General features: G+C 63.3%; 100 protein-coding genes, 2 pseudogenes and 1 riboswitch (1 of these 103 running past the window's edge). Of the genes and pseudogenes, 32 read left to right on the plus strand and 70 right to left on the minus strand.

Features of this window, described 5'->3' with window-relative positions; genetic code table 11:
* From X739_RS01000000165760 to X739_RS162870, 10 genes and pseudogenes are all read left to right on the plus strand, one after another.
* Positions 1–2,406, plus strand: a pseudogene (locus tag X739_RS01000000165760) (alpha-2-macroglobulin family protein); it begins 3,109 nt to the left of the window's first position.
* Positions 2,407–2,619: 213 nt separating this feature from the next.
* The gene (pbpC, locus tag X739_RS162910; RefSeq protein ID WP_023792320.1) at positions 2,620–4,710 is read left to right on the plus strand and encodes a penicillin-binding protein 1C; all 2,091 of its coding nucleotides are present in this window, start codon (positions 2,620–2,622) and stop codon (positions 4,708–4,710) included.
* Positions 4,711–4,728: 18 nt separating this feature from the next.
* Positions 4,729–5,451 carry a M15 family metallopeptidase gene (locus X739_RS162905; protein WP_023769586.1) on the plus strand — a complete coding sequence of 241 codons (723 nt, stop codon included), beginning with the start codon at positions 4,729–4,731 and terminating at the stop codon, positions 5,449–5,451.
* Positions 5,452–5,661: 210 nt separating this feature from the next.
* Positions 5,662–6,690, plus strand: a complete 1,029-nt coding sequence (locus tag X739_RS162900) for a sulfate ABC transporter substrate-binding protein (protein ID WP_023769585.1) — start codon at positions 5,662–5,664, stop codon at positions 6,688–6,690.
* A gap of 22 nt (positions 6,691–6,712) precedes the next feature.
* Positions 6,713–7,564: a sulfate ABC transporter permease subunit CysT gene (gene cysT / locus X739_RS162895; protein ID WP_023769584.1), complete on the plus strand. Its 852-nt coding sequence runs from the start codon at positions 6,713–6,715 to the stop codon at positions 7,562–7,564.
* Positions 7,557–8,441, plus strand: coding sequence for a sulfate ABC transporter permease subunit CysW (gene cysW, locus X739_RS162890; protein ID WP_023769583.1), 885 nt, complete (start codon positions 7,557–7,559; stop codon positions 8,439–8,441). Before cysT ends, cysW begins: the two co-directional genes overlap by 8 nt.
* Before the next feature lie 12 nt (positions 8,442–8,453).
* Positions 8,454–9,494 (plus strand): sulfate/molybdate ABC transporter ATP-binding protein, encoded by a 1,041-nt coding sequence (locus tag X739_RS162885; protein ID WP_023769582.1) that lies wholly within the window; start codon positions 8,454–8,456, stop codon positions 9,492–9,494.
* Positions 9,495–9,767: 273 nt separating this feature from the next.
* Positions 9,768–10,754 carry a sulfate ABC transporter substrate-binding protein gene (locus X739_RS162880; protein WP_023769581.1) on the plus strand — a complete coding sequence of 329 codons (987 nt, stop codon included), beginning with the start codon at positions 9,768–9,770 and terminating at the stop codon, positions 10,752–10,754.
* A 246-nt stretch (positions 10,755–11,000) separates the two neighbouring features.
* Entirely contained in the window at positions 11,001–11,450 is a 450-nt protein-coding gene (locus X739_RS162875; protein WP_023769580.1) for an Rrf2 family transcriptional regulator, read from the plus strand.
* A gap of 10 nt (positions 11,451–11,460) precedes the next feature.
* Complete coding sequence (locus X739_RS162870; RefSeq protein ID WP_023792349.1) at positions 11,461–12,609, plus strand: hypothetical protein; 1,149 nt, start codon at positions 11,461–11,463, stop codon at positions 12,607–12,609.
* Here the strand turns inward: X739_RS162870 and X739_RS162865 are convergent.
* From X739_RS162865 to X739_RS162835, 7 genes are all read right to left on the minus strand, one after another.
* Entirely contained in the window at positions 12,604–13,152 is a 549-nt protein-coding gene (locus X739_RS162865) for a gluconokinase (RefSeq protein ID WP_023792352.1), read from the minus strand. The genes X739_RS162870 and X739_RS162865 overlap by 6 nt on opposite strands.
* Positions 13,153–13,154: 2 nt before the next feature.
* Entirely contained in the window at positions 13,155–14,141 is a 987-nt protein-coding gene (locus tag X739_RS162860) for an ABC transporter permease (RefSeq protein WP_023769577.1), read from the minus strand.
* Positions 14,138–15,118, minus strand: coding sequence for an ABC transporter permease (locus tag X739_RS162855; RefSeq protein ID WP_023769576.1), 981 nt, complete (start codon positions 15,116–15,118; stop codon positions 14,138–14,140). Before X739_RS162855 ends, X739_RS162860 begins: the two co-directional genes overlap by 4 nt.
* A complete protein-coding gene (locus X739_RS162850; protein WP_023782754.1) occupies positions 15,115–16,662 on the minus strand; it encodes a sugar ABC transporter ATP-binding protein in 1,548 nt (515 codons plus the stop codon). The genes X739_RS162855 and X739_RS162850 overlap by 4 nt, the downstream gene beginning before the upstream one ends.
* A 76-nt stretch (positions 16,663–16,738) precedes the next feature.
* Positions 16,739–17,866: a sugar ABC transporter substrate-binding protein gene (locus tag X739_RS162845; protein ID WP_023769574.1), complete on the minus strand. Its 1,128-nt coding sequence runs from the start codon at positions 17,864–17,866 to the stop codon at positions 16,739–16,741.
* Between the two features lie 286 nt (positions 17,867–18,152).
* On the minus strand, positions 18,153–19,181 hold the full coding sequence (locus tag X739_RS162840) for a LacI family DNA-binding transcriptional regulator (protein ID WP_023769573.1): 1,029 nt from the start codon (positions 19,179–19,181) through the stop codon (positions 18,153–18,155).
* Positions 19,182–19,339: 158 nt separating this feature from the next.
* Positions 19,340–20,569 carry an MFS transporter gene (locus X739_RS162835; RefSeq protein WP_023792358.1) on the minus strand — a complete coding sequence of 410 codons (1,230 nt, stop codon included), beginning with the start codon at positions 20,567–20,569 and terminating at the stop codon, positions 19,340–19,342.
* A 172-nt stretch (positions 20,570–20,741) separates the two neighbouring features.
* On the opposite strand from X739_RS162835, the gene X739_RS162830 reads away from it, so the two are divergent.
* The gene (locus X739_RS162830) at positions 20,742–21,032 is read left to right on the plus strand and encodes a DUF3175 domain-containing protein (protein WP_015317112.1); all 291 of its coding nucleotides are present in this window, start codon (positions 20,742–20,744) and stop codon (positions 21,030–21,032) included.
* A gap of 93 nt (positions 21,033–21,125) precedes the next feature.
* Here X739_RS162830 and X739_RS162825 read toward each other — a convergent pair whose 3' ends face one another.
* The 3 genes from X739_RS162825 to X739_RS162815 form a co-directional block, all read right to left on the minus strand.
* Positions 21,126–21,569, minus strand: coding sequence for an SRPBCC family protein (locus X739_RS162825; RefSeq protein WP_023792362.1), 444 nt, complete (start codon positions 21,567–21,569; stop codon positions 21,126–21,128).
* Positions 21,570–21,722: 153 nt separating this feature from the next.
* Positions 21,723–22,499, minus strand: a complete 777-nt coding sequence (locus X739_RS162820; RefSeq protein WP_023782757.1) for a FadR/GntR family transcriptional regulator — start codon at positions 22,497–22,499, stop codon at positions 21,723–21,725.
* 102 nt (positions 22,500–22,601) lie between these two features.
* Positions 22,602–23,498, minus strand: coding sequence for an NAD(P)-dependent oxidoreductase (locus X739_RS162815; RefSeq protein WP_023792366.1), 897 nt, complete (start codon positions 23,496–23,498; stop codon positions 22,602–22,604).
* Between the two features lie 120 nt (positions 23,499–23,618).
* Here X739_RS162815 and X739_RS162810 point away from each other — a divergent pair, with 120 nt between their 5' ends.
* The gene (locus tag X739_RS162810; protein ID WP_023792369.1) at positions 23,619–24,557 is read left to right on the plus strand and encodes an NAD(P)-dependent oxidoreductase; all 939 of its coding nucleotides are present in this window, start codon (positions 23,619–23,621) and stop codon (positions 24,555–24,557) included.
* A gap of 21 nt (positions 24,558–24,578) precedes the next feature.
* Here X739_RS162810 and X739_RS162805 read toward each other — a convergent pair whose 3' ends face one another.
* Positions 24,579–25,361, minus strand: a complete 783-nt coding sequence (locus tag X739_RS162805) for a FadR/GntR family transcriptional regulator (RefSeq protein ID WP_023782760.1) — start codon at positions 25,359–25,361, stop codon at positions 24,579–24,581.
* Between the two features lie 186 nt (positions 25,362–25,547).
* Entirely contained in the window at positions 25,548–26,537 is a 990-nt protein-coding gene (locus X739_RS162800) for a sugar-binding protein (RefSeq protein ID WP_023769566.1), read from the minus strand.
* A 449-nt stretch (positions 26,538–26,986) separates the two neighbouring features.
* On the opposite strand from X739_RS162800, the gene X739_RS162795 reads away from it, so the two are divergent.
* The 11 genes from X739_RS162795 (at position 26,987) to X739_RS162745 (ending at position 37,124) form a co-directional block, all read left to right on the plus strand.
* Positions 26,987–27,730, plus strand: a complete 744-nt coding sequence (locus X739_RS162795; protein ID WP_023782761.1) for an ATP-binding cassette domain-containing protein — start codon at positions 26,987–26,989, stop codon at positions 27,728–27,730.
* A gap of 61 nt (positions 27,731–27,791) precedes the next feature.
* Positions 27,792–28,790, plus strand: a complete 999-nt coding sequence (locus tag X739_RS162790) for an ABC transporter permease (RefSeq protein ID WP_023782762.1) — start codon at positions 27,792–27,794, stop codon at positions 28,788–28,790.
* A 176-nt stretch (positions 28,791–28,966) separates the two neighbouring features.
* Positions 28,967–29,794 (plus strand): AraC family transcriptional regulator, encoded by an 828-nt coding sequence (locus X739_RS162785; RefSeq protein ID WP_023792374.1) that lies wholly within the window; start codon positions 28,967–28,969, stop codon positions 29,792–29,794.
* Between the two features lie 114 nt (positions 29,795–29,908).
* The gene (locus X739_RS162780) at positions 29,909–30,352 is read left to right on the plus strand and encodes an SRPBCC family protein (RefSeq protein WP_023769561.1); all 444 of its coding nucleotides are present in this window, start codon (positions 29,909–29,911) and stop codon (positions 30,350–30,352) included.
* A gap of 10 nt (positions 30,353–30,362) precedes the next feature.
* Positions 30,363–31,157 carry an FAD binding domain-containing protein gene (locus X739_RS162775; protein WP_023769560.1) on the plus strand — a complete coding sequence of 265 codons (795 nt, stop codon included), beginning with the start codon at positions 30,363–30,365 and terminating at the stop codon, positions 31,155–31,157.
* Positions 31,158–31,210: 53 nt separating this feature from the next.
* The gene (locus tag X739_RS162770) at positions 31,211–31,693 is read left to right on the plus strand and encodes a (2Fe-2S)-binding protein (RefSeq protein ID WP_023782765.1); all 483 of its coding nucleotides are present in this window, start codon (positions 31,211–31,213) and stop codon (positions 31,691–31,693) included.
* Positions 31,694–31,705: 12 nt separating this feature from the next.
* Positions 31,706–33,073, plus strand: coding sequence for a xanthine dehydrogenase family protein molybdopterin-binding subunit (locus X739_RS1000000171095; protein WP_023769559.1), 1,368 nt, complete (start codon positions 31,706–31,708; stop codon positions 33,071–33,073).
* Position 33,074: 1 nt separating this feature from the next.
* Entirely contained in the window at positions 33,075–34,079 is a 1,005-nt protein-coding gene (locus X739_RS1000000171100) for a molybdopterin cofactor-binding domain-containing protein (RefSeq protein WP_023756899.1), read from the plus strand.
* Between the two features lie 8 nt (positions 34,080–34,087).
* Positions 34,088–34,969, plus strand: a complete 882-nt coding sequence (locus X739_RS162755; RefSeq protein WP_023769558.1) for a MoxR family ATPase — start codon at positions 34,088–34,090, stop codon at positions 34,967–34,969.
* Positions 34,966–36,237, plus strand: coding sequence for a VWA domain-containing protein (locus tag X739_RS162750; RefSeq protein ID WP_348625743.1), 1,272 nt, complete (start codon positions 34,966–34,968; stop codon positions 36,235–36,237). The genes X739_RS162755 and X739_RS162750 overlap by 4 nt, the downstream gene beginning before the upstream one ends.
* On the plus strand, positions 36,237–37,124 hold the full coding sequence (locus X739_RS162745; RefSeq protein WP_023782768.1) for an amidohydrolase: 888 nt from the start codon (positions 36,237–36,239) through the stop codon (positions 37,122–37,124). The genes X739_RS162750 and X739_RS162745 overlap by 1 nt, the downstream gene beginning before the upstream one ends.
* A gap of 49 nt (positions 37,125–37,173) precedes the next feature.
* Here X739_RS162745 and X739_RS1000000169090 read toward each other — a convergent pair whose 3' ends face one another.
* The 12 genes and pseudogenes from X739_RS1000000169090 to X739_RS162690 form a co-directional block, all read right to left on the minus strand.
* Complete coding sequence (locus X739_RS1000000169090) at positions 37,174–38,439, minus strand: ABC transporter substrate-binding protein (protein WP_023769555.1); 1,266 nt, start codon at positions 38,437–38,439, stop codon at positions 37,174–37,176.
* A 26-nt stretch (positions 38,440–38,465) separates the two neighbouring features.
* A pseudogene (locus tag X739_RS1000000170225) lies at positions 38,466–39,372 on the minus strand (carbohydrate ABC transporter permease).
* Positions 39,369–40,367 carry a sugar ABC transporter permease gene (locus tag X739_RS162735; protein WP_023792383.1) on the minus strand — a complete coding sequence of 333 codons (999 nt, stop codon included), beginning with the start codon at positions 40,365–40,367 and terminating at the stop codon, positions 39,369–39,371. Before X739_RS162735 ends, X739_RS1000000170225 begins: the two are co-directional and overlap by 4 nt.
* Positions 40,360–41,517 (minus strand): ABC transporter ATP-binding protein, encoded by a 1,158-nt coding sequence (locus tag X739_RS162730; RefSeq protein ID WP_023792384.1) that lies wholly within the window; start codon positions 41,515–41,517, stop codon positions 40,360–40,362. The genes X739_RS162735 and X739_RS162730 overlap by 8 nt, the downstream gene beginning before the upstream one ends.
* Entirely contained in the window at positions 41,514–42,350 is an 837-nt protein-coding gene (locus X739_RS162725; RefSeq protein WP_023792387.1) for a metallophosphoesterase, read from the minus strand. The genes X739_RS162730 and X739_RS162725 overlap by 4 nt, the downstream gene beginning before the upstream one ends.
* A 138-nt stretch (positions 42,351–42,488) precedes the next feature.
* Positions 42,489–42,899 carry a carboxymuconolactone decarboxylase family protein gene (locus X739_RS162720; RefSeq protein WP_023769550.1) on the minus strand — a complete coding sequence of 137 codons (411 nt, stop codon included), beginning with the start codon at positions 42,897–42,899 and terminating at the stop codon, positions 42,489–42,491.
* 377 nt (positions 42,900–43,276) lie between these two features.
* Positions 43,277–44,773: a sugar ABC transporter ATP-binding protein gene (locus tag X739_RS162715; protein ID WP_023792390.1), complete on the minus strand. Its 1,497-nt coding sequence runs from the start codon at positions 44,771–44,773 to the stop codon at positions 43,277–43,279.
* Positions 44,773–45,828, minus strand: coding sequence for a hypothetical protein (locus X739_RS162710; RefSeq protein WP_023792395.1), 1,056 nt, complete (start codon positions 45,826–45,828; stop codon positions 44,773–44,775). Before X739_RS162710 ends, X739_RS162715 begins: the two co-directional genes overlap by 1 nt.
* Complete coding sequence (locus X739_RS162705) at positions 45,825–47,948, minus strand: SMP-30/gluconolactonase/LRE family protein (protein ID WP_023769548.1); 2,124 nt, start codon at positions 47,946–47,948, stop codon at positions 45,825–45,827. The genes X739_RS162710 and X739_RS162705 overlap by 4 nt, the downstream gene beginning before the upstream one ends.
* Positions 47,949–48,038: 90 nt before the next feature.
* Positions 48,039–49,064, minus strand: coding sequence for a sugar ABC transporter substrate-binding protein (locus X739_RS162700; RefSeq protein WP_023769547.1), 1,026 nt, complete (start codon positions 49,062–49,064; stop codon positions 48,039–48,041).
* Between the two features lie 88 nt (positions 49,065–49,152).
* The gene (locus X739_RS162695) at positions 49,153–50,139 is read right to left on the minus strand and encodes an ABC transporter permease (RefSeq protein WP_023792398.1); all 987 of its coding nucleotides are present in this window, start codon (positions 50,137–50,139) and stop codon (positions 49,153–49,155) included.
* 271 nt (positions 50,140–50,410) lie between these two features.
* A complete protein-coding gene (locus X739_RS162690) occupies positions 50,411–51,844 on the minus strand; it encodes a DHA2 family efflux MFS transporter permease subunit (protein ID WP_023792405.1) in 1,434 nt (477 codons plus the stop codon).
* Between the two features lie 126 nt (positions 51,845–51,970).
* On the opposite strand from X739_RS162690, the gene X739_RS162685 reads away from it, so the two are divergent.
* On the plus strand, positions 51,971–52,972 hold the full coding sequence (locus X739_RS162685) for an ornithine cyclodeaminase family protein (protein WP_023792413.1): 1,002 nt from the start codon (positions 51,971–51,973) through the stop codon (positions 52,970–52,972).
* Positions 52,969–54,486, plus strand: a complete 1,518-nt coding sequence (gene hutH / locus X739_RS162680; protein ID WP_023792416.1) for a histidine ammonia-lyase — start codon at positions 52,969–52,971, stop codon at positions 54,484–54,486. The genes X739_RS162685 and hutH overlap by 4 nt, the downstream gene beginning before the upstream one ends.
* Here the strand turns inward: hutH and X739_RS162675 are convergent.
* From X739_RS162675 to X739_RS162610, 14 genes are all read right to left on the minus strand, one after another.
* Positions 54,451–55,251: a 3-methyl-2-oxobutanoate hydroxymethyltransferase gene (locus X739_RS162675; RefSeq protein ID WP_023782779.1), complete on the minus strand. Its 801-nt coding sequence runs from the start codon at positions 55,249–55,251 to the stop codon at positions 54,451–54,453. The two genes, hutH and X739_RS162675, sit on opposite strands and share 36 nt — an antisense overlap.
* Before the next feature lie 51 nt (positions 55,252–55,302).
* Positions 55,303–55,614 carry a MocE family 2Fe-2S type ferredoxin gene (locus X739_RS162670; RefSeq protein WP_023782780.1) on the minus strand — a complete coding sequence of 104 codons (312 nt, stop codon included), beginning with the start codon at positions 55,612–55,614 and terminating at the stop codon, positions 55,303–55,305.
* 28 nt (positions 55,615–55,642) lie between these two features.
* On the minus strand, positions 55,643–56,725 hold the full coding sequence (locus X739_RS162665; RefSeq protein ID WP_031251928.1) for a fatty acid desaturase family protein: 1,083 nt from the start codon (positions 56,723–56,725) through the stop codon (positions 55,643–55,645).
* 85 nt (positions 56,726–56,810) lie between these two features.
* Complete coding sequence (locus X739_RS162660; protein WP_023782782.1) at positions 56,811–57,992, minus strand: aldose 1-epimerase family protein; 1,182 nt, start codon at positions 57,990–57,992, stop codon at positions 56,811–56,813.
* A 10-nt stretch (positions 57,993–58,002) separates the two neighbouring features.
* The gene (locus X739_RS162655; RefSeq protein WP_023782783.1) at positions 58,003–58,785 is read right to left on the minus strand and encodes an ATP-binding cassette domain-containing protein; all 783 of its coding nucleotides are present in this window, start codon (positions 58,783–58,785) and stop codon (positions 58,003–58,005) included.
* A gap of 2 nt (positions 58,786–58,787) precedes the next feature.
* Positions 58,788–59,807, minus strand: coding sequence for an ABC transporter permease (locus tag X739_RS162650; protein WP_084056068.1), 1,020 nt, complete (start codon positions 59,805–59,807; stop codon positions 58,788–58,790).
* A gap of 44 nt (positions 59,808–59,851) precedes the next feature.
* Positions 59,852–60,796 (minus strand): substrate-binding domain-containing protein, encoded by a 945-nt coding sequence (locus X739_RS162645; protein ID WP_023769536.1) that lies wholly within the window; start codon positions 60,794–60,796, stop codon positions 59,852–59,854.
* Positions 60,797–60,851: 55 nt separating this feature from the next.
* On the minus strand, positions 60,852–61,766 hold the full coding sequence (locus X739_RS162640; protein WP_023792423.1) for a sugar phosphate isomerase/epimerase: 915 nt from the start codon (positions 61,764–61,766) through the stop codon (positions 60,852–60,854).
* Positions 61,767–61,810: 44 nt separating this feature from the next.
* The gene (locus X739_RS162635; RefSeq protein WP_023792425.1) at positions 61,811–62,908 is read right to left on the minus strand and encodes a Gfo/Idh/MocA family oxidoreductase; all 1,098 of its coding nucleotides are present in this window, start codon (positions 62,906–62,908) and stop codon (positions 61,811–61,813) included.
* Between the two features lie 35 nt (positions 62,909–62,943).
* Entirely contained in the window at positions 62,944–64,011 is a 1,068-nt protein-coding gene (locus X739_RS162630; RefSeq protein WP_023769533.1) for an ABC transporter ATP-binding protein, read from the minus strand.
* 3 nt (positions 64,012–64,014) lie between these two features.
* Entirely contained in the window at positions 64,015–65,106 is a 1,092-nt protein-coding gene (locus X739_RS162625; RefSeq protein WP_023769532.1) for an ABC transporter ATP-binding protein, read from the minus strand.
* Positions 65,103–66,062, minus strand: a complete 960-nt coding sequence (locus X739_RS162620) for a sugar ABC transporter permease (protein WP_023769531.1) — start codon at positions 66,060–66,062, stop codon at positions 65,103–65,105. Before X739_RS162620 ends, X739_RS162625 begins: the two co-directional genes overlap by 4 nt.
* Complete coding sequence (locus X739_RS162615; RefSeq protein ID WP_023769530.1) at positions 66,059–66,919, minus strand: carbohydrate ABC transporter permease; 861 nt, start codon at positions 66,917–66,919, stop codon at positions 66,059–66,061. The genes X739_RS162620 and X739_RS162615 overlap by 4 nt, the downstream gene beginning before the upstream one ends.
* 82 nt (positions 66,920–67,001) lie before the next feature.
* Positions 67,002–68,615: an extracellular solute-binding protein gene (locus X739_RS162610; RefSeq protein ID WP_023769529.1), complete on the minus strand. Its 1,614-nt coding sequence runs from the start codon at positions 68,613–68,615 to the stop codon at positions 67,002–67,004.
* Positions 68,616–68,972: 357 nt separating this feature from the next.
* Here X739_RS162610 and X739_RS162605 point away from each other — a divergent pair, with 357 nt between their 5' ends.
* A complete protein-coding gene (locus X739_RS162605) occupies positions 68,973–70,001 on the plus strand; it encodes a LacI family DNA-binding transcriptional regulator (RefSeq protein ID WP_023769528.1) in 1,029 nt (342 codons plus the stop codon).
* A 135-nt stretch (positions 70,002–70,136) separates the two neighbouring features.
* On the opposite strand, the gene X739_RS162600 is transcribed toward X739_RS162605, so the two are convergent.
* The 15 genes from X739_RS162600 to X739_RS162540 form a co-directional block, all read right to left on the minus strand.
* Entirely contained in the window at positions 70,137–70,583 is a 447-nt protein-coding gene (locus tag X739_RS162600; protein WP_023769527.1) for a DUF126 domain-containing protein, read from the minus strand.
* Complete coding sequence (locus tag X739_RS162595) at positions 70,580–71,830, minus strand: aconitase X (protein ID WP_023792433.1); 1,251 nt, start codon at positions 71,828–71,830, stop codon at positions 70,580–70,582. Before X739_RS162595 ends, X739_RS162600 begins: the two co-directional genes overlap by 4 nt.
* Positions 71,831–71,907: 77 nt before the next feature.
* Positions 71,908–72,975, minus strand: coding sequence for an ABC transporter ATP-binding protein (locus tag X739_RS162590; protein ID WP_023769525.1), 1,068 nt, complete (start codon positions 72,973–72,975; stop codon positions 71,908–71,910).
* Positions 72,975–73,763: an ABC transporter permease gene (locus X739_RS162585; RefSeq protein WP_031240750.1), complete on the minus strand. Its 789-nt coding sequence runs from the start codon at positions 73,761–73,763 to the stop codon at positions 72,975–72,977. The genes X739_RS162590 and X739_RS162585 overlap by 1 nt, the downstream gene beginning before the upstream one ends.
* Positions 73,763–74,632 carry an ABC transporter permease gene (locus X739_RS162580; protein ID WP_023769523.1) on the minus strand — a complete coding sequence of 290 codons (870 nt, stop codon included), beginning with the start codon at positions 74,630–74,632 and terminating at the stop codon, positions 73,763–73,765. The genes X739_RS162585 and X739_RS162580 overlap by 1 nt, the downstream gene beginning before the upstream one ends.
* Before the next feature lie 67 nt (positions 74,633–74,699).
* Positions 74,700–75,761 (minus strand): ABC transporter substrate-binding protein, encoded by a 1,062-nt coding sequence (locus tag X739_RS162575; RefSeq protein WP_023769522.1) that lies wholly within the window; start codon positions 75,759–75,761, stop codon positions 74,700–74,702.
* A gap of 39 nt (positions 75,762–75,800) precedes the next feature.
* Complete coding sequence (locus tag X739_RS162570) at positions 75,801–76,778, minus strand: PfkB family carbohydrate kinase (RefSeq protein ID WP_023769521.1); 978 nt, start codon at positions 76,776–76,778, stop codon at positions 75,801–75,803.
* Positions 76,775–77,824 carry an ADP-ribosylglycohydrolase family protein gene (locus tag X739_RS162565; RefSeq protein ID WP_023792441.1) on the minus strand — a complete coding sequence of 350 codons (1,050 nt, stop codon included), beginning with the start codon at positions 77,822–77,824 and terminating at the stop codon, positions 76,775–76,777. The genes X739_RS162570 and X739_RS162565 overlap by 4 nt, the downstream gene beginning before the upstream one ends.
* Before the next feature lie 3 nt (positions 77,825–77,827).
* Positions 77,828–78,553, minus strand: coding sequence for a GntR family transcriptional regulator (locus tag X739_RS162560; RefSeq protein ID WP_023769519.1), 726 nt, complete (start codon positions 78,551–78,553; stop codon positions 77,828–77,830).
* Positions 78,554–78,909: 356 nt separating this feature from the next.
* Positions 78,910–79,074 carry a DUF3309 family protein gene (locus X739_RS1000000167580; protein WP_023769518.1) on the minus strand — a complete coding sequence of 55 codons (165 nt, stop codon included), beginning with the start codon at positions 79,072–79,074 and terminating at the stop codon, positions 78,910–78,912.
* A gap of 776 nt (positions 79,075–79,850) precedes the next feature.
* Entirely contained in the window at positions 79,851–80,486 is a 636-nt protein-coding gene (locus X739_RS0133700) for an isoprenylcysteine carboxylmethyltransferase family protein (RefSeq protein WP_051407587.1), read from the minus strand.
* 259 nt (positions 80,487–80,745) lie between these two features.
* Positions 80,746–81,762 (minus strand): ABC transporter substrate-binding protein, encoded by a 1,017-nt coding sequence (locus tag X739_RS162555; protein ID WP_023769515.1) that lies wholly within the window; start codon positions 81,760–81,762, stop codon positions 80,746–80,748.
* The gene (locus X739_RS162550; RefSeq protein ID WP_023769514.1) at positions 81,755–82,522 is read right to left on the minus strand and encodes an ABC transporter ATP-binding protein; all 768 of its coding nucleotides are present in this window, start codon (positions 82,520–82,522) and stop codon (positions 81,755–81,757) included. Before X739_RS162550 ends, X739_RS162555 begins: the two co-directional genes overlap by 8 nt.
* Positions 82,519–83,337, minus strand: coding sequence for an ABC transporter permease (locus X739_RS162545; RefSeq protein ID WP_023769513.1), 819 nt, complete (start codon positions 83,335–83,337; stop codon positions 82,519–82,521). The genes X739_RS162550 and X739_RS162545 overlap by 4 nt, the downstream gene beginning before the upstream one ends.
* 6 nt (positions 83,338–83,343) lie before the next feature.
* The gene (locus X739_RS162540; protein ID WP_023769512.1) at positions 83,344–83,952 is read right to left on the minus strand and encodes a YkoF family thiamine/hydroxymethylpyrimidine-binding protein; all 609 of its coding nucleotides are present in this window, start codon (positions 83,950–83,952) and stop codon (positions 83,344–83,346) included.
* Positions 83,943–84,056: riboswitch (TPP riboswitch) on the minus strand. (Overlaps the previous gene by 10 nt.)
* Before the next feature lie 273 nt (positions 84,057–84,329).
* Between X739_RS162540 and X739_RS162535 the strand changes: the two genes are divergently transcribed.
* Entirely contained in the window at positions 84,330–84,638 is a 309-nt protein-coding gene (locus X739_RS162535) for a hypothetical protein (protein ID WP_023769511.1), read from the plus strand.
* 59 nt (positions 84,639–84,697) lie between these two features.
* On the opposite strand, the gene X739_RS162530 is transcribed toward X739_RS162535, so the two are convergent.
* The 3 genes from X739_RS162530 to X739_RS162520 form a co-directional block, all read right to left on the minus strand.
* Entirely contained in the window at positions 84,698–85,750 is a 1,053-nt protein-coding gene (locus tag X739_RS162530) for a formyltransferase family protein (RefSeq protein WP_023792453.1), read from the minus strand.
* 341 nt (positions 85,751–86,091) lie between these two features.
* Positions 86,092–86,610 (minus strand): peptide-methionine (S)-S-oxide reductase MsrA, encoded by a 519-nt coding sequence (msrA, locus tag X739_RS162525; protein WP_023769509.1) that lies wholly within the window; start codon positions 86,608–86,610, stop codon positions 86,092–86,094.
* A 171-nt stretch (positions 86,611–86,781) separates the two neighbouring features.
* A complete protein-coding gene (locus X739_RS162520) occupies positions 86,782–88,278 on the minus strand; it encodes a glycosyltransferase family 39 protein (RefSeq protein ID WP_245273772.1) in 1,497 nt (498 codons plus the stop codon).
* Between the two features lie 249 nt (positions 88,279–88,527).
* Here X739_RS162520 and X739_RS162515 point away from each other — a divergent pair, with 249 nt between their 5' ends.
* Complete coding sequence (locus X739_RS162515; RefSeq protein WP_023769507.1) at positions 88,528–89,235, plus strand: hypothetical protein; 708 nt, start codon at positions 88,528–88,530, stop codon at positions 89,233–89,235.
* A gap of 164 nt (positions 89,236–89,399) precedes the next feature.
* On the opposite strand, the gene X739_RS162510 is transcribed toward X739_RS162515, so the two are convergent.
* The 5 genes from X739_RS162510 to X739_RS162490 are packed head-to-tail and all read right to left on the minus strand — an operon-like array spanning position 89,400 to position 91,095.
* Positions 89,400–89,717 (minus strand): hypothetical protein, encoded by a 318-nt coding sequence (locus X739_RS162510; protein ID WP_023769506.1) that lies wholly within the window; start codon positions 89,715–89,717, stop codon positions 89,400–89,402.
* A 25-nt stretch (positions 89,718–89,742) separates the two neighbouring features.
* Positions 89,743–89,937, minus strand: coding sequence for a hypothetical protein (locus X739_RS162505; protein ID WP_023769505.1), 195 nt, complete (start codon positions 89,935–89,937; stop codon positions 89,743–89,745).
* Positions 89,922–90,161, minus strand: coding sequence for a hypothetical protein (locus X739_RS162500; protein ID WP_023769504.1), 240 nt, complete (start codon positions 90,159–90,161; stop codon positions 89,922–89,924). The genes X739_RS162505 and X739_RS162500 overlap by 16 nt, the downstream gene beginning before the upstream one ends.
* Positions 90,158–90,358 carry a hypothetical protein gene (locus tag X739_RS162495; RefSeq protein ID WP_023769503.1) on the minus strand — a complete coding sequence of 67 codons (201 nt, stop codon included), beginning with the start codon at positions 90,356–90,358 and terminating at the stop codon, positions 90,158–90,160. Before X739_RS162495 ends, X739_RS162500 begins: the two co-directional genes overlap by 4 nt.
* 2 nt (positions 90,359–90,360) lie before the next feature.
* On the minus strand, positions 90,361–91,095 hold the full coding sequence (locus tag X739_RS162490; RefSeq protein ID WP_023792461.1) for a glycosyl hydrolase 108 family protein: 735 nt from the start codon (positions 91,093–91,095) through the stop codon (positions 90,361–90,363).
* 186 nt (positions 91,096–91,281) lie between these two features.
* On the opposite strand from X739_RS162490, the gene X739_RS1000000169100 reads away from it, so the two are divergent.
* The 4 genes from X739_RS1000000169100 (at position 91,282) to X739_RS1000000169105 (ending at position 93,280) form a co-directional block, all read left to right on the plus strand.
* On the plus strand, positions 91,282–91,428 hold the full coding sequence (locus X739_RS1000000169100; protein WP_023792464.1) for a hypothetical protein: 147 nt from the start codon (positions 91,282–91,284) through the stop codon (positions 91,426–91,428).
* Positions 91,429–92,109 (plus strand): class I SAM-dependent methyltransferase, encoded by a 681-nt coding sequence (locus X739_RS26180; RefSeq protein ID WP_023792467.1) that lies wholly within the window; start codon positions 91,429–91,431, stop codon positions 92,107–92,109.
* Between the two features lie 86 nt (positions 92,110–92,195).
* A complete protein-coding gene (locus X739_RS162485; RefSeq protein WP_023769500.1) occupies positions 92,196–93,107 on the plus strand; it encodes a hypothetical protein in 912 nt (303 codons plus the stop codon).
* Entirely contained in the window at positions 93,104–93,280 is a 177-nt protein-coding gene (locus tag X739_RS1000000169105; protein WP_023769499.1) for a hypothetical protein, read from the plus strand. Before X739_RS162485 ends, X739_RS1000000169105 begins: the two co-directional genes overlap by 4 nt.
* Here the strand turns inward: X739_RS1000000169105 and X739_RS162480 are convergent, their stop codons facing one another.
* From X739_RS162480 to X739_RS162435, 9 genes are all read right to left on the minus strand, one after another.
* Entirely contained in the window at positions 93,281–95,701 is a 2,421-nt protein-coding gene (locus X739_RS162480; RefSeq protein WP_023769498.1) for a hypothetical protein, read from the minus strand.
* 583 nt (positions 95,702–96,284) lie between these two features.
* Complete coding sequence (locus X739_RS1000000171105) at positions 96,285–96,419, minus strand: hypothetical protein (protein WP_023769497.1); 135 nt, start codon at positions 96,417–96,419, stop codon at positions 96,285–96,287.
* Positions 96,420–96,731: 312 nt separating this feature from the next.
* Positions 96,732–97,247, minus strand: a complete 516-nt coding sequence (locus X739_RS162470) for a hypothetical protein (RefSeq protein ID WP_023769495.1) — start codon at positions 97,245–97,247, stop codon at positions 96,732–96,734.
* A 3-nt stretch (positions 97,248–97,250) separates the two neighbouring features.
* Entirely contained in the window at positions 97,251–97,949 is a 699-nt protein-coding gene (locus X739_RS162465) for a hypothetical protein (protein ID WP_023769494.1), read from the minus strand.
* 87 nt (positions 97,950–98,036) lie between these two features.
* Entirely contained in the window at positions 98,037–100,514 is a 2,478-nt protein-coding gene (locus X739_RS162460; protein ID WP_023792488.1) for a hypothetical protein, read from the minus strand.
* Positions 100,514–101,113, minus strand: coding sequence for a hypothetical protein (locus X739_RS162455; protein WP_023769492.1), 600 nt, complete (start codon positions 101,111–101,113; stop codon positions 100,514–100,516). Before X739_RS162455 ends, X739_RS162460 begins: the two co-directional genes overlap by 1 nt.
* A 611-nt stretch (positions 101,114–101,724) precedes the next feature.
* Positions 101,725–102,714: a hypothetical protein gene (locus X739_RS162445; protein ID WP_023769490.1), complete on the minus strand. Its 990-nt coding sequence runs from the start codon at positions 102,712–102,714 to the stop codon at positions 101,725–101,727.
* Positions 102,715–102,798: 84 nt separating this feature from the next.
* Complete coding sequence (locus X739_RS162440; protein ID WP_023769489.1) at positions 102,799–103,710, minus strand: hypothetical protein; 912 nt, start codon at positions 103,708–103,710, stop codon at positions 102,799–102,801.
* Between the two features lie 83 nt (positions 103,711–103,793).
* Positions 103,794–104,366: a hypothetical protein gene (locus X739_RS162435; RefSeq protein WP_023769488.1), complete on the minus strand. Its 573-nt coding sequence runs from the start codon at positions 104,364–104,366 to the stop codon at positions 103,794–103,796.
* Between the last annotated feature and the right edge of the window lie 338 nt (positions 104,367–104,704).

The raw sequence follows: 104,704 nt of genomic DNA on the forward strand, positions 1-104,704 counted from the left end.
GCATGCCGGCCCGCGCCATCGGCGTGAAATGGCTGACGGTCGATCCGGGCGCCAAGAAGCTCGCCATCACCCTGACGCCGCCCGACAAGACCGTGCCGCGCCAGCAACTGTCGGTCCCGGTTTCCGTGGCCGGCGTGCAGCCGGGCACGAACGCCTATGTCACGGTTGCCGCCGTCGACGTCGGCATCCTCAACCTGACCAACTACAAGGCGCCAGACCCGGAGAACTGGTTCTTCGGCCAGCGCATGCTGGGCATGGAGATCCGTGACATCTACGGCCGCCTGATCGATGGCTCGCTGGGCACCACCGGCAAGCTCCGGACCGGCGGCGACGGCGCCAATATGCAGGCGCAGGGCAGCCCGCCCACCGAAAAGCTGGTCGCCTTCTTCTCCGGCATCGTCCAGCTCGACGCCGACGGCAAGGCGCGGATCGACTTCGATATCCCGCAGTTCAACGGCACCGTGCGGGTCATGGCCGTCGCCTGGACCAAGGAAGCGGTCGGCCATGCCCAGGCGGACGTGATCGTGCGCGATCCCATAGTGATTACCGCCGGCCTGCCGCGCTTTCTGGCGCCTGGCGACAACGCCGTCATGCGCCTCGACGTGGCCGACACCGATGGCCCGGCCGGCGACTATGCGCTGTCGATCGATACGACGGGCGACCTGTCGACCGGCGACAAGCCCCTGCCCCAGAAGCTGACGCTCGCACACGGCAAGCGCCAGACGCTTACCGTGCCGCTGATCGCCAGGACGGCGGGCAATGCCTCGCTCACCATCAAGCTGGCGCACGCCGACGGCACCAAGGTCGAGCAGACGCTCTATGTGCCGGTGCGCCCGGCGCAATTGCCGGTCACCACGCGCCTTGTGGTCGACCTCAAGGGCAATGGCGGCGCGCTGCGCATCGACAAGGAACTCTTGGCGGCCAACCTGCTCGACGGCGCTTCGGTCAGTGTCGGCGTTTCGCAGGCGGCGGCCTTCGACGTGCCCTCGCTGCTGATGACGCTCGATCGCTATCCCTATGGCTGCGCCGAGCAGACCACCAGCCGCGCCATGCCGCTTCNCCGAGCAGACCCCCAGCCGCGCCATGCCGCTTCTCTACGTCAACGAGATGGCATCCGGCGTCGGCATGGAAAGTGATCCGGACCTGCACGGCCGCATTCAGGATGCGATCTACAAAGTCCTGAGCTACCAATCCTCGAGCGGCAGCTTCGGCCTGTGGGGTCCGGGCTCCGGCGACCCGTGGCTCGACGCGTATGTCAGCGAATTCCTGACCAGGGCGCGGGAGCAGAAATACGACGTGCCGGCTCTCGCGATGAACCAGGCACTCAACAACCTGCAGAACTCGCTCGGCTACGACCAGAGCGTACAGGACCGCGGCAGCGAGATCGCCTACGCGCTCTATGTGCTCGCCCGCAACAAGAAGGCCTCGATCGGCGATCTGCGCTATTACGCAGACACGCAGCTCGAAGCCTTCTCGAGCCCGATGGCCGTTGCCCAGCTGGCGGCCAGCCTGGCGCTCTATGGCGACGCGCAGCGTTCGGAGGCGACGTTCAAGACCGCGCTGCAGCTCGCCAAATCGAGCACGGACTACGATTGGTACCGCTCCGACTACGGTTCGGCGTTGCGTGACGGCGCGGCCATGCTGTCGCTGGCGGCGGAATCAAAGCCCGTATCGACCATCGTGCCCGAGCTGATCAAACTGGTGACCAGGGAACGCGCCGAAGCGCGCTGGACCAGCACCCAGGATGATTCCTGGATGCTGCTGGCGGCGCGCGCGCTGAAGGAAGGCAACGACTCCATCGCGCTGACCGTCAATGGCGCGCCGCATTCGGGTGGTTATTCCAACCGAGTCAACGGCTCTGAACTGGTCGACAGCCCGCTGGAAGTCGCCAACACCGGCAAGACCCCGCTGCAGGCCGTCGTCACCACCGTGGCGTCGCCGATCCAGCCCTTGCCGGCCGGCGGTGACGGCTTCACCATCAGCCGCACCTACTACAAGCTAGACGGCACCGAAGCCAACGTGACCGAGGCTACCCAGAACGAACGCTATGTCGTCGTGCTCAAGGTCACCGAGCAGAACAGCTGGCCGTCGCGCCTGCTGGTCACCGACCTGTTGCCGGCCGGTTTCGAGATCGACAATCCAGGCCTCGTCTCCAGCGCCCAGTTGACGAACTTCTCCTGGCTGGCACAGACCGACGCCGCGCATCTGGAATTCCGCGGCGACCGGTTCGTCGCGGCATTCAACCCGGCCGATGGCGACCATGACCACAATCTGACGCTTGCCTATGTCGTGCGCGCCGTGACGCCGGGTACCTACGCCCATCCGGCGGCAACGGTTGAGGACATGTACCGTCCGCAATATTCAGCCCGCACCGCCACCGGCATGATGGAGATCAAGGCACCGTAAGGCGATGCTGGCGAATATGAACAGGACGACGGCGCTGCCCCTCATCCGCCTGCCGGCACCTTCTCCCCGTATAGTGACGGGGAGAAGGGAGCTATCTCGAACTTCGCCGCTTTTTCTGCAACGCTGGCGATTGGCGAAACCATCAGCAACAGCCTCTTTCTCCCCGTTTCTATACGGGGAGAAATGTCCGGCAGGACAATGAGCGGCGGCGCCATGTTCTCCAGAAAATTCCTGCGCCGCGCCGCCATAACCGCGGCTTCTTGCGGCGGCTTTCTCGCCCTCTCCACCGCCACCCTCTGGCAACTCGACCGTGCCTTCCCGCCCCCGCTTCCTGAAAGGCTCACGGTCTCCACCGAAGTCCAGGACCGCGACGGCCAGCTGTTGCGCGCCTTCGCCACGCCGGACGGCTACTGGCGGCTGGAAACCCGGCTCGACCAGGTCGACAAGCAGTTCGTCGACATGCTGGTCACCTATGAGGACAAGCGCTTCTGGGACCATGAGGGGGTCGACGTGCTGGCACTGGCGCGCGCCGCCGGCCAGTTCGCAACCAGCGGCCACATCGTCTCCGGTGGCTCGACCCTGTCGATGCAGCTTGCCCGCCTGATCGAGCCGCGCGAGAGCCGCAGCCTCGGATCCAAGATGAAACAGATGCTGCGCGCCGTCCAGATCGAACGGCGGTTGTCGAAGCGCGAGATCCTCGAACGCTATCTCACACTGGCGCCATATGGCGGGAATTTGGAGGGCGTACGTGCCGCTTCGCTGGCCTATTTCGGCAAGGAGCCAAAGCGGCTCACCGTTTCCGAAGCCGCGCTTCTGGTGGCCCTCCCCCAATTGCCGGAAAAGCGCCGCCCTGACCGCAACCTCCAGATCGCCCACGCAGCTCGCGACCGTGTGCTCACCCGCATGGTCTCATCAGGCCTGATCGGCCAACGCGAGGCGGCACGCGCGGCGCTTGAGGATGTGTTGAGCCTGCGCCGGCGCTTGCCGGCGCTCGCCGCCCATGCCTCTTACGCGATGCTGCCCAAGGCCGTCCCCGGCCAGCCGCTCAAGCTGACGATCCGCAAAAGCGTCCAGCAAGGACTGGAACAGGTGGCCCGCGACGCCGCCACCAGGCTCGGGCCGCGTCTGTCGGTCGCCATGGTGCTGGCCGATGCCCGCACCGGCGACATTCTGGGCGAAGTCGGCTCGGCCAATTTCTTCGATTCCAGTCGTTCCGGCTGGATCGACATGACCAAGGTCGTGCGCTCGCCCGGCTCGACACTGAAGCCGTTCATCTATGGCCTCGCCTTCGAACAGGGACTGGTGGCGCAGGAGACGCTCATCGAGGACAGCCCGGTCGATTTCAGCGGCTACAGGCCGAAAAATTTCGACATGGGCTATCAGGGCGATGTCTCGATCCGCCAGGCGCTGCAATTGTCGCTCAACGTGCCGGCGATTCGGCTGCTCGACGCGGTCGGTCCGGCGCGGCTGACGGCGCGGTTCCGCCAGGCGGGCGTCAACCCGATCCTGCCGGTCAATGAGGCGCCGGGGCTGGCGATCGGCCTTGGTGGCGTCGGCGTCACGCTGCGAGACCTCGTCCAGCTCTATACGGGGCTCGCCAATGGCGGCAAGACGCACTCGCTGCGCGACGGCACCGAGCCGGCCAATGCCGTGAGTTCGACCACCACCATCCTCAACGACCAGGCCAATTGGCAGATCATCGACATCCTCTCCGGAGTAAAACCGCCCGAAGGCGCCTTGCAGCGCGGCATTGCCTACAAGACCGGAACCTCCTACGGCTATCGCGATGCCTGGTCGGTGGGCTTCGATGGCCGCTATGTGCTGGGCGTCTGGGTCGGCCGGCCCGATGCCGGCGCTGTGCCGGGCCTCTCCGGCTATGTCTCGGCCGCTCCCATCCTGTTCGAAGGTTTTGTCCGCTCCGGCCTCGCCACCGTGCCGCTGCCGGGCAAACCGCCCGGTGCCTTCGCACCCAAGCGCGAGGACTTGCCTGTGACGCTTGCCCGCTTCGGCGCCGGCGCGGATGGCCTGGTGCAGGCGACGCCGACCGAACCGGCGCCGACCATCATCTTCCCGCCTGACGGCGCCCGCGTCGATCTCGCCACCAACTCGGCCGACGCCTCGCCGCTGGTGCTGAAATTGCAAGGCGGCCGCGCCCCGTTCCGCTGGCTGGCCAACGGCAAGCCCCTCATCGGCCTCGACCGCCGCCGCACCGCGACCTGGCTGCCCGACGGCGCGGGTTATTCCACGCTCACCGTGATAGATGCGGCCGGACGAGCGGCGAGTGTGAAAGTGTTCGTCCAGTGAAAGCGATCCTTGAATAGTATGCGCCAACCGATTCAGCGCATTGGCTTTTGTGCGCTGATGATTGCCGGCTTCGCCCTGCCGGCGCGTGCCGATCCCCTCCCCGCGGGTTTCGTTCGCCTCGCCGATGTCGCGCCATCTATCCGCCAGGACATCCGCTACGCCGCAACCGACAACTTTCTGCACCGCAAGGTGAATGGCTATGACGCGCCGGTCTGCATTTTGACCCGGGAGTCCGCCGAGGCGCTTTCCAGAGTCCAGCGGGCGATCGCCACCAGAGGCCTGACGCTGGTCGTCTTCGACTGCTACCGCCCTGCCCGCGCCGTGGCCGATATGGGCCACTGGACGGCCGCCGGTGGACCGCCGGACCCGCAATGGTATCCGACGGTCAAGCGTGGCGATCTCATCGCCAAGGGCTATGTCGGTGAACGGTCCAGCCATTCGCGCGGCTCGACCGTCGATGTTGCCATCGGGCCTGTCGACAGTACCCCCGTGCCGAAACCGGCCTGCGGCGCGATCAATGCCGACACCGTCGATTTCGGCACCGGCTTCGATTGTTTCGACCCGAAGAGCGAGACCGCGCATCGCCCGCTCGGCGCCGAAGCGGCGGCAAACCGAAAGCTGCTCGTCGATGCCATGCGTGCTGGCGGGTTCAAGAACCACACGCGCGAATGGTGGCACTTTGCGCTGGCCCGCGGGCCATTTCAAAAGCAGCGTTTCGATTTCCCGGTGACCGCCGAGTAACCTGCCCAACCAGCCTTGCCCGGCAACCGCGCATCCCTAGATAGGCCGGATGGCGGGCCGACTCCGGCGCGGAGCGACCCCGAGCAAAATAGTTCTCACAACAACGACATATCGCCGAAGATTTTCTTCACGAGGGCAAAAAAGGCAACATTCAATGCATCTTATTTCTACCAATTCGCTAGATTTGGCGCGGGTTCAAAGGAGGCAGAAATGACCAAACCTCATTTCCGGAAATTGCTCGGCGCACTGATGGCCGCATCTGTCCAGTTCGGCACGCTCGGTTTCGCGTTCGCCGATACCACCATTCTCAACGTGTCCTATGATCCGACGCGCGAGCTCTACAAGGCCTATGACGAGGCCTTTGCCGCGCATTGGAAAACGGAGACCGGCGAGACGGTGACCATCCAGCAGTCGCATGGCGGATCGGGTGCCCAGGCCCGCGCGGTGATCGACGGCCTCGACGCCGATGTGGTGACGCTGGCGCTCGAAGGCGACATCAACGCCATCGTCTCCAAGTCAAAGAAGATCAATCCCGACTGGCGCACCAAATTCGAAAACAATTCAGCGCCCTATACCTCGACGATCATCTTCCTTGTCCGCAAGGGCAATCCCAAGGGCATTCACGACTGGAACGACCTCGTCAAGGACGGCGTCCAGGTGATCACGCCTAACCCCAAAACCTCGGGCGGCGCACGCTGGAACTATCTCGCGGCCTGGGCCTATGCCAATGCCAACGATGGCGGCGATGAAGCCAAGACGAAGGAATTCGTCGGCAAGCTCTACGCCAATGCTCCGGTGCTCGACACCGGCGCGCGCGGCTCGACGGTGACCTTCGCGCAAAAAGGCCTGGGTGACGTGCTGATCGCCTGGGAGAACGACGCCTATCTGGCGCTCGACGAGTTTGGCGCCGACAATTTCGACATCGTTTATCCGCCGACCTCCATCCTGGCCGAGCCACCGGTGGCCGTGGTCGACGCCAATGTCGACGCCAGGGGCACGCGCAAGGTGGCCCAGGCCTATCTGAGCTATCTCTATTCCAAGGAAGGCCAGACCATCATCGCCAAGAACCATTATAGGCCGTCCAAGCCCGAATTGGTTCCCCCCGAGGATCTCGCCAAGCTGCCGCCAGTCAAGCTGATCACCATCGACGATCCGCTTTTCGGCGGCTGGAAGAAAGCGCAGCCTTATCATTTCGGCGACGGTGGTATATTCGACCAGATCTACAAGCCGGCCCAGTGAGCTAAACCTAGATCAGGACGACATGACCACAGCACCCGCGCAGGCGGGGTGGCGGTTCAGACAGCCGAGCGTCATTCCGGGTTTCGGATTGACGCTCGGCTTCTCGCTTGCCTACCTCACCCTCATCATCCTCATCCCGCTATCCGGGCTGATCTGGCGTTCGGCCGCTCTCGGCTGGGTCGATTTCTGGGCCATCGCCACCGACCGCCGCACGATCAACGCCCTTCGAATCAGCTTCGGTACGGCGTTCATCGCGGCTGTCGTCAATGTCGTCTTCGGCACGCTCGTCGCCTGGGTGCTGGTGCGCTACCGTTTTCCCGGCCGCCGCATCGTCGACGCCATGGTCGACCTGCCCTTCGCCCTGCCGACGGCTGTGGCCGGCATCGCGCTGACCACGCTCTACGCGCCGAATGGCTGGATCGGCAAATTGCTGATGCCGCTCGGCATCAAGGTCGCCTACACGCCGCTGGGCATCGTCATTGCGCTGATCTTCATCGGCCTGCCCTTCGTCGTGCGCACCGTGCAGCCGATCATGGAAGAAATCGACAAGGAAGTGGAGGAAGCCGCAGCCACGCTTGGCGCCAGCCGCTTCCAGATCATCACCCGCGTGCTCTTTCCCGGCCTGGCGCCGGCCATCATCACCGGCTTCTCGCTGGCCTTCGCGCGCGGAGTCGGAGAATACGGCTCGGTCATCTTCATTGCCGGCAACCTGCCCTACAAATCCGAGATCGCGCCGCTTTTGATCGTCATCCGGCTCGAGGAATACAATTACCCGGCGGCGACCGCGATCGCGGCGATCATGCTGGCGCTGTCGTTCCTCATGCTGTTGATCGTCAATCTGGTGCAGACATGGAGCCGCAAGCGCTATGGCTGATCCCGAGATCAAATCCTACGAACCGTTTCATGAAAGCCGCTCGGCGGCGGTGACCGAGAGCCGGCCGGCGCAGTCCGTGCTGATGGCCATCGTCTTCGTCTTTCTCGCCGTATTCCTGTTGCTGCCGCTGATCATTGTTTTCAAGGAAGCTTTCGCCAAAGGCGTTGGCACTTACTTGCAATCGCTAAGCGATGCCGACACGCGTTCGGCGATCCGCCTGACCTTGCTGGTGGCCGCGATCTCGGTCCCGCTCAACATCGTCTTCGGCATCTCGGCCGCATGGGCGATCGCCAAGTTCGAGTTCAAGGGCAAGGCCTTCCTGACCACGCTGATCGACCTGCCCTTCTCGGTCTCGCCGGTCATTTCGGGTCTGGTCTACGTGCTTCTGTTCGGTGCTCAGGGGTTGCTCGGCGAGTGGCTGAAGGCACATGGCATCCAGATCCTGTTCGCAGTACCGGGCATTGTGCTGGCCACCGTCTTCGTCACCTTCCCCTTCGTCGCGCGCGAGTTGATCCCGCTGATGCAGGAACAGGGTAATGGCGACGAGGAGGCCGCCCTTTCGCTTGGCGCCAATGGCTGGCAGGCCTTCTGGTACGTGACCTTGCCCAACGTCAAATGGGGCCTGCTCTACGGCGTGCTCCTGTGCAACGCGCGCGCCATGGGGGAGTTCGGCGCGGTTTCGGTGGTGTCGGGTCACATACGCGGCCTGACCAACACCATGCCGCTGCATGTCGAAATCCTCTACAACGAGTACAACGCCGTCGGCGCCTTCGCCGTCGCTTCCTTGCTTGCCGGGCTGGCGCTCGTCACACTGGTCTTGAAAACACTGCTCGAGATGCGCTACGGCGCCGAACTCGCCGCGACGCGCGGACATTAGAAGGTTCATTGCATGGAAGTTCGCGTTGCCAATGTGCGCAAGGAGTTCGAGCGGTTTCCGGCGCTCCACGATGTCTCGCTCGACATCAAATCGGGCGAACTGATCGCGCTGCTCGGACCGTCCGGCTCCGGCAAGACGACGCTGCTCAGGCTGATCGCCGGGCTGGAGCGCCCGACGCGTGGAAAAATCTTTTTTGGTGACGACGACGCTTCGCAGAAATCGATCCAGGAGCGCAATGTCGGCTTCGTCTTCCAGCACTACGCCCTGTTCCGCCACATGACGGTGGCCGACAATATCGGCTTCGGCCTCAAGGTGCGGCACGGGCCGACGCGGCCGCCGGCCGCCGAAATACGCCGCCGCGCCTCCGAGCTTCTCGATCTCGTCCAGCTTTCAGGGCTGGAGAAGCGCTATCCCGCGCAGCTTTCGGGCGGCCAGCGCCAGCGCGTGGCGCTCGCCCGCGCCATGGCGATCGAACCCAAGGTGCTGCTGCTCGACGAGCCGTTCGGCGCGCTCGATGCGCAGGTGCGCCGGGAACTGCGCCGCTGGCTGCGCGAAATCCATGACCGCACCGGCCACACCACCGTCTTTGTGACCCACGACCAGGAAGAGGCTTTGGAGCTTGCCGACCGCGTCGTGGTGATGAGCCAGGGCCGCATCGAGCAGGTCGGCACAGCCGATGATATCTACGACACGCCGAACTCGCCTTTCGTCTACGGCTTCATCGGTGAATCCAGCTCCCTTCCCGTCAAGGTCGAGAATGGCGAGATCTGGCTGGCCGACCGTCCGATCGGATTGTCGGCGCCGCATGCGCCCGAGGGCGACGCGATGCTCTACTTCCGGCCGCATGACGTCGAACTGCTGGACGGTTGCAGCGGCTGCATCGCCGGCACCGTGGCCGCCAGCCGCCGCGTCGCCGGCACAAGGCGCGTCGAGCTTGAAATTGGCGGCGAACGCCAGCGGGTCGAGATCGAACTGCCGGTCGATCATCCGGCGGCGCAGAAGAGCCGCGTGGCGTTCCGGCCGGGGCGCTGGAAGCTGTTCCCGGCTGCATAAAAACACGACCAATATGAATTTTGTCGCCACCCGGACCGACGGCGGTCGCCTACCGTTTCACCAGGCCTTTCAAGGACAATACCAGGATCATCGGATGAAGGGACTGGCAAGGACAGGGTTCACAGGATGACCCTATTTGAAAGAAAAAACTACGATCCGCATGCTCGGGAAACGGTTTTCTAGCAACAAGTGCCAAGCCCTGAATCTATGCCTCGCCGCCCGTCTTGGCCCCGGCTATGGTCCGGCAATAGAGCGTTGCATCCGGAGCCCTTCATGAAGCGATTTTTCCTCGGCGTTGCCGTCGCAGCCGGCCTCATCCTCGCATCCTCCCAAGCCTGGTCGGCCGACAAGCTGCTTAACGCCTCCTATGACGTCGGCCGGGAACTCTTCGCGCAGGTCAACAAGGCCTTTATCGCGAAGCATCCGGCCGTCAGCATCGACCAGTCCCATGCCGGCACTTCGGCGCAGGCGCGTGCCATCGCCGAGGGCCTTGGCGCCGATGTCGTCACCTTCAACCAGGTCACCGACGTCGACTTCCTGGTGAAGAAGGGGCTGGTCTCGGCCGACTGGCAGAAGGATTTTCCAGACAACGCCTCGCCCTTCTATTCGCTGCCTTCGTTTCTCGTCCGCGCGGGTAATCCCAAGCACATCAAGGACTGGAACGACCTCGTGCGCGACGACGTGCAGGTGATTTTCCCCAATCCGAAGACATCGGGCAATGCGCGCTACACCTATTTGGCGGCCACCGCCTACGCCAAGGAAGCCTTCAAGGGCGACGACGCCAAGGTGAAGGAGTTCATCACCAAGCTGTTCAACAACGTGCCGATCTTCGACACTGGCGGGCGCGCCGCGACCACCACCTTCGTGCAGCGCGAGATCGGCGACGTGCTGATCACTTTCGAATCCGAGACGCGCGGCATCCGCAAGGAATATGGCGACGACAAATTCGAGCAGGTCACCCCTTCGGTCAGCCTTCTGGCGGAATTCCCGGTGGCGATCGTCGACAAGGTCGCCGACGAACACGGCACGCGCGACCTAGCCAAGAGCTATCTCGACTTCCTCTACACCCCCGAGGGCCAGGGCATCGCCGCCGAGAATGGGCTGCGCGCACGCGACGCAGCTGTCGCGGCCAAATACAAGGCCGATTTTCCGGATGTGCGCCTGCTGACGGTGGAAGACGTCTTCGGCGGTTGGGACAAGGTCCAAAAAGAGCATTTCGCCGCCGGCGGCCTGCTCGACCAAGCTTATGGGAGCCGGTAAGTCTCCACGCCCAACAATAAGATCGACGAAAGCCGGCCCGGGGCCGGCTTTCCTTGTTTAGGCGATAAGGCAAATCCGGCGCGCATCGTGCAAAACGTTACAAACAATCAACGCGTTTGTGTCAAACATGCCTTTCCAATGGCTTGTTTTCGCGAAACGGCAGCGTGTGAAAGCAATGCCGTCATCATTTGCACACAAACAGCCGCCAGATGCGGGGTGGTTGGGGCTTAAACGGGTTATCAGGGCATGCTGACGAAAAAAGGCAAATACGGCCTCAAGGCTCTCGTGCATCTTTCCAATCTTCCGGTCGGCCAATTGGCCTTCGTCAACGACATCGCCGTCGCCAACAACATCCCGAAGAAATTCCTCGATGCCATACTGGGCGAATTGCGCAACGCCGGCTTCGTCCAGAGCCGCAAGGGCAAGGAAGGCGGCTATCGCCTCGCCCGTCCCGCTTCCGAGATCAAGATCGGCCATGTCGTGCGCGTGCTCGACGGTCCGCTGGCGCCGATACCTTGCGCCAGCCGCACGCAGTACCAGCGCTGCGAGGATTGCGACGAAGCGACCTGCCAGGTCCGTCACATGATGCTGGAAGTGCGCCAGGCGATCGCCGAGGTGCTGGACAACCGCAGCCTCGCCGCCATGCGCGATGCCGACAACGACGATTTTCCGGTCGAGTTGACATCCCAGATCTAGAGCCGGGCGAATGAGGCTGTCGAGGTTCACGAAATCCCGAAAAGTCCCCCGTAAGCCATCGGCAGCCAGCTTTCGCACCGAGATCATCGCCGACGTCTTTGTCCCCGAATATGCCGAGGACGTGCGCTTCTTCAGCCGCAAGCAGCTTAACGCCGGCAAGCTCCGCCGCTTCTCCACCACGGATCTTCGCGAAAGCCTGGCCGTCCTCTTCTACCTCGCGGTCGCGGCGGTGCTGCCGGTGCGCTGGTGGTCGCCGATTTGCGATTGGGCGTCGAGGTTTCGCCTGAAGCGCCATATGCGCAAGGATTTCCCCGGATATGCCGCTGCAACCCGCGCGGTGCTCGGCAGCGACATCGATGCGCGCAAGCTGTTCGAGGCATTGCTCGCGGCGCGCCATCGCCGCCGCATGCAACTTGCCGCGCATCTGGTCGCCCGTCGCTGGAGGCCGGCGATCCGGCTGGAAGGGCTCGAGGACTTGCAGGCCGCTTTGCAACGCGGCCATGGCGCGATCCTCTGGTGCGATCAGTTCACCGCCCAGACAATGATCGGCAAGCGCGCCATGCACGATGCCGGCATCGAAGCGCATCAGGTCAGCGTCAACACGCATGGCGTATCCGAGACGGCATTCGGCCAGCGCTTTCTCAATCCGCCAATGGTCCATGTCGAGAACCGGTTCCTGAAAAGCCGGATCGTCTTCGACCGTGAAGACGCCTATCAGGTCACCATCCGCATTCAGAAGATGCTGAGGCAGAACGGCGTCGTGATGATGACCAACACCACCCACGCCGGCTCGACCTTCGCCGAAACCGCGCTTGGCGAAAGCGGCTGGACGCACCTTGCCTCGGCACCGGCGAATTTCGCCGCCCGCGGCAAGACGGCCCTGTTTGCGATGTCGACCTTCGAGGTCGTTCCCTTCCGGGAATATCGCGCCGTCTTGAGCCCCGAATTGGTGCCGGCTCCACCGGCGCTCCAGGCAGCGGACACAATCAGGGACGGCGCCAAGAACATGGCCCTGCAGGCATGCTACATGCTGCTCAAACGCGACCGCCTGCTGCAGGCGCTGAAAGAGCATCCCGAGCAGATGATGTCCTGGTCGCGCCACGAGCGGTTGACGGAAGCCCAGGGCGGCATCGGCATCAGCGCTGAAGAAGGCTCATGACCGGCGTACCAAGCGCATTGCCTGGCCAACGAGTTCGTCGACCGGCCCCGTCGCGTCGAGCGTCAATGCCCACTCGTCTTGCCCCGGCGGATCGAGGATGGCGAACTGGCTGTCGACCAGGCTTGCCGGCATGAAATGGCCCTTGCGGTTGCCAACGCGCCGCCGCGCGGTGGCGGGATCGATCTCCAGATAGAGGAAGACGATATCAGGGCAAAAACCGCGCAGGCGCTCGCGATAACCGCGCTTCAGCGCCGAGCAGGCGGCGACCACACCTTGCCCCTTGGCGATCGTGGCCCGGATCTGCTCGCCGATCGCATCGAGCCAGCCTTCGCGCAGTTGATCGGTGAGCGGCTCGCCGCGTGCCATACGGGCGACGTTTTCGGACGGATGCAGCCTGTCGCCCTCGATGAAGACGGTATCCAGCGCGGTGGCCAGCGCGATGCCGACGGCTGACTTGCCGCAGCCGGCAACCCCCATCACCACGATGGCCGGAGGCGCCAAACCTGAAGCGCCTGTCGACGCCTGCGCTGCGTTTTCGTCCACCGTCAGCGGCTCGCCGGCGCGCGGCCATAAAGAAGGAGCATGGTGACGATGACGACGCCATAGATGATCTGCCGTCCCGCCTCCGGCATCTGCATGACCGACAGGATGGATTGCAGCAGCGTGATCAGGATGACGCCGGCAACGGTGCCGAGATAGGAGCCGCGCCCGCCCAGGATCGAGGTGCCGCCCAGCACCACGGCCGCGATCGACGGCAGCAGATAGGCATCGCCCATCGACTGCGCCGCCTTGGAGGCATAGCCGGCCAGCAGCACGCCGCCGAAGGCGGAGAGCCCTCCGGAGACGGCGAAGGCGATCATCACCACGCGTCTCGTGTCGATGCCCGAGAGATAGGCGGCGCGCTCGCGGTTGCCGATACCATAGACCGCGCGGCCGAAGCCGGTGCGCGTCAGCACGAACACCATCGCAATCCCTATAAGCGCCCAGATGATGACGGCGTTGGGAACGCCCGGAATGGTGAAGCCGGTGGCCAGGTAGCGCATGGCGCCGGTCGCCGAATCCTGTGGCGAGAAGCCGCCGGTGTAGACCACCATCAGCCCTTGCGCGACGGCATTGGTGGCGAGCGTGATGATCATCGAGGGAATGCGCAAATAGGCCACGCCGATGCCGTTGACGACGCCGATCAGCACGCCGCAGAAGATGCCGAAAGGGATCGCCAGCACCACCCCGGCCGGACCGTAGGCGGCCGCCGCGCAGGCCATCATCGCGCCCGCCGCCACCGACCACGGCACCGACAGGTCGATCTGGCCGAGCAGGATGACCAGCATCATGCCGGTGGCGATGACGCCGAGGAACGAGGCCACCTTGAGCTGCTGCAGGAGATATTCAGGCGACAGGAAGCTCCGTGAATAGAGACTGCCGACCAACAGCAGCACCACGATGCAGGCAAAGGCGGTCAGCACCGCCGGATCGGCGCGGCGGATGAATTTCGGCATGCGGCCGGCAATGCCGCCCAAGGTCGTCTCGCTCACAGGAACCACTCCAGCCGGTTGCGGACCCGAAACAGGGCGAAGGCGCCGAGACTGACGGCGACCAGCAGGATAACGCCCTGGAACAGCGGCTGCCAGAGCGGATCGAAGTCGAACACGAACAACAGGTCGCCGATGGTGCGGAAGGCAAGGGCGCCGAAGATGGCGCCGATGGCGCTGCCCTTGCCACCAAACAGCGACACACCGCCCAGCACGACAGCCGCGATCGAGAACAACGTGTATGCATTGCCGCTGGCATAGGCGGCCTCCCCGGTATAGGTGAAAAACGTCAGGAACAGCCCGCCGATCGCGGCCAGCAACCCCGCCAGCGTGTAAGCGCAGAACTTGCCGCGCCTTATCGGCACGCCCGACATGTAGGCCGCTGTTTCCGACGAGCCGGCCGCGTAGGCGGCACGGCCGAGTACCGAGCGGCTGAACGGCACCCAGATCAACAGCACGACCGCCAGCAGCACGATCAGGCTTGCGGGCACCAGATCGAACAAACGTCCTGTCATAGCATCGGCCAGATCCTCGTTGACCGAGCCGCCCGGAAAGGGCCGCAGCAAAAGGCCGATGCCGTAGTAGACCGCGCCGGTAGCGATGGTCGCGACGATCGGCTGCAGCCTTCCATAAATGACGATGGCGCCGTTGACGGCGCCGCACAGAAGGCCCGCCACAAGCACGGCGATGACGCCGAGCGTGGTCTGCATCGGCGTGCCCACCACCAGCCAGGAGGCCAGGCAGTTGGTGAGCAGGAAGATCATGCCCACGGACAGGTCGATGCCGGAGGTGATGACGACCAGCGTCTGCGCCATGGCGACGAAGGCAAGCAGCACGCCCTTGTTCGCCGCCGTCTGCACGACATTGGCGGTAAAGCCTGCCGGATGGTTCGAGGTATAGATGACGAACATGACGATGAAGATGCCGAGCGCCAGCAACGTTCCGCGCTGCTCGGCCAGCCAGTAGCGCCAATCTTTCACACGCTTGCTCCCAGGCCCACCGGGCTCTCCTCGCCATGGATGTTGAGCGCGCTCGCTATCAGCGCCCGCTCGGTGATCTCGCCGCCGACCAGCTCTCGCTTGACGGCGCCGTCATAGAGCACCAGGACCCGGTCGCAGCAGCCGATCAGCTCGTCATAGTCGGTCGAATAGAACAGGATCGCCGCGCCCGCATCCGCCAGCTTGCGCATCAGCTGATAGATCTCCTGCTTGGTGCCGACGTCGATGCCGCGCGTCGGGTCGTTGAGCAGGATGATGCGCGGCTGGCGCATCAGCCATTTGGCGATCACCACCTTCTGCTGGTTGCCGCCCGACAGCGCGCCGACCGGAATGTCGAGGCCCGCGGTCTTGATCGCCAGCAGGCCGACCATGTCGTCGATCAGCCGCTGTTCGGCGGCACGGTCGATGATGCCGCCTTTCGACAGCCGGTCGAGCGCGGCGAAGGACAGGTTCTCGCGCACCGTCATCGGCAGCATCAGTCCTTCGGTCTTGCGGTCCTCCGGGATGAGGGCCATGCCGATGCCATCCTCGCGGGCCGCTGCCGGGCTGGTGATCGTCACCGGCCTGCCGTCGATCAGCACCTCGCCGGAGAGGCCGCGGAGCACACCGAAGAACGCGAGCAGCAATTCGCGCTGGCCCTGGCCGTCCAGCCCGCCGAGGCCGACCACCTCGCCTGCCCTGACTGTCAGCGAGATATCGTGCAGCCGGTCGGCCCAGGACAGCTTGCGCGCCTCGAGCCGGGGGGCGGCACCGGCAGGTGCCGCTGCTGGCTTGGGCGGAAAAATATGGCTGTATTCACGGCCGATCATCAGCTCGACCACCTCGTTGTCGCTCTTCGAGCCGGCCTCGTAGCTGGCGACATTGCGGCCATTGCGGAACACGGTGCAATGGTCGGCCAGTTCGGCGATCTCATTCATGCGGTGCGAGATGTAGAGCAGCGCCAGCCCTTCCGAGCGCAGTCGTTTCAAGACGCCGAAGATCTTCGCGACATCCGCCGCCGTCAGCGCCGAAGTCGCTTCGTCGAGGATGAGGATGCGCGGTTTCCTGGCCAGCGCCTTGGCGATCTCCACCATCTGGCGCCGTGACAGGGGCAGATCCTTGACCAGTGCCAGCGGATGGATGTCGGCGGCGCCCGCGCGCGCCAGCGCGTCCTCGGCGATGCGCCGCTGCGCCTTGCGGTCGATCATGCCGAAGCGTTTGGGCGGATCGGAGATGACGATGTTGTCCGCGACGCTGAGTTCGGGGATCAGCGACAGTTCCTGGAAGATGCAGACGATCCCGGCCTTGTTCGCCGCACCCGGCGACGCGAAGGTCACCTCGCGTCCGTCCAGCGTCATGTGGCCCTCGTCGGGCGCCACGACACCGGCCATGACCTTGATCAGGGTCGATTTGCCAGCCCCGTTTTCACCGAGAATGGCGTGGATGCTGCCGGCCCCGACCGTCAGTTCGGCCTTTTCCAGCGCCCGCACGCCGCCATAGCGCTTGGAAATGCCTTCCATGCGAAAGAGTGGAGCCGCACCGTCCATCAACCCTCCCGAGGCGATTGTGGGATTGCAGGCTGGCGCCGCGGGATCAGCCGCGGCGCCAGAGGATAGCCAGCGACTACTGGTTTTCCTTGGTCTGCCCCATGATTTCCTGGGCGCTGAAATTGATGCCGCAGGTCGGGAAGGAATTGCCGACGAAGAAATTGTCGGACTGGTCGGGGAAGAAATCCTGGCCTGCCTTGAAGTTCGGATCCTCGACAATGGCCAGCGGCAGCTTCACCGATTGCGGCACGACATTGCCTTCGAGGGCCGCGATTGCCGTCTTGATTGCCACGGCCACCTGGGCGGGGCCGGTGCCGGCGGAAGAGCACTTCAAGCCGTCGCCGGCATGCGCGGCGCAGAATTTGCGAAAGCCGTTCTCCGTCTCGCCGCCGAACGGAACGAATGGATGCTTGGCATCCATCATCGCCTGCACGATGCCGGTGTCGCCGCCTTGCCCGGTGATGCCGTCGAAGGGTCCGTTGGTGGCAATCGCGTCCGCCGTAGCTTTCTGGGCGACGCCATCGTCCCATTTGCCGACCACCTCGGTGACTTCCCATTTCTTGCCCGAGCCGTCGAGAACCTCGTGGATGCCGGCATGGCGGTCCGTATCGACGGAGGTGCCGGCGACGCCGCGCACTTCGAGCACCTTTCCGCCGTTCGGAACATGTGAGACCAACCACTTGCCCCACAATGCGCCAAGGCCCTTCTGGTCCACATTGACGTTGATGGCATCCTTGGTGTCGAGGATGTTGTCGAAGGCGACCAGCACGACCCCCGCTTCCCTGGCGCGCTTGATGACCGGCCCGAAGGCGGTCGGATTCTGCGCGTTGACGACAATGGCGTCAAAGCCGGAATCAATGAAATTGTTGATCGCGGAGATCTGCGCCGGGACGTCCTCGCCGGTCGACACAACCTTGAATTCCTTCAGTTTCTTGGCGACATCCGGCTGTGCCGCATACGCCTTGGCGGTCTGCACCATCTGGATACGCCAAGTGTTGGCGATATAGCCGTTGGCGAGCGCAACGCGATATGGGCCGGCCTTTTTGGGGAACTTGAAGAATTGCGTATCGGCTGCCCATGGGGCGAAGCAGTCCGGCTCGGCTGCTGGTCCCTTGACGACTTCTGGGCCTGCGGCCATCGCCGCTGAGCTCAACATGACGAATGCAGTGGCGGCAACGATGCCACCGACGAGTGACTTGATCATCGATATTCCTCCCAGTTGCAGTTCTGACTTCTTTGTTTAGCTGCGGTACAATGACGTGTTGACCCAAGCACCTCCCGCCGTAGTCCCACGCACGTCAGGTGGCCAGCGCCAACCTGCTCCTCCTTTTCGCTTCCTTAAGCGGGAGCGAAAGTATCATATTATCAATAATAAACAAGGAAATTCTGTCGCTTATGTATAATAAACAACGCGCTGACGCCATGCGGTTTCGAATGGTAGCGCTACCAAGAATCCCTGTAAAGGCTGATTCAGCAGGTTCTAAAATGTTTCAGCGCGCCGTGCTCTCGCGGCGCTTCAGCTCGAACCCAAGGTCGACGACCCGCTGCCGCGGCCTGTCACCTGATATTGCCGCAAGCGCCATGGCCACCGCGCGCCTGCCGATTTCGTAGCGATGGGTGCGGATGCTGGTGATCGAAGGAAACGCCACTTGCATCATGTCGAGATCGTTGAAGCCGACAATGCCAATGGTCTTGGGCACGTCGATGGAAGCGCGATGGCATTCGAACAGCACGCCGAGCGCGATGTCGTCATTGTTGCAGAACACGCCGTCGAGCGTTGGCATCTTGGCAAGAGCATCGCGGAACAGTTCGCGACCAAGCGGCACGCTGGACAGCACCGGCGTTGTGGTGATCAGGCGCGGGTCCGTGAGGCCGGCGTTCTCCATCGCCACCCGGTAACCAGCCAGGCGCCGCTGCGAGCGGGGGTCCATGCGTGCACCGATGAAGCCGATCCGGCGATACCCCGCCTCGATCAGGTGCTCGGTCGCCGTCCGACCGCCATCGAGATGCGAGAAACCGACCATCATGTCCACCGGATCAGGCCCGGTCTCCATCACCTGCACCACCGGGCAACCGGCATTCTCCAGGAGTTTTCGCGAAGCGGTCGTCTGGTCGATGCCGGCAACGATGAGCGCGGCCGGGCGTTGCGAACCGAACAACTGCAGCAGCCGCTCTTCCTCCAGTCCGGAATAGTGCGTATTGCCGAGCTGGATGCGGAACGGGCTGTCCGACAGGCTGTCATAAATGCCGCGCACCACCTCGGCGAAGACGTTATTGGTCAGCGAAGGCACCAGCACACCGAACACTTCGGCGCGCGCCGAGGCCAGTGCGCGCGCATTGGGGTCCGGCACATAGCCGAGTTCGTCGACGGCGGCCTGGATCTGGCGGCGCAGCTCCTCGGAAACGCGCGCCGGGTCGCGCAGCGCGCGTGAAACGGTGATGGCGCCGACGCCGGCCTTGCGTGCCACATCCGATAGGGTTGGGCGGCCACCGCCCCGGCGCGAACGCGGCTTGATCACGATCTTGGCCCATGCGCATGGCCATCGAAGCGCGCCCGCAATGCGATCTTTCCAGCTGTCGCCATCTCACCGGCCTGTTGCCGCACCCTCCGCCTTGGCGTCGCGCAGTGACTGCCCGTTGTCAAGCCGGGCCACCGAATGGCCGTGCTTGGCTTTCCTCAGGCGGCTACGGCAGCCCTGTCCCTTGCCTTCCACATGAACAGTCCGATCGCGAGTATGTTCAAGAGGTTCCAGGCAATCCCGTTCAGGAACGCGGCGGCATAGGAGCCGGTCAGGTCGTAGATCCAGCCCGACATCCAGCCGCCGATCGCCATGCCGAAAATCGTCGCCATCATGACGATGCCGATGCGCTGGCCGGCTTCCTTGGCGGGCAGGTATTCGCGCACGATGATCGCATAGCAAGGGACGATGCCGCCTTGCGACAGGCCGAAGACCAGCGACACGGCATAGAGCGAGGCGAGCCCGTCGAACGGGATGTAGAACAGCAGTGACAGGCATTGCAGCACGGAGCCGATAAGCAAGGTTTTGACACCGCCGATGCGGTCGGCGACAAAGCCCGAAGCGAGCCGGCTGACGACGCCCGCGGCCATCATGATCGACAGCATGTCGGCGCCATGCGCCATGCCGTAGCCAAGATCCATGCAATAGGCGACGATATGCACTTGCGGCATCGACATCGCCACGCAGCAGCCCAGTCCCGCGACGACCAGCAGCATCTGCATCGCGGCTGGAGACATTGGCATCGGCTGCACAGACCGGCTTCCGGCCGAGCCGGCGGCTGCCGCTTCCGGAGCGCCACGGCGCAGCAAAAGCACCAGCGGCACCATGGTGACCAGGCAGAAGACGCCGATGGCGGCATAGGTGAAGCGCCAGCCTTCCGCTTTGATCAGCGTCGGCATGATGGTCGGCCAGATCGCTCCGGCGAGGTAATTGCCGGCCGCGGCCGCGGTGACGGCGACGCCGCGCCGGCGATTGAACCAATGCGATATATCGGCGATCAGCGGCCCGAAGATCACCGATGTACCGAGACCGATCAGCACGCCCTGGGCAAGGGTGAATTGCAGGATCGAGGTCGACAGAGCCGCGAGCAGAAGGCCGGCGGAGAGCGCGATCGAGGAAAACAGCGCCGGAATCCAGTAACCCATGCGGTCGATGGCACGGCCGACCAGCACATTGCCGGCGGCGAAGCCTACCATGGTCGCGGTATAAGGCATGGATGCCGCGGCGCGGTCGACGCCGAACTCGGCCTGTACCGCCGGCAGCACCACGACAACGGCCCACATGCCGACCGCGCCGATCGTCGCCAGCAGCATCGAGATAGCAAGGCGCATCCAGGCGTAGGAACTGTCGATACCGGGGCTCGGCCGGCTCAAGTCGGCTCGTGACAAAGGCGTTTCCTGTCGGCGGCCTCAACCGCTGCTGTTTTGGCCACTATCGACGCATTCTCGGCGCACAGCAGCACCACAGAGGGCAAATCCGTGGTTCCAGGGAGGTACGAGTGCGGGAACCGACGCCAGCATCTGGAGTTTCCGATCAGCAACCCCGCAAAGGAGTCCTGCCATGACCGCCACCAAGCAGAAATGGTCGGCCGAGGTGACCGAGCACAGCGATGCCATGGATCTCGAGGACCACGTGTTCGAATCCGACGATGCCAAGAAGATCGCCGCCTCGCTCAAGCGTTCGGCCGAACACAGCCACCGCCGCAAGGCCGAGCCCTTCCAGTCCGCGATGTCGATGCTGAATTTTTACATCAACAGGGCCGGAAAAAACCTGCCCGCGGCACGCAAGAAGATCCTCGAGGACGCCAAGGACGAATTGCGCGCGGCATTCGGGCGGCCAAAAGAGGATTAGGCCCTAGCCGCCAATGGCTCCTCAAACTTGTTCCTCACCATCGAAAACGAGGTGAGGAACCCGTTCCTTACCGCTACCCAGACGGTCGGCGCCCTATTGTCTGATCTCGGGTTCGACAAGCTTGGCCAGGTTGCGCAGCGACTCTTGCCAGCCGAGATAGCAGGCTTCGGCGGGAATGGCGTCTGGAATGCCGGCTTGTGTGATGTTCACTTCGGTGCCTACGGACACTTTCTTCAACGTCACGGTCACCAGGATCTCGCCGGGCAGGTTGGGATCGTCGAACCTGTCGGTGTAGCGCAGGAGTTCGCCCGCGACGAGCTCGACATACTCACCGCCAAACGAATGGCTGTCGCCAGTGGTGAAGTTGCGGAACGACATCTTGAAGGTACCGCCGACCTTGCCTTCGAAGTGATGAACCGTGCAGGTGAAGCCGTTCGGCGGAAGCCATTTGGCAAGAGCGTCGGCCTCGAGGAACGCGCGGTAGACCTTCTCCGGGCTGGTGGTCAGAACGCGATGCAAACGTACGGTACTGGGCATGTCGATACTCCTTCGTGGTCTCTGTTCGATGCCCCAAGGACGGACACCACACAGCCGGTCCGACATAGGCTTTAGAATTTTTTGCGGTGCTCCCCGAATTGCTTCGAGCTCGAAGGCGCAAACACCCCCGCCGAACGGCCGTGTCGCGGAAATCTATCGCGAACGGATGACGTTGTCGGTATTGGCCAGCAGCTTGCGCACGGCATTGCGCGCTGCGTCGGGCCGCTGGAGGCGGATATTCTTTTCGATTGCCTCATGCATCTTCTGGGCGAGTTGCAAATCGTCGAGTTCACGGGTCGTGTAGGCAAACAGGTGGTCGAAGGCGGATTCGATCAGCACGCCGAGCGGCACCAGCAGATCATTGCCCGAGGCACGCAGGATGGCGAGGTGGAAGCGGGTGTCGGCGCGGGTCCGCTCCTGCAAGCTTTTCGCCTCGCCCATCTCACGACAGGCCTGGCTGATCTCGGCCATCTGCTCGTCGGTCCGCCGCATGGCGGCGAAGGCGGTCGCTTCCGGCTCGATGATGTGGCGGAATTCCTGCACCGTCTTCAGGAACACCTCGCGGTCGGGCGACGTCGCGTACCAGGCGAGCACGTCGCGGTCGAGCAGGTTCCAGCGCTCCTTCGGCTCGACCCAGCTGCCGATCTTGGGGCGCGATGCGAGCAGGCTCTTGGCCATCAGCATCTTGATCGCCTCGCGCACGGCCGAGCGGCTGACGCTGAAGGTCTCCGACCATTTGGCCTCATTGGGCAGGATGGTGCCGGGCGGATAGTCGCCGCGCACGATCCTGAGGCCAATCTCGCCGGCCAGTGATGTGTGCACGCTGGAGCCCGGAATACGTGCCGCGTCGGCTCGCCGAACACCGGCCGGACGATCGGCGGCTACAGCCTTTTTGGGCGATTTTTCCTTGTTCGGCTTCGCGTCCCGCATGGGTTCCAGAAAGGCCGGTTTAGGGGAGCTGTCAAGCGCGGTGCGGGCGTCGGGCCGCGAAGCCGGCCCTCTATGCACAACCCAGCCGTGATTCGAGCTCGCTCAGGCGGTCTTGACGTATTTGCGCCAGCTGTGCTCCGGGCGGAAGCCGAGCACGTCGCGCGCCTTGCGGTTCGACAGCAGCGTCTCATACTCACCGAGTTCGCCGTTGACCGGCACGTCGGGATAGAACCGCTTCAGGAGCTCGGCGGTCGGCAGATCGGACGAGGTGTCGTCATTGGCGGCATTGAACACCTGGTAGCCCAGCCCATCCTTCTCGACGGCCAGCAGCGTGATCTGGCCAAGGTCGCGCGCGTCGATGTAACTCCAGGCGATGCGCTTGCGAAAACCAGGATCGGCGAACCATTTCGGAAACAGCGAATACTCATGCGGCTCGATGACGTTGCCGATGCGCAAGGCATAGATATCCGTGCCGTTGCGCTGCGCGAAAGCGCGCGCGGTCTTCTCGTTGACGATCTTTGATAGCGCATAGCTATCCATCGGGTCGACGTCATACTCCTCGTCGAGCGGGAAATGCGTGGGATCGCGCGGCTCGTTGGCGAACACCAGGCCGTAGGTCGTCTCGCTGGAAGCGATGATCACCTTGCGAATACCGAGCTTCACCGCTGCCTCGATGACGTTGTAGGTGCCCATTGCATTGATGCGGAACACCTCGTTGTCGGGCGTGATCATGATGCGTGGGATTGCAGCGAAATGCACCACGGCGTCCACTGGCTGCGGGCGTAGCGAGGGGTCGAATTCGTGCAGCCCCATATAGCTCGACAGCGCGTTGAACACCTGGCCGCTGTCGGTGATGTCGGTGATCAGCGTGCGCACCTTGGGATTGTCGAGCGGCTTGGTGTCGATGTTGAGCACCTGGCAACCCTGCTCCACCAGATATTGCACGACGTGGCGCCCAGCCTTGCCGCTGCCGCCGGTGAACATGATCCGCTTCGTCATTTCTGGTCTCCACGAAAGTCCTGGGATTTACGTGTATTGTCAGACAATATTGCTTTCTGCAACCGTATATGGCTAAAACAGCGGCGACATTATCGATAATCACGGAACAGGACAGACAGCATGAGCACGAGCGCTACCGGTGAGAAGATCGGCTTTGTCGGCCTTGGCCTGATGGGGCACGGCATCGCCAAGAACATTGTCGACAAGGGATATTCCCTGACCTTCCTCGGCCGCAAGAACCGCAAACCGGCGGAGGATCTTCTCGGCCGAGGGGCTCGCGAGGCATCGACTTCCCGCGATGTGGCGGCGGCATCCGATATCGTTTTCATCTGCGTCACCGGCTCGCGCGAGGTGGAGGCTATCATTCGCGGTCCCGATGGCCTCAAGGAGGGCTTGAAGAAGGGGGCGGTCGTCGTCGACTGCTCGACATCGGATCCGGTCTCGACCGTGGCACTTGCCACGGAACTCAGGGCGCTCGGCGTCGACTATGTCGACGCGCCGCTCAGCCGCACGCCGAAGGAAGCCTGGGAAGGCACGCTCGACGCCATGGTTGGCGCGCCCGACGCCGTCTTTGCCAGGGTCAAGCCGGTGATCGACACCTGGGCCGGCCGCATCGTGCATATCGGCGATACCGGAGACGGCCACCGCATGAAGCTGCTCAACAATTTCATCTCGCTTGGCTACGCCGCACTCTATTCCGAGGCCTTGGCACTGGCGGAGAAGGTCGGCATCTCGCCGCCGCGTTTCGACAGCGTCATTCGCAACGGCCGCATGGATTGCGGCTTCTACCAGACCTTCATGCGCTGGACGCTGGAAGGCGACCGCGACGCCCACAAATTCACCATAGCCAATGCCTTCAAGGATTTGACCTATCTGGAATCGATGGCGGGCGCGGCGGGCATCGCCAATCCGCTCGGCAACGCCACCAAGAATTCCTTCGCCGGCGCTCACGCAACCGGCCCGGCCGAGCAGTTCGTGCCGATGCTGGCCACGCACATCGCCAAGGTCAATGGCATCGACCTGATGCCGACGAAGGATGGAAAGAAGCAGACGATCTGAGACCCGGACGGCCGGCCGGCCTCATCGCCGGCCCCTTCCGATCCCCTCATCCGTGTCGGCAAGCAGCTTGTGCACGGCGTTGCGCGCCGCGGCTGGCCGCTGCAGGCGGATGCTTTTCTCGATCGCCTCGTGCAGTTTCTGTGCCCGCCGCTGATCGCCGACCTGGCGCGTGGTGAAGACGAAGAGATGGTCGAGCGCCGATTCGATCAACACGCCGAGCGGCACCAGAAGGTCGTTGCCCGACGCCCGCAGGATGGCGAGGTGGAAGCGCGTGTCGGCACGGATGCGCTCGGGCAGGTTGGCCGCCTCGCCCATCTCGCGGCAGGCCAGGCTGATCTCGGCCATCTGCTCGTCGCTGCGCCGCATGGCGGCAAAGGCGGATGCTTCCGGTTCGATGATGTGGCGGAACTCCTGCACGGTGCGAAGGAACGCTTCGCGATCCGGCGCGGTCGCGTACCAGGCCAGCACGTCGCGGTCGAGCAGGTTCCAGCGCTCCTTCGGCTCGACCCAACTGCCGATCTTTGGCCGCGAAGCCAAAAGGCTCTTGGCCATCAGCATCTTGATCGCCTCGCGCACCGCCGAACGGCTGACATTGAAGGTTTCGGCCCATTTGGCCTCATTGGGCAGGATGCTGCCAGGCGGATAGTCGCCGCGCACGATCCTGAGGCCAATCTCGCTGGCGAGCGAGGCATGGACGCTGGACCCGGGAAAGTGCGCCGCATCCGCCCTACGCATGGCTGCTGGGTCATGGCTGGCTTGCGCCTTGGCCCGGCCGGCTTTTTTCTTTGCCTTCTCGTCCGGCATTCACGTTCCAATAGGTCGGCCGCCAGTCACCCGGATTGATCCGAACCCGCGTGGCGCACCGATCCCGTTGCCGAAAATCCAAACCACTGACGCGTCAAAGCCGGAGCCCGATTGCCCCAACCAAGGCGTCCTGTTGAAGAGTGGAGGAAACGGGACGCTCGTTGGCGAGCGCCCCGAAATCGCGGCCTACTTCTGGATGCAGGTGTCGACGGTGTCCTTGGTGCATTCGTCGAGACCGGTGAAGACCGGATCGTCAACCTTCTTGCCTTCGACCAGGTCGATCATCACCGATGGTGCCTTGTAGCCCATTTCGAAGGGCCGCTGGCCGACCAGCGCGGTGACAAGGCCGTCCCTGGCGATCGCCACCTCGTCGCCGATCGTGTCGGCGGCGCCGATGACGAAGTCGTTCTTGGCCAGCCGGTCCTTGAGCGGGCCGATCAGGTCGCGGTAGGGCTGCGGCGCGCCGAACAGCGGCCACCCGCCCATGATGCCGAACGCGTCGAGCTTGGGGTTGGCGGCGAGGATGTCGGTCATCGCCTGAACGCCCTTGGCTCCGTCGTCATTGGTGAACACCGGGCAGCCGGCGACTTCCGTCCAGCCGCCTTCGCCGGCAAGTGCCGTGAGGCCTTCCTTGCCGGTCAGCGCGTCGCGCATGCCTTGCGCGCGGCGCAGGATGTTGTCGGCCGCCGGATTGCCCTCGATGGTGCAGATCGTGCCACCATTCGGCTTGGCCTTCTTGATGTACTCGCCGATCTTCTTGCCCATCAGGTAGTTGTCGGTGCCAAGATAGGTCTTGCGCAGTGCCGCGTCTCCCTTGGCGAGGTCGGCGTCGACGGTCATGATCGGGATCGACGGATTGGCGCTCTTGATCGTCTGTGCGATCAGCGGCGCGTTGGACGGCGAGATCGCCATAGCAACCGTGTCGGCCTTGCTAAGCATATCCTGCACGATCTGCGCCTCGCCGGCCTCGTCGGAAGTCGATGCCGGGCCGGTGTAGAAGCATTCATATTCCGAGCTGGCGTTTTCCTTGTTCCATTTCTCGCAGCCCTGGTGGATGGCTTCGAAGAATGGATTGTCGAGACCTTTCACCACGATGACGAGCTGCTTCTTGGCCAAAGCCGGCCCGGCGCCCAACGCCATGGCGGCGACGGCGGCGAGCAATACTGTTTTCCTCATGTCAGTCCTCCCTTTGCAACCAGACGGACACGGCGTGCCCGCCACACAAACCAGCCAGGATGCGAGATGACTGAGACGCGTGCGCCCATTCAATCCGGCCAGGCCGATAAGCATTTTCAGATGCGACCCTCCCAGCGACGACGCTGCACGATCGCCAAAACCTTCTTGCCGTTGGCGCCGCCGATGGCGTCGTCAAAGCCGGCATGTCTTCCTCCGACGCTCAACTAATAACGGCTTGCCGCCAACGTCAATGCTATTTGTCCTACAAAACGGATTTTTCAAAATCTGCACGGCACTATTCGTCTGACAATTGCCTGTTCGACAATTGACGCCCGCGATACCATTCGCGTAAATGACCGCATCGCTGCCCCCGGGAGGAGCTGGGGAAAGCCAATGGAAGCTGTCGCCTGTCCGCGTGCGGATGGGTCAGGCATGGGAGGCAAAGACTGGTGGCGGTTCTCGAACTCACCAACATCTCGAAGCATTTCGGCGCCATCCAGGCGGTCAACGACGTGTCGCTGTCGATCGAGCCCGGAGAGGTCGTCGGCCTGATGGGCGACAACGGCGCCGGCAAGTCGACGCTGGTCAAGATGATCGCCGGCAATTTCCGCCCGAGCCATGGCACCATGCGCATGGACGACAAGGAACTCATCCTGCACAAGCCGGTCGAGGCGCGCCAGCACGGCATCGAGATCGTCCACCAGGACCTGGCGCTCTGCAACAATCTGACGGCGGCGGCCAATGTCTATCTCGGCCGTGAACTGCGTCGTGGCGTCGGCCCGTTCCGTATCCTCGACTATGCGGCGATGTACAAGCGCGCCGGCCATATCTTCGCCGAGCTGAAATCCGAGACGCGCCCGCGCGATCTCGTCAAGCAGATGTCGGGCGGACAGCGCCAGGCCGTGGCGATCGCCCGCACCATGCTGTCGCAGGCCAAGATCGTGCTGATGGACGAGCCGACGGCGGCGATCTCGGTGCGGCAGGTCGCCGAAGTGCTCAACCTCATCCGCAACTTGCGTAAACAGGGCATCGCCGTGGTGCTGATCAGCCACCGCATGCCCGACGTCTTCGACGTCGCGGACCGCGTCATCGTGATGCGGCGCGGCAGGAAGGTCGCCGACAAGGCGATCGCGTCGAGCTCGCCCGAGGAAGTCACCGGGTTGATCACCGGCGCCATCGAGCAGGCGGCGTGAGAGCGATAAAACCGGTTTTCATTGCGCTGGCGCGTTTCGCTGCCGGCAGGAAAGGTCGATAATGGCAGTCACCCTTGACCAGACGATCGCGCAGAAGCAGCACACTCTCCTGTCGCGCCTGTTCTCCAGCCAGACTTTCTGGGTGGTGGTCGCCGTCGTCCTGGCCTGCATCTTCTTGTCCTTCGCCACCGATGCCTTCGCCACCTCGAAGAACCTCTACAACATCACGCGCAACATCACCTTCGTCGCCATCGTGGCGCTCGGCATGACCTTCGTCATCATCACCGGTGGCATCGACCTGTCGGTAGGCTCGGTGCTGTGCCTGTGCTCGATGGTGCTGGCCGTCACCATGCATGCAGGCTATTCGATCGAGATCGGCATTCTGGCCTCGATCGCCACCGCGCTCGTCATCGGCGCGTTCAACGGCATTTTTATCGCCTATCTGGGCTTTCCGCCCTTCGTGGTGACGCTCGGCATGCTGTCGATCGCCCGCAGCCTCGCCATGGTGGCCTCCAACAACACCGTCGTCTTCCAGTTCGGCCCGGACCACGACAAGCTTCTGGCGCTCGGCGGCGGCGCCTGGGTGTTCGGCATCGCCAATCCGGTACTCTACACGATCCTTTTGGCCCTGATCACCGGCTTCGTCCTGCGCTGGACGAAGTTCGGCCGCCACATCTTTGCCATTGGCGGCAACGAGCACGCCGCGACGCTGACCGGCGTGCCGGTTCGCCAGATCAAGGTCGCCGTCTACATGATCTCGGCGCTGTCGGCCGGCATTGCGGGCATCATCGAAACCGGCTGGCTCGGCGCTGTCACCACCAATCTCGGCAACGGCATGGAACTGCAAGTGATCGCCGCCACCGTCATCGGTGGCGCCAATTTGGCCGGCGGCGTCGGCACCGCCTTTGGCGCCATCGTCGGTGCTGCCCTCATCGAGGTGATCCGCAACAGCCTTGGCTTGCTCGGCATCAATGCCTTCTGGCAAGGGACTTTCATCGGCGGCGCCATCCTGCTCGCGGTTTTGTTCGACCGCATCCGCAATTTCAGGCGCAGCGATTGAGGGCTCTTCGCCGTCGAAGCGCTAGTCGTTCTGATCCTATCGCTCAGTCTGAAAATCGGCTGAAGCCGACGGCCTTTGATGCCGGCCAACAGCCGATGCCTTGACGGATGCCGAAAACCGGCCGCACAATCCCCCTGCAGGCGAAGGGAGGCCAGTCGCTTGCGGGAGGATATGCCATGACGGAAGCGATCAGGCTCTACTGGGGCCGGTTCGGACATGTTTCTGTCCTGAATGTCGCGAGCGACTTCGTCACCCATGCCCATGTCGAGGCTCATCTGATCATCTGGCTCGAAGGCACCGCCGGCGAGATGACCATCGGCCGCGAGACGGTCAGCCTCGGCCCCTGCACCGCCGCCGGCATCAATTCCTTCCAGCCCCACAGCCATGTCCTGTCGCAAAACGGGACGCCCGGTCTGTTTCTCGCCTTCTACATCGATCCCGACTGGGCCCGCCGCCGGCGCGACCTGCCATCCAACGCGCCGCTGTTTTCGCGGGCGGCGATCGCGCTCGAGCCTTGGCTGCACCAGGCGGCCGCCAGCCTGCTCGACCATCTCACCGACAATGAGAGCGTCGACGATGTCGCCAATTACGAGATCGAGCGCTTCGTCGACTCGGTGCTCGATGCCGCCGATGCCTCGGCGCCGCAGGACGCGCGCGGCCGCATAAACACGGTGCAGGATTTCCGCGTCCGCAAGGCGATTCAGCTGATGAAGGCCAATATCTGCGAACGCATCTCCTTCGACGACGTTGCCCGCGCCGTTGGCCTTTCGCGGCCGCATTTCTTCGCCTTGTTCAAGGAACAGACCAACCTGACGCCCAATGTCTACTGGAACACGCTGCGCATGGAGGAAGCGGTGCGGCAGTTGCAGTGGTCGCGGGAGCCGCTGATCTCGGTCGCCTGCAATCTCGGCTTCACCACGCAAGGCAATTTCTCGCGCTTCTTCCGCGACCATGTCGGCGTGCCGCCGACGCTCTACCGCGAGGCCGCGCGGGCAACGGCCTGAGCAACAGCTATCTGTTTTTTCAGACTGGTTGATAGACGCTCAAGACGCATTGATAAGCGCTGCCCGCTGTAGCGCCCTACCCTTGCCGCAACGAAATTCGCAAGGGAACATCTTATGCCCAAAGTCACCATCTCCAGCGTCATCGACGCACCGGTCGAACAGGTTTGGGCGCGCATACGCGATTTCAACGGGTTGCCGGATTGGCATCCACGCATGGTCGAAAGCCATATCGAGGACGGCAAGGATGCCAGCACGATCGGCTGCGTGCGCAACTTCCAGCTGGCCAGCGGCGCGCGGCTGCGCGAAAAACTGGTCCACTTTTCCGATGACGATTTCCTCGTCAGCTATTCTATCCTGGAAACGCCGCAGCCGCTCACCAACCACAAGGCGACGCTGCAATTGCGGCGCATCACCGACGGTGACCGCACCTATGCCGAATGGACCGCCAGCTTCGACGCAGCACCCGAAGAAGCCGACAAGCTGGCCGAGGGCATGGGCGCCAATGTCTTCCAGGGCGGCTTCAACGCCTTGAAGAGCCATTTTGCCGGCCAGGGTTGAGGAGCGGGCCATGGCGCTGGCATTGCAGAGTTTTGCAACGGTGAAGGACGCCAGCGCGGCGCTGGAAGCCTCCGGCACGCGCTATCTCGGCGGCGGCACGCTCGTCGTACGCGCCGCCAATGAAGGCGATGTTTCGGTCTCCGGCCTTGTCAAGTCGACAGACCCGGCCCTGTCGGCAATCGCGGTCTCCGGTGGCACGGTGCGCATCGGCGCTTCCGTGACCATGGCGGCGATCGGCCGCCATCCCGAATTCGACCAGCTTGCCAAGGCCGCGCGTGCCGTTGGCGGTCCGGCGATCCGCAACATGGCGACCATCGGCGGCAATCTGTTCGCGCCGGCGCCCTATGGCGATTTCACCGTGGCCCTCCTGGCGCTCGACGCAACGGTCGCTACGAATGACGGCGAAAGACCCATCGAGACCTTCCTGGCCGCACGGGACGACAGCCGCGCCATCGTCACGTCGGTCGGTTTCACGCTTCCGAAGCCCGACAGCTTCCGCTTCCTCAAAGTGTCGCGGGTCAAGCCCAAGGGGGTCTCGGTGCTGAGCATCGCCGTCGTTCTGGAACAGGCTGAAGACGGAACCGTGTCCTCGGCACGGGTCGCGCTGGGCTGCATGGCCGATCGGCCGATGCGTGCCAAGGCAGCGGAAAAAGCGCTGCTCGGCAGGACGCTCGACCCGGACGGCATCGCACCGGCGCTGGCCGCCGCGGCTGAAGGCATCTCGCCCATCACCGACCCGATCGCCAGCGCCTGGTATCGCGCCGAGGTTCTGCCCGTGCATCTCGGCCGGCTGCTGCTCGGGTAATCACAATCGGGGGCGCGCGCTTGCCCCGCGGGGCAGGTGCGCAAGGAGGAAGAATGGCAAAGGTCCCGGTTCAATTCACGCTCAATGGCTCCGAAAAAGCCGAATTCATAGAAAGCGGCACGACGCTGCTCAATGCCTTGCGCGACAAGATCGGCGACACCTCGCCGAAGGGCGGCTGCCACCAAGGCACCTGCGGCGCCTGCTCCGTCATCATCGACGGCGAGTTGAAGCTCTCCTGCCTGACGCTGGCCGAGACCTGCAACGGTGCAATGATCACGACCACGTCGGGCCTCGCCGAAGGCGGCGTGCTGCACCCGCTGCAGCGCGCCTTCCTCGACACATTCGCCACCCAATGCGGTTTTTGCACGCCGGGCATGATCATGGCCGCCAAGGTTCTGCTCGACCACACGCCCAATCCCAGCCGCGAGGATGTCGTCGAGGCGCTGTCCGGGAACGTCTGCCGCTGCACCGGCTACGAGCCAATCATCCAGGCGGTGCTCACCGCCGCCCGCGCCAATTCGCAGAACGCGGCCTGAGGGACCAAGGAAATGGAATTGCGCAAGAGCTACTTCGCCGATGTCCGCAAGGACGATCTGCATGAGATCGGCCAGGCCCGGCCGCGCTCGGATTCGCCAGGCCACGTCACCGGCAAGACCGCCTATTTCGCCGACCGCAACTTTCCCGGCATGCTGCATTTGAAGATGGTGCGCAGCCCTCATCACCATGCCCGCATCCGCTCGATCGACACGTCGGAGGCCGAAAAACATCCGGGCGTGGTGAAGGTGCTGACGGCCAGGGACGTGCCGCACAATGTCTACACGATCCTGATCCTGATCCAGGTCGGACCGGAAGACGAGACGGTCCTGGCCGACGGCAAGGTGCGCTGGAAGGGCGAGGCCGTGGTGGCGGTGCTGGCCGAAACCGAGCGTGCCGCCCAGGAGGCCGCCGCCAAGGTCAAGGTCGACTATGAAGTGCTGCCCGCCGTGTTCGACATGGAGGAAGCGCTGAAGCCCGGCGCGCCCATCGTCAACGAGTATCACGGTCAGAACTATTACCTCTATGACAGCGGCGCGTGCCGCAAGGTGCGCTTCGGCGATGTCGAGGCGGGCTTTGCCGAAGCCGATCACGTGCTGGAGCAAAGCTATCAGTCCTCGCCCATCGAGCACGCGCCGACCGAGACCACCGGTTGCGTGGTGGCGCCCGAGGGCAATGACCGCTTCACCTGCTACACCAACACGCAGGCCATGTTCTTCACCCTCGACAACACCTCGATCATCCTGCAGATGCCGGGCAGCAAGCTGCATTTTGTCGGCGGCACGGTCGGCGGCGGTTTCGGCGGCAAGGTCGATGTCATCGTCGAACCGATCGCCATCCTCGGCGCGAAACTAACCGGGCGACCAGTCTGTTTTATCTACAGCCGCGAGGAGGAGATGCAGATCTCCTCGCCCCGCGCGGCCGAAAAAGTCGTCATCAAGGACGGCGTCATGAAGGACGGCCGCATCGTCGCACGAAAGGTCACCGGCTACACCGATGCCGGTGCCTACTCCCGCCACTCGCCCTATGGCGCGCAGAAGGGCGCTGGGCACTATCCCGGTCCCTACACCATCCCCAACGTCTGGATCGACACCTACTGCGTCTACACCAATCGCACGCCGTCGTCGGCCATGCGCGGCTTCGGCGTCACCATCGGCGATTTCGCGCTGGAGGTGCAGATGGACAAGCTGGCGCGGCTGATCGGCATGGATCCACTCGAATTCCGCTTCATCAACGCCTATCGCGACGGCGACATGAAGGCGCATCGCCAGCCGACCGAGGGCGCGGCACTCATCGAATGCATGCAGGAAGCCTCGCGCGCCGCCAACTGGCCAGTGGCGGAGAAATACATGGCGATGTCCTCCTACAAGAACGGAGCTTGAGATGGCGATCAGGCGTGGACGCGGCGTCGCCGCGATCAACTATCCCACCGGCATGAACCTTGGTGGCGACCCGACCCAGGCGCTGGTGCATTCGACACCGACCGGCAATTTCATGGTCACGCTTTCCAGCGTCGATCTCGGCCAGGGGATGAAACAGATCATGGCCCAGATCTGCGCCGAGACGATCGGCGTGCCGACCGACCGCGTCGTCGTCGACACCGCCGACACCGACACCGGCCCGCACTGCATGGGCACGTTTGCCTCGCGCGGCACACACCGCGCCGGCAACGCGGTCATCCAGGCCGCCAGGGAAGCCCGTCAGGTGATGCTTGAAGTGGCGGCCGAGGAACTGGAAGTGAATGCCTCTGACCTCGAAACCGACGGACAGGGCAACATACTGGTCAAGGGCGCGCCGCAAAAGTCGATCTCGATCTTCGATGTCGCCCTGTCGGCGCATTTCAAGCGCGGCCGCTCGATTTCTGGCCGCGGCATGTTTTTGATCCCGCGCTCCTATCCGGAGAAGGAGACCGGCGCGATGAAGCCGTCGACCTGTTATGCGCATGCCTGCACGGTGGCAGAGGTGGAAGTCGACGACGAGACCGGCGAGGTCACGGTGCTGACGGTGAAGAACGTCTTCGAGATCGGCCGCGCGTTGAACCCCAAAATGGTCGAGCAGCAGCTGGTCGGCGGCTCCTGGATGGGCATCAGCCACGCGCTCTATGAGACGACCGAGCCCTACTACCCCAACCGCGACCATGGCGGCACCGACTTCAACCAGTATCTGATGCCCGGCCCCGGCGACCTCGCCGAAACCGAGATTATTGTGCTGGAGCGCCCTTCCGCCGACGGGCCGTATGGCGCCAAGGGGCCAGGTGAAATGTGCGCCAACCCGCAAATACCGGCAGTCGCCAACGCCGTCTTCGATGCCGTCGGTGTGCGCATCGACACGCTGCCGATCACGCCCGAACGCATTTTGCGCGCGCTCAAGGCGCAAGCGGCGAACTGAGGGCCGACATGCCCGAGGTAAACGCCGAAACGGTCGCGACCTCGCCGGAGGCGGTGGCCGAGCGCCTCGCCGCCTCGCGCTATCTGGCCGACGACAGCCTCGCCACCGCCATATTCCTGGCGATCCGGCTCGGCAAGCCGCTGCTGCTCGAAGGCGCGCCGGGCGTCGGCAAGACGGAAGCCGCCAAGGCGATCGCAGAGCTGCTCGGCCGCGATCTGGTGCGCCTGCAATGCTACGAAGGCATCGACGCCGCGCACGCGCTTTATGAGTGGAACTATCAACGCCAGTTGCTCGCCATCCGCCATGCGGGCGAGCAGGAGATCGACATCTATGACGACCGTTTCCTGATTGCCCGGCCGCTGCTGCAAGTGCTGAAGGCGCCACAGCAGCGCGTGCTGCTGGTCGACGAGATCGACCGTTCCGACCATGAGTTCGAGGCGCTGCTCCTGGAATTCCTGTCCGATTTCCAGATCAGCATTCCCGAGCGCGGCACCATCCGCGCCGCCGCACAGCCGATCGTCATCCTGACCTCGAACCGCACTCGGGAGCTTGCCGAGGCGCTGCGCCGCCGCTGCGTCTATCACTGGATCGGCTACCCCGACGCCGAACGCGAAGCCGCCATCATCATGCTGCGTGCTGGCGATGTCGCGGAGGCTACCGCGCGCGCGGTGGCGGCCGCGGTGCAGACCATTCGCGCCCGTCCGCTCGCCAAGCCGCCCGGCATCGCCGAAGCCGTCGAATGGGCCAATGCCGCGACGATCCTGGAAAAGGGCGGCAGCCCGTGGCCGGAAGCCTTCCGCCGCGCCATCGGCGTGTTGATCAAGGACGAGGAAGACCTCTCCTACATCGCGCCCGAGCTAGGCCGCATCGTCGAGGAGGCGCTGGCGTGAGCCGGGAGCTCGACAATCCCTCCGCTCCGTTCACGGGGAGAAGGTGCCCCGAAGGGGCGGATGAGGGGCGGCGCCATGAGGGGAAGAAGGTGGCGCCGCCCCTCACCTGCCTGCCGGCATCCTCTCCCCGTAAACGGGGCGAGGTGAGCGTACCTCCCGCCGCCGCGCCCTTGCTCGGCTTCGGCCGACTGCTGCGCCACTACGGCTTTATAATCGCCCCGGAGCAAATCTCCGGCTTCATGCAGGCGGTGACCTTGCTTGGCCCCCGCTCGATGGCCGATATCCGCGAGGCAGCGCTCGCCACCCTGGCGCCGCCACCTGACCGCCGCGACGAATTCGAGGCGCATTTCCAAAGCTATTTTTACGGCAACACATCAGCCGTGGCGGAAGGCGACAGCGACGAGGAAACCCGCGTCAAGGATGATGGGGGCGCCGACGACGAGCGGATCGAAGCCGAGCAGCGACAGGAAGGCGGCGAGCTATCCTCGACGATCGAACAGTTGAGCACCCGCGACTTCCAACGCGACGACGACAGGCTGACCGTCTTTCGTCGTCGGCTGTCGAGCGCCTTGCCCGCGCGGCGCTCCTTCCGCACGGTGCGCACCCATTCGCGCGGCAAGCTCGACCTGCGCCGATCGCTCCGGGAAATCGTCAGCGCCGATGGCGATGTCCCCTCGCCCTTGTTGCGCCGCCGTCAGGCTGTGCCGCGCAAACTGCTGATCCTGATCGACGTGTCCGGCTCGATGAAGCTCCACACGTCGGATTATTTGAAGCTCGCGCATGCCGCCGTGCAAGGCGCTGACCGGGCAGAAATCTTCACCTTCGGGACGCGTCTGACCCGCATCACGTCAGCGCTACGCATCCGCGACCGCGAGCAGGCGCTGGCGCGCGCGGCCGCCCAGGTCGACGACTGGGACGGCGGCACCCGCATGGGGCCAACACTGCTTGCCTTCCTCTCCGTGCCGCGCTTTTCCGCCTTCGCACGTGGTGCGGCAGTGATCATCCTGTCCGACGCGCTGGAGCGCGGCGACCATGCCGAACTGGAGACGGCGATGCGCCGGCTGAGCGCACGCGCTTTCCGGCTGTCGCTGGCGACACCTTTGGCCGGCGACCCGCGCTTCCAGCCGGCAACGGCGGCCCTTCGCGCCATTTTGCCTGACCTCGACGATCTCATCGACGGCTCGTCTGTGAACAGCCTCACCGATTTCATCCTGTCGCTCGCCCGCCCTGCCCCGCGGGCGGCGACAATCTGGAAAAGGGTACCGTGATGCAGAAAACCATCGACGCGCATTTCCACATCTGGCGCCAGCAGGACCAGCCCTGGCTGGTCGGGCCGATGGTGCCGCGCATCTTCGGCCCCTACGAGCCGATACGCCGCGACTACCCGATCGAGGAGTTTCTCGCCGACCAGCAGGGTTCCGGCGTCGAGAAAGCGGTCTACGTTCAGACCAACTGGGCGAAGGAGGATTTCGAGAAGGAAGTCGCCTTCCTGCAGAAAACGGCAGATGAAACCGGCTGGCCGCACGCCATCGTCGGCTACACCGACATGACGGTGGACGATATCAGACCCCAGATCGACCGCTTGAAAAAATATCCGCTGCTGCGCGGCGTCCGCATGCAGTTGCATTGGCACGAGACCCCGGCCTTCCGCTTCGCCACTGGCCCCGATCAGGTGATCGACCCCAGGGTACGGGCCAATGTGGCGCGGCTGAAGGATTATGGCCTGTCCTTCGACCTGCAGCTCTTTCCCGCCCAGATAACGGACGGGCTGACCCTGGTCGGCGAGAACCCCGAAACCAATTTCATCCTCACCCATGCCGGCATGCTGACCGGCATGGATCAGGAAACCACCGAAGCCTGGAAGGCCGGGCTGCGCACGCTGTCAGCGGCGCCGAACGGATACGCCAAGCTGTCTGGCCTTGGCACTTTCGTCCACCGCAACGACCCCGCGCTGATCGCCTACATCGTCGACAGCGCGATCGAGATATTGGGCGCGGATCACCTGATGTTCGGTTCCAACTTCCCCATCGAGAAGTTGTGGACGAGCCACGCCGAACTGATAAAGGCCCACCGCGCGGCTGTAGCGAAGCACGGTCCGGCGGCCGAGGCTGATATCTTCTGGAACACGGCGGAGCGAATCTACCGGCCGGCTTGACCGCAGGGAGTTCGCCGCGCCGTTGGCGCGGCGATGCCCTGGCAAGTCCTTACTGCGTCGGCAGCATGCCTTCGACGTCGCTTGCGGCGTCGCTGAGCGCTTCCTTGGGCGTGGCCGATTGGTCGACGATGCGCGACAGATTGTCGACGATCGACTGCGTCACCTTGACCCCATTGGTGCCCGGGAAGGCATACCACGGAACCATCAGCGGCATCTGGCTGAGCCCGGCCTGGAACAGCGGGTTCTTCTTGTAGAAGTCGCCGAGATAGTCGGAAGACTTTGCCGCGAGTTCATTGTTGGGAACATAGCCGGTGCCGGGCACGACGACCGATGCGCCATAAGGGCCGGCGGCGAATTTCGCGAATTTCCAGGCAGCGTCCTGCTTGGCGGCATCCTTGGTCAGGATGACCACGGCATTGCCGCCGGTTGGCAGATGGCCGTTGGCCGGATCGATCAGCGGGATCTTGGCCGTCCGCAGCGTGAACTTGTCGCCGACGTTCTTGATGGTGTTGACCAGCGCGCCGGTGGTCTGGAACTCGAAGCCAACCTTGCCGGCCGCGAAAGCCTGCTCGCCGGCCGGCTTGGTGAAGACCGGCATGCCGCCCTCCTTCACCATCCGCTGCAGGATCTCGACTGCCTTCCCGCCTTCCGGCCCGTTGAAAGCGACCTTGCTTTCGTCCTCGTCCAGCATCTTGCCGCCGGCGCCGAACAGCAGCGCCGAAAACATCCAGTCGTCACCCTGCCAGCGGAAGTCGATGCCGTCGACGCCATTGCCGAGCGCCTTGATCTTGCCGCCGAGCGCGATAACCTCGTCCCAGGTCTTGGGCGGATTGTCCGGATCACCGCCGGCGGCCTTCACCAGGTCGGCGTTGTAATACATGATCGGATTCGAGGTGGCGAAGGCGAGGCCGACCTGCTTGCCGTTGACCTGCGCCAGCTTCAGGATCGTGTCGGAGAAGCCGAGCTCAGCCATGTTGCCTTCCTTCTTGACCAGCGGGCCAAGATCGACGGCTACGTCGCGTTCGTTGAGCATGCGCAGACGGTTCAGCCCGATGAAGGTGATGTCGGGCATTTCGTCGGTGCCGGCCTGGCGAAGGATGGTCTGGATGCCTTCCTCATAGGTGGCGGACGGGCTGGCGAACTGGATCTTGATGTCGGGATTTTCTTCCATGAACTTCTTCGAGATCGTGTCCATCACGTTCTTGAAGAAGCCCGGCATCGGATAATGAACCGTCAGCGTGGTGTCGGCATAGGCCGGAAGGGCTGTCGTCAGCGAGATCGCCGCCGCTGCAAGAATCCTGGGAAGTTGCTTCATGTGCTCGTGCTCCTGGTTCGACCCGGTCAGCCTTTGAGACCGGTCATGGTGATGCCTTCGACGAAGCGCTTCTGTGCGAACAGGAAGGCAACGACGAGTGGAAGGGTGATGATCAACGTTGCGGCCATCAGCGCGCCGTAGTCGTCGCCCGCCTCGGCGGCGCGGAAATACATCAGGCCGAGCGGCGGCGTGGCGTAGGCCTGCTTGCTGACGACGATCAGCGGCCAGTAGAGATCGTTCCAGTGGGCGACCACCGAGAAGATCGCGAAGGCAGTAACCGCCGGCCAGGCGTTGGGGACGATNGTAGAGATCGTTCCAGTGGGCGACCACCGAGAAGATCGCGAAGGCAGTAACCGCCGGCCAGGCGTTGGGGACGATGACGCGCGCGACGATCCCGAGCTCGGACATGCCGTCGAGCCTTGCTGCGTGGATGAGGTCGTCGGGCATGGCGCGGAAGAACTGCAGGAACATGAAGATCGCGAACACCGAGATGGTGAACGGCGCAACCAGCGAGGTGTAGCTGTTGATGAGCGACATCCGGTCGAAGGCGACATAGAGCGGCAGCGCCGTGGCATGGATCGGTACCAGCAGGCCGAGCATCACCAGTACCATCATCAGCCGCGCGGCACGGAACTTCAGCTTGGCCATGGCGTAGGCGCAGGGAATCGCGACCAGCACCTGGAAGAAGAAGATCAGGCCGCACACGACGACGCCGTTCCACAGCAGTGTTGCCATCGGCACCTTGCTCAGCGCCTTGGCGAAATTCTCGGCGAAATAGAAATGCTGGGGAATGAGCGACAGCGACGAGGTGAAGACGTCGCTCTGCGTCTTGCCCGCGGTCGAGATCATGAAAATGTAGGGCGCGAGGATCATCAGCGCGCCGAGCGAAAGCAGCGCGAAACGGATGATGCGGCCGGCGGGCAGGCTGGTCATGTGTAATGCACCCGCCGGTCGAGTACGCGGTATTGGAGAAGCATCAGCACGACCAGGATCGCAAGGAAGACCACGGTCATTGCCGAGGCATAGCCGACGCGCAGGTAGACGAAGCCTTCCTGGTAGATGGTGAACAGCAGCACTTCGGAGGCCTTGTTGGGCCCGCCATCGGTGAGCATCTTCACGGTTTCGAAGACCTTCACCGCATTGGTGATGCTGATGGTGACGACGAACAGCGTCGTCGGCCCGAGCATCGGCCAGGTGACCAGGAAAAACCGGTCGAGCGCCGATTTCGCGCCATCGACGTGAGCAGCGGCGTAGAGCTCGCGCGGGATCGCCGTCAGACCCGCCAGGAACAGCACCATGTTGAAGCCGACCGACTGCCAGACGCCTATGATCGACAGGCTGTAGAGCACGGTGTTCGAGGCGCCGAGCCAGTTTGGGCCAGGAATGCCGACCAGAGCAAGCAGCGCGTTGAGTGGCCCGATGGTCGGGTGAAAGAGATATTGCCAGACTGTCGCCATGGCGACGATCAGCGATGCGACCGGCAGGAAATAGACGGTGCGGAAGAAACCGCGCGCACGAGGTTCGCCTTCGATCAGCAAGGCGACGCCAAGGCCAAGCACGATCGAGACCGGTGCGACGATCGCCGTATAGACCGACGTGTTCCACAATGATTTGCGGAAGGTGCGGTCGGTCAGGAGATGTGCGTAGTTCTCTAAGCCGACCAGGCGAAATTTACCATAGCCGAGCTCGAAATCGGTGAAGCCGAGAAAGATGACGGCGACCNTCTCTAAGCCGACCAGGCGAAATTTACCATAGCCGAGCTCGAAATCGGTGAAGCCGAGAAAGATGACGGCGACCACCGGCAGCAGCACAAACAGCAGCAACAGCACGATCGCCGGGGCCGCCAGCAGCCAGGCGGTGCGGTCCTCGCTGCGCCTGTGGAGGGCCGCGGCGCTCGCGACATTGCCCGCCAGCGCGACGCTAGACATAGGCGGGCTCCTGGCGTGCGGGCGCGGCGCTCGCCATGCGCAGCCGCTTTCCCTCCGGCCCGAAGACCATGGCCTGCTCGGGTGGAAGGAGGATACCCACCGGCATTCCCGCGATCAGGTCCCTCGCCTCGTGCGGCGCCAGCTTGGCGATGACGGTGTCGCCGGTCGCGTCCAGCCGGCAATGGGCAACGACTTCCGAGCCGAGGAATTCCAGACGCTCGATCCTCCCGGCAAAGCCGCCCCGCCCGCTGCGAGACAGTTTGACGAATTCGGGCCGGATGCCGAGGCTCACCGGGCCGTTCGCCACTTTCTCCAGCAGCGCCAGCCCGATGCCCAGGAAATCGACGCGGCCGCTTTCGGCGAGCGCCGGGAGGATGTTGATCCTCGGCTGGCCGACGAAACGGGCGACCTCGATATGGGCCGGATCGTTGTAGATCGCCTCGGGGGCCGCAAGCTGCAGCAGGCTGCCGCCGATCATCACGGCCACGCGGTCGGCCATCGAAAGCGCCTCGGCCTGGTCATGCGTCACATAGAGCGTCGGCACGCCGGCGCGGCGGTGCAGTTCGACGATCTCGCCACGGGCGTGCACCCGCAGATTGGCGTCGAGGTTGGAAAGCGGCTCGTCCATAAGGAAGATCGAGGGGCGTCGCACCATGGCGCGCGCCAGGGCGACACGCTGCCGCTGGCCGCCCGACATCTGACCAGGCTTGCGGTCGAGCAGATGATCGATCTTGAGTACCGTCGCCATCTCGCGGACATCGCGCGAAATGCCAGCGCGGATTTCTTTCTGGCCCGGCAGTGCGGAGCCGACCAGCGGCAGCCGCTGCGTCCGGCTCAGCCGCTTCATGGCAAGCGGAACCGCAATGTTCTGGCCGGCCGTCAGATGCGGGTAGAGCGCGTAGGACTGGAACACCATGGCGATGTTGCGATCGGCCGCGGCGACCGCCGACATGTCCTTGCCAGCAACGAAGATCTCGCCGCTGTCGGCATGATCAAGCCCGGCAAGAATGCGCAGCAAGGTGCTCTTGCCGCAGCCCGAGGGGCCGACCAGGGCGATGAACTCGCCCGCTTCGACATCGAGGCTGACGCCGTTCAGAACGGCATTGCCGCCAAAGGATTTGTTCAAGCCGCGAAGCGAGAGCGCGCTCATGACGCGACCTTCCCGCGGACCTTGTGCGCCTCGTGCGGGTAGACTTCCTCGACCACGTCATCGAGGACATGGACGGTCATGCGGGGGATCGCGACGATCTCGCTGGTGACTGTATCGTCGAATTCATGCACGACCGCGCCGAGCAGCCGCTCGCCCGGCATGTCGCGCTCCATGTCGCCGACGACGAAGGCGGCTGACGGACCCCAGACCAGCGCGGTGTTTTCGTATTTGCCTTGCCACGCCCGGTGCAGGTGACCGCTGGCGAAAAGCGCCACATCATGGGCACCGATCAGATCGTAGAGACGCTGCCGCTGTGCCGGTCGGACGCTCCAGTAGCCGGTGTCACCTTCGCCGGGCTTGTCGATGAACAGCGGCTTGTGGGCGAAGACCGCGACGCGCCGGCCGCCACGGCTTCCCAGCGCCGCACGCAGCCATTCGAACTGGGCCTCTTCCTCGGCATCATCAAAACCCATCAGCAGGCTGTCGAGGCCGATAAATCGCCAGTTTCCGGCGTTCTCCATCCAATAATCGGGGCCAACCAGCCGGCGCCAGCGCTCGAGGCGTTCCGCGTTGACCGGCTGCAAGGAGCCGGGCAGATGACCGACATCGTGATTGCCGGGCACCAGCAGCATCGGGACCGAGATTTCCCGCATCAGCTCCATGCAGAAGCCGATGTCGGCATCCTTGTCGGCGCCGTCTACGCTGAGGTCACCGGTGTGAATGACAAGGTCGGCACCGCTCTGCGCGATCCAGGCGGCCAGCGGCTGCCAATTGCCGTTGAAATGCGGCTTGGTCGGGCTGAAATGGGTATCGGTGATCTGGACGATTTTCATGTCGGCTCCACTGCGAGAGCCGGCTGCCGGAAACCCACCGGCGCGACTTCGCGTGGGTCTCCTTAGTGCCGTTACATGTCACTTCCTTAACAGGTTGGGGACAAATGTTCCCTCCCCTGCCGATAGGCTGGCTGACGGCTAGCTTTTCACCTCGAATTGCGGATCGACCGGGATCTGCATGGCCGTGACCAGATGATTGGTCTGCCCGGCGAGCCCGATGATCGACACGAGTTCGCCATGCTGCGCGTCTGTCATGCCCTTGGCCCGCGCCGCCGCCGTGTGCGAATGGACGCAGTAGGAACAGCCATTGGCGGTCGACACCGCGATGTAGATCATCTCCTTGGTGAGCGGATCGATGGCGCTGTCGGCGACCATCACCACCTTCAACTGTTCCCAGATCCGCTTCAGCGCCGGCGGATCATTGGCCAGCCCGCGCCAGAAATTATTGACGAAATCCGATTTGCGCGTGGCCCTGATGTCGTCGAACACGGCCTTCGCCTTCGGGATTTTTTCCACCTCGGCATCGCTGAGGAGTTTTGTGGTGGCCATGGCGTTTTTCCTTCATTGGATCGTCGGGTGAATTGAATCAGGCGTTGAGCAAAGGGAAATAATCGGTTTGTCCGATTCATTTTTTTGGCGCGAGAAAACCGAGGAGTTGGCCGAAGCACCTCTCCTTCGTCATCCTAGGGCGAAGCAGGAGCGAAGCAGGAGCGAAGCTCCGTCGCGGAGACCCTGGGATCCATTCCGTGACCTTGGCCATAGAGTGCAGCGCAGCAGAATTCTGCGCCGTGGCGGCGCTTCCGAGTCCCTGCATGGATCCTCGGGTCCGCCCCGCGTCGCTGCGCTCCTTGCTCCGCCCGTGGATGACGAAGGACTGAGGCTTTCGCCAATTGCCAACGCATGTGCGCCGAGCACCAGCCAACCCCCTAATGCACCGCCGCGTACATGATCTTCTCCTCCGTGGCCTCCGCCGGAGAAAACTCCTCGACGATGCGGCCTTGCCGGCAGACCAGTATCCGATCCGACAGGTTCATGATCTCCGGCAAATAGGACGAGATCACCACCACGGCCAATCCCTCGTCGGCCAGCCTGTTGATGATCTGGTGGATCTCCGCGATGGCGCCGACATCGACGCCGCGCGTCGGTTCGTCGAAAATGACGATGCGTGGCTGCTGCACCAGCCCCTTGCCGATCACCACCTTCTGTTGGTTGCCACCTGAGAGTTCGACCACGCGAGCATTATCGTTGATCGCCTTGATGTTGAGCGTCTTCGTCCACTCGGCCGATAGCGCGTACATCTCCTTCTGGTTGATCACCCAGGCCTTTTCACGGCCGGCCGCCAGCAGGCCACCAAACAGGTTCTCGGCGATGCTCATCGTCTCGAAGATGCCTTCGCTCTTGCGGTCCTCGGTGACATAGACGATGCCGTCCGCCACCGCCTCGCTCGGCACGAGATAGCGCACCGGCCTGTCGTCGAGTTCGATTGTACCGCCGCGCAAAAAATCGCGCTTGTAGATGCCCGACACGATCTTGAAGGTCTCGGTGCGGCCGGAGCCGATCAGGCCGAACACGCCGGTGATCTGGCCCTCGAAGATCGAGAAGGAGTTGTTGCGCACGACATTGCTCATCGAGATGTCCTGCACCGACAGCACCTTCTTGCCCGCCTTGCGCAGTTTCGCTTCGTCGCGCTGGCGGTAGATCTGGCCCGACAGCGTACGCCCGACCATGGCGGCGACGATTCTGTCGCGATCGAAGGCATCCGTGTCGTCGGTGATGACCAGTTCGCCATCGCGCAGGATGGTGATGCGGTCGGCAATCATCAATGCCTCTTCCAGCGCGTGGCTGATAAAGACGATCGAGACACCGCTCGCCTTCAGCCGCCGGATCAGCGCGAAGAAGTGACGCTTTTCTTCCGGCGTCAGCGTCGCCGTCGGTTCGTCGAAGATGATGATCTCGGCATTGTGGTGCACGGCGCGCGCGATCTCGACCATCTGCCGCTTGGCCGCGCCCAGCGTCGCCACCATGGCGTTCGGATCGACGGGAAAATTCAGCGACTGCAGGAACTGCTGTGCTGAAATATACGTGCCGCGCAGCCGGTTGAGGAATTTTTCAGTACCGAGATAGAGGTTCTGCGCCACCGTCATCGACGGCACCAGGCTGGTCTCCTGGAACACCATGGCAATGCCGGCCTCGAGTGCGGCATGCGGCGAGGCGTAGGCGATCTCCCGGCCCTTGTGGAACATCTTGCCGGATGTGGCATCGACTACACCGGCGATGATCTTGGTCAGTGTCGATTTACCCGCGCCGTTCTCGCCGAGCAGCGCGTGGATTTCGCCTTTGCGCAGTTCGAAGCTGACGTTCTTGACTGCAGGAACGCCGCGATAATTCTTGGTGACGTTTTCGAGACGAATAATCGGTTCCATCAGAAACCTCCCGAGGCGAGGTCGACGGCCAGCACGCAATCGCCACCCCTGGAAGCGATGAACAGCTCCCGGCCCTTTTCCGCCACGCTGCAGATACCATGGCGCGTGCCATTGGCGCGGCTGTGCAGGCTGAATTGCGGCTGCATGTTTTGATCGAGCCGGACCACCAGCCCGTAGGAGCGGCTCGGCGACCACGGCTTGTGGATACCCATGGTGCGGATACCGCCGCATTGCAGCGGTTCGAGGAAGCTGCGGCTGGAAGCCATCGCAGGCGCAATCCAGTAAGCCGGCGGCACCTGATCGATCATGTCCTGCCGGTACTGCGTCTCCTGCAGCACGAATTCGATCAATCGGTTGCGCGGCGCGAACAGGCTCAACCATGCCCCGCCATCACCGGAAGGCGAAAGCCGCGCGGGATAGCTAGGCAGATGCGTCAGCACTGTCGAGCGGTCTCCCCTCGCGCCGTCGAAGCGAACGAGTTGATGGCGCCAGCTTTCACTGACCAGCACATCCCCGCCAAGGGGATGGAGCCCATAGGGAAAGGCAATGTCGCCGGCCACCTTGCGGAACTCGCCACCCGCCGCGTCCCGTTTCCAAAGCGAACCGGACGCGCCCTTCTTCATCAGATCGGCGGCCCATTGCGACGGCGTATGCTCGGCCGACCCGTTGGCCAGCCACAGCGCACCGTCCTCGGCGTAGGCAAGAGCGGTGATGCAGCTGACACCGGCCGGCAGCGAAACATTCCTGCCGCCCACCAGCAGCTTGCCGCTTTCCAACCCGACCGTCAGTTCGCCCAATGGCGAGAGCGCCAGCGCGGTAATTGGGGACGCAAAGTTCTCGACCACCTTGGGTGCGGTTCCGGCGGCAAGCGAATAGATGGCGTTGCCGCTGGAGGCCAGCAGCCCGCCATCGGCAACCAGCAGATTGTCCGCTTCGGTCAATCCGACAAAAGCCGGCGCATCGTCGAGCAGCGTGTTGGGACGGAAGGCGCCGTCGAGCGGCGGGATGGTCACCGCCTTGCCGCGAAACATATCCAGGATTGGGTCGAGGATCATGGCTGCGCTCCCCAATACGAGGCGGGGCTGGTCCAGTTCGGGTCGGCGCCGGAAACCTTGTAGCGGCCGATGCGATTGTTGAGGATGCCGCCGACGAACAGATATCCCTTGTGCTCGCGCATCGAGGTGACCATCGGGTGCGCGCCGCCCGTCAAATCGCCCATCGCCTCGACGATACCGCCCTTCTCGTTGAATTTCACCACGCCGCCGGTGTTGATGTTGGGGAACAGCCATTCGTCCTGCGGCAGCCGGCGCGTCATGCGCTTGCGCATGTCGGGGTGGCGCAGCGACAGGTCGAAGCTCGGCGTGCGCATGCCCAGCCACGCCATCCAGTAATTGCCGTCCGACGCCCGGTTGATGTTGTCGGGATAGCCCGGCATGTCGCGAATGACGCATTCGGCGGTGCCCGCCTTCGGCCCTTCGAGCCAATAGCGATGCACCCGGCAGGCCCAGCTTTCGGCGAAGAACAGCGACTTGCCGTCATGCGCCATGCAGACACCATTGGTGTAGCGGTAGCCATCGAGCAGCGTCCTTGTCGAGCCGTCCCTGGGATCGTAGACCAGCAGACGGCCGGTGGCGCGGTTCTCGATCGAGTCCAGCGCCCAGTCATGCGCGTCATAGCGCTTGGTCGAGTCCGTAAAATAGATGCGGCCGTCCGGCGCGATATCGCAATCATTGGGATCGCGCAGCCGCGCGTCGTCGACGATCGAGGTCCAGGAACGTGATGTCTCCGCCGACAGCCTTTTGACCGCGCGATCCGGAGAGACGGAATAGAGTCCCATCGCGCCGACGCAGCTGATCAGATTGCCCCCTTTGTCAAAGGCCAAGCCCAGCGGAAAGCCGCCAATATGGGCAAACACCTCCGACCTGACATAATCCGGCGCGAAGAAGCGGACGATCTCGCCATGGCGCGTGCCGCAATAGAGATTGTCGTCGCGGTCGAGGATGACGTCTTCCGGCCCTTCCAGTTCGCCGAGCCCGATATGGTCGGCCGCCGACAGCCGGTTGTCGAGCGCGTAAGGCGTGCCCGAGCCCGGCACCGCTGACTGGGTTTCGCCCATCCTGAGATAGACCGGCGCGACATAGACCTCGTTCAGCACCTTGTGGCGGTTCTTGAGCCAGCGAATGTCGATGGTCACCGCCACCGCTAGCATGATGCCAAGCACCATCTGGTTGGTACCGGTGCCATAGCCCAGCCGGATCAGCCCGTTGGTCATGGTCAGCACGATGATGGCGCCCATTAGGCCCTTGATCACCGAGCCGCGCCCGCCGCCGAGGCTGACGCCGCCGACCACCGCCGCCGTCAGCGCCATGATCTCGAGATTGAGGCCGGTGCCCGGCCCTGCCCCGCTCAGCCGGCAGGCGATGAGAAACCCGCCGATCGAGGCGCAGAAGCCGGAAAAGACATAGGTCATGAACACGGTACGGCGCACCCGGATGCCGGCATTGTGCGCCGAGCGCCGGGAGCCGCCGACCGCCAGCACGTGCCAGCCGGGCCGCGAGCGCGTCAACGCGATATGGGTCACGATGGCGAGGATGATCGCGAGCCACACCGAGACGGACAGGCCCCAGAAAGTGCTGTCGCCGATGAAGTCGAGCACATCGGACGTAGCGGTCGAAAGCTGCACATCGGCGGCATAGGTGGTGACCAAGATGTCGAACAGCGCCCGCCCGAAGATGAAGGTCACCAGCGTGGTGAGGAACGCACGCAGCCTGAGATAGCCGACGAGGTAGCCGTTGATCGCGCCGAACACGAGGCCGGTGGCGAGCGAGGCGGCCAACGCCAGCCAGATTGACTGTTCGAGGATGAAGAAGACATAGACGGCGGAAAAGCAGGACAGCGCGAAGATCGAACCGACGGAGAGATCGATGCCGCCGCCCAGCATCACCACCGTCATGCCGGTGACGACCATCGAAAACTCGCCGAGCTGGCGCGTCGATTCCTGCAGGGAAGAGAGCTTGAAGAAGCCCGGAATGATCGAGCCGAAGGTCGCCAATGTCACCACCAGCGCCAGGAAGGGAATGGCGTTGTCGGTCCAGCGCTTGGTCAGTATCTCGCCGACGAGATGGTCGGGCACGAGATTGTAGCGCCAGGACTGGAGGCGTTCGCGAAAGCTCATCAGGTCACTGCTGCCAGGTCTGGGGCCACAAGAGAAAGAGGTGATCGGACAATCCGGCCACCTCGTCGATATCGGTTGCGGACGATCAGCTTACTTCGCCGCCGCTTCGGCCTGCAGCGCCTTCAGGTCCCAGCAGCTGTCGGGCTTGAGGTCGGCCTTGGTCGTCGCCTTCTCCAGCGTGTAAATGTAGGTGTGGGAGGTGCCGGCCGGCTGGCCGCTCTGCAGCAAGAATTTGATGATGGCGTTCATGTCGCCCGACTGGCGGGCAAGATCGGTCATCACCACGGCGCCATAGGTGCCATCGTTCAGCTTGTCGCAATCGGCCGCCTTTTCGCCGCCGCCGGTGGTGACCAAAAACACCTTGCCGTCGAGCTTGGCGTCGCGGATCGCGGCCGACGCGCCGGTGGCATCGCCATCCCAGAAATCAATGATCGAGCAGATGTCCGGGTTCTGCTGCAGCATGGTCGTGGTCACGTTGCGCGAGGTCGTCGCATCCCAGTTGGAATCAGGCTTGGCCACGACCTTGTAGTCGGGATGCTTATCCAGCACCTTCATGATGCCGGCATATTGGTAAAGGCTGGAGGAGTTGGCCTGGTCGCCCTGCACCAGCCCGATCTTCTTGGACGAGTTCTCGCCGCAGCCCTTGATCGCGGCTTCCGCCTCGAGCTGGCCGAGCCGGTCCCAGTCGCTGCCGACGAAAGCATCGGCGGGAAAATTCGCCGGATTGTCGACCAGGATCACATAGGTGCCGGCGGCCTGCGCCTTCTTCATAAGCTTGGAATAGGAGTTGAGGTCCGGCGCATGGATGATCAGCACATCAGGTCTGGTGTCGGACGAGATCGCGTCCGTGATCGCCTGCGCGCCGGCATCGACGACCCAGTTGGGATCGCGCGTTTCGAACGTGCCGCCCCAGGCTTCGACTTCCTTCTTCAGATAATGCGACCAGCCCTGCGCCAGGTCGAAGCCCATCGCCAGCGGCACCAGCATGACGCGCTTGCCTTTCAGCGCTTGTGCATAGGCAGCGGGGCCTGGATCGTCGGCGGCGAAGGTCGGCGCCACGAAGGCGGTGACGGCCAGCGCCGTGGCCGCCGCCATGAGTGTTCTGATCAGTTTCATGTCTCATCCTCTGGTTCGGTTTTCATTGCCGGCCGATCGTCGCGATCGCCCCGGGTACCCCTGAGCAAAATGGGCTAGCCCATCTGCTCTAAATGTCACCTTGTTGCGCGGTCTGTTCGTCGCGCGGGTTGATGATGCCGTCGACGATGATGGCGCCGAGCAGGATCGCCGCCTTGATCAGGTTCTGGTAGAGCAGCGGAATATCGATGATGGTCATGGCGTTGAGCAGGATGCCGATCAGCGCGGCGCCGACCAGCACGTTGCGCACCCCGCCCCGCCCGCCCGACAGCCCGATGCCGCCGATCACCGCCACCAGCACAATGTCGTAAAGCAGCGTCGAATTGACGACACGCGTGTTGATCGAATGCAGGCTGGCTGCGGTCAAAAGGCCGGCGATCAGGGCGACGAATGCCGAGAGCACGTAACGCAGGACCAGCATCGGCCGCACCGGAATGCCGATATTGCGCGCCGCGACCGGATTGTCGCCAGCGAAATAGATGTAGCGGCCCCATTTGGTGTAGCGCAGGAACAGGAAGAACAGGAACGCGAGCCCCGCAAAGACGAACACCTCGATCGGGACGTCGAGAAAGCGTAGACCGCCGAGCAGTTCCACCCAATGGCCCTGCGGCACTGGCACCGCGTCCTGCGTGATCAATTGCGAACGGACATAGCCGAAGACGAAGGAGCCGGTCGCCAACGTGACGAAGATCGCCGGCACATCGGCATAGGCGACGAGAAAGCCGTTGAGCAGGCCGATGGCGAACACGCCGGCCAGCACATAGGCGAAGGCGAGCCCGTCCGGCGTTCCGCTGTTGAGCAGTTGCAGGTACCAGGCGACCGACATGGCCATGATCGCAACCGCCGACAGGTCGATGCCGCGGCCGATGATGACGACAGCCATGCCCAGCGCCAGTATACCCAGCACCGAGACCGAGCGGATAATGGCAACCAGATTGTTCGCATCGATGAAACCTGGCAGACCGATTGCGGCCGCGACGAACAGCACCACTGCTATGGCAAAGACAATGCCTTCCTGATTCAGGCTTCCGAAGTTCAGCCAGCCGGCCATGTTCATTGTCTGCTTTCACCCCGGTGGCAGCGCTGCCACCCCTGGAGAGAAAGCTAATCGGCTCAATGCCGCCTCGTCAAATGAATCCGCGTTCAAAACGTGGACTGGCGATGAGATTCGCAAAGTGGACGCATTGGTGGCCGAATCTGGCGCAATCCCCGGAAACTCCTGCACTTTTGGCAATTGTTTGCACCGTCTCGGCGCTTGTCGAAAGCACAACACCTAGGCGAAAGGCGAAGACGGAATTTAACCCTGCGATCTGGCGGAAAATTCGATTTCAATTTCCGGCCGTGTGGCCGGAAACCTCGGCGCCGGCGGTCCTCGGCAACACCAGGAAGCGGAACGACGCCACCAGCCCGATGATGCCAATCAGCAGGAAGGCTGCTCGAAAATCGGCGAGGTCGAGCACCGACCCGTTCCTGGCGATCTGCGACAGGTTGAGGATCGCCGCCGCCACCGCGACGCCGAACAGCATCGCCACTTGCTGCAGCATCGAGGACAAGGTCGCCGCGGAGCTACGCTGCGCCGCGGCGATATCGGCGAAGGCCAGCGTGTTGAGAGCGGTGAACTGCATCGAGCGCGACAGGCCGGCGATCAGCATCAGCGCCACCACCAGCGACTGCGGGGTCTGCGGCGAGATCGCCGCGCAGGCCATGATCGACACCGAGGCGACGATGCCGTTGACGACCATCACCGAGCGGAAGCCAAAGCGACGCAGCGTCGGCGTGGTCACCGTCTTCATGCCGAGATTGCCGAGGAAATAGGCCAGGATCATCATGCCGGCATCGACGGGCGAGAGGCCGAAGCCGACCTGGAACAGCAGCGGCAATAGGAACGGCGTGGCGTTGATCGCCACGCGGAAGATCGTGCCAGCGGCAAGCGTCGAGATGGCGAAGGTCTGCACCTCGAACGAGGAGAGGTCGAGTAGCGGATGCGGCGCGCGGCGCAGATGGCGCACCGCTAGCCAGCCGACGACGATCCCCGCCGCGATCAGCAGCACCGTCGGCAAGGCCCCATCCTCCGGATGCGCGATGCGCTCGAGTCCATAGAGCAGGCAGGCGAGCCCCAGCGACGTCAGGAAGAAACCCGGCCAGTCGAGCGGCTTGGGATCGGCTTCACGGTCGCCCGGAATGAAGCGGGCGACCAACACCAGCCCGATCGCGCCGAGCGGGATGTTGATGAAGAAATTCCAGTGCCAGGACAGATAGGTGGTGATGAAACCGCCAAGCACCGGGCCGACCACGGGCGCAAAGAGCGCCGGCCAGGTGATCAGCGCCGTGGCGTTGAGCAATTCGGATTTCGACGCGTTGCGGAGGACCAGGATGCGGCCGACCGGCGTCATCAAGGCGCTGCCCAGGCCCTGCACGGCCCGGGCAATGACGAATTCGGTCAGATTCCCAGAGAAGCCGCAGGCGAGCGACGCCAGTGTGAACAGCGCGATGGCCGCGAGGAAAATGTTACGCGCGCCGAACCGGTCGGCGAGCCAGCCCGACAGCGGGACGAACACGGCCATGGTCAGCATGTAGACCGTGATGCCGATGCTCATCGCCACCGCCGGCACACCGAAGGAAGCGCCCATCTGCGGCAGCGACGTCGAGATGATCGTCGAATCCAGCAGTTGCATGAAGAAGGCGATGGCGACGATCAGCGCCACGCGCCGCGAATTCGTCGCTGTCTCGGGTAAGGTTTCACTTTCGGGAATGGCCGTCATGTCGGGTCGGTTTCAACAACATTTAGCCAACCGCGTCCAGCGATGGACCAACAAACTTTCGTGTCGCATCGCCGCCTGTTATGGAATGAATGGGGCTCGGTCTTAAACGACAGGAACCGTGGACGCATGAAGCCTATCTATATCGACTACCTCAACGCCCTCGACATCGAAGCGCTTGCCATGGCCGATGGCGAGATCATCGGCGCCGTCGAGGCCGGGCTCGTTGCGCAAGGCAAGGGCCAGACGGTGATCGAGCCGCGTGTCCACCTCGAACCCGACCCGTCCTTCCACGGCCACTTCAATGTCTTGCGCGGCTACGTCGCGCCGCTCGATACGGCCGGCGTGAAAATCGTCGGCGACTATGTCGACAACTATCTTCACGGCCTGCCCTCGGAATTCGGCATCCTCAATTTGTTCGATCCACGCACCGGCACGCCGCGCGCCATTCTCGACGCCACGGTCATCACCGACATGCGCACCGGCGCCGTCACCGCCATCGGCGCCAAGCACCTGGCGCGCACGAACTCGAAGGTGCTCGCCCATATCGGCGCGCGCGGCACGGCGTACTGGAATGTGCGCCTGCTCGACCATCTCTTCGATTTCGACGAGATCCGCGTCCATTCGCGCCGCCCCGAAAGCCGCGACGGCTTTGCCGCAAAACTCTCCGCCGATCTCGGCAAGCCCGTCACCGCGGTCGCCGACTGGGAGAGCTGCGTCAAGGGCGCCGACATCATCGTCGAAGCCTCGCGCCTGCCCGAGCCGCAGCCGCTGCTGAAGACAGAATGGATCAAGCCGGGCGCGCTTGTCGTTCCCTATGGCACGATGAGCGCGGTGGAGCTGTCGCTGACCGACATCATGCAGAAGATGGTCGTCGACGACTGGGGTCAGTGCAAGGGTGGCAAGTTCGGCTCGCTGCGTGCGCATGTCGAGGCCGGGCGGCTGAGCGAAAAGACGCTGCATGCCGAACTCGGCCAGATCGCCGCCGGCCTCAGGCCGGGACGGCAGAGTGACGACGAAACCATCCTCTTCTGGCATCGCGGCCTGTCGCTGTCCGACATTGCCCTCGGCAAGGCGATGCTTGCCAAGGCGCAGGCGCAAGGCATCGGCCAAAGGCTGCGCTTCGCATGAGCGCGCTCGTCCTCACCGGGGCCGGCATCAGTGTCGCCGATGTCGCCGCTGTTGCCCGCGAGGCGCGCAAGGTGGAGATCGGAGCCAATGTCATCGGCAGGCTGGAGAAGGCGCGAAAGGTGCTCGACCAGGCGGCGGCCTCCGGCCAGCAGATCTACGGCCTGAACACCGGGCTCGGCGCCAATCTTCGCACATCGGTCGAGGGTGACGCCAGCGCCTTCCAGCGCCAGTTGCTCGAGGGCCGCAGCGGCGCGGTCGGCGAAGCGCTGCCCATCGAGGCCGTGCGCGCCACCATGCTTGCCCGTCTGACAATGTTGTCGGCCGGTGGCTCCGGCCTGTCGCCCGCCGTGTTCGTTGCCTTGGTCGAAGTCCTCAACGCGGGCGTCCATCCAGTGATGCCGTCGCTCGGCTCGATCGGCGCTGGCGACCTGGTGCTGATGACCGCGATCGCCCGCCTGCTGATCGGCGAAGGTGAAGCTGATTATCAGGGAAGGCGCATGCCAGCTGTCAAGGCACTGATGATGGCCCGCCTCGGCCCCATCGGCCTGGCGCCCAAGGATGGGCTGTCGCTGATCAACGCTTCCGCCGTCTCCGCCGGCGGCGGCGCGCTTGCGGTCACGGACGCGCTGTCGGCTCTTGCCCAGCAGCAGCAGGCTGGCGCGCTGACCATGGAAGGTTTCGGCGCCAACCGCACCATCCTCGATCCCCGCCTGCACATGGCGCGGCCCGCCGCCGGCCAGCAGGAAGCCGCCAAGGCGCTGCACGATCTTCTCGCCCGCGACGAAGCGCCGGCCCCCACCACCATACAGGACCCGCTCTCGATCCGCTGCATGCCCTCGATCCATGGCGCGCTGATCGAGGCGATCGGCCAGGCAAGACGCGCCGTCGAGACCGAACTCAATGCCGCCGCCGACAACCCGCTGGTTCTGAGCGACGACGAGCTGGTGCTGTCGACGGGCAACTTTCACACCGCTTCGCTGGCGCTCGCCTTCGAGGCGCTAAGCCTGGCAATCGCTCAATGTGCCGCCGCCAGTGCCGCCCGCTTTATCCAGCTCACCGGTTCGGGTCGGAACGGCCTGCCGAAATACCTGTCGCCGGTCGGTGGCGCCTCGGCCGGTTTCGTGCCGTTGCAGAAGACGGTGACATCGATCCTGGCTGCCATCCGCCACAAGGCCAATCCGGTGATGCTTGACTTCCTGCCGGTTTCGGAAGGCGTGGAGGATCACGCCACGCAGACGCCGCTGGTGGTTTCGAAATGCGCCGACATGATCACGCTGTGGCGGCGGCTGATCGCCTTCGAGTTAATGGCGGCGGCGCAAGCCGTCGACCTGCGTGAGGGATTGGCGCTGGCGCCACGCACATCAGCCGTCCACACGGCGACACGCGCGCTCGTCCCCGCGCTCAAGCATGACCGGCCGCTCGGCGTCGATGCGGAAGCACTCCACGCAGCGCTCGCCGGCGGCAAATGGCAAACGGTCCTAGCCCCGGCCGACCTTGTCGAGGAACAGGCGTAGCTCGGCCGGGTCCATGTGCACGATGTGCCGGTCCTCGGGATAGGCGCCGCTGTTGACGTCGGCGACATATTCGGAAAATGCCGCCACCCGCTCCGCCTGCAGCCGATCGTATTCGGCGGCGAAATTGCGGTAGATCTTCGAGTGGCGCGGCATGTGGCCACGGTTCTGGCCAAGAATGTCGTCGGCGAACAGATATTGCGCGTCGCAGCCGGTGCCCGCGCCCATCGACAGCATGATCAGCGAGGTGCGCTCCGAGATAGCCTTCGCCACCTCGACTGGTACAACTTCTATTTCGGCGCCGATCGCGCCGGCAGCCTCCAGTTGCTTGACGGCTTCGAACACCTGCATCGCCGTATCGGCGGACTTGCCGACCGCCTTGAAGCCGCCGGTCCAGGTCGCGCGGGAAGGAATAAGGCCGACATGGCCGATGACGGGAATCGCATCGTCGGCCATTCGCTTGATGGTGGCGTAGCCCGCGCTGCAATAGACCGCGTCGGCGCCGGCCTTGTAGAGCCGGAAGGCCCAGCGCACGAAATCATCCGCGGTGCCGATCTCGAAGAAATTGTCGCCCGGCATGGTGAACAGGCTGGGCGCGGCATCGCGGTACCGCGGGTTCAGCACCAGTTCGGGCGGCACCGAGACGATGTCGACCCCTGCCCGTTCGGCGGCTTCCGCCTCGTCCAGGGTGAGCACGCGCAGCATGGTCAGCTGACGCTTGCCCTTCATGGCGCGCAAATCGGCGACGGTCGGTCTCTTTCGGCTCATTAAAACGTCCCCTTTTGTTGCGGCTTGCGCGATGGTTGATCATGCAGCGCTTCATATCTGGATCATCACCTTGCCAGCTTCGATCTTCACCGGATAGGTCGCGAGATTGACGCAGACCGGCGCACCCTTGGCCTGGCCGGTCTTGTAGTTGAAGCGGCCATTGTGCTTGGGACACTCGATGATGTCGTCCATGACAAGCCCGTCGGCCAGATGCGCCTTCTCATGCGTGCAAAAACCATCGGTGGCGAAGAACTCGTCATCCGGCGAGCGATAGATCGCGAAGGTCCGCCCACCAAGGTCGAAGCGGATGACATCCTCTTCCTCGACATCGTCCACCGCGCACGCTTCAACCCAATCGGCCATCTTTATCTCCTGCGGACATTCGCGATCTCTACTCGGCCGCCGCCGACATATCGACCTCATGGAACTCACCGCGATAGGGCCTGGCCGTGGGCGGCAGTTCGCGCTTGAGGTAATGATCCTCGTATTTCAGCTGCCTGAGCAGGACCGGCCAGACCTCGCGGTAGGCATGCCACATCGACGGATTGGGCTTCGGCAGATCGTGCTTGATCAGTTCATGCAGCCTGGGCAACGCGTGATACGGCACCATCGGGAACATGTGGTGCTCCACATGGTAATTCATGTTCCAGTAGATGAACCGGCTGATCGGGTTCATGTAGACGGTGCGCGTGTTCAGCCGATGGTCGACGACATTGTCGGCGAGCCCTATGTGCTGCAGCAGGCCGGTCGTGACCATGTGCCAGGTGCCGTAGAGGCGCGGCAGGCCGATCAGCACCAGCGGTATCCATGACCTCAGCGCGATCGCGAGGGCGATCGTCGCGACATAGATCGCGACATGCCAGCGGGCCGCGACCACGGCCTTATGCTGTTCCATCTCGGGGATATAGCTCTTCTCTTCGTCGGATAGTGTGCCGAATGCCTGCCGCACCAGCGTCGGCAGCGAATAGCGAAAGTCGAGAATGCCGGTAAAGGCGAGCGCCGCCTTCAACAGGTCCGGCGGACGCATGACCGCGATCTCGGCGTCGCGGCCGACAATGATGGTGTCGGTGTGGTGGCGGGCATGGCTCCAGCGCCATTGCACGGGATTGCGCATCAGCATGAACGAAGCGATGTGGTAGACGACATCATTCATCCAGCGCGTGCGAAAAGCCGTGCCATGGCCGCATTCATGCCAGCGCGAGTCGCTCGACGAGCCGTAGAGCACGCCATAGACGAACAGGAACGGCACCACCCACCACGAACCCCAGAACCAGACAATACCCGCGGCCGAGCCCAGGATCGCGACAATCCAGATGACGGTGTCGCGGATCGCTGGCCCGTCGGAACGCTGCATCAGTTCCTTCATCGCCTTGCGCGGCACGTCGGTGTGGTACCATTCGGCCGAGGCAAGCCCGGTCTCGATCGCCGTTCTGGTGCTTTCGCCGACCAGGCTGTAGTCGCGCTTTTTCGCCATCGTCGTCAAATTGGCCTCCAACCTTCGCGCAGCGCTGGCAATCCGGTCCGCCGGCCGGAGGGCTTGCTTTGAATAGATGTCGCGCTCATGTCCTGCCGGCCAGTCTTGGAAAATTTTGAGAAGGCTGAGGATAATCCTGCTCGGGCTGTCGGGCGATAGCCGCGATCCTGGCTTCGGCGCCAGCGATTTGCTCCTTGCCGTCGAGGACGCGGAACACCGCTTCATAGGCCCGGCTTTCGCCATGCTCCAGCCAGATCATCTCACCGCGCTCGCGGGCAGCGAGATCGCCGAGCACATGGTGGGTCGATGGCTCTATGCCAAGCGCATACTGCCCGGCCTGGAAATTCTGCCATTGATAGGCGCAAGGCAGTTGGTCCTTGCGCGTCACCACTTCGAAGCCGAGGCCGAGCCGGTCGTTGACCACCGCCACCGGCACCTCGCCCTTCCCGTCGGCGCCCATTTCGTGTTGCCAGACCTGCTCGCTGAATTGCATTTGCGGTTCCGGCACGGTGCGATAGCCGACCTTCTGCGTCTCATAGCGCTCGCCCGCATGGCCGGCCCACACCACGTCCCGGATCGGCGCCAGATAGCGCGAGCCCTGATCGAGCAAGGGATGGCTGATATTGATGTGGTAGAAATACATATGCGGGGTGCGGTTGAAGCCGTGGTTGACGACATGGTCCGAAAGCCGGATCTCGTTACCGCCGACATCGGCTTCGATGCGCCGAGTGAGATGCAGATCCTCGCCAAACACCGCCGATTGCTGGACAACGCCTTCGGCCCACAGCACGCAGCGGTCGCCTTCCCAGCGCTCGCCATAGCCGGTCAGCCGCGCCGGGATGGTACCGACACGACCATGCAGCGAATGAAGCACCGTCTTCTTGCCCGGATAGTTGTAGCTCTCGGCCGGCACTTCTTCCCGCCCCAGAATATGGTCGAGCCCGCAGGTGACCAGCAGACCCGAGAAGGACCGCGCCCAGGCGAGCCCCCCTTCCCCCTCATAATCGTGCAGGCCAGGATGGCGAAAGCCGCTCGGCGAATGCCAGCCGATCGCCTGGCCCTTGAAGTCGCAATCGGCAATGTCGAGCGCCCGGTCGACCAGCGCGGTGAAGCGCAGGCCCGAGCCGGTCCGGAACTCCAGCATGCGGATGCCACGCTCGACGCCGTCGCCAAGCGTCATCAGCCGCACGCCGGCGAATTGCGACAGCTGGCCTGACCGCTCGGCCACTTGCCGACGCGACAGCGTCTTGCCGTAAAGCTCTACCATGCGACGCCCTTCACTTTGCCCTCGCCTCCTTGAGCAAGGCCGACATATCGGCGCCGGTGATGATGCTTTCCACGGTCAGGAGGTCGGTGTCGGCGACCGTCTGTTCGGCGACGATCTCACCGCGCCGCATGACGACGATGCGGTCGGCGACCTGGAACACGTGGTGGATGTTGTGGGTGATGAGCAGCACCGAATGACCGGCGTCGCGCACCTCCTTGACGAAGCGCAGCACACCGTGGGTTTCCTCGACGCCGAGATTGTTGGTCGGCTCGTCGAGGATGATCACCTTGGCGGCGAACTGCATGGCGCGTGAAATGGCGATCGACTGGCGTTCGCCGCCCGACAGCGTCGAGACCAGCGCATCGGCGTCGAGCTTCTTCGAGATGCCGACACGCTTGAGCAGTTCGGAAGCGGCTTTGCGCAGTTTGGCAAGGTCGAGCGGCGCGAACACGCCGAGCCAGCCGAAATTGACCGGCTCGCGGCCGAGGAAAAGATTGCGCGCGATGCTGAGATCGGGCGCCAGTGAGGTATCCTGATGGATGGTCTCGATGCCGAGGTCCATCGCATCCCGGGTCGAGCGGATCGAAACCTTTTCGCCGCGTACAAAGATGTCGCCACGATCGACCGGGAAAACACCCGAGATCGCCTTGATCAGCGTCGATTTTCCGGCGCCATTGTCGCCCAGCAGCGCCACCACCTCGCCTTCCCGCAGTGTCAGCGAGGCGTTCTTCAGCGCGCGCACGCTGCCGAAGGATTTTTGCAGGCTCTGCAGCCGAAGTACTTCTTGCATCATTCTCAGCCCCTTGCGGCGTTCTTCTGCAGCAAAGCGTGCAGGATGAGCATGGCGAGGATGATGAGGCCGACAAAGATGTTGTAGGCGAGCCCCGGTACGCCGATCAGTACGATGCCGTTGCGGATGGCGCGCAGCATGAGCGCGCCGACGATGGTGCCGAGGATGGTGCCGCGTCCGCCGGTCAGCGCCGTGCCGCCAACCACCACCATGGCGATCACTTCCAGCTCGTAGCCGGTGCCGGCCACCGGTGAGGCGGCCGAGATGCGGAAGGCACTGATCATGCCAGCAAGGCCAGCCAGCACCGAAGTCGCGATGAACAGCCAGATCTTGACCGTATCGGCCGGCACGCCGCGCGCCACCGCCGCGTTGCGATTGGAGCCGATGGCACTGATCCAGTTGCCGAGCTTGGCGTAACGCAGGATGTAGATGGCAAACAGCGAGAGGCCGATGAACCACCACAGCGAGGTGTAGAAGCGGAACGAGCCGATGTTGAAGCTGCCGGCGAGCAGCGTCACGAAGAAGCCCGGCTGGTCCCAGGATTTCAGCGGAAAGCCTTGCGTGATGTAGAGCGCTGCCCCGCGCACGACGAGCAACATCGACAGCGTCACCAAAAAGGACGAGATGCCGATCTTGGTGACGATCAGCCCGTTGATCGCGCCGATCACGATGCACAGCAGCAGCCCGGCCAGAAGCGCGACACCTATATCCACCCCGCCATTTTGCACCAGCAGCATCACCACCACTGGCGCCAGCCCAAACACCGCGCCGACGGAAAGATCGAATTCACCTGCCGTCAAAAGCAGCGTCATGCCGAGCGCGATGATGCCGAGCTCGGGCAGGAAGGCCATCATGTTGGAGATGTTGAGCGGGGACAGGAAATTGGCGTCGGCGACCGCGAATACCGCCAGCAAAACGAGGAGGATGACGAAAGAGGAGAATTGCGGCGAGCGCAGCAGGCGCGATCTGCCTTTCACCCCCGGCGCTTCGTCTTCTGCGGCAATTGTCATGACTGCTTGAACCATGCTTGAAAAGACGCCCGCTGCTTTTCCGGCGGGCGCTGTTTTTCTCATTTCTTGTCGTAGAGCTTCAGGATCGGGTCGACGCTGGAGGCGTCGTAGAGACCGAAAGTGTGGATGTCGTAGCCGATCGGCTCGCCCGACGCGGCAAGCCCGAGCAGCGCCACCGGCATGAAGCCTTGCGCGGAGGGATATTGCCAGGCGGCGGCATTGACGAAGCCGTCCTTGACAGCTTGCGCCGTCTCCTTGGAATTGCCCCAGCCGACGACCGGGACCTTGCCCGCCGGCACGCCGGCGCCGTCGAAGACGCGCTTGACGCTGGCGGCCACGGAATCGCCGAGCGCGATGATCGCCGGCGGATTGTTGGCGACCATGTAGTCGGTCATCTTGGCGATGATGCCCGCCGGATCGGTGCCGCAATCGACCACGTCATATTTGATCCCCAACGGATCGAAGACGCTGGCGATGCCCTCGGTCTCGAGCTGCTGGTAACTGGCGCCAGGAACCTCGACCGGCAGGAAAACCTTGTCGCCCTGCTTCACCATCTTGTGGTCGACCAGATATTTGGCCCAGATGACACCCGCTTCTTTCAGGTCCGCGCCGACATAGGCCTGCCGCCCTGTCGCCGGATCGTCGGTGTTGAAGAACACGATCGGGATGCCAGCCGCCTTGGCTGCTTTCACCTCCTCCGTCCACAGGCCCGGCTGTGCCGACGTGGTGGCGATACCGTCGGGCTTTGCGGCAAGCGCCGAGTTGAAGGCCTCCTTCTGCGCCGCCATGTCGCCGCCGCTGAAGGAAATCTTGCATGTTACCTTGAGCTGGTCGCAGGCCTTGGTCGCGCCGGCGTTCCAGTCGATCCAGAACGCATCCGACGGACCGCCATGCGACAAAAGATAGAAGGTCTTCTGGCCGTCCTGCGCCTGCGCCGCCGTGCCAAGTGCGACGCCGGCGAGCACTGTCGCGGCGGCCGCCAATTTCGATACGAATTTCAACATTTCTTTCCTCCTTGTTTGAAGCCGCGCTGCCGTGCACCGGTGGCGCGGCTAGCCGTCACAGGCCGTTGGCGCGGAATTTCCCGTCGAGGAATGTCTTGGCGCGCGGCACGTCGTCTTCCGACAGATGCTCGATGATCACCGGGATATTCGGATGCTTTTCGGCCAGCCGCTGGAGATAGAGGTCGTAGTTCAGCGAACCGAGGCCCGGCGCCGGCAGTTCGATTTCGCCAACCCCGCGGAACGTATGGCTTTCCATCGCGTCGGCATCGCCGATGTCGGCGTGCTTCTCCGACTTGTCCTCGCCCGAGCGCTTGACGTCCTTGGCGTGCGCTATCCTGATCTTGTCGGTCAGCGTGTCGAACACCTGGTTCAGGATCTGATCCATCCGGTCGATGTTGTGCGTCTCGAAATAATTGGTCGGGTCCATCAGCAGGCCCAGGCCTGGATGGTCGACCTGCGCGAACATCCTCACCGTTTCCTCGACCGAGCCGACGACGTTGTTGACATAGGTTTCGAGCAGAAAGACCGCGCCATGGTCGTAAGCCGTCTGGGCAAGATCGGCGATGACCTTGCGGCATTCCTCAAAACCTTCCTCGGTCTTGTTCTTGGGGTGATGCACCCAGTCGGATTCGGTGTTGTAAGTGCCGGTCTCCGAGATCACGTAAGGGCTGCCGAAATCGCGCGCGTTGCGGATGATCTCCTTGAGATAACCGACGCGCTTGTCGCGCTCGGCCTTGTCGGGATGGATGATGTTGGTGTAGCCCGACACGCAGCAGACCGGCAGGTTGTGGTCGCGGAAGACGTCGCGCACCTTCCTGGCCTTGTCCTTGGTGATCTGGCCGGCCGAGAGATCAACGTCCCTGAAATGCAGGTCCAGCTGCACCGTGTTGAAACCAAGGCCGCGGATCTTCTTCGCCGTCTCTTCGAGGCCGTATGGGAAATAGCCCGTGAAAATACCTGCCTGCATCATGATCTTGAATTCCTCCCTGTAAGCGATTCAGTTGTCCGCGATTTTCAGTTAGTTGCGTTTGTGGAGATTTCGGAAAGCTTGACCGTGCGGCCCGAGGCCATCGAACGGTAGCCCGCTTCGACCAGCGCCATGGTCTTGACGTTATCGGCGACGGTGAGCGCCGGCGCCGTACCGGTCTTCACGGCATGCTGCAGCTGCTCCATGACGCCGATGAAGGCATGCGGGAACCACATCGTCTCCCAGCTTGGAGTTACCCACTCGCCGCCGGTCGTTTCGGCCGAAGCATAAGTCAGCGTCGAAGCAGCACCGGTCGGCCAGCCGATCGTGCCCTTGGCGACGCCCTTGGTGCCGTCGACGCGCCAGTTGATGTGCTGATCGTCCTTGTAGCCGTCCTGGCGCGGACCGGACCACACATCCTCCAGCGAAACGGCAAGCACACCCGTGGGGAAACGCAGGGTCGAGACGGTGATGCCGTCGGAATGGTCGAATGTCGTGCGCGGATCCTTGCGCGTCAGCGTCGTGATCTCATCGGGATCGCCGAACAGGAAGCGCAGCACGTCGAGATGGTGCACGCTCATATTGGCGAGCGTCAGCCGGTCGTAGCCCTGAAGGAAAGTCTGCCAGTGCGGAATGGCGTGCATGTCGATCTGCGCGAAGACGATGTCGCCGAGCGCGCCGCTGTCGATGATCTGCTTCAACACGCGCATCGACTGGTCGTAGCGCATGTTCTGGTTGACCGAGAGGATCTTGCCGGCCTTCGCCGCTTCGTCGCGCAACTTGACGGCTTCCTCGACCGACAGCGCCAAGGGCTTTTGCGCCAGGATCCCCTTGATGTGGTTCTGCTTCAGCGCATGGCGGATCAGCGCCGGCTGCTGGTCCGGCGGAAACGCGAGGTCGATGATCTCGACATTTGCATCCTCGATCAGCTGTTCCGGGGTGTCGTGGACAGTCGGGATGCCCCAACGGTCGGCGACCTTTTGCGCATTCGCCTTGGTCCGCGAGGCGATCGCCACGACTGGAAAGCCGACCTCCTTGTAGGCGGCCAGATGGCACTCGGCCATGATCATGCCGGCGCCGACGCAGCCGATCCGATATTCCTTCGTGCGGACCTTCACATCCGACTCGAAGCCCTTGCCTGTCATGCCTTCCTCCCGAAATCCTGTCCTTGCGGCCGCATTCATCTTGCCAACGCGCCTCCGCCCTGTCCGAAATAATGCACGCGCGTCGGCTCGCAGGATATCGCCACCATCGCGTCGGGCCTGATGTCAGGCTGGCCGCGCAGCAAAGCCTTCAGCCGCGCTTGCCCGGCGGCGAGCGTCACCACGGTATAGCCGCCAAGCGGCTCGACCTCGAACACCCGCACCGGGCGGGGGCTCGTCTTCTCGGTGTCGCTCCAGGGTCTGACCTTGATGTCCTCCGGCCTCAGCCCGATCTCGACAGCATCGGCCGGAGCCGTGCGATCGGCGATGCTGATCGCGCCTTCGGCGGCTTCGATGCCGCCCTCGCCTTGAACGGATTTGAGGATGTTCATGACAGGCGAACCCAGCAGCCGCGCCACGTAGGTGCTGGCCGGGCGATCATAGATCTCGGCCGGCGCGCCGATCTGCCGGATCCTTCCGCTTTCCAGGATGGCGATGCGATCGGCGATCGACATCGCCTCTTCCTGGTCGTGCGTGACATAGATCAGCGTCTTGCCGAGCTCGCGCTGGATGCGCTTCAGCTCGACCCGCGTTTCCTCGCGCAACCGCGCATCGAGTGCCGAGATCGGATCGTCCATCAGATAGGCATTGGGGTCGCGCACCAGCGCACGCGCGATCGCCACCCGCTGCCGCTCGCCGCCTGAAAGCTGTGCCGGTGGCTTGTGCAGTATATGGCCGATATGCAGCTTGGCCGCGACATCGGCGACCCGCTTTTTGATCTGGAGCTCGGCGACCCCGCGCTCGACCAGCGGGAAACGGACATTGTCGAGCGCGCTCATATGCGGGAACAGTGCCAGGTTCTGGAACACCATGGCGACGTTGCGCTCGGCTGGCGACACCGTATTGACCGGCTTGCCGCCGATGAGGATTTCGCCGGCGTCCGGCGCCTCCAGCCCGAGCACCAGGCGCAGGATCGTCGACTTGCCCGACAGCGGCGGCCCGAAGAAGCAGAAGAACTCGTTGTCGTTGACGGCGAAGGAGGCGTCGTCGACGGCAAGCGTCGTGCCGTAGCGTTTCGTGACATTGCGGAAGACAATGTCGGCCATGGCTCAACCCGCTCTCATCGCAAGGCCGCTAACGGCGTCGAAGACCCGCACTGACGACGCTGCGGGTGCGACGACCGCGGTTTGCCCTATCGACAGTCCGACCTCATTGTCGAACACCGCTTTCACGGCGCCGTCGCCCTTGCCGAGGTGAACGATGGTGCGCGCGCCGATGCGCTCGACGAAAGTGACCGGCATGGCCAGCCCGCGTCCATTCTCCGCCACGGCCACCTGTTCCGGCCGAAAGCCGTAGAGCACCTCGCCGCGAGTACCGCGCACGCTGGCGGCCAGCTCATCCGGCAATGGCGGCGTAATGCCAAGCGCCCCGAGATCGACGACCAGACCCCGGTCACTCTCCGCAGGTCGGCCCTTGAGCAGGTTCATGCCCGGCGAGCCGATAAAGCGGGCAACGAAGACATTGGCTGGATTGTTGTATACCTCTAGCGGCGTGCCCACTTGCTGCAGCACGCCGTGATCCATGACGGCGATACGGTCGGACATGGTCATGGCTTCGAGCTGGTCGTGCGTGACGTAGACCATGGTCTGCTTGAATTGGCGCTGCAGCTGTTTCAGCTCGGTGCGCATCACCGCGCGGAAGGCCGCGTCGACATTGGATAGCGGCTCGTCGAGGAGGAAGATCGCCGGCTCCATGATTGCCGAGCGGCCGATCGCCACGCGCTGCAGGATGTTGACCGACAGCCGGTCGGCCTTGCGGTCGAGCAGCGGCGTCAGTTGCAGCAGCTCGGCGATCGTGCCGACGCGACGATCGATCTCGGCCGTGGCGGCGCCACGCATCCTTGGCCCGTAGGCTAGGTTCTGGCGCACCGTCAAATGGGTGAAGATCGCGTAGTTCTGGAACACGAAGCCAACGCCACGCCGGCCCATCGGCACACCGGCCATGTCGCGCTCGCCAAACAGGATCTTGCCGCTGGTCGGCTCTTCCATTCCGGCAATCATGTTCATCGTCGTCGACTTGCCGCAGCCTGAAGGCCCGAGCAAAGCCATGAACTCGCCATCGGCGATATCGAGGTCCATGGTCTTCAGCGCCGTGAAGTCGCCGAATGTCTTGGTGAGGTGCTTGAGCTGGATCGTGCTCATTCCGCCACCTGCCTTGCCCGTGCCATACGCTTCATGGCGAACACGGCGACGATGGAGAGCACGACCAGAATGGCCAGCGCGATAGCCGCCACATAGCCCCAGATCAGATCCTGCGTGGTGACCTTGTAGATATAGACGGAGATCGTCTCGGTGGCGACGCCGGGGCCGCCGCCGGTCATGATGTACAGCGTGTCGAAGATCTTGAAGTTTTCGATCACCCTTATCGCCAGCGCGATGATGATGATCGTCTTCATCTTCGGCAGCACGATGGTGGTAAAGCGCTGCCAGGGATTGGCGCCGAGCAGCGTTGCCGCCTTGATCTGGTCCTCCGGCACACCGACCAGGCCGGCGAGCAGGATCAGGAACATCAACGGCGTCCATTGCCAGATGTCGGCGATCATCACCGCGATCAGCGCCAGCGTCGGGTCCGAAAGCCAGGCAATGGTGACTTGCGTGCCCGTGATTGCCGACAGAATGTCGTTCACCGGGCCGCCCGACTGGAACAGCATGAAGAACATGTAGCCGGCCACCGCCGGCACCACCATCATAGGCATCAGCAGGACCGAATAGAAGATGCGCTTGCCGGGAAAGTCGTCGGCGAACAGCGTCGCCAGCGCCAAGCCTAACAAGAATTCGGCCGGCACGCAGACGACCATGACGATAACCGTGCGCTTCAGCGCACTCCAGAAGCGCGCGTCGGCGGCAAGGTCGGTGTAGTTGGCGAAACTGTTCCACATCTCCCAGGCATTCCACCAGCCGAGGCCCGAGAGTGGCGACCAGTCGGTGACGCTGATGTAGAGCTGCATCAAGAGCGGAAAGGCCGAGATGAACAGCACCAGGATTTGCGCCGGCAAGGTCAGGCGAAAGCCAAGCCGCATGCCTTCGTCGCGCAGCGCCGGCTTTGCGCGGGCCGCGTCCATCTCACCCTCCGAAGTCGTCGCAACCACAGCGCTCATTGCTTGAGCGCCCCAAAGGTGAGCCCGCGCACCAGATGGCGCTGGATGGCGATGCCCATGATGACCGGCGGCACGGCCGCGATCAGGCCGAGCGCTGCCTTGGCGCCATAGAGCTGGCCGGTCATCGAGGACGAGAGCGAGGCCATGTAGACGGGGATCGTCACCCATTCGCGTGTCGTGAGCAGCAACGCGATCAGATAGTCCGACCAGTTGAGGATGAAGACGAAGAGGGCAGCACTTGCCAGCGGCGCGCGCATCATAGGCAAGGTGATGCGGGTGAAGACGCGCAGCCGCGAGCAACCCTCGACCAAGGCGGCTTCCTCGATCTCGCGCGGCATGTCGTCGAAGAAGGTCTTCATCAGCCAGAAGGCAAACGGCAGCGTGACGATGCCGTAGATCAGCGCCAGCCCCCACCAGCTGTCGGTGAAGTTGAGGAAGGCCCACATGATCATCACAGGGATCATGACCGCCATCGGCGGAAACAGCCTGAGCTGGATCAGCGCCAGCGGCAGGTTCTGGCCGGAGCCGAAGCGCGACAGGCCATAGGCGGCGGCTGTGCCGGCCGACATGGCGATCGCGGTGCCGAACACCGCCGACAGAAGCGACGACAGGATCGGCTTCAGCGCGGTGCGGTCGAGCGCCACGATCAGGCTGTTGGTGGATTCGCCGAACACGAAGCGGAAGTTGCTGAGCGTCGGGTTCTTCGGCCACCATGTCAGGTCCGCACCCGTCGCCGACCATTCGGCGATCGGCTTGAAGGCCATCGACACCATCCACAGGATCGGCACCAGCGTAACAGCCATCGCCGCGAGGATCGCGGCGTAGCGGAATATCTCGAAGGGGACGGAACGCTTCATCTGGCTGCTTTTGCTGGTGGCGTCGGTTACGGAGGGGAAGAGCAGATGACCCTCCCCTCCGGCTTTGATCCAGGGAGATGGATCAGCTGATCGGATCAAGAACCGTCGGCCATGCCTCCTTGTTGGTCCTGATGGCTTCGAGAAATTTGTCCTCGCCAATGCGCCGGGCGATCTTCTTCCACTCGGCTTCCGTGTCGGCCATCGCCTGCTCCGATGTCTTGGCCTTGGTCAGCGAGGCCATCAGGTTTTCGTCCAGCGCGTTGTGGAAGGCGGTGGCGCCGGGATAGTTGATGGTCGGCACCGTGCGGGCGACCGTCTCGCGCACCACGTCCATGTGGTAGGCGTGATAGGTCTGGCGCACCAGCGGATCGGAAAAATCCGAAAGCCGGAACGGATCGAGATAGCCGCCGGGGTTGGCGCTCATCCAGGCGTAGATACGAGCCGAGCCTAGCCACTGCAGCAGGAGATAGGCGACCTCCTGGTTTTTCGACTGCGACGAGACCATGCCGGTCAGTGAGAACCACAACACCGAGCGGCTGATCAGTTTGCCGTCGATTTCGCGGCCGGGCGGCAGCATCGTGCCGATCTTGCCGGTGACCTTGGAATCCTTGTTGCCGGCATTGTCGAGGAATTTCGGCAGGTTGGAGAACGCACAGGTCATCGCCGCGCCGCCCTTGGCGAAATTGCCGTACTGCTCCGGCCAGCCCCACGAGATCGCGTCCGGCGAATGATGGACCAGCGATCCGACATATTCGTTTGTGGCGGCAATGCCGTGCTCGGAATTGATCAGCGGCTTGCCGTCGTCGCCGAACAGGAACTGGTTGGGCGAGGCCATCGATACATAGCGCTGATACCAGTTGGTGTAGCCCCAGCCCTGGTTGCGCAGGTCGGTGGAGCCGAACAGGCCCTTGTCCGGACGCTGGAAGAAGGCGGCGATATCGCCGTGTTGCTTCCAGGTTTTCGGGGGCGCCAAATCGTAGCCGTATTTGTCCTTGAACGCCTTCTTCTCGGCTTCGTCACCGAACAGGTCGGTACGGTAGACCCAGGTCTGGAAGTCGCCGTCCAACGACACGCCATAGTTAGAGCCGCGATATTTGTTGAGCAGCGATACGCCCTTGGCGCCGTCGACATAGCCGGTCTTGGGATCGTCCCATTCGGGTTTGTACTGGGCGACGAAGTCGTCGAGCTTGGCGATACCGCCGGTCTCGGCGAGATCGCCAAGGCGATTCCACTCGGTCGAATAGATGTCGTAGGCCCCACCCTTGGTGGAGATGTCCTGCATGGTTTTGGTGAATTCCTGGCCGTTCGGCAGACCGACGATCTCGATCGGGATCCCTGTTTCCTCTTCCCACAGCTCCTTGATCGACGGCGCGCCGGCCGGAAAAGGCTGGGTGAGCTGGCCGATCGAGCCGTCCGATAGGCCAAGCACGATCTTGGCCGGCGCCTTGCCGGCGCCCTTCAAAGCCTTGGCGCCCTCGACCGCGCGGCCCTCCGGTGTGTCGGGACCGTATTGATAACGTTCGGCTCCATCGAAGCCCGTCGGGCCGCCGATCATGCCAGGCGCGAGCGCATCGGCCGCGAAGGCGCGGCCGGGACGAATGAATTGCGGAGCGATACCTGCAGCGGCCACGAACACCGCCGCCTTTCCTCCGGACGCCAGCAACCGGCGTCGCGAGATGCGGATCAGATCAGACATTGGAATTCCTCCCTCAGGCTCAATGTTTCCTCCACGAGCCCCATGAGGGATATTGACGGCAGGATAGGAACGCTGTCAACATCATTAATAATCAAAACACATCACAACAACGCATAGAGGCGAGGAAATGCGTCGTGCCAAGGTTCATAGACCGCTTCACATGCGCCGATTTGATGGGAAATGTGATCTCCCTTTCCGACACGATCGCGCCGGACAAGTTGATTTAGCCTCGCGGCTTGCGCATCGGCCAAGGCCGGATACATCATTTCCCATCAGAATCGCGGATAGCGGGGCGTTGGCGCCAGCAGGTCGCCAGCCGACACTGCGTCATCCCTGATGCATTGAGGAGATGAGACGGTGCGTTCCACCCTGACCGACATAGCCCGGGAAGCCGGCGTCTCCGCGGCTACAGTCGACCGCGTGCTCAACAATCGCCCCGGCGTGCGGGCGCGCACGCGCGAGATCGTGCTCGACATGGCGCAGCGGCTCGGCTACATCGCCGAAGGTCCGAACGGTGCGCGGCCCAGGCCCGTGCCCGGCGAGGTCATCCGGCTCGACTTCGCGCTGCCGGCCGGCACCAATTCCTTTATCAAGATGTTGCACCGCCACATCGAGGCACAAGCCCTGGCGCGCCCCGATCTCGACGTCCATATCGCCACCATAGAGGGCTTCAATCCCGACCGGCTCGCCCGCCTGCTGCAGGATTTGCGCGGCCAGACGCAAGGCGTTGGTGTCATCGCGCTCGACCATCCGACGGTGCGCGAGGCGATCCGCTCGCTATCGGCCAACGACGTCAAGGTGGTGACCATCGCGTCCGACATCCTGCATGTGCCAAGGGTTGCCTATATCGGCATCGACAACCGCGCCGCTGGGCGGCTGGCCGGGTATCTGCTCAACCGTTTCATGGGCTCAGGCAGCCCCGGCAAGGTGGCGCTGTTTGCAGGCTCGCTGTCCTATCGCGGCCACGAGGAACGCGAGATGGGCTTCCGGCACATATTGACCGAGGAATCGCCCAATCTGGAGATCGTCGAGATGCGCGAAATGCTCGACGACCGCGAAAAGGCCTATTCGGAGGCGTCAGCCCTTCTGGAACGCCACCCCGACCTTGCCGCGATCTACAATGTCGGCGCCGGTAACACCGGCATCGCGCGCGCGCTGAAGGAACGCGGCCGTGCGCAATCCATGGTTTTCCTCGGCCACGAGGCGACGGACGGCACCAAGGAACTGCTGCTCGACGGCACGCTCGACGCCGTCATCGACCAGAACCCGCGCGTCGAAGCCCGCGAGGCGCTCAACATCCTGACCCACGCCGTCCGGGGCCTCCCCTATGAATTGCACCAGCCGAGGCTGCAGGTGATCTTCAAGGAGAACATCCCGGAGATTTGAGGCGCTCGCAGCACTTGGCTCGGCACGCACAAAAACAAGGATTTAGGCGTGTCCGTTGAATCATCTGGTAATGACACGCCTGATCGGCCGGTAGGTTGGCGCGTCCTCGAGGCGCGCTCACCTATCAGCGCGTGCTCATTTCTTAACCTTGCGGACAATCGCCCCGACGGCACCACCAACATCGATCGCAATCCGCTCGCCGGAAGCAATGCGCCCAATCTCGCAGACCACCAGGGGCATGCTGATCCCGTAGAGGAACTCGGCGACGATGGCGCCAACGGCAAGGATCGGGTCCGGCCGTTCCAGAAGAATGGCGGTGGGCGCGGTGCCCCTGCGGATTGCCTCGGCCAAGACAGAGGAAGAAGACGAGGACCCTCGCCCGCTCGGCATGATCAGTATCTTGCCGGCGACATTCTTACCGAGGCCAGGATGTGAGTGATCGATGATATCTCCCGTCTCGGAATCGATGCCGCCCCAGAAACTGAGCGATTGCGAAAACACCAGCGCCTCTCCCTCGGCGGCACCGGCCAATTGGAATGTGCCGGATCGAGCGATGATTTCTGTCTCCACCGCTTCGCTCATGCTGCGCCCCGCACGACATGCCCGACCGCCGCTGAACGGATGCAATCGCGCATCTCGGCGAAGGCCACCGTCACGCCAATATTGCCCGGAGCATAGTGCGCCCATTTGCCGGAATTGGTCATCACCACGCCGTCGAGCCGCTCCAGAATGGTAGTGACATAGGTACAGGTGTCGGCGACGGGGATCAGGCCGAACGCCTGCGTGCCATCAAGCGCGCCCTCCTCCTGCAATCGCGTCAGCGTCGCGCGACCCGTATTGACATAGATCGGGATGCCCCTGCCCGGCGCGACCGCGCGCAGCAACGGCAGCAGGCGCATCCATTCCGCATGCGAGAAATGCGGAGTGCCCAGCGAAACCGCCGTCAGCGGCGTCCCGTCAGGCACGCGCGACAGCCTGGCCAGCGCTTGATCGACATCGGCACGACTGATGCGGATCGTCTCTTCCGGCGCTTGACCACGGAACGCCTCGTCGAGCGTTCCCGCCTCCGGCGTGATGCCAACCGCGTGGAACAGCGCCACCGCGCCCGTCGTCGCTGCTGCCGCGCCAAGCGCCTTCAGCTGGTCCTCGTCGCGTGGCTGCGGCAGGCCCGATATGACCGGAACGAGATCGCCGCTCGCTTGCCCGATGATCAGCCCGACGCCGACGAACAGGCTGTCGCTCGGCTCCCCGTCGGCAACATCCAGTTCGAACAGGATGCGGCCGCGCCGGTTCTCGCTGAGATGCAGGCCCCAGGCCGGTGCGCGCCCGGTCATGGCACAGCACAGATCGATGAAATCGCCGTAGCGGTTGGTGCGCGCACCGATCACCGAATTGGCGAAAACGATGGCATTGGATTCGCCCCAGGCGATCTGCTGCCCGAATTCAGGCCGAAACCGCGTCTGATAGGGTGCACAGGTGAAGGTCGCCTGGCAGCCAAGCTCCAGATGCGCCTTCATCAACCGCCGCGCCGGCATTTCTTCAGCCGCGGGCATCTTGACCATGCCGGGATGGATGAGGTCGAACGAGCCGACATTGAGCGTCGTCGGCACCCGGACACGTCCGCTTCCCTCGACCAGCCGTTCGACGAAATCGAGCCCTGCCTTGCCGTGATAGAGGCAGCCGTCGATATGGGCGCCGGTGACATCAAGCAGGCCACCGGCGCCAATCGCGTTGGAAAAGGCAAGCAGTATCTTCATAGCGGCGGCAGCGGACGGCCCCTGCTCGCCGTCGAGCATGGATCGGTCGCGGGCCGTCAGGTCAAGCGTCATCAAGATGCTCCGGGCTTAACTTGCGCCCGGCTATGCGTTCCTCATTGTCAGCGTTCTGGCAAGAGCCGAAACGAGGATCAGCCCGCCGCCGCAATCAGCACTGTGCTCTCCGGCGACCAGCGCAGCTCGACATCCTGACCTTCCACCAGCCTGTCGGCGCCAGTATTCTGGACGATGACCTTCAGCGTCTGACCCGCGCGCTCGACAAAATACGTGCTGTTGTTGCCGGCGAAGATGCGCTTGGAAACCTGACCCTTGAGCGTGTTCGCATCGCCGTCCGAGGCTCCGGCATCGGTGGCAATCCGGATGCGTTCCGGCCGCACGGCGCAGCTCGCCTTGGCGCCGGCGGCAAGCCTGTCGCCGACGCCGGCGGCAATCGCCGTGCCGTCCGGCAGGCGGATGCCGCTGCCGGTGGCATCGCCGCGAAAGATGTTAGCGTCGCCAAGAAAGGTGGCGGCGAATTCGCTCTTCGGCCGGTCGTAGATCTCTTCCGGCGGGCCTTCCTGCACCAGCCTGCCATCACGCAATATGCCGATGCGGTCGCTCATCGTCAGCGCTTCTTCCTGGTCGTGGGTGACGAAGATGGTGGTGATGCCGATCTCGCGCTGGATGCGCTTCAATTCGATCTGCATGTCGACGCGCAGCGCCTTGTCGAGCGCGCCGAGCGGCTCGTCCAGCAAAAGCACGCGCGGCTTGGTGACGATTGCGCGGGCGAGCGCGACGCGCTGGCGCTGGCCGCCGGAGAGCTGGTGCGGACGGCGAGCGCCGAGCTTACCAAGTTGCACGAGGTCCAGCGCGCGCTGCACTTCCGTGGCGATCACCACCTTCGCCTCGCCGCGCACCGACAGGCCGAAGGCGACATTGTCGGCAACGCTCATATTTGGAAACAGCGCGTAGTTCTGGAACACCATACCGATGCGCCGTTTTTCGACCGGCACCCGCTCGACGCTCTCGCCGCCGATGGCGATGCTGCCCGAATCGGGAAAGTCGAAGCCGGCGATCTGCCTCAGCAGCGTGGTCTTGCCGCTGCCCGATGGACCGAGCAGCGCGTAAAAACCGCCATCGGCGAAATCGATGGACACATCGTCCAGCGCCTTGTGGGCGCCGAAGCTGCGCGAGACGTTCGATACCTTGACGCCGGCCATTATTTCTCTCCGCCGAATTTGAAGAAACGCGCCGTGAGCAGCATCAGCGCCATCGACACGACAATGATGATCGTCGAGACCGCGTTGATCTCGGGCGTAAAGCCCTTGCGGATCGCGGCGTAGATTTCGACCGGCAGCGTCGTCTGGCCCGGCGTCGCCAGGAAATAAGACACGACAAACTGATCGAACGAGACGGCGAAGGCGAAGAGCCCGCCGGCAATGACACCCGGCATGATCCAGGGCAGCGTGACGCGCATCGTTACTTGCCATTGGTTGGCGCCGAGCGAGCGCGCCGCCTCTTCCAGCTCCGGCGCGAAGGTCTGCAGCCGCGCCGAGACAACGACGATGACATAGGGCAGCGCCAGCGCGACATGACCGAGCAGGATGGCGAACAGGCCGCGCCCGATGCCGACGCCGAAGAAGAAGATCAGCATCGCCGTACCGGTGATGAGCCACGGAATGGCGATCGGCGGGAACAGCAGCGCCTGCAGCAGTTTCTTGCCGCGGAATTCATAACGGTAAAGCGCCAGTGAAGCCGCCGAGCCGAGCACCAAGCTGATGATGGTGGTGATGACGGCGATCTCGAGACTGTTCCAGGTGGCCGCGATCAATTGGTCGTTCTGCCACAGCGACGCGTACCACTCGGTCGTCCACTCGAACGGCAGCTGGTAGAAGGGCGAGACGTTGAACGACATCAGCGCCATGATGATAATCGGCAGATAGAGGAAGGCGAGCAGAAACCCGATGTAAATCCGGCCGAGCCATTCGAGAATGCGCGTCGTCATCATCACGCGGCCCTCCGCAGCACCGGTGCCGCCAGCGCCAGAATGACCAGCACGACGGCCAGCAGGATGAAGGACAGTGCCGCGCCTAGCGGCCAGTTGAAGACAGCGACGAACTGGTCCTCGATGACAGTGCCGTAGAAGGTGCCGGTTCGCCCGCCGAGAATGCGTGGCTCCATGAACGAACCGACCACCGGCACGAAGATGAGCGCCGCGCCCGCCACCAAACCCGGTAGCGACAGCGGGATGATGACCCGCTTCAAGACCTGCAGCCGCGAGGCGCCGAGCGAGCGCCCGGCTTCGATCAGCGAGTCGTCGATGGCCTGCAGCGTGAGGTAACAGGTCAGCACCATATAGGGCACGTAGGAGTGCACCAGCCCGATGATGACAGCTGGATAGGAATACATCAGATCGATGTTGATCTTGAACGGCAGCACGGCGTTGAGGGCCGTGTCGAGAATGCCGCCCTCGCGCAGCACCATCGCCCAGGAGAAGATGCGCACCAGCCCGTTCGACCAGAACGGCAGGATAACCAGCAGGAAGATCGCCTCGCGGCTGCGGCCCTTCAGCACCTTGGCCAACACATAGGCGGCAGGATAGCCGATGACGACGCACCACAACGTCACTTCGAGGCCGAGGCGGAGCGAAGCCAGCAGCAGCGTCAAATAGAGGCTCTGGGAGAAGAAGGCGGCGTAATTGCCCAGCGTGAACGCCCACGGCTTTGCCGTCAGCGGCAGGTCGGTCATGAAGGAGAAAAAGACCATGGCCGAGAGCGGCAGGAAGATCGCCACCGTCAGCCAGAGATAGGCCGGCGCCAAAAGCGGCAAAGCCGATCTCAGCCCGCCGCGCGCCGCGACCGCGCCCTGTGCCGCCATGCTACCCCACCTCCCCAGGATTGAGGACCAGCCGGCGCGAACCGCCGGCTGGTCTTGACGCGTGTCTCTACTTCACATCGACCTTGAGCTGTTGCCAAAGTGCCAGATAGGCTTCGCGCTGCGCGTCGGTGATCGGCGCCTGGAACTGGATACGCTTGGCCACCGCGGGATCGCCCATGACCTTGCGGTTGAAGGCATCCTCGGGAAGCGCTTCCACCGCCTTGATGTTGGCTGACACCGGCGCGCCGACCTTGGTGACCCACTCGACATAGAATTTCGGATCGATCATGTAGTTGATGAAGGCCTCGGCACCGGCAACATTCTTCGAGCCGGCCGGAATGGAGAAGGCGTCGAGCCAGGCGACGGCGCCCTCCTGCGGGATGACCAGCGAAACCGGCAGCTTGAAATGCGTCTTGGCGCGGTCGGCCGAGCCGCTCCAATAGGTGCCAATGTCGATCTGGTTGGAGGCGACCATCTGGTTCCAGTCGTTCTCCGAGCTCCAGAAGGTCTTGATCTGCGGCATTAGCGAGGTGAGCTTCGTCTTGACCGCATCCATATCCTTGATGTCGTTGATGTTCTGGCCGGTGGCGATGGCGCCGAATTGCACCGCCTCGACGGCGTCGTCGCGGATGACGACACGGTCCTTGTGCGCGGGGTCCCACATTTCGGCGATCGACGTCGGCGGCTTGTCGAAGGATTTTTCGTTGATGGCGAGCGCCGTCAAGCCCCACACCCACGGCACGCCATAGACCTTGCCGTCATGGTCGAGCATCGGCGATCCCGCCTTGTCCTTGCTGATGTCGGCATAGTTCGGCAGCTTGGAGGTATCGATTGGCTGGATCAGCTTCTCGGCCATTGCCTGATCGTTGAAGGCGGCATTGATCATGACGACGTCATAGAGGCCGGGATTGGTCCGGATCTTGGTCAGCATTTCCTGTTCGGAATTGAAGAAGTCGTTGACGACCTTGTTGCCGGTCGCCTTCTCGAAAGCGGCAATGGCCCACGGCTCGTCAGCGCCATAGCCTTTCCAGTTGAGCACATGCACCTCGTCGGCCTTGGCGGCAAAAGCGAGTGCGGAGGTGAAGACGGCGGTCGCCGTCAAGAGAGCAGTCAAGTCAGGCATGCGCATGGTTCGTTCCTCTCTGTGTTTGCCCGCTTCCCGGGCTTGTCAGGCTGTCTGATGGGCCTTCTGTGTCTGGCCTGGCACGCCGGTAGAAACGGCCTGGCTCAGGAAAGTCTGGATTTCCGCGTCGGTCGGTGCCGATGAGCCGCCGTGGCGAGTCACCGAAATGGCGGCCGCCGCGTTGGCATAGGCCGCCGCCTCGAAGGGAGGCACGCCACGCGCCAACGCGCTGACGAAGGCGCCGATGTGCGTGTCCCCAGCGCCATTGGTATCGATCGCGGCAACCTTGAAACCGGCGATGGTTTGCGCCGAACCGTCGGCCAGCCCGACATGGCAGCCCTTGGCGGCGGAGCGGATGACGACACCGGCAGCCTGCGGGCAATGCTCGGCCAGAAGTCGCGCCGCGAGCGCCTCGACATCGCCCTGGCCGGCAATCTCGGCCGCCTCTGTCGTGTTGCAGCTCAGCCAAGTCGTGCGGGCAAGCACACGGTCGAGAATGGCACGTGGAATGTCCGCTACGACCGGCGTCGGATCGAAGACGAAGGGAATGTCCGCCGGCAGCGCCTCGATCCAACCGGTCAGCGCATCGTGGCTGCCAGGATAACTGAGCGTGTAGCCTGACGTGAACACCCAGTCATGCGGCCCGATCACCACCGGCGCCATCAGGTCGAGGCTGAGAACGCTCTCCGCTCCTGGCCACGAGACGAAGGTGCGTTCGGCGTCGCTCGATATCATGGCGACGCAATTGCCGCTGTCCATCAGAGGCGAAGGCAGCGTCAGCGTCTGGATGCCCTCGGCGGCGAAGGCGGCGCGCAGGAAGTCGCCATTCGGACCGCTGCCGAGCTGGCCGCCAAACACCACCTTCATACCAGTACGGGTCGCGGCAACCATCATGTTGAAGCCGCCGCCAGCGACCTGCGCATAGTCCGACGCCGTCTTCTCGGTGCCGGGCGCTGGCAGGACATCGATGCGGTAGACATAGTCGACCACCGCGCTGCCGACATGGACGAGACGCGCGCTCATGCCGCATCCTTGCCGGAACCGGCCTTGCCGACGCGACCGCCCGACATTCGCGCCGCGACAAGATCGGCGGCCAGCGCCTGTACTTGCGCCATGTCGATGCCCGTGAGGCTCGTGACACGATGCTGCGGCAGGCGCGAAAAGCCGGCACAGGCGCCAGCCATGCCGGCGGCGATGGCGCCGATCGTGTCGGTGTCGCCGCCAAGATTGGCGCTTATGACAGCCGCTTGCCATGGGTCGCCGCCGGCGACTTCCAGCACGGCAAACGCGGCTGGAACCGATTCCTGACTGGCGACGCCGGTGCCGACCAGATCGGTAATCAGCCGGATCGCGTCCCTCTTCGCCTTGCCGCGTACCAGCGCCTGCGCCCAGACGATGCGCGCGGCGATGTCTCCGCCGGTGACCCAATTTCCAAGTGTTGCCCCTCGCTGCGCCGCCGCGACCGCGCTGTCGGACGCCGCGTACCAATCACCACCGGCAACGCCACGGCTGACGGCGGCTGCGACCGCCGCGGCGGAGGCGATCGCGATCGACGTGTTGTGCGTTGCCTTGCAGGTCTCGGCCACCTTGGAGACGAACGCGTCCAGCGGCTCCGGCGGCATCATGATGCCGACGGGCGCGATACGCATGGCGGCGCCGTTGGTGTCGCCGCTACGCCCCGCCTCTTCCGCCGGCACGCCGTTGTTGATGGCGTCGATCGCGCGCTTGGTCGACGGCCCCAGGAGTTCGTAGCTGCCACGCGCCTTGACCTCACGCTCCCAGTCGAGCAGCGCGTTCACCCAGCGCGCATGGTCGAAGCGCTCGCCCGATTCCACGAGAATGCGGCCAAGCAGCAATGCCTGTTCGGTATCGTCGGTGACGGTGCCGGCCAGCAGCCCCTTCGATACCGGATGACCGGCGAAGGGGGCGATGAAATCCTCGACACGGCCGTAGAGTTCGGCGATGCGGGCCGGTGACAGAAGCTGCGTCGGCATGCCGAGCGCGTCGCCCAGCGCTCCGCCGACAAGCGCGCCCATGGCGCGATCCATCTCAAACTCGTAGTCCGGCATCGCTCAGAACCTCATATGCAGCGCGAAATGCGCGGGATTGAGGAGACTGGTGACATATTCGATCGGCCGCTCGTCGGCCGCGCGCGTCAGCCGACGCCCGCGCAGGAAGGGCGTGCCTTGCGGGCAGCCGAGGATGGCAGCGTCATCTGCGTTCAGCATCTCGATGTCGACCCACTCCTCGCCATGGTCTGGTATCAGCCCCGCCCCGCGTAGCGTCTGGTGCAGCGAACCCTCGCGCAGGCCGCGCAGTGGCACGTCCTCCAGTTCGGGTGACAGCGGCAGGCGGCTGCGTTCGACCGAGATCGCATGACCGTCGCTGGCATTGGTGCGCACCCGGTCGACGGCGATGAAGAACGGGCTTCCAACATCCAGCAAGATCGCCAGTTCGGCATCCTCTATGACCTCCAGCCGCAACGTCCGGGTCTCTGCATTGGCACCCGCATTGGCCAGCGCCCGCGACCAGCCGACGGCATCATCGACCGGCATGCCATCAAAGGTGACGAAAGAGCCGATGCCAACCTTAGTGGTGATCAGGCCGCGGCTGGAGAGTTCCTCGAGACCTTTGCGGATGGTGTTGCGGCTGACGGAGAAGCGCTGGACGAGCTCGTTTTCGCTTTGCAGCCTGTCACCGAAACCAAGAACGCCGGAACGAATCTCACGCTCCAGAACGGTCGCGATCTGCTCGGGCTTTCCCGTGCCGGGAGACAATTGAACCGCGCGCCGCTTCATATGCGTACCTGTTCAGTGAACCTGTATAATCCTGTTCAATATATTTGTGCGTGAGCTCTGTCAACGACCAATGGTGACGGGTGCTTCGCTGCAAGCCGCCGGCACCGGCGGAGCACTTCGAGGCAATCTCTTTTCAGAAGAACGAAAGCCCGCTCCGGGAACCGGGGCCGGCCTTGGAGGAGGATGAAGGGGTGGGACCCTCTCCTCTTGTTTCCACGGGGGGCGTGGACCGTGAAACTATACGGCCGTCCTGCGGGGCGCATGATCACAAGCCGGCCTGCTTCCCTCGCATTCCAGTGCACGCCGCCGCGGGTTCGCTCACGGGACCGCGACGCCGGCGACACAAGAGGAGCCGGCTAGATGCGTCCCAGGACGACAAGGATGATGACGATGATCAACACAAGTCCGAGACCGCCACCGCCATAATAACCGGTTCCGTAGAACGGGCCACCGCCGAGACCGCTGAAGCCGCCGAGCAGCGCGAGGATTAGAATAATGATAAGTATCGTTCCGAGACCCATGGCCTTCCCTGCTCCTGAAATGCGCGCTTTCGCGCTGGTTCAACATCGCGCCATTTCGGATGTTGCAAGGTATGAACGTTTTAGAGGGGCTGGCGTTCCGCTGGACTATCGCGGCTCCGGAACTCACAGCCCGCAACGCAGAAAGCCCGCCTGGACGACGGGCTTCCCCACCGGCCGGAGGCCAGGAGAGTGCGGCCAGGCCTACGGCTGGGTCCGCAACCTCCCTCAGCCTCAGCGGCGTGCGATCAGCAGGCAGAGTTGCCGCAAGTCGCGGTCATAGGTCCCTTCGCTGCTGAGGACATCGACGCAGCGCTTCTTCATGCGCGTCACCTGCGAGCTTGACATCTGGGCCACGATACCCGGGACGTTGGGGTGATTGGGATTGGATGGGTTGCTCGGGTTCGACGGATTGCTGGGATTGGTTCCGTTGCCAATGCCCACCCCGACACCAATGCCGCCGGCGCCGCCAACACTGCCGGCAAGCCCCGCATTGATGCCACCGGTTCCGCCAACATTGGCACCGAGCCCGGCGTTGATGCCGCCCGAACCACCGATATTGGCGCCGGCTCCTGCGTTGACGCCATTGCTGCCGCCGACCGACGCGCCGAGCCTAGCTGCTGGACGGCCGATGATTTGCTGCCAGGCTGCTTGCTACCTGACAGCCAAAATACAGCACCTCACCTGCGGAGCAGTTCCGGACCACTGGACGCTAAGGATCCTTGTTGGCTAACCCTGGATCAAACAGGACTGGCCACTCTCGCGTGACAGTCTGGCCTTCAGAATATCCCGTAAAACAGTCTATAGCGCACGCGCTCCATATAAGAGCGGTACTCCGGCTCCGCGGCAAGCAAGGCCTCCTCGCGCAGAATGCGGTACACCTGCAGATAGGTGACAACCGCATAGACGGCGAGATTGTAGAAGGAAAAGGCCGACAGCAGGTAGAGGATATGGCCGGTAAGGTAACCGGCATAGATCGGATGCCGCACCAGGCGATAGGCACCGCCGGTCATCACGCCGCGATTGGCGGGCAGGATGGCAAAGGAACGACCCAGCGACAGCTTTCCCCAGATGACGAACCAAAGCGCCATGAATTGAAGCGGGGCGGCGACATAGATGGGGATGATGGGGATGCCTCGTTCCATGGTGATGAAGGCGACACCAAAACTGGCGGTCACCGAAGCGACTACCGCAAGCGGGCTCCAGTCACGCGTCACCGGCCGCCGCGACAGCAGCAGCCAGGTGAAGCTGAGCGTCTCGGAAACCGCCACCAAAGCGATATTGAGCCGGGTGGGGTCCTGCACGAAGTGGTACACGCCCCGGTACACAAACAGCCCCGCGCATGCGAGCGCACAAATGCGAAAGAAGCCTTCCCGCAAGTCGGCCAGGATCTCGCGCTTGCGCGCTTCGGACATCATCCCGCCCTGGTTGGCGCGCTGAAGCGTTTCGCTTTTTGGTGTAAGCAAGGCAAGAACCCCAATGATCCCTCGGGGGGACCTTTGCACGCAACCATTGCTGGGTGGTTAACCGACAAGATCTATCGGCATCAGAACGGCAACTGCGCCGCCGAAAGGCATGCGAGACGCAAAGCACGGCCGTGCGGATTGTCTCCGCTTCGAGGATCGCCAGGAAGGGGTTCCGCCCGAGTCGATCCTCTCCTTAGGGATTGGCCAGCTACCCCAGAAATGTGTTGCTGAAATACCCAGTGAAATCCGAGATCTGGGGCAGAACCTTACCGTCGGCGTCGCGCAGAATGCCGGCGGCGAAGAGGTAGTTGCCGATCGCTTCCATCTTGGCAGTGTCCAACGTCCCGATGGCACCGCTTTGCCCGCGCAGATAATAGCCCTCGATCAGTGCCTTCAGCGAGGCGTGGATCAAGGCCGGATTGGTCAGGGCATCCTTGTTGGCGGCTATCAGCAGCGTGGCGGCCTCCCCTGGATGATCGACGGCGAATTGGTAGCCGCGCCGCGTTGCCTTGATGAAGGACGACGCCAGTTCGGGGTTCGCCTGGAGATACGCTTCGCTCGAAGAGATAAGCGTCGTGTGCTCGTCGGGGACGCCATGGTCGGCATAGACGAAACTGCGCTGCTTGACGCCCCTGAGTTCGGCTTCGACGCCCTCCCAGGTCGACACTTCGAGCGTGAAGTCGACCGAACCGTTGGCCAGCGCCTCGTAGGCGGAAGTGCCCAGCGTCACCGTCTCAAAATCGCCCTTGCCGCCGTCGTGACGGATGATGGTCGAGATCAGCGCCGTCTCCCAGGCGCTGCCGAAACCGCCATAGGTCAGGCCATCTAGATCTTTCGGGCTTTTGATCTCGCTGCGCACGGCATTGAACACCAGCCGGCCTGTCTCGGACTGCACGACGGCATAGACGCCCTGTAAATCGGCCCCTGCGGTCTTCTGGGTGAACAGGCTGATGGTGCCGTTGATCCCGAAATCGGCGACATGGTTGGCGACAAGCGCGCCGGCACCGGTATTGCTGTAGGGCAGGATGTCGACCTCGATGCCGGCTTCCCGATAAAATCCCTTATCGCGGGCGACGAACAGGCCGATGTGGTTGGTGTTGACCGTCCAGTCGAGGGCGACTGTGACCGTCCGCGTTGCCGCGAAGGAGCGGCTCGATCCGGTGATCAGCGGTACGCTGCCGGCAAGGGTGAGCAGCAGGGCTTGCCTGCGCGTCAAGTCAGTCATGGTCATGTCCTTTGGATGGCTGGGGGTTGAGCAAAATGTCGAGAATCTCGACCTCGAGTGCCTCGGCCTGCCGCGTGGCCGCGCTGGCGGGATCGCGCGGGCGCGGCAGCGGCACCTTGATCTCGCGCACGACCCGGGCAGGCCGCGCGGACAGCACATAGATGCGGTCGGACAGGAACAGGGCTTCGCGCACGTCATGGGTGATCAGCAACGCCGTCCAGTGGTGGTGCCGCCACATCTGTTCGAGCCAGCGCTGCATGGCCGCGCGGGTCAGGGCGTCGAGCGCGCCGAACGGCTCGTCGAGCAGCAACATATCGCGTTCCTGCACCACGGTGCGTAAAAGCGCCGTGCGCTGGCGCATGCCGCCCGAGAGCTGCGCTGGAAAGTGCCACTCGAAGCCGGCAAGCCCGAACTCCGCAAACAGCGGAGCCACACGCGTCCGTGCCGCCTTGCGGCTGACGCCTTGCACCTCGAGCCCGAGCGTGGTGTTGTCGAGAATGCGCCGCCACGGCATCAGCGCGTCGCGCTGCGGCATGAAGGCAAAATGCCTGCCATGATCGTCGAGCGGCCCGCCGTTGAAGAACATCTCACCCTCGCCATGCTCGGCGCCGGTCAGAAGCTGAAACAGCGTCGACTTGCCCGCTCCCGAAGGTCCAAGGATCGAGACGAATTCGCCGGCATCGACACGAAGCGAAATGTCGGCGAGCACATCGAGCCCGCCAAACACCTTGCGAACATGCCGCAGTTCGAGCCGGCTCATGCTTCTGGACCTTTTCCAGCGCCTTGCCTGCCAGCGGCTCCTTCCCAGGGCATGGCAAGACGCTGCAGCAGCATCGTCAGCCCGAACAGGATAAGGGTGAGCGCTGCGCTGACGCAGACGGCGGCTAGCACCAGGTCGGGACGGAAATTGTTCTTGGCGTTGAGCATGTAGATGCCCAGCCCTTTGGCCGCGCCCGCATATTCGGCGAAGATGGCGCCGACGACGGCATAGGTAATGGATATCCTGAGGCCAGCGAAGAAATAAGGCAGCGCCGAAGGCAATCGTGCCAGCAAGAAGACACGCCAACGCCCTGCTCCCATGGCACGCAGCATCTGACCGATCTCCACCTCGGTAGCCTCGTAGCCTTGTACCAGCGCGACCAGCATCGGGAAGAACGTGACCAGCGCCACCAGCACGATCTTGGGCGTCAGCCCGAAGCCGAACCACAGCACCACCAATGGCGCGATGGCGACCAGCGGCAAGGTCTGGCTGACTATGAAGATGGGAAACAGCGCGCGCCGCAAAGGCTGGAAGAAGTCGACCAGCATCGACAGCGCGAAGGCGGCGCTGAGCGAACAGGCAAAACCGATCAGCGTGGCGCGGACCGTGGGAACGGCGTTGTCGACCAAGGCTTCACGATTGAGCATCGCCTGTTCGAAGACGCGCGAGGGCGCCGGCAGAACCGTCGGCTTGATGCCGGATATGTTTGCGTACAGTTCCCAGGCCACTAGCACCAAACTGATCGATATCACGGCCGGCGCTGTTTTGGCGAAGAAGCCCGCGACGTTACGCGGGTTGAATGACGATGAGACCACGAGCGTTCAGACGGCAGTGGGACTGTTGGCCGAGACCGTGACATCGAGGGTTACATGGCCGGCGCCGGGCCCGAAGCGGCAGAAGGCTTCATCGAGGGCCGAGAAGATCGCGCCGGCATCGCCGCGCAGCTTGGTGCAGAAATTCTTGGAGCGATCGTAGACGCCGGACTGCTTCAGGAAATCTATGCAGCCATAGATTTCGTCCATGTGGTCGTCAGTACCCATCACATAGAGCGAGAACTGCGCCGCCGCCGGCTGGCCAGTGGCCGGCGCGCCGCGCACCGCGGTGATGGCGGCTTGCTTGCGCGGGCCGAGTGGCCCGGCAGGTCCGCCGAACGTGTCGGAGCGGCAGATCGGATCGTCCGGCTCGCCTGGGCAGCCACGCGAAATGGTGGCCGACAGCACGCAATGCCTGCCGCTGCCAGACGCGGCCACGAAAAGGTCGCGCAGCGCAGGGAATAACACCTCGGGGGCCCCGACCAGCAAGGTCGAGATGTCGTCGGTCTCGATCCTGAGCTTGTCGCGGAACGGATCGAGCGCGCCGAGCGCGCCCAGAATGACGCCGACGAAATCGTCGGCCATTGGATATAGGGAAACCTGTGCGCCTGAAAACATCGCCCGCCTCGCTCCGCTGGTATTACCCAGATCAGCTTCTAGGGTCTGTGGGCTTGCCGCCCCCGTCTCAGCCCCGACCGTACGGAGCACCCCTGTGGATGGGCGCGTTAGAGCATCATTCGGCCGGTTGGGGAAGCTGTTTCTTGGCAAGCCGCGCCAAAGCATTGCTCGAGCGCCAGGGCAATTGGACATCGCCGGCGCGGAAATTTGTCTGGAACCTTCGCCATTTCGAGGGGTTGTCCCACCAGTCGCTGGACGCGATTCCAGGATCAATTTTCCGTTCGGGATTGTGTCAGAACAAGAGATAGAGCGGTTCATGATTTCCGCGAAACCGTGCACCGCTCCCGGCGACGAGTTCACAGAAATGGAGACAAATCATGTTCATGAAAATCCTCGCGGCTTCGGCCTTCACCATTGCCCTTGCAACATCCGCCATGGCGCAAAGCAATAGCGCAGCCGGCGCGGATGGGTCCGGCGGCAGCGGCGAGTCCGTCACTGTGGACCCAAGCACCCCGGCTTCGCCCAGTACGATCGATCCGGGCTCGACCAACAGCACGACCACCACGCCGGGCGACATGAATTCCAATGCGGACAAGAATTGCCCCACCAACCCGCAGGGTGCACAGACGGACGCCAACGGCAACGCCACCGCGCCGACCGTGAACGACAACAACTGCGGAAAGTAGTTTGCCATCGCGATAATGGGAACCGCGGAAGCAGTTTCTGCGGTTCCCATTATTGGGATTCAGTGTCCGCGACTACCCGCCGCCGGCTCTGGTGCCGCTTCACTACCCACCCCGCCAAAGACCCTTAATTCAGCGTACGGTTTGCCGGCCCGCGGGCGTGCGAACGAGGCATATATTTTCATCAGCCGTTTGAGCAGGCGCCCGTAGGTGAGGTGCCGGACCCGGCCATTGGCAAGATCGAACTCCACCGTCCCCCATCGCCTTACCGGACCCTTTCCGGTTGGCGGACCCAGTCGCCTGACCTGGAAGGCCAGCCTGATCTGGCGGTCGGCGACATCCAGATAGATACCGGGTTTAGCGCCCAATACGTGCCACATCCGGGCAACGTGCCCGATCGACATGTCAGACGAAATCGCCATGTGGGCCCGCCCAAGTCGAGCCCAGACGAAATCACCGGCTGGCTGCCGCATCCCCGACACCGAATTCTTGCAATAGGCTGGCGCCACCTCACACACCAACCGGCGCATCGCGCTCGCCACGCTGTCCTCCAAATCCCGCCGCGATGCCCAGTCTGCTTCGGTGAACGGCACTTGTCCGAGGATGTCGCCGTCGTCGAAATTGGCCGACATCTTATGCAGTGTCACGCCGCCATGGACGGCATGCTGGCCATCCGCGACAAGACGATGGAGAGGATGCGGCCCCCGATAGTTGGGCAGCAGTGCCGGATGAAAATTAAGCCCGCCCCTGGGAAAGAGGTCGAGCAACTGCTGTGGGATCAAGGTCGGGAAAGCGAAGCAGATCAGCACATCCGCGGCGATGTCAGGCAGTTGCCGGCCAAGCTCGTTCCAGTCGTAAGGCCGGCGGAATTCGATCAGCTTTACCGGCGTGTTGCCGAGATAGCGTCTGAGCAAAAGCCGGCGCCTCAGCCTGCGCCGAAAATTGCCAATGCTGAAGCCTCTGGACGGGCTTTGAAAACCAGACACGATGATCGCACCAACACGGTTTCCCGCCTCGATCCATCCGGAAAGCAGCGGCCCGGTATAAGCAGAAACATCCAGGACGAAAATTGCATTGAGTTGCCCGGCGAGTGCCGCAGGTTCGGAAGAAATCATCTTCTCAAGCCCAGCGGGGCAAGACATAGCGTCCCCGCGCCAGCAATTCGATCACCGTTACAACTCGGCCAGCCAGGCCCGAAAGCCAGCCAGGCCGGTCAGGCTGCCTTGGAAGAAAGCGGTCCCGCCGCAACACTTGAGAGTCTTTCCCGCTTCACCAACACCGGCTTTTCGTAAATCTTCCTCATGCTAATCCCCAATGATCAATCAACCTACACAGTTGGCCAGCAACGCAGCCAACTGTCAACCGCCGGACGGCGGCCAACAGCCTCTTTATGCGTATGATCCTGGCAATCGACGAGCGTTTACACCCCACCTGCGGCCAAAACGGCTGGTGAACCTTATGAAACCGCCTTTTCACGAACCGGCAGCTTCCAGCCTGGTCTGACGAAATGGCACGTGTAGCCGTTGGGGTATTTCTCAAGATAGTCCTGGTGCTCGGGTTCGGCCTCCCAGAACGCACCGGCCGGCGCGAGTTCGGTGACGACCCTGCCGGGCCACAGGCCGGAGGCGTCGACATCGGCGATAGTGTCCTCCGCCACACGCTTCTGCTCCTCATCGGTGTAGTAGATTGCGGAGCGATAGCTCATGCCGACATCGTTGCCCTGGCGATTGCGCGTCGTCGGATCATGGATCTGGAAGAAGAATTCCAGAAGCTGACGAAAGCTGATTTTCGCCGGGTCGAAGGTGATCTCGATGGCTTCGGCATGCGTGCCATGATTGCGATAGGTAGCGTTCGGCACGTCGCCGCCGCTGTAGCCGACCCGCGTGGCAAGGACTCCCGGGAAGCGCCGGATCAAATCCTGCATGCCCCAGAAGCAACCGCCGGCAAGCACTGCACGTTCGCTCGAAGTCGCCATGTCACGTCTCCTTGAAAGGCAATTCCGGAAGTGTAGCGGCTCTCCGTCGGGAATTGCGCGGCAACAAACTTGGATAGCGCCATAAATGGGCACTGTTGCCTGGTTCGTCCAGTCAGACGAGCGGCCGTCCGGTTGTATTATAGGGAAAAGGATAGCACGAAGCCGTTCGCCCTAGCTGCGCGGATGCCGGGTCCGGCTGCTGGCGGCAGCCGGCAGATGTCGCGTGCCCGGCGGAACCACGGCAAAACTGATCGCCACCGGCGGTGCCTCGCGCGACCAGTTGAAAAGAACGGTCTTGACCGGGATTTTGTCCACCCATGCCAGCAGCCTTGACGGCACGTGACGACCCGACCAGACCATCAGCATGCCGTGATCGCGCAACCGCTGCCTTGTGATCCAGGGTGCGAACCGCATATCGAGATCGGTGAAGATCGACGGCTTGTCATAGGCGTTGAGGCCAGCCAGCATGGCAAGATTGGTGTCGCCACCGACGATGTCGAGCCGGCCCGGCGCCGCCGCGTGCCAGATTGCCTCGGCCTCGTCCGAGATCGGCCGCGCCGGCCAGCAGACTGCGTCCATGCGCCCGCGCACATTGCAGTCCGTCCATCGGATCGCCCCATAGGCGCCCGACATGGCCACGATGCAGATGAAGGCGCAGATCGCCAGCCTTCTCATCTCGGCGGCACCGAGCCGGTGGCCGAGAAAGGCGAGCGCGACGACGCCGACAAGATTGTACATCGGTGCGCCCCAGGCTTCGCCGGTGCCGGTGAACAACGAGACGACCATGATCAGCACCGCCGGTCCAAGCCCCATCCAGCAGAGATAGACGAGCGTGTGGCGCTCGACCGGCACTTGCGGGGCTGGTGAGCGCCGCAACAGCCCTGATAGCGCCAACACCAGGAGAAAGCCGGAAAGGCCCGCCATCTGGACGCCGATATAATAGAGCCGCGCCCGGTGCTCGCTCACCCATGCATCGCGGCCGGCGAAGTAGGTCAAAGGCAGGAAATCGATGCGGTAGAGCGCGATGGCAAGCGGCGCGACGACGGCGAGAAACACAGCCAGGCCAAGCCATGGCCAGGGTGTCGCCAGCCGGCTGCGCGCGCGTGGGTCGCACAGCAGCCAGAGGCCGCCGAAGGCAAGCAGCAAGCAGGTGGAGAACTTGGCGTAGAGCCCGATGCCGGATACCACGCCAAGCGCCAGCCACCATCCCGCCCCGCCGCCACGGCCGGCGCGCCACAAAAGCCAGCAGATCGCCGCCCAGAACGGCATCTGCGCATAATCGTGATTGAATTGCGGCGTCGGCCAGCCGAAGAAATAGATCGACGGCATCAAAAGCACGGCGGCCAGCGCTTTGTCGCGCCCGAGCGTGTCGCGAGCCAGCAGGTAGACCAGGATGAAAGTGGCCGAGATCGTCAGCTGGGCCACCAAATATTGCGGCCAGCGGAACGATCCGGTCAGGAGATGGCTGGTCTCGAGCAGCCAGCCGGGGAGTTGCGGATGCTTGTAGGTCAAAAGCACCCATTCGCGGCCCCACATGAAGCCTTCCACGACATCGCCGGGCGGTGCGGGATCGATGAGTGTTGGCACCATGGTCCAGCACAGGATCTGCACCAGGCACAAAAGTGACAGCAAACCCCAAGGGTGCCGAAGCAGGGCGGACCAGACCAAGGACAAGTCCAGGCCCACGGCAGGCAGTGCTGCCGGCACCCAACGATCCATGGAGTCGTCAATTCCCGCCATGCCGCGCTTAAATCACATCGCCCGGTTTGCCGATAGCCCCAAGGTCAAAGCTTACAAAAAAGTATACTTGCGTGCCATTGCAACACCAAGATTGAGCGGGAATCTCGGAGTTTTATTGCCCTCCCCCGGGCAGAACGGGCCGCACACCCGATCCCACTTCAGCATCCCGGACATTCGATGCGTCACCAGCATGCCGTCATCCACCACCGCGCGCTCGACTTCTGGCTGGCGCGCGCGGCGGTCCTTGTCATCATCTGCCTGCAGCTTCTGGTCATCAACGATCTTTCGTTCGGCCCTCGCTGGCTGGCGCCGGCGCTGGAGGCCGCGCTGCTCGTGCCCCTGTCCGTGGCCACCGCCTGGACGCAGGTCGCCAGCCAGAAAGCGGTCGAGGAAGAGCACTGGTATCTCGTCGGCCGTTTTCGCGTCATGATCCGCAGGACGGCCCTGGTAATGACCGGCGTAGTCAGCGTCATGAACTGCGGTTCGCTGGTGCTGCTGGTGCGCGTATTGCTGGCGGGACATGCCGGCAGCAGCGGCCAGACACTGCTGGTGGATGCGCTCAATATCTGGCTCACCAACATCATCGTCTTCGCCTTGTGGTTCTGGAGCACCGACCGCGGCGGGCCGCCGACCTGCGGACTGGTCAAACGCGCCCATGCCGATTTCCTGTTTCCGCAAATGACCCTGGACGATCGCGAGATCCGCGACTGGCTGCCTGGCTTCGTTGATTATTTCTTCCTCGCCTTTACCAATGCGACGGCGTTTTCGCCAACCGACACCTTGCCGCTTTCCCAGCGCGCCAAGCTTTTGATGATGGCGGAGGCGATGATTTCGCTGCTCACGATCGCGCTGGTCGCGGCCCGCGCCGTCAACATCCTGGCCTGATCCACGGTTTTGCGACCTTGCGCCGAAGAGGAGCAGGGCCCCGTTTCCGTGAAACGATGAGCGGCCTGAAAACGCAAAAAAGCCCGCCCCGGCGTGAGCCAAGGCGGGCTTTTGGTTCGATCGAGCCCTCAGGTGCCGGTCCCAAAGAAAGGCAAGGCCGGCCGTCAGTCCTCCGGGGCTGGCCCGAACTTCCCCACGATCACCTCGAACAGAATATCCGAGATCCACATGGCGCAGACGCCGATGAGGAAGGCAGCCGCAAGCGTCGTCGTGTCGTCACCGGCCAGCGGCAGCCCGGTGGCGCGGGCATACTGGACCACGGGCAGCGTCAAATAGGCGGCGGCAAGCGCGCCGCAGATTGGCGACGCGACCAGTTCTCGCAGCTTGTAGCGATGACGCGACAAAGCCCGCAGGACGCCGCCGGCGAGACCGGCGGCGACGACCGGCCCCTTGATGCCGAGCAGGCCGAAGAGATCGTGCATCATTTGACCGTCCTCGCGACCATCATCATGGTTTCCATCGGCACAGTCTTTCGCCCTTGCGGTTGTGCGCCAGCAACGCCTTGACCTCGCCATCCGACAGCGCATCGACTGCTGCCGCCGACAGGCGCAGCGGGCTCGACACCACGCAAAATCCGCCCTTGGCAGTGGCGCAGCCTGATATCACGGCCACGACCGAGGCGAGCATCAATCCCTTGCCCATGATTTGAGCTCCTTTCGGGCGGCGGCGGACGGCAGCGCACCGATATCGTTCTGGACCTGGTCGGCAATCGCGCGCGCCTCGGCCTCGGTGGCAGCCTGTCGCGCGCGCTCCGCGCGTTCGCCGGCCAGCCGCTGGCGAACACCCCAGCCGAATGCCGCAAGGATAGCGGCGCCAACCCCCAGAATGGTCGGATTGGTGAGCAGGAAAGACATTAGCGCGCTCATCGGTTTGGCTCATCCTTGACAAGATAGCCGACGGCAAAGATCGCTATCGGCAGAAGCGATGCCCATGTCTCGGCGTCGTACCAGGATGGCCAGAAGTTGCGTACGATGACGCCCGCAACGGAGGCGGCTGCGGCGGCGATCGTGGCGGCCGTCAGCTTGTTGGTTGGACGGGTGGTCGGCTGGGTAACTGTGGCCATTGTCAGAACATCCCTTCAAGGGCGACGGCGAAATGGTGCCAGGCGGCGAGGATGACGAGCACGCAGGCGGCGATGATACCGCCAGTCTTCGCGGCCATCGGCATTCCGGAATTGTCAGGCGCTGGCGACGCCGGCTCGGCCGCCAGCACGGTGCCGACGGGCGTTTCGGCCTTTGGCGGAGCTGCTTGCGGCGACGGTTTTGCAGGCCGCGCGGATACAGCCGCCGGCGCCGACATCAGCAATGCCTGCGCCCGCACCAACTTGACCCGATCCGACCAGCCGCGCCCGAATGTCGCCCATGTCGGCAAGCGTTGCAGGAACGCCAGGCGCGCATCGCAGAGCCCGTCGATCACGACGCCGGCCGGTTTTGCCCTGGCCGCTGCGAGCGTGGCCGGCCCGATGCGCCCGTCCTGGGCAGCTCCCACCACCGCTTGCAGATACTTCGCTGCCCTGCCCGGTCCGCTGTTCACCGCGAAATCGAACACGGCGCAGTCGACGCCGTCTGGCAACTCGGCACCCAGCACGGCATCCCAATAGAACCGGCGAAAAACCGTTGCCACCTGGTCATCCCCGATCTTGCGCAGATCGGCCTTGCTGGCGTCGGCCTTCACGTAGCGGCGGAAGTTCGCCAGCGTGACACCCTTCATCGTGGCGCCGCCCGGATCGGCCGGATTGTCCGACCAGCCACCTTCGGATCTCAGAACAAGCGCAAGCGCCCGCGCGAAATTGCGGTCCATGGGTATTTCTCCTTCGCGTTGTGATGGTTTTGGTCGACGCAGGAAGTCGGCCATGCCGTCTCCCGGGATGCCAATCCCTACGACAAGCGGACCAGCCCTCGGTAACTGTGCGTTGTCTGGCATCCCGCCTTGCACGCGGGCCGACACGTGATAGAAAAATGCAATTCCAGGACGAACGGGTTTCGGATGAGAAACTATATTGGCGCCGCGCAACGCCTGGTCTTCAACAGTCTGGCGGCCGCCATCGATCGTCGGCACAATATCGATCCGTTGGGTGCGGCACCGCGTGCGCCGAAGGCGGACTACCTGCAGTTGTTCGAAGCGGCGCGATAGGTGCCGTTTCCGGAGATCGACAGGCTGGAGGCGGAAACCGGATTCGCCATTGACCGCGACTGGCTCGACGAGCTGGGCCTGCACACCCAGATCACCATCAAGACGAGCGCGCTCGCCTATCCGCACGGGCGCGTGCTTTACAGCTTGCTTCGCCGCCGATTGGTGGACAAACCCGAGCCGTTCACGACCGTCGTCGAGACCGGCACGGCGCGAGGTTTTTCAACGATCTGCATGGCCAAGGCGATGGCCGACGCCGGAGCCGCCGGCCATGTGATCACGGTCGACGTTCTCCCCCATCAACGCCGCATCTACTGGAACTGCATTGACGATCACGAAGGCAGGAAGACACGTGCCGAGCTGCTTCAGCCCTGGCAGGGGCTTGCCGACCGGATCGTCTTCCTGCAAGGCGATTCATTGTTTCAGCTACCGAAGGTCGGCGTGAACCGCATCCACTTCGCCTTCATCGACGCGCAGCACACAAAGAAGAACGTCCTGCTCGGATACCAGGCGGTTGCCGCCCTTCAGCAGCCCGGTGACATGATCGTCTTCGACGACGTCACGCCAGGCCAATTTGAGGGTGTGGTCGAAGCGGTCGAGCAGATCAAACGGCAAGGGTTGTACGAAATTCGCCGACTCGTGGCGTCGGACTCAAGAGCCTATGCCTGGGGGGGCAGACGCTAATGAGCCAGCTATACTCGTCATCGCCCGGAATACAGCACACACATGGTGGACGAGCCGAGTTGTTTATAAGGCTCGCAATCGGAACAATGTTCGCACTTGCTGTTTGGACGGTGGACTGGGTGGCAATTCGAGGCGTGCCTTTCCCAGATCTGCAAAACTACATCATGAATTTCGACAATGGCGCCTACTACGTGTCTGCAGACGCGGCCTCTGTCGTCGAGTGGTATGCCCAGGAATATTTGTGGCGAAAAAGCATCTACGCGCTCAAGGAAAGCTTCGAGCTGCGCAGCATTTTTTCCGCGTTGGCACTCGTTGCACTTCTGATTTTTAGCACATACGTAGCGGTCAAGGCTTCCGCTCCTGCCTATCTTCTTTTGTTAGTTCACCCCCAGCTGGTCGACCTAGCTTTTTCACAAGTGCGATCCGCCACGGCAATGGCTGCGATGTATCTTGCACTTCTATTGCCATGGCGCCTTCTCAAGTATGGTTTCGTTGCGGTGGCCACGTTCATTCATTCGGCCGTACTGGTCTTTGTTGGAGCGTTTGCGGTCGGTCAATTGATCACCCGTTTCAATGTGGCTCGACGGCATCATATCCTGATCTCGGCCGGTTACATCGGCGCCGTTGTCGTCGCTGCAACCCTCCTCAAAAGTTACTTACTCGGCTCTATCGGTGACAGGCGCGCGACGATCGAGGTTAACACAAGCGGATTCCTACTGACGATTATGGTCACGGCTTATGCTGTGCCGTTTATTTTCTTCAATCAGATGTTCAGTCGGAAGTTTGCGGCCTTCATAGGCCTACTTGCATCGTCGCTCTGCTTTGCGATGTATCTCTACAATCAGAACGGCATTCGGTTCGTCGCCCTTTCCCTACCTGCCTTGGCGGTGGCAATCTCCGGTATCCCCGATGTTCAATGGCGGCGACTCACACTCACGGCAGCCGTGGCCTCCCAGGTCATTTTCTTCGGTTACTGGGCCAAAGGCATTTTTCGATGAAATCGATCCGTTGGATGGCCGAGAAATATCTTGCAGAGATCGACAGTTGGCGGGTCGCTTTCGTAAAGGTCTTCGGTTCAATCTGGGGCAACGTCTTCTTCCAAGCGTTCTTCTGGCTGATGGTGGTCGGCAACATCGTAGCGATGTGCTTTGGCGACACTCTATTACAATGATCAACCGCCGAACTGCCACTTACGAACGACAATCGTCATCACGCCGCTACCGGGATCCTTGGTAACTCCTGTGTCGTTGGCGATGATGATGTCCACGCTATCGGCCATGACGACGCGAGCATCTCGGATCGTACAGCCCAGGAGATCGGCCGTGAAGCCAACACCTGTAACTATGTCACCACGCGCCGCCCCTGGTACTGCGACCTGAATCGTTAACGTCGTGCCGGTTGGGATGCTGGGCGTTGGGTTGACAAATATCTGCCCAACGGTGCGCAACTCACTTTCAGTGATGCCGCTGAAGGCGGTCAGGATCGCGCCGCCACTGACGTTCATGGCGTTCCCAACGAGCCAGTTCTTCCCACCATCGGTGACGTTTGTGAAGCGGACGCCATTGGTGAATGTCACTCCTGTCGTGGCGTCGAAAACATTGTTGACTAAACGGCAGCCGACGAGCTTTGCATTCTGGACAAGAATTCCGTCATCGACCGTGCAGCCCGAGCTTGGCGCGAGGAAGCCGCCAAACACGTTGTTCTCGACCATTAAACCGCCAAAAAGCCTATTGCCCGATGGCGCGCCGATCCGAATGAACGACGAAATCCCCATGCCAGGAGAAAATCGAAACTGGTTGCCGCTTACCGAGCCACTGACCGGGTCGTTGGCCTGATCATTGGTGATCTGAATACCCTGGTTCTTCTGGGTCGCCAAGTACGGCGACTGCGACATGTCAAACATGTTGTCATCCACCGCGAAGCCGGTGCTACGATGGACAATAATGCCGTTGTGGGACACGTCCGCGACCATGTAGACTTGGAGCCAGCATTTCCGGATTTTCACGCCGGCTCCATCACGAACATAAATCTGGCAATTGCCGCCGGCGCCCTTGGTCTTCATACCCTCAATGACTGTTCCATTGCCGAAGTACGAGACTATATTGCCCGTAGGGATCGCCGCTGGGACTGTCAGGTCCGTTCCATCTCCACAGCAATCCTGAACGTCACCATTGATGATGCGCAACGAGGCAGAGCGATAATCGAGAATGCCAAACCGATCGATTTGCGATAACAGTGGATTGTCGATCAAGCAGTTTTGAGTGTTGCCCATATAGATACCGCCGCCGCAGCGTAGGATCTCGACATCGCGGAAGACGCAGCCTAAACCGCCTTTGTTGTTAACGCCGCATGCTGGTATCGATCCGAGGCTGTCCAGTGGCCCGCCCTCTGGGCCAGTGCCGCGAAAGCCGTCGATGACAACTCGCTCCATGATCACCGATTGCGGAAGCGCAGAGCCAGCGCCGACGCCATCAGTGTCCCAAAGCGCAAATGCGTGGCCGTTGCCGGCGGCGCCGGTCAGTTGATTGCCAACCGCCTTGAAATCATGAAAGCCAAGCCGCAGGGTATGGCCGACAAGCCGGAAGAGCGGCGTTCCATTGACCATCGCGCTGGTAACGGTCGATATGTTGCGGCCGAAGCCTTCAATATTGAACTGCCCGAACATGATGTCGATCGTCTGGTTGACTGTGATGGCAGTAGGCGGCAGCCGAATGTTGCCGCAGTTCTTTCCGTCGACGATGTGGACAGCAGCAATGATCGCCGCCGTATCAGCGTTGGCGTTTCCCAGCCCAGCGCCGAGCATACAAAGATCGAGGATGCTCTCCCTCAGCACCCAATATCCGCCGCCCACCGCATCCACGGTTCCATCCGGCATGAAGCGATCGGTGGAGCGGAAATATGCCAGCGCCGGATATCCGCCGGCGGTGATTGCCGCCAGCGACATGCGGGCGTAGTTGGCGCCGCCGACAAGGGTTGCCGGCGTGTTGAAGACCGGAGCGTAGAACTGCGTGCGGATGGCTTTGACGCCAGCGGCGATGGTGGCGCCGGCAGCTGCGGCCACCGACACGTAGATCGGCACGTTGACGCCCGACACCATGGCGGCGTCGGCGGCATATTGCTGGGCGAGATCGCGGGCGCGCTCCGCCTCGGCGATGACGCCGGCCAGCTCGTCCCTCACCGCCGCCGTCGCGTCGCCGACAAGATCGTCGGAGCTGAAGAAGGCAAGCGTGATGTCGTCGCGCCCGACGGCAGGCGCCAGCGTCTGGAAGGCATAGACGAAACCGGCCGACACCGCGCCTTCCTGTACATGCACCGTCGTGCCCTTCTGCATGGTGCGGCTGGTGCGGGCGTCGGCTGCGCGATACCAGAAACCTTGCGAGGCGGTGTAGATGCCGTTCAGCCTGGCGTCGTCCTGGTCCTTGACCAGAACGCGGTCGCCGACCGCCGTCTGGACCCCATCCATGGCCTTGAGCCCCTCGATCCACGCGACGCCGTCGACGATGACAGTTTCGAGGTTCGCAGTGGTCGCCAGGCGCACGGGTTCGCGTTCGCCGGTCAGCAGGCGAACGGCGGCGGTAGCGGGTCGGGCCATGAGGCTTGCTCCATTGAATTTCCGGGCGGACGGGACTTGAAGATGATAGGGATGCAGCCGCGCTTGGCGGCGCAACGAAGCCCTACTAGCGATACCGGCGGGACTTGCGCTTCTTACCGCCGATGCCGCGGCGGCTGTCGATCCGAGGATCAGCGCCCAACAGAGCGCATTGATCCAATGCAATTTGCCGGGTCGGCAAACTGTCGGCTCAACCCGGCAATTCGTATTTGTGGGCAAGAAAAGCTCGGCATTATGCGCCGGTCAGGACGTGGATACGAGCGCGCGATGCAATCAGCCCTCCCCTACAAAAAGATCGCCAACCGACATATGCGAAGGTGCGTGCCTCTCAGTTGAAGTCCAAACGGTTCGATGATCATCGAAGTACGCGTCACCAAAAGAGAAAATAGCAAGGGACCCGTCGGGACGGCTGCAACAGTGCACCCCGTCTGGACGGAAATTGCGGTGACGGCGCACTCTTTTCCACGGTTCGGTCCGGAGGTTCACTCCAGTCAGGTAAGGCGATAGCGCTAAAGTGCACTGTCACTGCAATTCTTATCAGACAGGCTGAAAGGCAGGTCTCAGCTCAATTCGCGAAGCCCGCTTGTTGCAGACCGACGGTCGCCAGTTGCTCAGTGGGGATTGCCCCTAAGGCATTGAGAACCGTGTCGCCGACGTTGCCAGACATCGCGGACGCCACAGCCTTATCGGCGGCGACCATGAGCGTGATGCCTAGCAACGAGATGCCTTGCCGGCTCCCCGGAGACAACCAGCACCCGCGCTAGACTACGCCAGACACTGCTTGGCTCTCTATCGACGGCGGTAAGTTAGCCAAGCTTATGTTGCGGCGTAGGAATGAGCTTCGTGACTTCTGTATGCGAGTCCCGCAAACCCAACTCGGCTGCTTTGCCCAAGTCTGATCTGCCCTGTGCCCCCAACGGGAGATCCGCCGGAAACAGAACCACATCGCCCAAATCGACCCGGCGCCGGTCGACGGAGAGAGGAATGACATGGACCATCGATCATCCCTTTCCTACTGCGCGCCAAGTGGCGAGCCGCGGAACACCACCGACCGTTTCGGCACCGTGCCAGCCATCGCGCTCAAGGCCGGCGCCTTAGTTGAATCCGGGATTTTGGCGAGGCCGCCAACGAGCGCGCTGCCAGCGCTGAAGATCGACGCCCCCACCGCCTGCTTGCCGGAAATGCGCGACAACGCAGCCTGACCGTCGAGGTTGTTCTGGCGCAGCCGAGAGCCGTACAGCATCGCGTCGAGGTCGGCCTGGCCCTGCCGTGCGTTCGCCGCCAGCACCTCGGCCGGCGAGCCCGCAATGCCGACGCCGGAAGCGCCGGCCTTGGCGCGAGCCTGCGCCTGCAGGAGGTCCTGCTTGTGACGTTCCCGGCTCAGTTCCAGGGCGGTATTCTGCGCCTCGGCTAGGGCCTGCTGCTCATAGGCCCTGGCCTGGTAGTCGGCCGTCTGTTTGCGCTGCTGGCCTTCCACCAGCGTGCCGCCGACCGAAAGAGCCGTGCCGAGAAGGGCAAGTGTGCACATGGTTTAGCCTCGTTCGCCAAGGGGTTTGCTTCCAGGAGTGAATTTGCCTTTGGGACGCCTGACGCCGAGGCGATTGCCTTCGGAGCGCTCGACCGGCGCCCCGAGCGTCGGGCGCGGATCGAGCGTGCCGCCGGGACTGAGGAAGGAGATGAGCAGTCTGTCGGCCTGCAGCGCCGGCCGGCTGAGGCGGGAGGGCGCCGCGGCCCGCGAGCCGGCCATGGCAGCGCGGCGTGTGGTGGTGAGGTTCACCTTCATCTCGGTGACGCCGGCGGCGTCGAATAGGCCGTTGGCTGTGGCGATGGCGCGGGCGAGCGCATCGGCTTCGAACAATTCCTGGCGCAGCCGCTCGACCAGCAGACGAACGCCGCGCCAGCGCTCGCCAAGCACGGCTGCCCTGGCCTTGGTCTCGTCGCCAAGCGCGGTGATATCGGCACGGGCTTCGCTGCGCGCGGCTTCCGCGCGTCGCTTGCCGGCGGCATCGATGGCTTTTTCCAGAAGCGCGATCCGGTCGTTGCAATCGTCGAGCGCGGCCCGCGCCACGGCAAGATCGCCGTCACCGAAGACCGCCCGGTCCTCGGCCCCGGCCAGTTCGGCCTTGCGGGTGAACGCATTGTTGAGGTCGGTGTCGAGCAAGGCGATGACGACCGCGTATTCGGCAGCCGTCCGCGCCCTGCCGAGTTGCTCGGCATGGAGGGATGTCATTGGGAAGGATCCTTATGGGGTGATGAGCGGCTGGCGAAGCTGCCATCTCCCACCAGGGGGAGATGGCACATCCGGCATTGGCGTTACCTACGGCTCGGCGTCGAACACCGGCGTGAGCGCCCTGATCGTGCAGGGCGTCGGATTGACATGGCGGATGCGCACCCGCCCCTGCCCTTCCCAGCTGTCGTCGATCGGCACTTCGACATTGCCGGTGAACAGTGTTGCCCGCCCGTTCGGCGCGACGATCGAAGGCAGGCGCACCGGTTCCCAGCGGCCGCGCATCAAGGACTGCACTTCCAGCCCCGTGGTGTCGGTNGTGTCGGTCTCGAGCAGCGACAGGATCGCCTTCGCCACTTTCTTGCGGCGGCCGACGATGGAGCCGTCGCGGCCACCGACATCGAGCTCCAGCGTGTCGGCGCCCGCCGCATAGGGCAGCCCGAGCTGCCATTGGGCGGCGGCCGAGCCGCCAGGCAGCGTCACCGTGCCGCCGCCGCTGACAACGAGGCCGCGATAGACCTTGCCGTCGGCCAGCACATCGACGGACTGGCCGGCGAGATGCATCGCACCGCCCACCGTGGTCACCGCGAGGCCCGTATAAGTGAGGCCGCAATCGACCTCGAAGGCTTCGGCGACGGCGCCATATTCGAACGGCGCGGTCTTGATCTCGATATAGCGCTTGGTCACGCCGCCAATGGTGCGCTTGACCACCAGCCACAGGTCGTCATTGCCGTCTCGCCCGGGCGTCACGACGGCACTTTCGACAGCCGCCCAGCCAACGCCACTGAAGCCGCCGCCCAGGCGATGCCGGTGCATGCCTCTGACATCCTGGGATGGCTGGTGCGTGTAACCGCCAAGCTCGCCATTATCGAGCGGAAACCACAGCAACGGGTCGGGGTCGGTCTGGAAGGCAAGCTCGACCACGCCCTGTTTGGGGATGTGCTCGGAAATTTGGCCGACATCGTCCGAGGAGAAGCGGCTCTGCGCGGTCTGCGTCAGCTCGGCGATCGATTTGCGCGAGCGCGTGACGTAGAGGAACGACTGGCCGGCATCGACCGGACGGATGCGGGCGCAACCGAAGGTGCGCGAGCGCCGGTTCTTGAACGAGGACGGCGTCAGCGCTTCGTCGATGCCCGAGCCCGACAAGGCACGCACGCCGCCGGACGTACCGATCAGCAGCGCGCCGTCGGAATCGGCGATCCAGACGATGTCGTTGGCCTGTCCGCCGCCGGCCTGGACGAACTCCAGCGCATCGTCATCCTTTTCGCCGAGCGCGAAATTGTCGAAGTCGCCAGTGGCCGAGGCATAGACCGAGAATTTACGGCTGAAGGCTAGGCGCTCCTCGTAGAGGGAGCCCGCCTCGACATATTTGCCGGGCACGAAAGTGCCGAGCCGCCAGCGGGTGATCGGCGAGGTATCGGGCAGCGCATGGCCGAAGAGCCTGATCTTGACCGCCATGGTGCTGGTGACGCTGGTGATCCTGGCCCAGCGCCACATAGTGTCGGCGCCCAGCAGGCGCACCGAGCGGCCGACATCGGCCGGCTGGAACCCGGCGTCGTGATTGATTCCGACGACGGAAGATGCCGTCAGGTCGAAGGGCGCCATCGTATCGCCGCTCTCGGCCATGGCGATCTCGGCAACACTGCAGTTCACCGCATCGCCACCGCCGCCGCCCGAAAAGGCGAATTTGTAGTATTCATAAGCTGTCTTGTTCTGGAAGTCGTAGAACCGCACTTCGGACCCGGACCAACCGACCTCGCCGGATCGCCCGTCCAGGGACACATAATTGGTGCCGTCATTCGATCCCGACAGCGTCCACTGCGTCGGCATGTCGGAATTCGACGAGACATTGTCCGACGCGGCAAGCCAGTAGGCATTCACGGCCCTGCCCTGGCCGGCGGGAAATTGATACTGGACGAATCCGCTGCTGCCAGCCGCGAATTTGATCTCCTGCGTGATGTCGCGGTCGAACACCCTCCAACTGTTGGTTCCCGTGCCGTCATCGCTCACCCTGCCGCTCGGCGCGGTGCTTGCGCTCATCTTCGGCGTGGCATGGCCGGTATTCGCCGGGGTCAGCGTCGTCGGCGTGGTGTTGATCTCGTCATAGGGTCCGTCGAGAAACGTGAAATCCGTCAGCGCCCAGGCGGTGTGCGCGGTGCGCGTCAAGACCTTCGGCGGATAGTCCTTGTGCGTGATCCACATCTGGTCTGCCGACTGGACATAGGCGAGTTCGAACAGATCCGCCTCCAGATAAGGCGAAGCCACCTCCACCGTGCCGACGCGCGCGCCATAGGCGTAGACGCGGATATACTGGGCGCCGAATTCGAGCGCATAGGCCTGCTCGGCCGAGAAGATGAACGGGATCAGTCGCGTCTTCTTGGCCGATGCCTTGACCTCGCCGGCGAAATAGGTGCCGCCGCGCTTGCGGATGCCGCCATGCGGCAGCGTGACGAAGTTCTCGCATCTGGCGAGCGCCGCCCGATAGAAGTCGAGCGACGCGCGGGCATGCAAACGCGGGCTGATTTCGCCACGGGTGAAGACATCCTGAAGCGGATAGAGCGTGGTCATCAGCGTGCGCTCCTGCTGTCGCCGCGTTGGCTGGACCACGAAGCGCTGTAGAGACGACCGCCGCGCTGGATGGCATTGCCGTTGAAGGCCGCGTCCAGCGCCCGGTCGTAGGCCGAGCGCGCAATGTCGATCATGCCCGACTTGTGGGTCAGCGGATGCGCGACCTTGATGGCAAGCGCGGCCACCAGCACCTCGGTGAACAGCGCGTCCCAGTCGTTGGGGTCGGTGAGGTTGGCGATGTAGCGGATGACGAGCGGACCGGGCTGGTCCGAATAGATCAGCCCCGCCTCCTGGCGCCAGGAGACCGGCAAGCCGTCCGGTTCGCCATTATGCGTCAGCGGCAGCGGCCGCAGGCAATCCGCCGGCAGTTCGTAAGCGACGTTCAACCCGCAATCGCCGCCGCCGGTGTTTGCTCCGGCGACCGTGGCGCGCAGGATCGCGGACACCCAGGCGCACTTGGTCAGCTCCGCTTCGCGCGTCAGGTCGAAATGCAGGTTCAGCAGCCGCGCCGCCTTGACGTCCTGATCTAGACTGTCGATCGGCGCCTCGTCGAGCACGGCGAGCGCCATGTTGGCAATATCGGTCGGGGTGATGGCCATGGGTCAGCGCCTCGTGGGTCGTGGTTGTTGCGGGCATGAAAAAAGCCGCTCGGAGGCGGCGTATTTGCTATTTCGCGATGGCAGGCGCTCTACGGCGTCCCCCCTCCGGCCGGCAGGCCAGAGGGGGGCGCGAAGGATCGCGGCTCAAAGCCCGGCCTTCGGCTAACCCGAGCCTGTTAGAGCAGCCACTTTCGCCAAATCGGGCTGGAGAACATCCCCAGGACGATGAGAGCACACCACACCAGCCCGATGCCAAAGAGGAGCAGGCACCACCAGGCGAAACGATCACCGCGGTCTGCTTGTCGCTTCAGGGCTCCATATTTTGCCCAGCTCGAAATGGAATAGAGCATCGAATATAGGGAATTGCCCTTTGGAGGGTCAGTCTCGATTTCCTCTCCGAGAAGATGGCCTCCGTACAATTGGAACGGCGCCGAGAGGACAAGGCCTATTGTGATGGCAGGGAGGAACCAGTTCAAACCAATATTCTCGCGCCGCAGTAGACCGCATTCTAGCTGCCTTCGAAAATTAAACAGTTACGGCACGCATTACAATTAGATCATTTTTTGCAAGAGGCGGGAGCTTATCGCCCCCGCCCCCTAGCCTTGGCTTGATCAAGCCTCGGTCGTCTTCAGCGCGATGAACGTCATATTCTTGACGCTCGACGCGGTGCGGTCCCAGTTCGCCGCCAGCGCCAGTTCCGCATCGGTGGCGAACTCGCCGGCCGAGGAGGCGTCGAGGAAGCGGGTGCCGGGAACATGCGGGACGAAATGACGGCGGCCGACCATTTCGGTGACACCGCCGCCATGGCCCTGGCGCGGCTTGCGGTCGAACTCCAGCGGCCCGCCCTCGGTGTTGACCGGCAGTTCGTTCCACAGGATCGCCTTTTCCTTGAACATGAAGGCGGTGTAGACGCCCGCCGCCACCGGAATGTCGTCGTCGACCACGCAGCGCAACCCCATGTAGTAGGGGATGAGCGGCCCGCCCTGCTCGGAGGACGGCACGTAGTCGATGAGGTCGGCGAGCTTCAGCGCCTTCATCTGCTTGGAATGCATCCAGATCGTCTTGAACTTGTCCGCGCGGTCGCCCATCAGGTAGGCAGCCTCGATGATGTCGGTGTCGACGATGGAGGCGCCGGTGGTGCGCACGAGGTCGCCGGCATCGTTGACGATATTGTCGGCGACGACGCCCTTCAGGATGCCGAGCAGGGTCAGCTTGTTGGCGCGCTGCCAGTACTCGGTCTGCCGTTTGACGATCAGCTTCTGCGGATCATCACCCGCCAGAATCGAGGTCAGGTCCGGAACCCCCCACGCTTGGGCGCGGACGTTGCGGGCGGCGATCTCGCGGCGCGATCCGATCTTCTTCATTTCGATAGAATCGGCCGGATCGTCGTTGACCGGCTCTGACGGGTCGTTGCCGAGATCCTTCCAGCCGGGCATGTCGACCGAGCGGCCGCCCATCGACAGTTTCGACGAGATGGTGGGGTCGGAAAATAGGATTCCGGCCTGATAGATTTCGAGCGACTGGACGTGTTCCTCGAAAGCATATTGCGCATAGACGGACGGAACGATCGCGTCCGCGATACGGGTGTAGGCGTCTGCCATTTTTGTCTTCCTTCAGGGTTGAGTTTGGTGGTGACGGTGTGTTGAGATTCAGGTCGGCCGGGATCACCTGAATGTCGGCACAGCCTAGAGGGGGTTGTTCGGCATCCAGCGGTCGGGGTTTTCTCCGGCCTCGCGAGCCAGGCGCCGGGCACGTGCGGGGTCGCTTTTGACGAGGGCCGAGATGGCCGTCAGGTTGCGTTCGCCGGAGGCATTGCGCTTGAACGGATTGCCTCCGTTCGAACGCGCCCCGCCGTCGATCGTGTCCTCCCGGAACATCGCTTCGCCAATGGCTTGAAACGCCTTGGCGATCCGCGGATCGGTCAGCGCCCCGTCAGGCAGAAGGATGCCCTTCGCCTTGTAGGCGTCGACAAGGCCGAGCTTCTTCATCGCCCGGTTGGCGACCTCAAGCTTCTGGCGGAAGCCGTCGCTGTCGGTCGGCCCCCAATCCTTGACGAGGTCGTCATGGGTGGCTTCGACCGAACGAGCGAGCGCGATGTGCTGCGCTTGCGCCTGCTCGGCCATGTAGCCGACGAACCTGTCATGGTAGGCCTGCGCGATCTTCGGGCTTGCACCCGCTTCGACCGCCCAGGCCTTGGACGCATTGGCGAGCTCGTCCGAATAGGCAAAGTTCTCCGGCAAGCCTTCCGGCCTGCGGTACTCGACCTTCTCGGACGACGTGACCGGACGCATGGTCTCGGGCAGCCGGGCGTGAAACTTATCCCAGTCTTCCCGAGATGCATCCGGGCCGGGAACGCGCAGGCTTTCACCCTGCTGCCGCTCCAGCTCCGCATAGGACGTGAAAACCCGATCGAGATTTTCGGCCCTGGTCCAGCCCTTGGCTTCAGCAAGCTTGCGGTTGCCTTCGGAAAGACCGTCAAACCAACTTTTACCGGTCGCCGGGGCGGACCCATTATCCCCGTTGGCCGGTGGCCGTACTGGGTTGCCCGCCGGCTGCGCACGCGCCGCCACGGACCCGGTGTCTGCCAGATCTGTCATGTGATGTTTTCCTTTGGTTAGAAATGAGCCGGCGGCAAAGCTGCCAATCTCCCCACTCCTGGGGGGATCAGCAGCGTCGACGTCTACGCGTTGTCCCCCCAATTCTCCCACAGCAGCGTCACCGTCCCAGTCACCGCCAGCGTGCCGTCGGCGTCGATGTCCGTACCGTTGGCGAAGGCGAGGTTGAGATAGAGATCGACCGGCGTCGTCGTGCCATCGAGCGTCGCGGCGGGCGCGATGTCGGCCGCCGAAGCCGTCGACGGCGCGGCCACGGCGCCGTCCAGCGTACGCGCTGTCGAGGCCAGCACATTGACCATGGTGCCGGCCAGCGTCGCGCTCGCCGCCGCCGCCGAACCAAGCGACCAGGTCAGTGCCGCACTGTCGTTGATGGTCGAGGCGCGGGCGGTCAGCACGGCGAACTGCAACCTGGCCGTGCCGCCCTTGATGCGCACCTTGCCGTCGGAAAAGTCGAAGATCTTTTGGCTGGCATAGGCCAGCGCGTCGGTGACCGGTACCTGCATGCCGGCAAAGGTGAAGACGGTGCGGTAGGAGCCGCCCAGTCCTTTGGTGACCGCCTTCAGGCCGAGTTTGGGCGGGGCAAGGCCAGCCTCGCGCGAAGCGGCACGGGCAAGCGTGCGGGGAAGACCTCGGGTCATGTCAGTTCTCCATCGAGGGGTGAGGAATGGTGGGTGCAGCGCGCCCGGGAACCGATTTACTTGGCTTTCCAAGCGACGTAGCTCACGGCGATAACGGAGGCCGGCGTAGGCCAGGCGAACCATGAAAGGGTGAATTATTTTTGCGGATGGCGGCGCTACAGCCTTGTTCGACAAGGACGTTTGCGCGTCCTCTGTCCATCAACGGCCGAGAAACCATGTTTTATATCGTGAGAGCCCCTGCCCCCGTTCCGCCGCAATGCGCCCGCACGGGAGATCAATAGGGATTTCAGGCCTTTAAGGGAGACTTCACATAGATCGGAAGAGCGTCGTGTAGGGAA

It is taken from the genome of Mesorhizobium sp. LNHC209A00, from assembly GCF_000502915.1.
GTDB lineage: Bacteria > Pseudomonadota > Alphaproteobacteria > Rhizobiales > Rhizobiaceae > Mesorhizobium.

Excerpts from the sequence above, each read along its gene's own strand:
- pbpC (WP_023792320.1), top strand. The coding sequence starts at position 2,620 with ATGTTCTCCAGAAAATTCCTGCGCCGCGCCGCCATAACCGCGGCTTCT.
- X739_RS162905 (WP_023769586.1), top strand. The coding sequence starts at position 4,729 with ATGCGCCAACCGATTCAGCGCATTGGCTTTTGTGCGCTGATGATTGCC.
- X739_RS162900 (WP_023769585.1), top strand. The coding sequence starts at position 5,662 with ATGACCAAACCTCATTTCCGGAAATTGCTCGGCGCACTGATGGCCGCA.
- cysT (WP_023769584.1), top strand. The coding sequence starts at position 6,713 with ATGACCACAGCACCCGCGCAGGCGGGGTGGCGGTTCAGACAGCCGAGC.
- cysW (WP_023769583.1), top strand. The coding sequence starts at position 7,557 with ATGGCTGATCCCGAGATCAAATCCTACGAACCGTTTCATGAAAGCCGC.
- X739_RS162885 (WP_023769582.1), top strand. The coding sequence starts at position 8,454 with ATGGAAGTTCGCGTTGCCAATGTGCGCAAGGAGTTCGAGCGGTTTCCG.
- X739_RS162880 (WP_023769581.1), top strand. The coding sequence starts at position 9,768 with ATGAAGCGATTTTTCCTCGGCGTTGCCGTCGCAGCCGGCCTCATCCTC.
- X739_RS162875 (WP_023769580.1), top strand. The coding sequence starts at position 11,001 with ATGCTGACGAAAAAAGGCAAATACGGCCTCAAGGCTCTCGTGCATCTT.
- X739_RS162870 (WP_023792349.1), top strand. The coding sequence starts at position 11,461 with ATGAGGCTGTCGAGGTTCACGAAATCCCGAAAAGTCCCCCGTAAGCCA.
- X739_RS162850 (WP_023782754.1), bottom strand. The coding sequence starts at position 16,662 with ATGGACGGTGCGGCTCCACTCTTTCGCATGGAAGGCATTTCCAAGCGC.
- X739_RS162845 (WP_023769574.1), bottom strand. The coding sequence starts at position 17,866 with ATGATCAAGTCACTCGTCGGTGGCATCGTTGCCGCCACTGCATTCGTC.
- X739_RS162830 (WP_015317112.1), top strand. The coding sequence starts at position 20,742 with ATGACCGCCACCAAGCAGAAATGGTCGGCCGAGGTGACCGAGCACAGC.
- X739_RS162825 (WP_023792362.1), bottom strand. The coding sequence starts at position 21,569 with ATGCCCAGTACCGTACGTTTGCATCGCGTTCTGACCACCAGCCCGGAG.
- X739_RS162820 (WP_023782757.1), bottom strand. The coding sequence starts at position 22,499 with ATGCGGGACGCGAAGCCGAACAAGGAAAAATCGCCCAAAAAGGCTGTA.
- X739_RS162815 (WP_023792366.1), bottom strand. The coding sequence starts at position 23,498 with ATGACGAAGCGGATCATGTTCACCGGCGGCAGCGGCAAGGCTGGGCGC.
- X739_RS162810 (WP_023792369.1), top strand. The coding sequence starts at position 23,619 with ATGAGCACGAGCGCTACCGGTGAGAAGATCGGCTTTGTCGGCCTTGGC.
- X739_RS162805 (WP_023782760.1), bottom strand. The coding sequence starts at position 25,361 with ATGCCGGACGAGAAGGCAAAGAAAAAAGCCGGCCGGGCCAAGGCGCAA.
- X739_RS162800 (WP_023769566.1), bottom strand. The coding sequence starts at position 26,537 with ATGAGGAAAACAGTATTGCTCGCCGCCGTCGCCGCCATGGCGTTGGGC.
- X739_RS162790 (WP_023782762.1), top strand. The coding sequence starts at position 27,792 with ATGGCAGTCACCCTTGACCAGACGATCGCGCAGAAGCAGCACACTCTC.
- X739_RS162785 (WP_023792374.1), top strand. The coding sequence starts at position 28,967 with ATGACGGAAGCGATCAGGCTCTACTGGGGCCGGTTCGGACATGTTTCT.
- X739_RS162780 (WP_023769561.1), top strand. The coding sequence starts at position 29,909 with ATGCCCAAAGTCACCATCTCCAGCGTCATCGACGCACCGGTCGAACAG.
- X739_RS162775 (WP_023769560.1), top strand. The coding sequence starts at position 30,363 with ATGGCGCTGGCATTGCAGAGTTTTGCAACGGTGAAGGACGCCAGCGCG.
- X739_RS162770 (WP_023782765.1), top strand. The coding sequence starts at position 31,211 with ATGGCAAAGGTCCCGGTTCAATTCACGCTCAATGGCTCCGAAAAAGCC.
- X739_RS1000000171095 (WP_023769559.1), top strand. The coding sequence starts at position 31,706 with ATGGAATTGCGCAAGAGCTACTTCGCCGATGTCCGCAAGGACGATCTG.
- X739_RS1000000171100 (WP_023756899.1), top strand. The coding sequence starts at position 33,075 with ATGGCGATCAGGCGTGGACGCGGCGTCGCCGCGATCAACTATCCCACC.
- X739_RS162755 (WP_023769558.1), top strand. The coding sequence starts at position 34,088 with ATGCCCGAGGTAAACGCCGAAACGGTCGCGACCTCGCCGGAGGCGGTG.
- X739_RS162745 (WP_023782768.1), top strand. The coding sequence starts at position 36,237 with ATGCAGAAAACCATCGACGCGCATTTCCACATCTGGCGCCAGCAGGAC.
- X739_RS1000000169090 (WP_023769555.1), bottom strand. The coding sequence starts at position 38,439 with ATGAAGCAACTTCCCAGGATTCTTGCAGCGGCGGCGATCTCGCTGACG.
- X739_RS162730 (WP_023792384.1), bottom strand. The coding sequence starts at position 41,517 with ATGAGCGCGCTCTCGCTTCGCGGCTTGAACAAATCCTTTGGCGGCAAT.
- X739_RS162725 (WP_023792387.1), bottom strand. The coding sequence starts at position 42,350 with ATGAAAATCGTCCAGATCACCGATACCCATTTCAGCCCGACCAAGCCG.
- X739_RS162720 (WP_023769550.1), bottom strand. The coding sequence starts at position 42,899 with ATGGCCACCACAAAACTCCTCAGCGATGCCGAGGTGGAAAAAATCCCG.
- X739_RS162715 (WP_023792390.1), bottom strand. The coding sequence starts at position 44,773 with ATGGAACCGATTATTCGTCTCGAAAACGTCACCAAGAATTATCGCGGC.
- X739_RS162710 (WP_023792395.1), bottom strand. The coding sequence starts at position 45,828 with ATGATCCTCGACCCAATCCTGGATATGTTTCGCGGCAAGGCGGTGACC.
- X739_RS162705 (WP_023769548.1), bottom strand. The coding sequence starts at position 47,948 with ATGAGCTTTCGCGAACGCCTCCAGTCCTGGCGCTACAATCTCGTGCCC.
- X739_RS162700 (WP_023769547.1), bottom strand. The coding sequence starts at position 49,064 with ATGAAACTGATCAGAACACTCATGGCGGCGGCCACGGCGCTGGCCGTC.
- X739_RS162695 (WP_023792398.1), bottom strand. The coding sequence starts at position 50,139 with ATGAACATGGCCGGCTGGCTGAACTTCGGAAGCCTGAATCAGGAAGGC.
- X739_RS162690 (WP_023792405.1), bottom strand. The coding sequence starts at position 51,844 with ATGACGGCCATTCCCGAAAGTGAAACCTTACCCGAGACAGCGACGAAT.
- X739_RS162685 (WP_023792413.1), top strand. The coding sequence starts at position 51,971 with ATGAAGCCTATCTATATCGACTACCTCAACGCCCTCGACATCGAAGCG.
- hutH (WP_023792416.1), top strand. The coding sequence starts at position 52,969 with ATGAGCGCGCTCGTCCTCACCGGGGCCGGCATCAGTGTCGCCGATGTC.
- X739_RS162675 (WP_023782779.1), bottom strand. The coding sequence starts at position 55,251 with ATGAGCCGAAAGAGACCGACCGTCGCCGATTTGCGCGCCATGAAGGGC.
- X739_RS162670 (WP_023782780.1), bottom strand. The coding sequence starts at position 55,614 with ATGGCCGATTGGGTTGAAGCGTGCGCGGTGGACGATGTCGAGGAAGAG.
- X739_RS162665 (WP_031251928.1), bottom strand. The coding sequence starts at position 56,725 with ATGGCGAAAAAGCGCGACTACAGCCTGGTCGGCGAAAGCACCAGAACG.
- X739_RS162660 (WP_023782782.1), bottom strand. The coding sequence starts at position 57,992 with ATGGTAGAGCTTTACGGCAAGACGCTGTCGCGTCGGCAAGTGGCCGAG.
- X739_RS162655 (WP_023782783.1), bottom strand. The coding sequence starts at position 58,785 with ATGATGCAAGAAGTACTTCGGCTGCAGAGCCTGCAAAAATCCTTCGGC.
- X739_RS162650 (WP_084056068.1), bottom strand. The coding sequence starts at position 59,807 with ATGGTTCAAGCAGTCATGACAATTGCCGCAGAAGACGAAGCGCCGGGG.
- X739_RS162645 (WP_023769536.1), bottom strand. The coding sequence starts at position 60,796 with ATGTTGAAATTCGTATCGAAATTGGCGGCCGCCGCGACAGTGCTCGCC.
- X739_RS162640 (WP_023792423.1), bottom strand. The coding sequence starts at position 61,766 with ATGATGCAGGCAGGTATTTTCACGGGCTATTTCCCATACGGCCTCGAA.
- X739_RS162635 (WP_023792425.1), bottom strand. The coding sequence starts at position 62,908 with ATGACAGGCAAGGGCTTCGAGTCGGATGTGAAGGTCCGCACGAAGGAA.
- X739_RS162630 (WP_023769533.1), bottom strand. The coding sequence starts at position 64,011 with ATGGCCGACATTGTCTTCCGCAATGTCACGAAACGCTACGGCACGACG.
- X739_RS162625 (WP_023769532.1), bottom strand. The coding sequence starts at position 65,106 with ATGAGCACGATCCAGCTCAAGCACCTCACCAAGACATTCGGCGACTTC.
- X739_RS162620 (WP_023769531.1), bottom strand. The coding sequence starts at position 66,062 with ATGAGCGCTGTGGTTGCGACGACTTCGGAGGGTGAGATGGACGCGGCC.
- X739_RS162615 (WP_023769530.1), bottom strand. The coding sequence starts at position 66,919 with ATGAAGCGTTCCGTCCCCTTCGAGATATTCCGCTACGCCGCGATCCTC.
- X739_RS162610 (WP_023769529.1), bottom strand. The coding sequence starts at position 68,615 with ATGTCTGATCTGATCCGCATCTCGCGACGCCGGTTGCTGGCGTCCGGA.
- X739_RS162600 (WP_023769527.1), bottom strand. The coding sequence starts at position 70,583 with ATGAGCGAAGCGGTGGAGACAGAAATCATCGCTCGATCCGGCACATTC.
- X739_RS162595 (WP_023792433.1), bottom strand. The coding sequence starts at position 71,830 with ATGACGCTTGACCTGACGGCCCGCGACCGATCCATGCTCGACGGCGAG.
- X739_RS162590 (WP_023769525.1), bottom strand. The coding sequence starts at position 72,975 with ATGGCCGGCGTCAAGGTATCGAACGTCTCGCGCAGCTTCGGCGCCCAC.
- X739_RS162585 (WP_031240750.1), bottom strand. The coding sequence starts at position 73,763 with ATGATGACGACGCGCATTCTCGAATGGCTCGGCCGGATTTACATCGGG.
- X739_RS162580 (WP_023769523.1), bottom strand. The coding sequence starts at position 74,632 with ATGGCGGCACAGGGCGCGGTCGCGGCGCGCGGCGGGCTGAGATCGGCT.
- X739_RS162575 (WP_023769522.1), bottom strand. The coding sequence starts at position 75,761 with ATGCGCATGCCTGACTTGACTGCTCTCTTGACGGCGACCGCCGTCTTC.
- X739_RS162570 (WP_023769521.1), bottom strand. The coding sequence starts at position 76,778 with ATGAGCGCGCGTCTCGTCCATGTCGGCAGCGCGGTGGTCGACTATGTC.
- X739_RS162565 (WP_023792441.1), bottom strand. The coding sequence starts at position 77,824 with ATGCCGGACTACGAGTTTGAGATGGATCGCGCCATGGGCGCGCTTGTC.
- X739_RS162560 (WP_023769519.1), bottom strand. The coding sequence starts at position 78,553 with ATGAAGCGGCGCGCGGTTCAATTGTCTCCCGGCACGGGAAAGCCCGAG.
- X739_RS1000000167580 (WP_023769518.1), bottom strand. The coding sequence starts at position 79,074 with ATGGGTCTCGGAACGATACTTATCATTATTCTAATCCTCGCGCTGCTC.
- X739_RS0133700 (WP_051407587.1), bottom strand. The coding sequence starts at position 80,486 with ATGTCCGAAGCGCGCAAGCGCGAGATCCTGGCCGACTTGCGGGAAGGC.
- X739_RS162555 (WP_023769515.1), bottom strand. The coding sequence starts at position 81,762 with ATGACTGACTTGACGCGCAGGCAAGCCCTGCTGCTCACCCTTGCCGGC.
- X739_RS162550 (WP_023769514.1), bottom strand. The coding sequence starts at position 82,522 with ATGAGCCGGCTCGAACTGCGGCATGTTCGCAAGGTGTTTGGCGGGCTC.
- X739_RS162540 (WP_023769512.1), bottom strand. The coding sequence starts at position 83,952 with ATGTTTTCAGGCGCACAGGTTTCCCTATATCCAATGGCCGACGATTTC.
- X739_RS162535 (WP_023769511.1), top strand. The coding sequence starts at position 84,330 with ATGTTCATGAAAATCCTCGCGGCTTCGGCCTTCACCATTGCCCTTGCA.
- X739_RS162530 (WP_023792453.1), bottom strand. The coding sequence starts at position 85,750 with ATGATTTCTTCCGAACCTGCGGCACTCGCCGGGCAACTCAATGCAATT.
- msrA (WP_023769509.1), bottom strand. The coding sequence starts at position 86,610 with ATGGCGACTTCGAGCGAACGTGCAGTGCTTGCCGGCGGTTGCTTCTGG.
- X739_RS162515 (WP_023769507.1), top strand. The coding sequence starts at position 88,528 with ATGCGTCACCAGCATGCCGTCATCCACCACCGCGCGCTCGACTTCTGG.
- X739_RS162510 (WP_023769506.1), bottom strand. The coding sequence starts at position 89,717 with ATGCACGATCTCTTCGGCCTGCTCGGCATCAAGGGGCCGGTCGTCGCC.
- X739_RS162505 (WP_023769505.1), bottom strand. The coding sequence starts at position 89,937 with ATGGGCAAGGGATTGATGCTCGCCTCGGTCGTGGCCGTGATATCAGGC.
- X739_RS162500 (WP_023769504.1), bottom strand. The coding sequence starts at position 90,161 with ATGAGCGCGCTAATGTCTTTCCTGCTCACCAATCCGACCATTCTGGGG.
- X739_RS162495 (WP_023769503.1), bottom strand. The coding sequence starts at position 90,358 with ATGGCCACAGTTACCCAGCCGACCACCCGTCCAACCAACAAGCTGACG.
- X739_RS162490 (WP_023792461.1), bottom strand. The coding sequence starts at position 91,095 with ATGGACCGCAATTTCGCGCGGGCGCTTGCGCTTGTTCTGAGATCCGAA.
- X739_RS1000000169100 (WP_023792464.1), top strand. The coding sequence starts at position 91,282 with ATGAGAAACTATATTGGCGCCGCGCAACGCCTGGTCTTCAACAGTCTG.
- X739_RS162485 (WP_023769500.1), top strand. The coding sequence starts at position 92,196 with ATGTTCGCACTTGCTGTTTGGACGGTGGACTGGGTGGCAATTCGAGGC.
- X739_RS1000000169105 (WP_023769499.1), top strand. The coding sequence starts at position 93,104 with ATGAAATCGATCCGTTGGATGGCCGAGAAATATCTTGCAGAGATCGAC.
- X739_RS162480 (WP_023769498.1), bottom strand. The coding sequence starts at position 95,701 with ATGGCCCGACCCGCTACCGCCGCCGTTCGCCTGCTGACCGGCGAACGC.
- X739_RS1000000171105 (WP_023769497.1), bottom strand. The coding sequence starts at position 96,419 with ATGGTCGCCGCCGATAAGGCTGTGGCGTCCGCGATGTCTGGCAACGTC.
- X739_RS162470 (WP_023769495.1), bottom strand. The coding sequence starts at position 97,247 with ATGTGCACACTTGCCCTTCTCGGCACGGCTCTTTCGGTCGGCGGCACG.
- X739_RS162465 (WP_023769494.1), bottom strand. The coding sequence starts at position 97,949 with ATGACATCCCTCCATGCCGAGCAACTCGGCAGGGCGCGGACGGCTGCC.
- X739_RS162455 (WP_023769492.1), bottom strand. The coding sequence starts at position 101,113 with ATGGCCATCACCCCGACCGATATTGCCAACATGGCGCTCGCCGTGCTC.
- X739_RS162445 (WP_023769490.1), bottom strand. The coding sequence starts at position 102,714 with ATGGCAGACGCCTACACCCGTATCGCGGACGCGATCGTTCCGTCCGTC.
- X739_RS162440 (WP_023769489.1), bottom strand. The coding sequence starts at position 103,710 with ATGACAGATCTGGCAGACACCGGGTCCGTGGCGGCGCGTGCGCAGCCG.
- X739_RS162435 (WP_023769488.1), bottom strand. The coding sequence starts at position 104,366 with ATGACCCGAGGTCTTCCCCGCACGCTTGCCCGTGCCGCTTCGCGCGAG.